This window comes from Trinickia sp. (assembly GCF_035492435.1).
GTDB lineage: Bacteria > Pseudomonadota > Gammaproteobacteria > Burkholderiales > Burkholderiaceae > Trinickia.
The window spans coordinates 1-83,248 of sequence record NZ_DATJJF010000012.1 but is presented as its reverse complement, the minus strand read 5'-3'; the positions used below and the strand labels follow the sequence as shown (position 1 = coordinate 83,248).

70 protein-coding genes, 1 other RNA gene and 1 pseudogene are annotated in these 83,248 nt (G+C 62.0%); 23 read left to right on the top strand and 49 right to left on the bottom strand.

Translation table 11 applies throughout. The annotated features are described in order from the left end of the window. Positions 1 to 192 precede the first annotated feature (192 nt). Positions 193 to 735 carry a DUF6013 family protein gene (locus tag VL598_RS01125; RefSeq protein ID WP_325324851.1) on the bottom strand — a complete coding sequence of 181 codons (543 nt, stop codon included), beginning with the start codon at positions 733 to 735 and terminating at the stop codon, positions 193 to 195. A gap of 320 nt (positions 736 to 1,055) precedes the next feature. Here VL598_RS01125 and serB point away from each other — a divergent pair, with 320 nt between their 5' ends. Next, positions 1,056 to 1,895, top strand: a complete 840-nt coding sequence (serB, locus tag VL598_RS01120; RefSeq protein ID WP_325324850.1) for a phosphoserine phosphatase SerB — start codon at positions 1,056 to 1,058, stop codon at positions 1,893 to 1,895. A 75-nt stretch (positions 1,896 to 1,970) separates the two neighbouring features. On the opposite strand, the gene VL598_RS01115 is transcribed toward serB, so the two are convergent. From VL598_RS01115 to VL598_RS01070, 10 genes and pseudogenes are all read right to left on the bottom strand, one after another. After that, on the bottom strand, positions 1,971 to 3,158 hold the full coding sequence (locus tag VL598_RS01115; RefSeq protein ID WP_325324849.1) for a cystathionine beta-lyase: 1,188 nt from the start codon (positions 3,156 to 3,158) through the stop codon (positions 1,971 to 1,973). A gap of 97 nt (positions 3,159 to 3,255) precedes the next feature. Beyond that, positions 3,256 to 4,440 (bottom strand): beta-ketothiolase BktB, encoded by a 1,185-nt coding sequence (gene bktB / locus VL598_RS01110; protein WP_325324848.1) that lies wholly within the window; start codon positions 4,438 to 4,440, stop codon positions 3,256 to 3,258. An 81-nt stretch (positions 4,441 to 4,521) separates the two neighbouring features. Next, entirely contained in the window at positions 4,522 to 5,913 is a 1,392-nt protein-coding gene (gene rimO / locus VL598_RS01105; RefSeq protein ID WP_325324847.1) for a 30S ribosomal protein S12 methylthiotransferase RimO, read from the bottom strand. A 180-nt stretch (positions 5,914 to 6,093) separates the two neighbouring features. Continuing rightward, positions 6,094 to 6,180, bottom strand: a pseudogene (locus VL598_RS01100) (transcriptional regulator); the annotation flags it as partial. 106 nt (positions 6,181 to 6,286) lie between these two features. After that, entirely contained in the window at positions 6,287 to 6,856 is a 570-nt protein-coding gene (phaR, locus tag VL598_RS01095) for a polyhydroxyalkanoate synthesis repressor PhaR (RefSeq protein ID WP_325324846.1), read from the bottom strand. A 150-nt stretch (positions 6,857 to 7,006) separates the two neighbouring features. Further along, entirely contained in the window at positions 7,007 to 7,747 is a 741-nt protein-coding gene (locus VL598_RS01090) for a 3-ketoacyl-ACP reductase (RefSeq protein WP_325324845.1), read from the bottom strand. Between the two features lie 94 nt (positions 7,748 to 7,841). Continuing rightward, positions 7,842 to 9,023, bottom strand: coding sequence for an acetyl-CoA C-acetyltransferase (locus tag VL598_RS01085; protein ID WP_325324844.1), 1,182 nt, complete (start codon positions 9,021 to 9,023; stop codon positions 7,842 to 7,844). A gap of 137 nt (positions 9,024 to 9,160) precedes the next feature. Next, positions 9,161 to 11,056: a class I poly(R)-hydroxyalkanoic acid synthase gene (gene phaC / locus VL598_RS01080; RefSeq protein ID WP_325324843.1), complete on the bottom strand. Its 1,896-nt coding sequence runs from the start codon at positions 11,054 to 11,056 to the stop codon at positions 9,161 to 9,163. A gap of 362 nt (positions 11,057 to 11,418) precedes the next feature. Beyond that, positions 11,419 to 12,240, bottom strand: a complete 822-nt coding sequence (gene pgeF, locus VL598_RS01075) for a peptidoglycan editing factor PgeF (RefSeq protein WP_325324842.1) — start codon at positions 12,238 to 12,240, stop codon at positions 11,419 to 11,421. Positions 12,241 to 12,385: 145 nt separating this feature from the next. Further along, entirely contained in the window at positions 12,386 to 13,600 is a 1,215-nt protein-coding gene (locus VL598_RS01070) for an RluA family pseudouridine synthase (RefSeq protein WP_325324841.1), read from the bottom strand. A 71-nt stretch (positions 13,601 to 13,671) separates the two neighbouring features. Here VL598_RS01070 and VL598_RS01065 point away from each other — a divergent pair, with 71 nt between their 5' ends. Beyond that, positions 13,672 to 14,532 carry an outer membrane protein assembly factor BamD gene (locus VL598_RS01065; RefSeq protein ID WP_325324858.1) on the top strand — a complete coding sequence of 287 codons (861 nt, stop codon included), beginning with the start codon at positions 13,672 to 13,674 and terminating at the stop codon, positions 14,530 to 14,532. Between the two features lie 79 nt (positions 14,533 to 14,611). Here the strand turns inward: VL598_RS01065 and VL598_RS01060 are convergent, their stop codons facing one another. From VL598_RS01060 to VL598_RS01050, 3 genes are all read right to left on the bottom strand, one after another. Then, positions 14,612 to 16,846, bottom strand: a complete 2,235-nt coding sequence (locus tag VL598_RS01060; RefSeq protein ID WP_325324857.1) for an ATP-dependent DNA helicase — start codon at positions 16,844 to 16,846, stop codon at positions 14,612 to 14,614. 142 nt (positions 16,847 to 16,988) lie between these two features. Beyond that, complete coding sequence (locus tag VL598_RS01055) at positions 16,989 to 17,204, bottom strand: DUF465 domain-containing protein (RefSeq protein WP_325324840.1); 216 nt, start codon at positions 17,202 to 17,204, stop codon at positions 16,989 to 16,991. An 83-nt stretch (positions 17,205 to 17,287) separates the two neighbouring features. After that, positions 17,288 to 18,115, bottom strand: coding sequence for a colicin transporter (locus VL598_RS01050; RefSeq protein ID WP_325324839.1), 828 nt, complete (start codon positions 18,113 to 18,115; stop codon positions 17,288 to 17,290). Positions 18,116 to 18,258: 143 nt separating this feature from the next. Here VL598_RS01050 and VL598_RS01045 point away from each other — a divergent pair, with 143 nt between their 5' ends. Beyond that, positions 18,259 to 20,589, top strand: coding sequence for a Tex family protein (locus VL598_RS01045; protein ID WP_325324838.1), 2,331 nt, complete (start codon positions 18,259 to 18,261; stop codon positions 20,587 to 20,589). A 239-nt stretch (positions 20,590 to 20,828) separates the two neighbouring features. On the opposite strand, the gene VL598_RS01040 is transcribed toward VL598_RS01045, so the two are convergent. The 17 genes from VL598_RS01040 to ndk form a co-directional block, all read right to left on the bottom strand. Further along, complete coding sequence (locus tag VL598_RS01040; protein WP_325324837.1) at positions 20,829 to 22,721, bottom strand: potassium transporter Kup; 1,893 nt, start codon at positions 22,719 to 22,721, stop codon at positions 20,829 to 20,831. 127 nt (positions 22,722 to 22,848) lie between these two features. Beyond that, a complete protein-coding gene (locus tag VL598_RS01035) occupies positions 22,849 to 23,418 on the bottom strand; it encodes a phosphoribosyltransferase (protein WP_325324836.1) in 570 nt (189 codons plus the stop codon). 21 nt (positions 23,419 to 23,439) lie between these two features. Then, positions 23,440 to 24,786 (bottom strand): adenylosuccinate synthase, encoded by a 1,347-nt coding sequence (locus tag VL598_RS01030; RefSeq protein WP_325324835.1) that lies wholly within the window; start codon positions 24,784 to 24,786, stop codon positions 23,440 to 23,442. Between the two features lie 143 nt (positions 24,787 to 24,929). Beyond that, positions 24,930 to 26,081, bottom strand: coding sequence for an ATP phosphoribosyltransferase regulatory subunit (locus tag VL598_RS01025; protein ID WP_325324834.1), 1,152 nt, complete (start codon positions 26,079 to 26,081; stop codon positions 24,930 to 24,932). Positions 26,082 to 26,227: 146 nt separating this feature from the next. Beyond that, positions 26,228 to 26,419, bottom strand: coding sequence for a DUF2065 domain-containing protein (locus VL598_RS01020; protein WP_325324833.1), 192 nt, complete (start codon positions 26,417 to 26,419; stop codon positions 26,228 to 26,230). Between the two features lie 73 nt (positions 26,420 to 26,492). Then, on the bottom strand, positions 26,493 to 27,395 hold the full coding sequence (locus VL598_RS01015; protein ID WP_325324832.1) for a protease modulator HflC: 903 nt from the start codon (positions 27,393 to 27,395) through the stop codon (positions 26,493 to 26,495). A gap of 12 nt (positions 27,396 to 27,407) precedes the next feature. Next, complete coding sequence (hflK, locus tag VL598_RS01010; RefSeq protein ID WP_325324831.1) at positions 27,408 to 28,742, bottom strand: FtsH protease activity modulator HflK; 1,335 nt, start codon at positions 28,740 to 28,742, stop codon at positions 27,408 to 27,410. A gap of 29 nt (positions 28,743 to 28,771) precedes the next feature. Beyond that, a complete protein-coding gene (hflX, locus tag VL598_RS01005) occupies positions 28,772 to 29,986 on the bottom strand; it encodes a GTPase HflX (protein WP_325324830.1) in 1,215 nt (404 codons plus the stop codon). A 62-nt stretch (positions 29,987 to 30,048) separates the two neighbouring features. Continuing rightward, positions 30,049 to 30,285, bottom strand: coding sequence for an RNA chaperone Hfq (gene hfq, locus VL598_RS01000; protein ID WP_035930711.1), 237 nt, complete (start codon positions 30,283 to 30,285; stop codon positions 30,049 to 30,051). Between the two features lie 153 nt (positions 30,286 to 30,438). Next, a complete protein-coding gene (gene der, locus VL598_RS00995; RefSeq protein WP_325324829.1) occupies positions 30,439 to 31,776 on the bottom strand; it encodes a ribosome biogenesis GTPase Der in 1,338 nt (445 codons plus the stop codon). 347 nt (positions 31,777 to 32,123) lie between these two features. Further along, a complete protein-coding gene (gene bamB / locus VL598_RS00990; protein WP_325324828.1) occupies positions 32,124 to 33,269 on the bottom strand; it encodes an outer membrane protein assembly factor BamB in 1,146 nt (381 codons plus the stop codon). Between the two features lie 66 nt (positions 33,270 to 33,335). Further along, positions 33,336 to 33,965 carry a tetratricopeptide repeat protein gene (locus tag VL598_RS00985; RefSeq protein ID WP_325324827.1) on the bottom strand — a complete coding sequence of 210 codons (630 nt, stop codon included), beginning with the start codon at positions 33,963 to 33,965 and terminating at the stop codon, positions 33,336 to 33,338. 109 nt (positions 33,966 to 34,074) lie between these two features. Next, entirely contained in the window at positions 34,075 to 35,415 is a 1,341-nt protein-coding gene (gene hisS / locus VL598_RS00980) for a histidine--tRNA ligase (protein ID WP_325324826.1), read from the bottom strand. 23 nt (positions 35,416 to 35,438) lie between these two features. Continuing rightward, positions 35,439 to 36,746 carry a flavodoxin-dependent (E)-4-hydroxy-3-methylbut-2-enyl-diphosphate synthase gene (ispG, locus tag VL598_RS00975; RefSeq protein WP_325324825.1) on the bottom strand — a complete coding sequence of 436 codons (1,308 nt, stop codon included), beginning with the start codon at positions 36,744 to 36,746 and terminating at the stop codon, positions 35,439 to 35,441. 102 nt (positions 36,747 to 36,848) lie between these two features. Next, positions 36,849 to 38,093, bottom strand: coding sequence for a RodZ domain-containing protein (locus VL598_RS00970; RefSeq protein ID WP_325324824.1), 1,245 nt, complete (start codon positions 38,091 to 38,093; stop codon positions 36,849 to 36,851). Positions 38,094 to 38,305: 212 nt separating this feature from the next. Next, entirely contained in the window at positions 38,306 to 39,448 is a 1,143-nt protein-coding gene (gene rlmN, locus VL598_RS00965; protein WP_325324823.1) for a 23S rRNA (adenine(2503)-C(2))-methyltransferase RlmN, read from the bottom strand. A 138-nt stretch (positions 39,449 to 39,586) separates the two neighbouring features. Continuing rightward, positions 39,587 to 40,012 (bottom strand): nucleoside-diphosphate kinase, encoded by a 426-nt coding sequence (gene ndk / locus VL598_RS00960; RefSeq protein ID WP_325324822.1) that lies wholly within the window; start codon positions 40,010 to 40,012, stop codon positions 39,587 to 39,589. Between the two features lie 249 nt (positions 40,013 to 40,261). Here ndk and VL598_RS00955 point away from each other — a divergent pair, with 249 nt between their 5' ends. Next, on the top strand, positions 40,262 to 40,960 hold the full coding sequence (locus VL598_RS00955; protein ID WP_325324821.1) for a Bax inhibitor-1/YccA family protein: 699 nt from the start codon (positions 40,262 to 40,264) through the stop codon (positions 40,958 to 40,960). A gap of 95 nt (positions 40,961 to 41,055) precedes the next feature. On the opposite strand, the gene rlmD is transcribed toward VL598_RS00955, so the two are convergent. Then, positions 41,056 to 42,465, bottom strand: coding sequence for a 23S rRNA (uracil(1939)-C(5))-methyltransferase RlmD (gene rlmD, locus VL598_RS00950; RefSeq protein ID WP_325324820.1), 1,410 nt, complete (start codon positions 42,463 to 42,465; stop codon positions 41,056 to 41,058). Positions 42,466 to 42,546: 81 nt separating this feature from the next. Here rlmD and VL598_RS00945 point away from each other — a divergent pair, with 81 nt between their 5' ends. Then, positions 42,547 to 43,401, top strand: coding sequence for an endonuclease/exonuclease/phosphatase family protein (locus VL598_RS00945; RefSeq protein ID WP_325324819.1), 855 nt, complete (start codon positions 42,547 to 42,549; stop codon positions 43,399 to 43,401). Positions 43,402 to 43,453: 52 nt separating this feature from the next. Here VL598_RS00945 and VL598_RS00940 read toward each other — a convergent pair whose 3' ends face one another. The 5 genes from VL598_RS00940 to surE form a co-directional block, all read right to left on the bottom strand. Further along, positions 43,454 to 44,227 (bottom strand): 3'-5' exonuclease, encoded by a 774-nt coding sequence (locus tag VL598_RS00940; protein WP_325324818.1) that lies wholly within the window; start codon positions 44,225 to 44,227, stop codon positions 43,454 to 43,456. An 84-nt stretch (positions 44,228 to 44,311) separates the two neighbouring features. Continuing rightward, complete coding sequence (rpoS, locus tag VL598_RS00935) at positions 44,312 to 45,415, bottom strand: RNA polymerase sigma factor RpoS (protein WP_325324817.1); 1,104 nt, start codon at positions 45,413 to 45,415, stop codon at positions 44,312 to 44,314. A gap of 11 nt (positions 45,416 to 45,426) precedes the next feature. Next, positions 45,427 to 46,389: a peptidoglycan DD-metalloendopeptidase family protein gene (locus VL598_RS00930; protein ID WP_325324856.1), complete on the bottom strand. Its 963-nt coding sequence runs from the start codon at positions 46,387 to 46,389 to the stop codon at positions 45,427 to 45,429. Positions 46,390 to 46,394: 5 nt separating this feature from the next. Next, positions 46,395 to 47,237, bottom strand: a complete 843-nt coding sequence (locus VL598_RS00925) for a protein-L-isoaspartate(D-aspartate) O-methyltransferase (protein WP_325324855.1) — start codon at positions 47,235 to 47,237, stop codon at positions 46,395 to 46,397. Continuing rightward, on the bottom strand, positions 47,234 to 47,992 hold the full coding sequence (gene surE / locus VL598_RS00920; RefSeq protein ID WP_325324816.1) for a 5'/3'-nucleotidase SurE: 759 nt from the start codon (positions 47,990 to 47,992) through the stop codon (positions 47,234 to 47,236). Before surE ends, VL598_RS00925 begins: the two co-directional genes overlap by 4 nt. A 152-nt stretch (positions 47,993 to 48,144) precedes the next feature. On the opposite strand from surE, the gene VL598_RS00915 reads away from it, so the two are divergent. Beyond that, positions 48,145 to 49,119, top strand: coding sequence for an NADPH:quinone oxidoreductase family protein (locus VL598_RS00915; protein ID WP_325324815.1), 975 nt, complete (start codon positions 48,145 to 48,147; stop codon positions 49,117 to 49,119). Between the two features lie 79 nt (positions 49,120 to 49,198). Here the strand turns inward: VL598_RS00915 and VL598_RS00910 are convergent, their stop codons facing one another. The 5 genes from VL598_RS00910 to ffs all read right to left on the bottom strand — a co-directional run bounded on the left by VL598_RS00910 (position 49,199) and on the right by ffs (position 54,492). Further along, positions 49,199 to 50,404, bottom strand: coding sequence for a CaiB/BaiF CoA-transferase family protein (locus tag VL598_RS00910; RefSeq protein WP_325324814.1), 1,206 nt, complete (start codon positions 50,402 to 50,404; stop codon positions 49,199 to 49,201). Positions 50,405 to 50,488: 84 nt separating this feature from the next. Beyond that, positions 50,489 to 51,085 (bottom strand): recombination mediator RecR, encoded by a 597-nt coding sequence (gene recR, locus VL598_RS00905; RefSeq protein ID WP_325324813.1) that lies wholly within the window; start codon positions 51,083 to 51,085, stop codon positions 50,489 to 50,491. Between the two features lie 34 nt (positions 51,086 to 51,119). After that, positions 51,120 to 51,446, bottom strand: a complete 327-nt coding sequence (locus VL598_RS00900) for a YbaB/EbfC family nucleoid-associated protein (protein WP_018441617.1) — start codon at positions 51,444 to 51,446, stop codon at positions 51,120 to 51,122. An 88-nt stretch (positions 51,447 to 51,534) separates the two neighbouring features. Continuing rightward, entirely contained in the window at positions 51,535 to 54,171 is a 2,637-nt protein-coding gene (gene dnaX / locus VL598_RS00895; RefSeq protein WP_325324812.1) for a DNA polymerase III subunit gamma/tau, read from the bottom strand. Between the two features lie 222 nt (positions 54,172 to 54,393). Next, positions 54,394 to 54,492, bottom strand: an RNA gene (ffs, locus tag VL598_RS00890) — signal recognition particle sRNA small type. Between the two features lie 413 nt (positions 54,493 to 54,905). Here ffs and trxA point away from each other — a divergent pair. The 6 genes from trxA (at position 54,906) to VL598_RS00860 (ending at position 61,526) form a co-directional block, all read left to right on the top strand. Beyond that, positions 54,906 to 55,232 (top strand): thioredoxin TrxA, encoded by a 327-nt coding sequence (trxA, locus tag VL598_RS00885; protein WP_325324811.1) that lies wholly within the window; start codon positions 54,906 to 54,908, stop codon positions 55,230 to 55,232. A gap of 197 nt (positions 55,233 to 55,429) precedes the next feature. Next, positions 55,430 to 56,692, top strand: coding sequence for a transcription termination factor Rho (gene rho / locus VL598_RS00880; protein ID WP_018441614.1), 1,263 nt, complete (start codon positions 55,430 to 55,432; stop codon positions 56,690 to 56,692). Between the two features lie 102 nt (positions 56,693 to 56,794). Next, positions 56,795 to 57,658 carry a M90 family metallopeptidase gene (locus VL598_RS00875; RefSeq protein WP_325324810.1) on the top strand — a complete coding sequence of 288 codons (864 nt, stop codon included), beginning with the start codon at positions 56,795 to 56,797 and terminating at the stop codon, positions 57,656 to 57,658. Positions 57,659 to 57,857: 199 nt separating this feature from the next. Next, positions 57,858 to 58,121 (top strand): type B 50S ribosomal protein L31, encoded by a 264-nt coding sequence (locus VL598_RS00870; RefSeq protein ID WP_325324809.1) that lies wholly within the window; start codon positions 57,858 to 57,860, stop codon positions 58,119 to 58,121. Between the two features lie 213 nt (positions 58,122 to 58,334). Continuing rightward, positions 58,335 to 60,092, top strand: a complete 1,758-nt coding sequence (locus tag VL598_RS00865; protein ID WP_325324808.1) for a glycosyltransferase family 39 protein — start codon at positions 58,335 to 58,337, stop codon at positions 60,090 to 60,092. Positions 60,093 to 60,107: 15 nt separating this feature from the next. Next, positions 60,108 to 61,526 (top strand): MATE family efflux transporter, encoded by a 1,419-nt coding sequence (locus VL598_RS00860; protein ID WP_325324854.1) that lies wholly within the window; start codon positions 60,108 to 60,110, stop codon positions 61,524 to 61,526. Between the two features lie 135 nt (positions 61,527 to 61,661). Here the strand turns inward: VL598_RS00860 and clpB are convergent, their stop codons facing one another. Next, positions 61,662 to 64,259, bottom strand: a complete 2,598-nt coding sequence (gene clpB / locus VL598_RS00855) for an ATP-dependent chaperone ClpB (RefSeq protein WP_325324807.1) — start codon at positions 64,257 to 64,259, stop codon at positions 61,662 to 61,664. 263 nt (positions 64,260 to 64,522) lie between these two features. Here clpB and VL598_RS00850 point away from each other — a divergent pair, with 263 nt between their 5' ends. Beyond that, on the top strand, positions 64,523 to 65,098 hold the full coding sequence (locus tag VL598_RS00850; protein ID WP_325324853.1) for a group III truncated hemoglobin: 576 nt from the start codon (positions 64,523 to 64,525) through the stop codon (positions 65,096 to 65,098). Positions 65,099 to 65,289: 191 nt separating this feature from the next. On the opposite strand, the gene moaE is transcribed toward VL598_RS00850, so the two are convergent. From moaE to VL598_RS00820, 6 genes are all read right to left on the bottom strand, one after another. Beyond that, the gene (gene moaE / locus VL598_RS00845) at positions 65,290 to 65,760 is read right to left on the bottom strand and encodes a molybdopterin synthase catalytic subunit MoaE (RefSeq protein ID WP_325324806.1); all 471 of its coding nucleotides are present in this window, start codon (positions 65,758 to 65,760) and stop codon (positions 65,290 to 65,292) included. 28 nt (positions 65,761 to 65,788) lie between these two features. Beyond that, entirely contained in the window at positions 65,789 to 66,046 is a 258-nt protein-coding gene (gene moaD / locus VL598_RS00840) for a molybdopterin converting factor subunit 1 (RefSeq protein ID WP_325324805.1), read from the bottom strand. Between the two features lie 72 nt (positions 66,047 to 66,118). Next, the gene (gene glp / locus VL598_RS00835; protein ID WP_325324804.1) at positions 66,119 to 67,387 is read right to left on the bottom strand and encodes a gephyrin-like molybdotransferase Glp; all 1,269 of its coding nucleotides are present in this window, start codon (positions 67,385 to 67,387) and stop codon (positions 66,119 to 66,121) included. Between the two features lie 103 nt (positions 67,388 to 67,490). After that, complete coding sequence (gene thrC / locus VL598_RS00830) at positions 67,491 to 68,942, bottom strand: threonine synthase (RefSeq protein ID WP_325324803.1); 1,452 nt, start codon at positions 68,940 to 68,942, stop codon at positions 67,491 to 67,493. A gap of 89 nt (positions 68,943 to 69,031) precedes the next feature. Beyond that, on the bottom strand, positions 69,032 to 70,357 hold the full coding sequence (locus VL598_RS00825) for a homoserine dehydrogenase (RefSeq protein ID WP_325324802.1): 1,326 nt from the start codon (positions 70,355 to 70,357) through the stop codon (positions 69,032 to 69,034). Positions 70,358 to 70,456: 99 nt separating this feature from the next. Beyond that, complete coding sequence (locus VL598_RS00820) at positions 70,457 to 71,695, bottom strand: pyridoxal phosphate-dependent aminotransferase (RefSeq protein WP_325324852.1); 1,239 nt, start codon at positions 71,693 to 71,695, stop codon at positions 70,457 to 70,459. A 496-nt stretch (positions 71,696 to 72,191) separates the two neighbouring features. On the opposite strand from VL598_RS00820, the gene VL598_RS00815 reads away from it, so the two are divergent. The 10 genes from VL598_RS00815 (at position 72,192) to VL598_RS00770 (ending at position 82,885) form a co-directional block, all read left to right on the top strand. Then, positions 72,192 to 72,566: an Mth938-like domain-containing protein gene (locus VL598_RS00815; RefSeq protein ID WP_325324801.1), complete on the top strand. Its 375-nt coding sequence runs from the start codon at positions 72,192 to 72,194 to the stop codon at positions 72,564 to 72,566. A gap of 188 nt (positions 72,567 to 72,754) precedes the next feature. Beyond that, a complete protein-coding gene (locus VL598_RS00810) occupies positions 72,755 to 74,491 on the top strand; it encodes a glycosyltransferase family 39 protein (RefSeq protein WP_325324800.1) in 1,737 nt (578 codons plus the stop codon). Positions 74,492 to 74,570: 79 nt separating this feature from the next. Beyond that, positions 74,571 to 74,942, top strand: a complete 372-nt coding sequence (locus tag VL598_RS00805; protein WP_325324799.1) for an SMR family transporter — start codon at positions 74,571 to 74,573, stop codon at positions 74,940 to 74,942. Positions 74,943 to 75,058: 116 nt separating this feature from the next. Beyond that, on the top strand, positions 75,059 to 76,213 hold the full coding sequence (locus tag VL598_RS00800) for a DegT/DnrJ/EryC1/StrS aminotransferase family protein (RefSeq protein ID WP_325324798.1): 1,155 nt from the start codon (positions 75,059 to 75,061) through the stop codon (positions 76,211 to 76,213). A 5-nt stretch (positions 76,214 to 76,218) separates the two neighbouring features. Further along, positions 76,219 to 77,250, top strand: coding sequence for a glycosyltransferase (locus VL598_RS00795; RefSeq protein WP_325324797.1), 1,032 nt, complete (start codon positions 76,219 to 76,221; stop codon positions 77,248 to 77,250). Further along, positions 77,247 to 78,194, top strand: coding sequence for a formyltransferase (locus tag VL598_RS00790; protein ID WP_325324796.1), 948 nt, complete (start codon positions 77,247 to 77,249; stop codon positions 78,192 to 78,194). The genes VL598_RS00795 and VL598_RS00790 overlap by 4 nt, the downstream gene beginning before the upstream one ends. Continuing rightward, positions 78,191 to 79,258, top strand: a complete 1,068-nt coding sequence (locus VL598_RS00785; protein ID WP_325324795.1) for a bifunctional UDP-4-keto-pentose/UDP-xylose synthase — start codon at positions 78,191 to 78,193, stop codon at positions 79,256 to 79,258. The genes VL598_RS00790 and VL598_RS00785 overlap by 4 nt, the downstream gene beginning before the upstream one ends. 13 nt (positions 79,259 to 79,271) lie before the next feature. Then, positions 79,272 to 80,168: a polysaccharide deacetylase family protein gene (locus VL598_RS00780; protein WP_325324794.1), complete on the top strand. Its 897-nt coding sequence runs from the start codon at positions 79,272 to 79,274 to the stop codon at positions 80,166 to 80,168. Positions 80,169 to 80,258: 90 nt separating this feature from the next. Then, a complete protein-coding gene (locus VL598_RS00775) occupies positions 80,259 to 80,720 on the top strand; it encodes a peroxiredoxin (protein WP_325324793.1) in 462 nt (153 codons plus the stop codon). Positions 80,721 to 81,067: 347 nt separating this feature from the next. Next, positions 81,068 to 82,885, top strand: coding sequence for a PhoH family protein (locus VL598_RS00770; protein ID WP_325324792.1), 1,818 nt, complete (start codon positions 81,068 to 81,070; stop codon positions 82,883 to 82,885). Positions 82,886 to 83,248 lie beyond the last annotated feature (363 nt).

Below are 83,248 nucleotides of genomic sequence, written 5' to 3'. Positions count from 1 at the left end.
GGCGCCTTTTCAGCGCGGATCATCGGTTTCTCGCCTCGCAGCTTCTCGAGCGCCGTGGGGCTCGCTGACAGCGAGCCTTATTTGGCAAAAGCAAAAGGCCCGCATGCCGCACAGCAAAACCGCGCGACGACAACCGAGTTGATCCGAGCTGATCCGAACTGATCGCACCAGCGACGACCGGCACCTCACAGTTCAACGCTTAGCCGATACCGTCACCCGGCTTCCGTCGTTGAGCGCAATGGTTTTCTGCGTACCGTCAGTCGGCATCGTAAATCGAACCACTTGACCCAGCGTTTTCGCGCGCGGGCATTGCAGCGTCTTTCCACCGGTATTGATCGTCGTCTTGCCCGTGGGCGCGCTCGCCTGGACACTCATCTGAACCGTTGCCGTACCGTTGTCGGCGACGATCGGGGCAAGGCGGACGCGCAATTGACGGACAGCGGCGCCATTCGCATCGAGCGCCAGCGTCTCATGGCCCGGGCACGGCTCGGCGACCGGCACGGGGCCGCCAGGGGGCGTCGTCTTCCAAGTGAAGTCGTCCGTCTGCCCCGAGCTGATCGTACGCGTTTCTTCCACATCGCCAAACGACTTCGACGCCACTCTGACGGTGTACTCGATGGGCCCATGGGTGGGCGTTCTCGGCGTAACCGTAATGGGTGGAGCGGCATAGACAGGTGCAAGGAGCGTCGCCGCCCCCCAAGCCAGAACGGCAAACGTTGTGCGGCAAACACTCATGCTGTCACCTCCTTTCGGATGGACGAAGCGGTGCGCCGCAAGCCGCACGCGCACGCTCCGTGACCAGTGGACCGACGTGCGTTGCAAGTCTAACGCCATTTTCGGCAAGCGGCGTGCCGCCAACGATAAGGGCTTTCCTGACTCGCAGGCGAGGACTCCTGTGTCCGACAGCGCCGGCAATCTGCCTGAACGATGCCCGTTTCGGGCCATGCGTAACCGCTACAATAGGCGTATTGTTCGACGCAGCGCGACGTGGTGCGACAACGCGCACCAACAGCGACTCGCCCTCGATTCCCCTTCCCGCATTCCCAGCATCGCCGATGAACCTCGTCATTCAGAGCCCCGAGCCATTAGGGGCTGCACACGTCAAACCGCTCATCGCACTTGCGCGCGGCTCGCAGGCGCAACCCATCGACCCCTATGCGGTTCGCATTCTTGATGCCAATCCGGCTCAGCGCGGCGATGTGGAGGCTTACTGCGCCACACACGCACTCGACTGCGCCTTCGTGCGCCCTCGCCTCGCGTTGAGCGATTTCGGGCTTGTCGCGATGGACATGGATTCGACGCTCATCACCATCGAATGCATCGACGAAATCGCCGATTTTTGCGGGCTCAAGGCCGAGGTCTCGGCGATCACGGAAGCCGCGATGCGCGGCGAGATCAAGAATTTCGATGAAAGTCTGATCGCGCGCGTTGCACTGCTCAAGGGACTCGATGCGGACGCGCTCGAGCACGTGTATATCGAGCGGTTACGCCTTTCCCCCGGTGCCGAAGCCATGCTCGGCGCAGCGCAGCGCGCAGGGCTGCGTACACTGCTGGTTTCCGGCGGCTTCACGTTTTTCACCGACCGCCTGAAGGCGCGTCTCGGCCTCGATTTCACGAACGCCAATACGTTGGAAATCGTCGACGGCAAGTTGACGGGTAAGGTGGTGGGCGAGATCGTCAACGCGAGTGTCAAGGCGCGAACGCTGCGAGAAACGTGCGAGCATCTGGGCATCCCGACCTCGCGAGCCATTGCCCTCGGCGACGGGTCCAACGATCTCGAAATGATGGGCGAAGCCGGCCTTTCCGTCGCGTTTCGCGCGAAGCCCGTCGTGCGGGCCGCCGCCGACGTGGCGCTCAATCACGTCGGACTCGACGGCCTGCTACGGCTGTTCTAACCATCTTGGTACCTGAGCTGTTCGCTCCGTCTGCACCATCCCATCTAGAGGGGTAGCCCAGACGGGCCATTCAGCTCACGCGAGCGCAGCCGCCAAGCTGCGCTCGATATCCGCTCGCAAATCGGCCTCCTCTTCGAGACCGGCATAGAACCTGACCAGCGTGCCGCGATGCGTCCAACCCGACGCCGCGCGCATCGACGCCACGTCGTACGGCATGGCGAGGCTGTTCGCGCCGCCCCAACTCCAGCCGATCGCGAAGAGTTCTAGCGCCTCGACGAAAGCGTCAATCTGTGCAGGGCTGTAGCGCTCGTCGAAGATCACGGAAAAGAGGCCGCCCGCTCCCGTAAAATCGCGCATAAACAGTGAGTGCCCAGGACAATCGGGCAGTGCCGGATGCAACACCGCCGCGATCTCCGGACGCGTTTTCAGCCAGCGTGCCAAGCCGAGCGCGGTGCGATCGTGCGCCTCGAAGCGTGCCTTCATACTCGGCAAGCTGCGCAGCACGAGCGAGCAATCATCGGAAGAAACACCAATTCCAAGATGCATGCGGGCGCGTTTGAGCTTCAGATGCAGCTCATGGTCGACGGTAATGGTTGCGCCCATCAGCACGTCGCTGCCGCCCGACTGGTACTTGGTGAGTGCCTGCACCGAAATGTCGACGCCGAGCTCGAGAGGACGAAATGCCAGCCCAGCAGAGTAAGTATTGTCGATTGCCGTCACGACATCGCGTGCACGGGCCGCTTCGACGATGGCGCGCACATCAGGCACCTCCATCGTCACCGAGCCGGGCGCCTCGATCCAGATGAGACGCGTATTCGGCCGGATGAGTTCGGCAATGCCGGCCCCGATGAGCGGATCGTAATAGCGAACGGACACACCAAAATCGCGTGCGAGCCACTCTCCATGGTCGCGGTTCGGCGAGTAGACGTTATCGGGAATCAGGACGTCGTCGCCCGATTTGACGATCCCGAAATACACGTTGGAAATCGCGGCAAGACCGGACGGCTGCAGCAATGCATGCTTGCCTCCTTCGATTGCCGCGATGCGCTGGGCGAGCGCCGCCGAGGTGGGCGTCGCGTGTAGACCGTAGCGCCATTGGGAATCGTCGCGCCAATCGGCGGCGCGCACCGTCGCGAGGTCAGGGAAGATCACCGTCGAAGCGCGCATCACGGGCGTGGCGAACGAGGCGAAGCCTGGCTTCAATTCGGTTTCGGCGTGGACGATGCGCGTTTGAAGCGCACGGGACGAACGAGAATCGGTCATAAAAAGTCGGCTGACGGAACACGTTAAAAATTTGAATCAGCACTTGCGGGAACGGCAGTAACGCGTAACGCGAACTGCCGCAACCGCAAACACCCGCTTACATTCGCTCAAAAATTACGCTGATGCCTTGCCCCCCGCCGATGCACATCGTCACGAGCGCGTAGCGTCCGTTGCGCCGTTGCAGCTCGTAAAGCGCCTTCACGGCGATGATCGCACCCGTCGCGCCGATCGGATGCCCCAGCCCAATGCCGGAGCCGTTCGGGTTGACGTTGACAGGATTGAGGCCGAGCTCCTCTGTCACCGCGCAGGCTTGCGCCGCGAACGCTTCATTCGCTTCGATCACGTCGAGCTCGTCCACCGAAAGTCCGGCACGCTCAAGCGCCTGCCGCGTGGCCGGCACGGGGCCCATGCCCATGTAGGCCGGATCGACGCCCGCATGCCCGTACGCCACGATGCGCGCGAGCGGCTGCAGGCCTCGCGCCGCAGCGACGCCGCGCTCCATCAGCACCAGCGCCGCGGCGCCGTCGTTGATGCCTGAGGCATTACCTGCCGTGACCGTGCCGCCCTCCTTTTGGTAGACGGGCTTGAGCCGCGCGAGATCCTCCAGTGACGCTTCATGCCGTACATGCTCGTCGGTATCGAAAACCACCTCGCCGTGTTTCGATTGAACCGGAAGCGGCAGGATTTGATCCTTGAAATAGCCTTGCCTGATCGCCCGCGAAGCCCGCCGGTGCGACTCAAGTGCGAGCGCATCCTGGGCCTCACGCGTAATGCCGTAGCGGCGCGCGACGTTTTCGGCGGTGACGCCCATGTGAAATGACTCGAACGGGTCGTGCAACGCGCCGAGCATCATGTCGACGAAACGCGCATCGCCCATGCGCTGGCCGAAACGCGCGGCGGGCGCTATATACGGCGCGCGGCTCATGCTTTCCGCGCCGCCGGCTATCGCAATTTCGGCATCGCCGAGCACGATACTCTGCGCAGCGGAAACGATCGCCTGCAGGCCGGAGCCGCATAGACGGTTGACCGTCATCGCCGGCGCATGTTGCGCCACACCGGCATTGAGCGCGGCCACGCGCGCCAGATACATGTCCTTCGGCTCAGTCTGAATGACGTTGCCGAACACCACATGGCCGACTTCGCCGCCGCTTGTGCTCGCGCGGGCGAGCGCCTCGCGCACCACGTGCGCACCGAGTTCGGTCGGAGCGAAGTCTTTGAGACTGCCGCCGAAGCCGCCGATCGCGGTACGCACGCCGCTTACCACCACCACTTCCCGTTGCATTGCCGTCTCCCGAATTGAGGTTACCGATGAGATTGCAAACCGGTCGCACCGGCTCGAACGAGACGCGAAGTGCGTGGGGCGTCAGACTTCTCCCCACAAATCGTGACCGTCCGCGCCGGTGATTCTGACTGAAACGAAATCGCCGACCTTGTAGCGCTTGGAGGACTTCGTTGGCGGCGCGACATAAACTACGCCGTCGATCTCCGGCGCATCGGAGGCTGTGCGGCCGATGCCGCCATCGCCGTTGACTTCGTCGATGAGCACCTTGAGTGTCTTGCCGACCTTGCGCGCCATGCGTTTGGCCGACACTTCCTCTGCAACTTCCATGAAACGCGCGCGACGCGCTTCGCGGACTTCGTCGGGCAACGCTCCGTCTAGTTCGTTCGCGCTCGCTCCCTCGACAGGAGAGTACGCGAAGCAGCCCACGCGATCGAGTTCGGCAGCCCGAATGAAATCGAGGAGAGTCTCGAATTCCTCTTCGGTTTCGCCGGGAAAGCCTGCGATGAATGTGCTGCGGATCGTGAGATCGGGGCACATGCGGCGCCAGTTGGCGACGCGCTCGAGCGTGCGCTCCGCATTGGCCGGACGCTTCATGCGCTTGAGCACTTCGGGGTGAGCATGCTGGAACGGCACGTCGAGGTAAGGCAGCACGTGTCCCTTCAACGGGCCCTCGGCCATCATCGGAATGATCTCGTCGACATGCGGATACGGGTAGACGTAGTGGAGCCGCACCCAGGCGCCGTACTGCGCGGCCAACTCACCCAACGCGGCGACGAGCTCGGTCATGCGCGTCTTTAGCGGCCGCCCATTCCAAAAGCCCGTGCGGTATTTGACATCGCTGCCGTACGCACTCGTGTCCTGGGAGATGACAAGCAGCTCTTTCACGCCGGACTTGAAAAGATTTTCGGCCTCGAGCATCACTTCGGCAACGGGCCGGGAAACCAGGTCGCCGCGCATCGACGGAATGATGCAAAACGAGCAGCGGTGATTGCAGCCTTCCGAAATTTTCAGATAGGCATAGTGACGGGGCGTGAGCTTGACGCCCGCTGCCGGAACAAGGTCGACGAACGGATCGTGAGGCTTCGGCAAATGGCTGTGTACCGCCTGCATCACTTCGCCGAGCGCATGTGGACCGGTCACGGCCAACACTTTCGGATGCACTTCCTCGATGAGACCCGCCCCGCTTGCACTTTTCTTCGCGCCGAGGCAACCGGTCACGATCACCTTGCCGTTTTCCGTCAACGCCTCACCGATCGCGTCGAGGCTCTCCTGCACGGCTTCGTCAATGAAACCGCACGTGTTGACCACAACGAGATCCGCACCGTCATAAGTGCCTGAGATTTCATAACCTTCGGCGCGCAACTGCGTAATGATCTGCTCAGAGTCGACGAGCGCTTTCGGGCAGCCGAGGCTTACGAACCCCACACGCGGCGCGGATTGACTGGGAGACGTTGATTCTGCGGGATTCTTCACAAGGACATCCGGAAATAAGGCGACCACGCCGGGCGGCGTGGTCGGTCGACAAACCGGAATTTTACCTGACAGATGCAGATGCGCGGCGCGCGTCCGCTGGCGAGGCGCCCCCAGTCGCCGTCGTACGCGCGTCGGGGATACACGGCCTGCCGCACAAGCCCCGCACGACAGTGCGGATTAGCGCTCGATCAAGATCGCCAGAATGTCCAGTCGATCGCCGTCAGCCGTGCCTGGCGCCGGATCGGCGTCAACGAGCGCAGACACCATCTTCAGGGCAGCCTTGTAGTCTGCCTCGGTTCGGATCGGTGAATGTCCATACTCGAGACCTCGTCGATGGCGGCGCAAAGCATTCCGGTAATTGTCCGACCGCCCCCTACTTCTTCTCAGGCTCAGTCCCGGAGTTCGGCCGATTGAACTGAAACGAGCTAAACATCGTCTTGGCCTGGCTCTGCATCTGCTCCTGCAACTGCACGAACATGTTTTTCGACTGCTCGATGTAGCTCGTCATCATGCCTTGCATCATCGGCGCCTGCATGTTCATGAACTGCGACCAGACCTCGGGATTCAGCGCGTTGCCCTCGTACAGGTTTTTAGACTGTTCAGTGAGCTTGTTCTGGATATCGATGAACGCCTGGATGTTCTTCTCGAGGTAGGCGCCCATCATTCCCTGCATCGCATGTCCGTAGAAACGGATAATTTGCGAGAGCATCGAAGAGGAGAACATCGGCACGCCACCGCTTTCCTCTTCGAGAATGATCTGCAGCAAGATGCTGCGCGTCAGGTCTTCGTTCGTTTTTGCATCGATGACCTTGAACTCTTCCTGCTCGAGCACCAGTTGCTTGACATCGCTCAATGTGATGTAGGTGCTCGTCTCGGTATCGTATAGCCGACGGTTCGGATATTTTTTGATGAATCGCTCGGCTGTTTTCCGTGTAGTCGACATGTAAGCCTTCTCGTATCTCAACTCAATGTAGCGTAGCAACGGCATCCTTCGGATCCACCGTTACCACGGCAGACGGGATCGCTGAACCAATCCCTATCCCCCATACGCGATGATACCGGCCGCCGCCAAAGTGCGGCCGTCTCGCGCGCATCAGCCCATATGCAGACCACCGTTCAACGAGAAATCCGCGCCCGTTGCAAAGCCTGATTCGTCCGAAGCCAACCATGCCACGATCGACGCAATCTCCTCGGGCGTGCCAAGCCGGCGCACAGGGATCGTCGCAATGATCTTTTCAAGAACGTCGGCACGGATGGATTTGACCATATCGGTACCGATATAGCCCGGTGAAACCGTATTGACGGTGACGCCCTTCGTTGCAACTTCCTGCGCCAGCGCCATCGTAAAGCCGTGAATACCGGCTTTGGCGGTCGAATAGTTCGTCTGCCCGAACTGCCCTTTCTGCCCGTTGACCGACGAGATGTTGACGATGCGCCCCCAACCACGCTCGACCATCCCATCGATCACTTGCTTCGTGACGTTAAAGAGGCTCGTCAAGTTGGTATCGATGACGGCCGTCCAATCCTCATGCGTCATCTTGCGAAACACGACGTCTCGCGTAATGCCGGCATTATTGACGAGCACGTCGATCTCGCCGACTTCGGATTTGACTTTGTCGAATGCCGTCTTCGTCGAATCCCAATCGCCAACATTGCCCTCCGAGGCGACGAAATCGTAACCGAGTGCCTGTTGCTGCTCGAGCCATGTGGCGCGGCGCGGCGAATTTGGCCCACAGCCCGCAATCACCCTGAAGCCCTGCTTGTAAAGGCGCTGGCAGATGGCCGTGCCGATGCCACCCATGCCCCCCGTTACGTACGCGACACGCTGAATCATGAATCACGCTCCCAATTCTTTTCGGGGGCGCTGCCCGCGCCCCTCCTCGTGTTCACTGCCCGGCCGAAGCTGCTCGGTCGTAGCGCACGTGCTATCAGACCCGCTCGACGGCCAGTGCGACGCCCATCCCGCCCCCAATGCAAAGCGATGCCAGACCACGCTTCGCATCGCGCTTTTGCATCTCATGCAGCAGGGTGACAAGGATACGGCAGCCCGAGGCCCCGATGGGATGGCCGATCGCAATCGCACCGCCGTTCACGTTCACTTTAGACGTGTCCCAGCCCATTTGCTTATGGACCGCGAGCGCCTGAGCCGCGAACGCCTCGTTGATTTCCAACAGATCGAGATCGCCAACGGACCAACCGGCGCGCTCGAGACAGCGCTTCGAAGCCGGCACCGGCCCCATGCCCATCACTTTGGGATCGACACCAGCGTTCGCATACGCCTTGATTCGCGCAATCGGGGTAAGGCCAAGCGCCTCGGCTTTTTTCGCTGACATGACAAGCACCGCAGCGGCACCGTCGTTGATACCCGAAGCGTTGCCAGCCGTCACGCTGCCGTCCTTTGCGAACGCCGGCTTCAAGCTCCCGAGCGCATCGGCCGTCACGCCATGGCGCACGAACTCGTCCGTCGCAAAACGCAGCGGCTCGCCCTTCCTTTGCGGTATCTCGACAGGCACGATCTCGTCGTCGAATCGGCCCGATTTCTGGGCCGCCTCGGCCTTATTCTGCGAAAGCGCGGAGAATTGATCCTGTTCCTCGCGGGTAATGCCGTACTCCTTGGCAACGTTCTCGGCCGTGACGCCCATGTGGTACTGGTTGTAGACGTCCCAGAGGCCGTCGTGAATCATCGTGTCCACGAGCTTCACATCGCCCATACGGAAACCGTCGCGCGAGCCGGGCAGAACGTGTGGCGCCGCGCTCATGTTCTCCTGTCCGCCCGCGACGATGATTTCGGCGTCGCCGGCAATGACGGCGTTGGCGGCAAGCATGACGGCCTTCAGGCCCGATCCGCACACCTTGTTGATCGTCATCCCCGGAATCGCGCTCGGCAGCCCCGACTTGATGAGCGCCTGACGCGCAGGGTTCTGGCCGGACCCGGCCGTGAGCACCTGTCCCATGATGACTTCGCTAACCTGATCCGGCGTGACACCCGCGCGCTCGAGAACGGCCCGGATCACCGTGGCGCCGAGATCGGGCGCGGCAATCTTCGCGAGTGAGCCGCCAAACTTGCCAACTGCCGTACGGACAGCGGAAACGATCACTACGTCTGTCATTTGGAACTCCTCGAAGCGATGCGGCTCTGTGGCGCGCAACGCATTAAAGTTAAAAAGCTATCCCGTATCCCATCATCCTGATTGCACTGTTTCCCATTCACTCTGCGACTTCGCCTAACTGCGCACTTCGAACCGGCTCAGTCGCGCTCCAACACGTAACGCCCGGGTGCCGGCTCGATGGCGCGATACTCAGCCGAGCCGAGCTGCGCACGAGCCTTCACTTTCCGGCCGCCGTACTGGTCGAGCCAAGCCAACCACTCCGGCCACCAGCTTCCGGACTTCTCGACGGCAGCACTCAGCCACTCGTCCGGATCCGCCGGTAGCTTGCTGTCCTCTCCTTCATGCAGCCAATAGCTGCGCTTTTTCTTCGCGGGGGGATTGATTACGCCAGCGATGTGCCCCGATGCGCCCAGCACAAACCGTTGAGGGCCCGCCAGCAACGGTGCCGACGCGTATGCCGTACGCCACGGCACGATATGGTCTTCGCGCGAGCCATAGATGAACGTCGGCACGTCGATGCGCGACAAATCGAGCGGCTGCCCGCAGACGGTCAGTGCCCCAGGCTCACGCAAGCGATTCTCGAGATAGGCATTGCGCAAATACCAGACAAACATCGGGCCCGGCAGATTCGTCGAGTCGCTGTTCCAATAAAGGAGGTCGAACGCGACCGGCGTTCTGCCCTTCAAGTAGTTGTCGACAACGTAGTTCCAGACGAGGTCGTTCGGCCGCAGGAACGAAAATGCGTTAGCAAACTCGACGCCGCGCATCAGGCCCGGCGGGTTTCCATTTGTGCCGCCGATCGCCTGCTCACGCATGCGCACGTGCGCGTCGTCAACGAACACGTCGATGATCCCAGTGTCGCAGAAGTCGAGCATCGCGGTGAGGAGCGTCATCGAGGCCGCCGGCTGCTCGCCGCGCGCAGCCAGCAGGGCCAGGGCCGACGCGATCATCGTTCCGCCAATGCAAAAGCCGAACGCGTTGATCTGCTTGCGCCCGCTTATCTTTTTGACGACATCGATCGCGGCGATCACCCCCTGTTCGATATAGTCGTCCCAGGTTTTACCGGCCAGCGAGGCGTCCGGATTGCGCCACGAAACCATGTAGACCTGATGGCCTTGATCGAGGGCATGCGCGACGAGCGAGCTCTCGGGCTGCAAATCGAGGATATAGAACTTGTTGATGCAAGGCGGCACCATGAGCAGCGGGCGCTCAAAAACGCTCTCCGTGCGCGGCTTGTACTGAATCAGCTGAATCAGGTCGTTTTCGAAGACGACAGCGCCTTCTGTCGAAGCGATATTCTTGCCGACCACAAAGCCCGACTCATCGCTTTGCGAAATCTTCCCACGCCGCAAATCAGCGAGCAGATTCAGCATGCCCTGACGCATGCTTTCGCCTTGGCTCTCAAGCAGCGTCTTCTGCGCTTCCGGATTCAGCGCGAAAAAATTGCTCGGCGAGGCGGCCGCCGTCCATTGTTCAACCGCGAAGCGAATGCGCTCGCGCATTTTCGGCTCCGCATCGACGGCGTCGGCGAGCGCCTGCAAGTAGCGCGTGTTGAGGAGGTACCAGGCGGCCACATAGCCGAACGCGGGCGATGTTTTCCAAGCATCGGACGAAAATCGCCGATCCCCCAGCTCAGGGGTGGATGCCACTCCAGCACTCGCTTGGTTCATCAATTCGAGGCACTCGCGCGAGTAGTCGGCTTGCAGCTGTTGCAGACGCTCGGGCTGCAGCGAGACGATTGACGGCAACGGCATTTGCATGTCGGCCCAGCCCGGCGATCCAGCCGACATGGGCGGTATCGGCGGAACGGTGAACGGGTATGCGAACGGCGCAGCCGTTCCATTCGTTGCCGACGGCCCCGAGCCGAGCCCTGCATAGGGCGCGAACATATGACTCGTATACGATTGCCACGCATTCATCCAGGCGTCGAACATGCTTTGCGGCTGCGCGGCATTGCCGGCTTCGGCTTGCTGCTCGGGGCCGAAGGGAGTATCGGAGTGTGAGGAAGTCGTTGGACGTTTCGATGCAGTCATACCCGCTCGTGACCTTTAAGCTTCGGAAGACTGATTGATGGGCGGGTTCGCAGCGCATCGGGGCGAACCCTCGGAAACCTCGATGCGCTCACCCGTTGCAAAGCATTCTTGCTCCGCAGCGCGAAGCATGTCAATGCCAGACTCCGATTTTGCCGCACTGCGGTAATATTTTTATTATCGTTTTCCCGATATCAATCAGACTTCATCTCTGGCAGGCGAGGACAAAGATGGTAAAGGCTTCGCCCGACATCAGACGAATCAGGGTCGACGCATGCAGACTGGCTCGAATTGGCCGCTCGATGCCTCAAATCGGGTCGTTCTTTGTGCAGCGCATTGCACGCGCGTAGTCTGTGCGGTACCCCTCACTGGGCGAGCCAGACCATAGCGGCCATCCGACCTGTCGTACCGTCGCGGCGGTACGAATAGAAACGCTCGCGCTCTGTCACCGTGCAGACGTCGCCGCCCGTCACCCGTACCACGCCGTGCCGCGCAAGGCGTAGACGCGCCAGCGCATAGAGGTCGGCCCAATACTTGCCTCGCACTTCTGCGTGGGGCGTGAACGCACCCGACGTCGACTGTTTCTCGTTGCCCGGCGCTTGCGCCATGAAGGTCTCGCGGACGTCCTCGCCCACCTCGAACGCACGCGGGCCTATGGCTGGCCCCAAATAGGCATGCAGCGCCCCGATGGAGGTACCGGCACGCGCCGCCACTTGTGCCGCGGTCTTCTCGATGACGCCGGCCGCCAGCCCACGCCAGCCCGCATGCGCGGCCCCCACCGCGCGCCCCGCCTCGTCGGCGAAAAGCACCGGCATGCAATCCGCCACCATGACGATGCAGGCAACGCCCGGCGACGCGCTCACACTCGCGTCGGCGCGCAAAGGCGCCGTTTGTGCCAGCGCCTCTTCGGCACGCACAATTCGGTCGCCGTGAACCTGCTCGAGCCACGCCGCCCGGACGCCCGCGAGCTTGAGCAGGCGCGTTCGGTTCTCCTCGACCCGAACCGCCTCGTCGCCCGTATGCAGGCCCAGATTGAGGCCACCCGGCTGCGGCACGCCGTCACTCAACCGACCGTAGGGTGGCTCGCTCACTCCGCCGGCGCGCGTCGTCACCAGCGCGTGCACGCGCGGCGATACGCTCCACGCGGGTCGCAAACAGTCAGCCATCGTCAACTCGGGGTAATCCATACCATCATTCCTCGTCTGCGCTTCCTGTTCTTGGCGCTCACTCTTGCAGTAGCGTTTTTTCAATCGCTGGTGGGCCGCTTTCGGCATGGAGCTTCCTGTTAGCCCCGTTGCGATCAGTTCGGACCCGGTCTGCTGGCTTTTCGGATTATTCGATATCCTCGTCATCGATATCGGCGAGATCATCATCTTCCATGCCCGCGTCGATGAACTCACTCTCGATGCCGTCATCGTCTTCATCGAGTGGCGCGTCGTCGCCGAAGCCTAGCGCCGCAATGAGCGCAGCCATATCGTCGGGCAGATCCGCGGACCACTGCATCGCGCGCTGCGTCTCCGGATGAACGAGGCCGAGACGCCATGCGTGCAATGCCTGCCGCTCAAATCCGCCCGGTAGCGGCGTGCTTGAGCGTCGACCACGCAATCGACCGTAGAGGGGGTCCCCCAGCAGCGGGTGTCCGGTGTGCGCGCAGTGCACGCGGATCTGGTGCGTGCGCCCTGTTTCAAGATCGCAGTGGACCGCGCAAACAGGCTGTTGCTGCCACACCGTCCTGTCGACCGTGCGAACATGCGTGCGTGCCGGCTTGCCGGACGCACCGGCGACCACCGCCATGCGTGTGCGTTCGCGGGGATCGCGTCCGATCGGCGCGTCGATGGTTCCTTCGTCCGGCATTTCTCCCCAGACAAGCGCCAGGTAGCGGCGCTTGACCGTACGCGCCTGCAACTGGCGTACAAGATCGGTCTGGGCCTCGAGCGTGCGCGCAACGACCATGAGCCCTGAAGTGTCCTTGTCGAGCCGGTGGACGATGCCTGCGCGCGGCAAACCGGCCGCGGCGGCGCCGTACCGATGGAGCAGGCCGTTCAAAATCGTCCCGCTCCAATTGCCGGCAGCCGGGTGCACGACGAGCCCGGCCGGCTTGTTGAGCACCACCAGCGTGGCGTCCTCGTAGACGACATCGAGTTCGACCGGCTCTGGCGTAAATGCGAGCGCCTCAGGCAGCAAATCGGGGACGAGCTCGATGCGCGCCGAGAGCGGTACCGGCTGACGCACCTTCGCGGGCGTTCCGTTCACATGCACGCGCCCGGCTTCGATCCAGCTTTGCAGGCGGCTGCGCGAAAACTCGGGAAACACTTTGGCCAGCACCTTGTCCAGCCGTTCCCCGGCCAACGCGTCGGGCACTTCGGCCACGCGGGGCGCTTCGCCCCCTCTTTGCTGCAACGGCGGCGCGCGCTCGTCGGCACGGTCGTTATGCTGCTCATTGGACGATGCCCCCGCATGCGCGTCGGAGCCCGCGGCGCTTCGGATATAATCGGCGCTTCGATCTTTGGGGCCGAATGCGGCACCTGAGGAACTTTTGCGGGTCATTAAAACTGGGTCACTGAGTGAGACTGATAGCTAGGAAGCATGGAGAAATGCGGCAAGCCTCGAACACCCTGATGCGCTCGGCTTTTCGTGCAGCCACTTGCGCACTCGTACGTGCAGTAAAGCATGCGGCCCGGCCTGCCACGGCGATCCTTTCGCTCGCTGCCGTCGCGTCGCTGGTAACGGCATGTCATGGCCTTCCGCAAAAGACAGACGAGACAGCGGCATGGCCGAACCAGAAATTATACTCGGAGGCGCAAGACGCGCTGAACAGCAAAGACTGGTCCAAGTGCGCCAAGTACTTCGAATCCCTGCAGGGCCGGGACCCCTTCGGCCATTTTGCGCAACAGGCACAGATCAACGTCGCTTACTGCAACTGGAAGGATGGCGAGACCACTGCGGCCAACGACGCGATCGACCGGTTCATCAAGCTTCATCCGGATCACCCTGAAATCCCGTATGCGTACTATCTGAAGGGGATGATTCATTTCAACGACGACTTGGGTCTTTTCGGTCGCTTTTCCGGCCAGGATATGAGCGAGCGCGACCCCAAATCGCTGCGCGACTCCTATGATGCCTTCAAGGTCGTCGTCAACAAGTACCCGGACAGCAAGTACTCACCCGATGCGGCCGCGCGCATGCGTTACATCGTGAACGCGCTAGCCTCATACGAAGTGCATGCGGCCGATTACTACTATCGTCGCGGCGCGTATGTCGCCTCGATCAACCGCGCACAGCTCGCGATCACGCAGTACAAGAACGCACCCGCGATCGAGGATGCGCTGCACCTGATGATCCTTTCGTATACGAAGCTCAACGAGCCGCAGCTTGCAGATGACACGCGCCGCGTCCTTGCGGCGACGTTTCCGGACAGCCCTTACGTCACCGGGCAACCGCGTGTTACCCAGAAGAAAAAGGCGTGGTGGATGTTTTGACGTTTTGATGTCGGCCGTTGCGCCGACATGACCAACCCGCCCGGACACATCGCCGGGCTGGGTTGGCCGGGGCGCCCACTTAGCGCTCGATCGCTTGCTGCGATCCTTCGTCGACCTCATCGGCCGACTCTGTTCCCGACTCTGTTCTTTTGGCAAAGAACTCCCGCACCATCTCGATCTCGCGCGTGCGCTTGAATGGCGGCAAGCTCTGCCAGATGCGTCGCCCGTAGGGCTTATCGACCAAGCGCGTATCGCAAATCATCAGCACGCCCCGATCGGTCTCCGCGCGAATCAGCCGTCCGGCGCCCTGCTTGAGCGTAATCACTGCCTGCGGCAGTTGATGCACAGCAAACGGGCTCAACCCCTTCTTTGCAAGCACATCGAGACGAGCCGCCAGTACGGGATCGTCGGGCGGCGCAAACGGCAGTTTGTCGATAACGACGAGCGAGAGCGCATCCCCACGCACGTCGACACCCTCCCAAAAGCTCTGGCTGCCCACGAGAATCGCATTGCCGTATGCCCGGAAACGATCGAGCAACTCTGTTCGACTCGCATCGCCTTGCGTGAGGAGCGGCGTATCCCACCCGCGCGCTTCGATCACGGCCCGCAGCTTTGTTGCAATGCGCTCGACAGCGCGCAATGTGGTACACAGCACAAAAACGCCCCCGCTAGCAGCTTCGATCGCGGGCAATGCGGCGTCGAACACGGCGTCCGTAAACGCCGGCGAAGACGGCTGTGGCACGTTGCGCGGGACGTAAAGCAACCCCTGTTCGCCGTAGTCGAAGGGGCTCGGCAACGTCATCGATCGTCGCGCGTTCAGGCCCATTTGCGCGGCGTAATGAGTGAAGTCGCCGCGCACCGAAAGCGTCGCCGAAGTAAAGACCCAAGCGCGCGGCACACCAGCACGCTGCTTGGCAAAAATGGGAGCGACCGACAGCGGCGTTTCATGCAACTGAACCGTGTGCGCGAACACTTCCACCCAGAGAATGTGATCGTCTGGCTCGCCCTGTTCTGTCGTCTCAGCACTTCCCTTCGACGGCGCTGAAGGCCGTTCGCTCGCCTCTGCGGCCTGCTCGGGCGCCGACGCAGCCCCCGGCAACTCCGTCCACCGCGCAAGTTGATCCTGCAGTTCGCGTGCTCGCCGCAGGCATGCGCCCAGCGACTCCGCCCGCTCAGCCTGGCTCGCGAGCGCGCCTGCGAGCGCGTCGAGCGCGACCTCCACGGCGTCGAGCGCATGGAAGAGCGCATGGTCGCCGGGGAGTTGCGCAGCGGACACGCGCAACGAATCCTCTTTGAAGGCGAGCCTCACATCGCGTGCCGTGCGCTCAAGCGCGGCGCCAAGCTTGACCCATTCCGCCGCGTCGCGCGCATTTCCCAGCCCTTCCGCGACTGTGTCGCGCGCGAGCTCAAGCAACTGAGTGGTTGATAGCGTCTCACCGAAAAAGAGCGTCGCCGTCTCCGGCAGCTGATGTGCCTCGTCGAAGATGATCGTGTTCGCCGTCGGCAACAATTCCGCCATGCCCGTATCACGCAACATGATGTCGGCGAAAAACAGGTGGTGATTGACGACGACGATATCGGCCTGCTGCGCCTCCCGGCGAGCTTGCATGACGAAGCAGTCTTTATAGTGAGGGCACTCCTGGCCCAGACAGTTTTCGCGCGTCGAGGTCACCATCGACCAAACCGGCGAGGTTTCGGGCACGCTGGCAAGCTCTGCCTTGTCGCCCGTGCGCGTCATCTTCGCGAAACGGACAATCTCCTGGAGATGAGACGCATCCTGCCGCGAAGGCAGACGACCACTGTCCGCTGTGCGCTGCAAATAGTAATGGCAGAGATAATTCGCTCGCCCTTTGAGCATGGCCACGCTCACGGGCACGGCCAACGCATCGCGAACCGTCGGAACGTCGCGCTGGAAAAGCTGGTCCTGGAGGTGCTTCGTGCCGGTCGACACGATGACCTTGCCGCCCCACAGCATAGCCGGCACCAGATACGCATAGGTCTTGCCCGTACCCGTACCGGCCTCGACGATCAGCGTGTTCTCGCCTGCAGCGACTTCCGTCTGTACGGGCTCACCGGTCTCGGCATCGATCGTGGTAGAAGGTTCATCGACCGTGCGCAGACGCCTCGCGGGGCGTCGCTGCGCATCGAACATCGCAGGCTCCGGCATGGCCCGGCCCGAGGCCTCCATCGTCGCTGCCACTGCGCGCGCCATCTCGATTTGCGATGCCCGTGGCCGGTAGCCGTCGATTGCGCGCGCAAGCAAGCCATCGCCCGCAAAGATGGCGTCGAGCTCGGCCGTATGTTTGCCGCTCAGCGTGAATACCGAGCGCGCTTGCCGCGCGTCGACGCGCGGCTCCTTCGAAGTAGAGTCCTGCAATGCGTTCAAGGCGAGCGCTTCCCTGCTAAGCCCGGCGCCAAGCCGCCCCGCCAGCGCCTGGTCAGTGGGCACCTCGTCCTCATGCTTGCTTGTCCGGTTCGAGCTGCAATTGCAGCAAGATGATGTTGTCCTTGACCTTGAGCTTGCGCTTTTTCAAGCGACTCAGCTCCAGATCGCTGATATCCGAGGAGGCCGACAGTTTGTCGATCGTGCGATCGAGTTCGTTATGCTCCGACTCCAACTGCGTGATGCGGTCGCGCACAACGTCCGGGCGTATCGCGTGATGGTCGCGCATGCTCGCCTCCTCGTTCGATCGGCGCCGCACCGCCTGAGCGGCGGCTAGCGCCTCGGGGGGACCCCCAAACAAAACGGGTCCGGTCAGTCGCTGTCCTTCTGCTCCTGTAGCAACTCTTTTTGCTGCTCCTGCTGCTGCAACTGCTCTTGCTGCTGTTGTTGCGCTTTTTGTGCCGCCTGTTTTTGACGCGCCTCGACGTCCGCTTTGTGTTGAGCCGCGTCGGCCTGCTTTTGGGTAAAGTGCTGAGCACGTTGCGCGCGCTCCAGCGCATCCTGAGCCGCTTGCTGCCGCGCTTGGTCGAGCTTGCGCTGATAATCAGACTGCTTGCTGTTATACGCGGACTGATTTGCCGCGCGCTGGGGCGCATCGGCATTACGCTGGGCGGCAGCGAGCTCATGCTGGCGCTGCTTTTCTTCGTAAGCCCCGGCATTGCGCGCGTCGGTCGCGGCTTGTTGCGGCGCATCAGCCTGTCTTTGCGCCGCGGCAAGCGCCTCCCGCTGATCGCGCTGCTGCGCGTGCACCTCCCGCCGCTCTTTGTCGAGTTGTAGCTGATCGGTGTGGATTTTCGCTTGCACCGCACGCATCTTGTCTCGTGCGCGGTCGAGACAGGCGTTAACGAAAAACCGGTCGTAGCAGTTGTGCTGGGCGACTTCGTACTCGTACTGGTTTTTCGTCCCCAGCACATCGAGCACCTTTTGACGCGCATCGAAATCCGGCGTCGCCGCACTGCCCACTTGCCCAGCGTCGGCACGCTTACCCGCAGGCGCCGAGGCGGCTGCCTCAGCCCCGGCCGGCAAGCTCTGCGCCGAGGCACATAGCGGCCCGGCTGCAAGTGCGGTGCCGAGCATGGCGGCTAGCAGAAGGATGGAAGAGCGCAAGGTTGGCAACGTTGTCGAGGGGCATCGGAACATAGGCCAAATTCTAACACCCGGGCCAAAGCGGCCGGCTATTTATGGCAAAATGCGCCGCTCCAGCAACCCGGCCTCGCGCCCGTGCCGAAGAGCCGCCGGCCCCAGCACCTTGCGAAGCCCTGCAGTCGGACGCCATTTCTTCCATGACGGACACCGTAGCACTCAAGATCGTACAGCGCATCGCCACCGAATTGACTGTACAGCCGCGTCAGGTCGCGGCAGCCGTGCAACTCCTCGACGAAGGCGCGACTGTCCCATTCATCGCGCGCTACCGCAAAGAAGTCACCGACAACCTCGACGACACGCAATTGCGTCACCTCGAAGAGCGCCTGCTCTATCTGCGCGAAATGGAAGAGCGGCGAGCGACAATCCTGGCGAGTATCGAGGAACAAGGCAAGCTCACCGACGAACTGCATACCGCAATCGTTGCGGCCGACAGCAAGCAGGCACTCGAAGACCTCTACCTGCCATATAAACCGAAGCGCCGCACCCGCGCCCAGATTGCGCGCGAAGCGGGCCTCGAACCGCTCGCACAGGCACTGCTCGCCGATCCCTTGCTTGATCCGCAAACGGAAGCGGCCCGCTACGTCAATGCCGAAAAGGGCGTGGCCGACGTCAAAGCCGCGCTGGATGGTGCACGCGATATCCTGTCCGAGCAATTCGGAGAAACAGCCGAATTGCTGGGCAAGCTCCGCGAGTATCTGTATGAGCGTGGCGTCGTCGCCTCGACCGTCGTTGAAGGCAAAGAAAGCGAGGAAGGCGAAAAATTCCGCGATTACTACGAGTACTCGGAAACGGTCAAAACCGTTCCGTCGCATCGTGCGCTCGCGCTCTTTCGCGGTCGCAATGCGGGCGTGCTCATGATCAAGCTGGGTTTGGGCGCCGAACTCGATGCACAGGTGCCGCATCCTTGCGAAACCATGATCGCGCGCCATGTCGGTATTGCCAATCAGAACCGTCCGGCAGATAAGTGGCTGGCCGATGTTTGCCGCTGGTGCTGGCGAGTCAAAGTGCAGCCGCATATTGAGAACGAGCTGCTCACGCAGTTGCGCGAGAGCGCCGAGCAGGAGGCGATTCGCGTTTTCGCCCGTAACCTGAAGGATTTGCTGCTCGCGGCACCCGCGGGCCCCAAGGCAGTCATTGGCCTCGATCCCGGGCTGCGCACGGGCGTCAAGGTCGCCATCGTCGATCGTACCGGGAAGGTGCTCGCCACCGATACGATTTACCCGCACGAGCCACGCCGTGACTGGGACGGTTCGATCGCCAAGCTCGCACGGCTCGCCCAAGCGACCCAGGCCGAACTGATCAGCATCGGCAACGGCACGGCCTCGCGCGAGACGGATAAGCTTGCTGCCGATCTCATGGCACGCCATCCTGAACTCAAGCTGCAAAAGATCGTCGTGTCGGAAGCCGGCGCCTCGGTGTACTCCGCCTCGGAGCTCGCGGCGAAGGAATTCCCCGAGCTCGACGTCTCGTTGCGCGGCGCCGTCTCGATCGCGCGCAGGCTGCAAGACCCGCTCGCCGAACTCGTCAAGATTGAGCCGAAAGCCATCGGCGTGGGCCAATATCAACACGACGTCAACCAGCGCGAGCTCGCACGGGCGCTCGATGCGGTCGTCGAGGACTGCGTGAACGCCGTCGGCGTGGACGCCAATACGGCATCCGTCGCGTTGCTTGCCCGAGTCTCGGGATTGAATGCCACGCTTGCGCGCAACATCGTCGAATACCGTGACGCGAACGGTCCGTTCCCCTCGCGCGACCACTTGCGCAAAGTGCCTCGCCTTGGCGACAAGACGTTCGAGCAGGCGGCCGGTTTCTTGCGCATCAACGTCGGCGACAATCCGCTCGACCGTTCATCCGTCCACCCGGAAGCCTACCCGGTTGTCGAGCGGATTCTGGCCAAGATTCGCAAGGGCATCAGCGAGGTTTTGGGTCAACGCGAAGCGTTGGCAGGCTTGTCGCCGACCGAATTCGTCGACGAACGCTTCGGCTTGCCCACCGTGCGCGACATTCTCTCAGAGCTTGAAAAACCCGGTCGAGATCCGCGTCCCGAATTCAAGACGGCGACGTTCCGGGAGGGGGTCGAGAAAATCTCGGATCTCACGCCCGGCATGATGCTCGAGGGCGTCGTCACGAACGTGGCCGCATTCGGCGCATTTGTCGACATTGGAGTGCACCAGGACGGCTTGGTGCACGTGTCGGCCATGTCGACGAAGTTCATCAAAGACCCACACGAGGTCGTCAAAGCCGGGCAAGTGGTCAAAGTCAAGGTGCTTGAAGTCGATGTCAAGCGTCAGCGCATCGCCTTGACGATGCGGCTATCCGACGATGCGGCAGCAACGCCCAAAGCGGGCCCTCAAACGAACGACCGCGCAACTGGTCGCCAGGGCGGCGGCATGCGCACCCAGCGGACGCGCGAAGCCGAGCCTGCCAATGCAATGGCTGCCGCCTTTGCGAAGCTTAAGCAACGCTAAGCGATTGCGATAAGGATGCGGCGCGGCGTAGGTCCTCGCGCCCACCCGTGAGTTGAGGTGAAGTGACGAGAGCCCGTGATCGCGACCACGGGCTCTTTTTTTACGTGCCTGTGAGCCTGTTCTTACGCTGAATAGCGCTGCGACTTTATCGCAACGACCTCGGGCATCGCCTTAAGGTCTTGGTCACTAGAGCAGCGCGCGAAAGCGGTTGTGTGCTTCACGCGCCGCATCGAGTCCACTTAGATTTCGATCTTGGTCCCGAGCTCGACCACGCGGTTCGCGGGAATACGGAAGAAATCAGTCGGCTTGGCAGCGTTCTGATGCATCCACGCAAACACCCGCTCACGCAGGAACGACATGCCCGGCAACTCTGTCGGCACGACGGTTTCGCGAGCGAGGAAAAACGACGTATCCATCAAGTCGAAGGCCATGCCGTAACTGCGGCTGATTTCCGACAATACGGCCTTCACATCGGGCGTCTCGTTGAAACCGTAAGCCGCTTTGACGATATAGAGGCCACCGCCTACGTCCTTGATTTGAACGCGCTCTTCGTCGTTGACATACGGGATGTCGCGGGTCACGAACGTCATGAAAACCGTTCGCTCGTGCAAGACCTTGTTGTGCTTGAGATTATGCAAAAGACTTACCGGCACGAGGGTGTCGCTGCCAGTGAGGTAAATGGCGGTGCCGGAAACCCGATGCGGCGGGTGCGCGAGCAATCCCTGCAAGAACGGCGCGAGCGGAATGCCGTCCGCCGCCGTGCGCTCCATGACGAGCAACCGGCCTTTGTACCAAGTCATCAACAGGAAAAAGAGCATCACGCCGAGGCCAAGCGGCAGCCAGCCGCCTTCTGCCACCTTGAGCAAATTGGCACCGAAAAACCCCAGGTCGACTAGCATGAACGCGCCGATCACGAGCGCGACGAGCATCTTGTTCCAATTCCAGACCTTGACCATCACGACACAGGCGAGCACGGTGGTGATCACCATCGTCGTTGTCACGGCAATACCGTACGCCGCGGCAAGGTTGTCCGAACTCTTGAAGCCGATCACGATCAGCAAGATAACGAAGAGTAGCAACCAGTTCACCATGGGTACGTAGATCTGACCAATCGCGAGATCCGACGTATGGAGGATCTTCATCCTCGGCACATAGCCGAGCTGGATGGCCTGGCTCGTCAGCGAATAGGTACCCGAAATCACCGCTTGGGAAGCGATGACAGTGGCAACCGTGGAGAGCACCACCAGCGGCAGCAGCGCCCAATCAGGTGCCAGCAGGAAGAACGGATTCGCAAGCGCCGTCTTGTCCTGCATCAAGAGCGCACCCTGCCCGAAATAATTGAGCACGAGCGCAGGCATCACGAGGCAATACCACGCCATGCGAATCGGCTTCGCACCGAAGTGGCCCATATCGGCATAAAGTGCCTCGGCGCCTGTCAGCACCAGAAACACGGAGCCGAGCACGACATAGGCCTGCAGCAAGTGCCGCGACATGAAACTCGCGGCGTAATAAGGATTGAGCGCAGCCATGATGCCGGGCACGCGCACGATATGGACAACGCCGAGGACGGCGAGCGTGGCGAACCAGACGAGCATGATCGGCCCGAAGAGCCTGCCGACGAGCGCCGTACCGTGGCGCTGGATCCAGAACAGCGCAACCAGAATCACCATGGTAATCGGCACGACCAGATGCGACAGCTGCGGTGTTGCAACCTCGAGACCCTCGACGGCCGACATGACAGAGATAGCGGGCGTAATGACCGCGTCGCCGTAGAACATGCATGCGCCGAAAATGCCGAGCATCATCAAGACGGCCGATAGATGCCGCCTCGTCGAGAACGGGCGCAGCGAAAGCGCCATGAGTGCCAGCACGCCGCCCTCGCCGTTGTTGTCCGCTCGCATCACGAACAGGACATATTTGATCGAAACGACGACGACGATCGCCCAGAAGAGCAGCGACAACACACCGAGAATGGAACCTTCGGTAAGCGGAATGCCGTGGGACGCGCTGAATGCCTCCTTCAGCGCATACAGCGGACTGGTACCGATATCACCGAACACGACGCCGATCGCAGCGAGCGCGACGGCCGGCAGTGACTGCTGGTGGTGGTTCCCGTTGCCGTTTTTTGTCATAAACGCGAGAAATGTATGGCCGATTGGCCGGGAGCGAGCGCTATTCTAGCTGCGCTCGGCGGCACGGCACCTCTGAAAAATAGCAGAATCGGACAATGCCGCTGGTACACGGCAGTGTCCATACAAGTTATGTGCCGCAGGCCGGATCTTGACGCGCTCCGCGCTTGATCCACGCGCCGAGGTTGTGCGGACGCACGGTATCCCACTCTTCGAACGGCTGGTGGATCCACGGGTTCGTCGGCAAATGCTGGACGAAATAATCCGGCTTGACCACCGATGCGGCCTTGTACCACAAGACGGCCGAGCGCACTGCCGTAACGGCAGGGTAATGCCCCGATAGATGCGCCTCTACACGCGCAAGCGTGACACCGGAATCGACGAGATCGTCGACGAGCAGCACATTGCCCGACAGCTCGCCGCGCGTCATGGTGACGAACCGAGCGATATCGAGATCACCCTGCACCCTGCCCGCCGCCTCACGGTAAGAGCTCGTTGCGAGAATGGCAAGCGGTAGGTCGAAGATGCGCGAAAGCTGATCACCGACCCGCAGTCCGCCACGCGCGAGACAGAGGATGGTCTCGAACTGCCAACCGGAATCGTGCACGGCGAGCGCCAAAAGCTCGATGAGGCGATGATACTCGTCCCAACTAACCCACAAGTTTTTGTCGTCGTTGCGCGGATCCGCCATGACCAACATCCTCGCGCTCGCCGCCATCGTTCAGACCTTGAATGGATGGCGCAAGAGGATTGTCTCGTCGCGATCAGGCCCAGTCGACACCATATCGATCGGAACGCCCGCGACTTCCTGCACGCGCGAGAGGTAAGCCTGTGCACTCGCCGGCAGCTTATTCCACTGCGTAATGCCAACCGTGCTTTCCTTCCAGCCGCCGAACGTCTCATAAATCGGCTCGCAGCGCGTCACTTCCGCTGCACCGCGCGGCAACATATCGACCTCCTTACCATCGATCTTGTAGCCGACGCACAGTTTCACCTCGTCGAGCCCGTCAAGGACGTCGAGCTTCGTCAGGCAAAGACCGGACACGCCGTTGATCTGGATCGAACGGCGCAGCGCGGCCGCATCCAACCAACCCGTGCGGCGGGGCCGGCCCGTCACGGAACCGAATTCCTTACCGACGTTGGCGAGCGTAATGCCGACCGCCTCCTGCCGCTCCGGATTCTCGGCGTCATAAAGCTCGCTCGGGAACGGGCCCGCGCCGACGCGCGTGCAATACGCTTTGGTGATACCGAGAATGTAATGAAGCTTTTGCGGGCCGACACCCGCGCCGGCCGTCGCGGCACCCGCCACGCAGTTGCTGGACGTGACGAACGGATACGTGCCGTGGTCGATATCGAGAAGCGTGCCCTGCGCGCCTTCGAACAGCAGATTACGACCAGCCGCGTTGTCCTCGTAGAGCCGGCGCGATACATCCGTGACGAGAGGCGCCAAGCGCTCAGCGTACCCGAGCATCGCCTGCAGCGTCTCGTCGAAATCGACGGCTGCCGCACCGAGATAGTTCGTCAGCACGAAATTGTGGAAGTCGAGATTTTCGCGCAGACGCTCCGCAAACTCAGCGGGTGCGAAAAGATCCTGTACGCGCAACGCACGTCGGCCGACCTTGTCCTCGTAGGCAGGGCCGATGCCACGCCCTGTCGTGCCGATCTTGCCCGCGCCCCGCCGCGCCTCACGCGCCTGATCGATGGCGACGTGGTACGGCAGGATCAGTGTGGCGGCTTCGGAAATGAAAAGGCGACTGCGCACGTCGAGGCCTGCGCTTTCAAGCTCCTCGATCTCCTTGAAGAGCGCCTGCGGCGACAGCACGACGCCATTGCCGATGTAGCAGGCCACGTCCGCCCGCATGATGCCCGAGGGAATCAGCCGCAAGATGGTTTTCTTGCCGCCGATGATGAGAGTGTGGCCGGCGTTATGACCGCCCTGGAACCGCACGACGCCTTGCGCGTGGTCGGTCAGCCAGTCGACCACTTTGCCCTTGCCCTCATCACCCCATTGAGTCCCGACTACGACGACATTACGTCCCGGGGCCACGTTCACTGCACTGGCAGACATGTTGTTTCGTTAGCTGGTTAAAAACGTATTCTACCCATGTTCGTCGAAGCTTCCGAGATTTTTCCTTTGTGCTTCAACGGCATGGACCACGCGCATGCCGAAACGCCTTCACGTCCGGCACGCATCGAAGCGCGGCTCTTGCGCTACGGCCGCGGCTCGACCACCCAGGCGCCGTCACGCTCGACGAGCACCCGATCGCAAGCAAATTCGTCAAGATCGTGGTCGTGTCCCGGCAACGCCTGGATGACGATCTCCCCCGCATCGCGTAGCGCCGCGACGCTCGCGCGCAGCGCATCGTCGTGCTGCCAAGGGGCAAGAATCGCACTGCTGCGGGCTTCCATCGGTGAGATCCGCGCGACTTCGCGCAGATCCAGCGAAAACCCCGTCGCCGCCCGTGCGCGGCCGTAAGCCTGGCCGACTTCGTCATAACGGCCGCCACGTGCGACAGCGTTCGGCACGCCATCCACGTACGCCGAGAACATGACGCCGCTGTGATACGCGTAACCGCGCAAATCGGCGAGGTCTACGGCCACCTCGGCACCGTCCACCTGCTTGGCGAGGAACGCAAGATCGTCCAGCGCCCGCTCGATCTCTGGCCACGCAGGCAAGCGGCGACGTGCCTCGTCGAGCACCGACGCATCGCCATAGAGTGTCGGCAGCGCGCGCAGCGCGTCGCCCACAGGCTGGGACAAGTCGGAAGTCAGCTCGGCAAGGCGCGCTACGTCCTTGCCGGCCAGTGCTTCGTAAAGCGATTCGCCAATTGCCGCTGCGGCAGGCTCCCGCGCGAAAAGCGCCGACAGCACGCCCGCATGACAAAGATCCAGGCGCACAGCGTCGAGCCCAGCAAGACGCAACACATCGAGCATCAGTTGCTGAATCTCGAGGTCCGCCTCGAGGCCCGCGTGGCCGTAGATTTCCGCGCCGATTTGGATCTGCTCGCGCGTGGCGTGCAAACCGCGCGGACGCGTATGCAGCACGTTGCCCGCATAGCAAAGCCGCGTCACGCCCTGCCGGTTAAGCAGGTGTGCGTCGATGCGGGCGACCTGTGGCGTTGTGTCGGCACGCAGGCCGAGCGTCCGGCCTGAGAGCTGATCCACGAGCTTGAACGTGCGCAAACTGAGATCGCTACCGCCGCTCGTCAACAGCGATTCCAGGTATTCGAGGAGCGGCGGCATCACCATCTCATAGCCGTACGCCCGAAATCGATCGAGTAGCGTGCGGCGCAACTCCTCGATCTTGCGCGCCTCAGACGGCAGCACGTCGGCAATATTCTCGGGAAGCAGCCAAGTCGACATCGATAGGTCCTACGAGATCAAACAATCTGAACAAAGGGCGGCGCGCGTCAGCGCCGCCGTTAAAAATGCGCTCGCGGGCGAGCGGCTTGCACCGTCGGCCCGGCGTTTGCCCCGGCGTTCGGTTAAGCAGCGTTTTTCCGGGATTACTACGTCGCGGCAAAAAGCAGCAAAAGGCCCAGCACCATGACGATGAGCCCCCCGATGCGGATGTGGTGGGGCGGGCGCGTTGCAATTCTACGAAGCGTCTCGCTCCATGCGGTAGGAAACACGAATGGAAGCATGCCCTCGATGATGAGCATCAACGCGAATGCGAGCAGTAGCGTGCCGGCCAGGTTCATTCAATTGAGCCGCCGGCGTTGCCTGCGGCGTGTCCCTTCCTTGTCTGCGAGTGGCGTGTAGTAGGCCACGCCTTCAATGTTTGCGCTGCGCCGCGCCTGGCGCGGACACCGCACCGCCATCGGGGCTGCGCATAAAGCGAAAGAAGTCACTGTCAGGGTCGACGACGATCACATCGCCCGGTTTGAAGACCGCACGGTACGCCTGCAAGCTCTGATAGAACTGGTAAAAGCTCGGGTCGCGGCTAAACGCATTGGCTGCGATCTCCGCGGCTTTCGCATCGCCTTGCCCCTTCAACGCCTGTGCCTTCTGGTAGCCGTCCGCGACGATGGCCTCGCGCTGCCGCTGGGCAGCGGCCTTGATCGCATCGGCCTCGGCCGCGCCCTCGGCGCGCACAGCACTCGCCTCCTGCGCCTTCGCCGCCGCCATACGCTTATACACAGCCTCGGCTGCGCTCGCCGGGATATCGACCCGCACAAGCTGCACATCGACGACATCGACACCCAGCGCCGCAGCCGAGCCGCTCATCGCTTCACGTGTGCCGGCCGCAATATCCGCCTGATGCGCCAGCGCGTCGCTCAACGTGCGTTTTTCAATCGCGTCGCCAAGCGCGTCGTGCGTGAAGGCCGTAAGGCGGTCTGCGAGCGACTGCTTATTCCCATCCGTCTTGTCGAACAGCTTGAGCGGATCGACGATGCGGTACTTCACGAGCGGACTGACAAGCAACTCGGCCCTGTCGGACGTTTGATAGCGGTCATCATTGGCCGCTTCAAGCGTTTGAATGCGCGTATCCACCCTCAAGGCCGACTGCAAGGGCGCAGGCAGTTTGAAATGCAGCCCGGGGCCCACTACAGCGGGACTTTCGCCGCCGCGAGAATAGACGACCGCCATATGACGTTGATCGACGACGACGAGGGTCGACGATCCCACGAACATCAGGATGACGACCAAGACAATGAGCGCAACGATACGATTCATGATGTGCGCCTCTTATTGTTGGAGTTCGTCTTCGCGCGAGCGGCTGCGCAACGTGTCACGCGAGCGCAGCGAATCGTCCGGGGCGGCCGTCTGGCTGGCCGCGCTGGGTGCTGCAGGCACAGCGGCCGCCGGGGCCGATGCGCCACCCACCGACGATGCGGCGCTTTCGTCCGCGGGCTTGCGGGTGGCCTCGATGATCTTGTCGATCGGCAGGTTTACGATGTTGGTGCCGCCCTTACCGCCAACAAAAATTTTGGTCGTATTGGCGTAGATGTCACGCATCGTTTCAAGATACATCCGCTCGCGCACAACGGCTGGCGCCTTCGCGTATTGCGCGTAGACCTGATTGAAACGATCGGCATCGCCCTGTGCCCGCGCAACGACCCGATCCGCATACGCTTTGGCATCGTCGATCACGCGAGAAGCATCAGCCTGCGCACGAGGCAGCAATTCGTTCGCGTAAGCCTGGGCCTCGCGCTTGGCGCGCGCTCGATCCTCGCTCGCACGCACTGCGTCGCTGAACGCTGCCTGAACTTGCTGGGGCGGCTCCACGCTTTGGACCGTGACGCCGACAACCGAGAGCCCAGTCCGATAACGGTCGAGGGATTGCTGGATCGCTGCGGCGAGCTGAAGACCAAGCGCGTCATGATCGCGACCAAGCAGATCGTCGGTGCGACGCGCACCGGCAATCTCACGCACCGCCGCTTGCGCCGCCTGGACGACGCTGCGGTCGGGCTCCGCGGCATAAAAAAGGTAATCGGACGGTGACTTCACCTGATAGCGAACGGCAAACCGCACATCGACGATATCGCCGTCTTGCGTCAACACCGACGCACTGTTGGCGTTGGCATCGGTCGCGGTACTGCTGCGCCCAATCTCAATCGAGCGGATATCTGAGACGTTGACGATCTCAGCGGTCTCAAACGGATACGGCGAGCGAAAATGGATGCCGGGGCCAACCGTGCGACGATATTGGCCGAACTGCAGCACGACGCCCGTTTGCCCTTCCTGAACGATAAAGATACCGCTGCCCAGATAGATGGCGACCAGCACGCCAATGATGATGCCCACGCCCACGCGAGCCGCCCGCCCGTTATCCGGGCGCCGCTCGCCGGGCCCAGATCCCTGGCGCCGAAAAGAAAAGATCCGCGACAGGCGACGGTTGAAATCGCGCCACATCTCGTCAAGGTCAGGAGGCCCTTCCCCCTTGCCGGGCCGGCGATTAGGGTCGTTCGGCCGCTGAGCGCTACCGCTACCCTTTTCGTCGCTGCGCCCCCAACGAGGATCATTGATCGAAAGGATGGCGCGCGCACGCGTCAAGAAGCTCCGCTCGTTACGTTCGTTCACCTTGTTCGTTCACTCGAGTTGGGAGAGCGTCAATGGAGATTGGAGCGTGGCGCCGACCTCTCGCCATCGATCCGCTCGGCATCGGCGTCTTCGCGGAAAAGCTCCGCAGGCTGTATGTCTGGCAGTGCCCGCCCGTTATCGGGAAGGTGTTCGGAAGTGGCGATCTCGGCGATGGCTGCGCGCAATGAATCTAGCCCCTGCCCCGTGCGCGCGCTCAAAAAGACGCGCGAAATATTACCATATTCGTCACGCTCGACCGCCTCTTTGCGCGCCGCAAGTTCAGGCACTGCGTCGACTTTGTTGAACACCAGAACCTGGCGCACCGTGTCGGCCCCGATTTCATGAAGCACCTCGTTCACTTGATCAATTTGGTCGAGCCGAACGGCGCTCGACGCGTCGACGACGTGCAGCAGCAAATCCGCGTTAATCGTTTCCTCGAGCGTCGCGCGAAATGCGGCGACGAGTTGGTGCGGCAGCTCACGGATAAAGCCGACCGTGTCGGAGATGATCACTTGCCCTACGTCATCGCCCAGAAATACGCGGCGCGAGGTTGTATCAAGCGTAGCGAACAACTGATCGGCCGCATACGCCTGCGCCTTCGTCAATGCATTGAAAAGCGTGGACTTCCCCGCATTCGTGTAGCCGACGAGCGAGACGGACATTGCCCGATTGCGCTGGCGCTGGCGCCGCTGCGTGCCATGCTGCCGCTGAAGCTTTTCAAGCCGCCCCTTGAGCATCTTGATTCGCTCGCCGATGAGCCGACGGTCGGTTTCGATCTGTGTCTCGCCGGGGCCACGCAAGCCGATACCGCCCTTTTGCCGCTCCAGGTGAGTCCAAGCGCGCACGAGCCTCGTTGCCATGTACTGCAGCTGAGCGAGTTCGACCTGCAACTTGCCCTCATGGCTGCGCGCGCGCTGCGCGAAGATATCGAGAATCAAGCTGGTGCGATCGACCACGCGCCGATTCAGCGTACGCTCGAGATTGCGCTGTTGTGCGGGCGCAAGCGCGTGATTGAAAATGACGATTTCAATATCGTTCGCCTCACATGCGAGACGTAATTCCTCTGCCTTGCCGCTGCCTACGAACAAGGCGGCATCGGGGCTCGAACGACGCCCGGTGAGGGTCACGGCAGGATGGGCGCCCGCGCTTTGCGCGAGCAGACTGAGTTCTTCGAGGCTGGCTTCGAAGTCGATTTTTCCGAAGTCGATGCCGACGAGCGCTGCGTTGATCAAATTGGTGTGCATCAAAATGAACCGGCCGGCGTGGCGCCGGCTGATTGGGCGTCACGCCGGCCGGTTCAGTGGGTTCAGGACGTTTCTGCGTCAGGGTGGAAATTGACCGGACGCGCAGGCACCACTGTCGAGATAGCGTGCTTGTAAACCATCTGGGTAACGGTATTCCGGAGCAACACGACGTACTGGTCGAACGATTCGATGTTCCCTTGAAGCTTGATGCCGTTGACCAAATAGATCGATACCGGCACGTGCTCTTTGCGCAGTGCGTTCAGAAACGGGTCTTGTAACAGTTGCCCTTTGTTGCTCATAGCAAACTCCGTCTTATTTTGCAGGTTGGATCTGGACTGGCGACGAAGAAAAAGAAATCCGCCGCCAATCGCTACACTATAGCCGATTTTCGATCACGCACACGCCGCCTGGCCGACCGGCCTAGGACTACGCCGGGCCGTCCCGCAACGCACTCAGCTCTTGTCCGCGTACGGGTTCGCCGATGAACGAAACTCTATGCGCAATGGAGTGCCCGTGAGTGAAAAAGTTTCTCGGAAGCGGTTCTCGAGGTAACGTCTATAAGTGTCCGTCACCGCGTCCAGCGCATTGCCGTGGATCACGATGATGGGCGGGTTCTGGCCGCCTTGGTGCGCATAGCGCAGCTTCGGCCGCACAGGCCCGCGACGGCGCGGCTGCTGGAATTCGACGGCCTCGATGAGCGCGCGCGTAAGCTTGGGCGTCGGCAGCTTCGCCATGGCGGCAGCATAAGCATTGTCGACCGAACGCATCAGTGCGCCAATGCCCATTTGCTCGGTGGCCGAAATGAAGTGGAAATTGGCGAAATCGAGAAACTTGAGCTTGCGCATCATGTCGGCTTTGGTGCGCTCGCGCACGTGCTCATCGAGGCCATCCCATTTGTTGACGCCCACGACGAGCGCACGACCCTGCTCGACCACAAAGCCCGCGATGTGCGCATCCTGATCCGAGATGTCCTGGCGTGCGTCAAGCAACAGGATGACGACGTTTGCGTCGGCGATCGACTGTAACGTCTTCACCACCGAAAACTTTTCGACGGCTTCGAATACTTTGCCGCGTCGACGCAGGCCCGCCGTATCGATCAGTGTGTATTTGCGCCCTTGCCGCTCGAAATCGACGTAGATCGAGTCGCGCGTTGTGCCGGGCATGTCGAACGCGATGACACGGTCCTCGCCAATCAAGGTATTGACGAGCGTCGATTTGCCGACGTTCGGTCGGCCAACAATCGCAATCTTGACGCCGCGCGGCGCCTTTTCCTCCGGCTCTTCCTCCGCATGGCCGCCATAGGCGATTTCGAGCGCGTCGTTGATCATCTCCGTCACACCGTCGCCGTGCGCCGCGGAAATGGCGCGTGGATCACCAAGCCCCAACTCATAGAAATCAGTGGCGACCGCGGTGTACTTCATGCCTTCGGCCTTATTGACCACGAGCACGATCGGCCGTCCGGTCTTACGCAGATAGTCAGCGATCGACTTTTCCTGCGGGGCCAGGCCGTTGCGGCCGTCAACGATGAAGACGACGACATCCGACTCCTCCACCGCCTGCCGCGTCTGCCGCGCCATCTCGTGCAGAATGCCGTCCTTTGCCACCGGCTCGAAACCGCCTGTGTCGACGACGAGGTAAGGCCGATCGCCAACGCGTCCCTCACCGTAATGACGGTCGCGCGTGAGGCCTGGCAAATCGGCCACGAGCGCATCACGCGTGCGCGTGAGCCGGTTGAAGAGCGTGGATTTCCCCACATTCGGGCGCCCGACGAGGGCAATAACGGGTTTCATCTTGCTGTTGTCTAATTAAAGCCGCCGACAAGGCACCGACGCCGGCAGGCTATTCAATGCTCGGCTACATGCTTGGCTTGAGCAGTTTGCGCCCAAGCGGCCGGCGCACGGGAAAAAGGTTGGGTCTCCGCGCGCCACTATCGGTGAAGCGGGTCGCGCCGTCGATGCCACACGACAGCGCTGCGAACTGGGTCAGGCGACGCTTGACGAGCCCATTATCTAGGCGGGGGCGTGAGCACACAAGCTCGCGCCCGAGCAGTCAAGCGGACGTGAGTGCGGTGAGCGTGAGCTTGGTCGACTAGACCGGATGCAATCACGCTTGCCGCAGTTTCCACATAAAAAGCGGGTCAGCGCGGACGGAAGCCGAACAGATCGCCGCCGCTCGTCTGCACCACGAGCGTGTCTCCGGCAAGGACCGGCGCCGCCGTGATCGCGCTGCCGTCCGTCTTTACACGCGCCACAAACGAACCGTCGTCGCGCGACAGGAAGTGCACGTAGCCCTGGTAATCACCCAGCACCACCGACGGTCCAAACAGCAGCGGCACGCTCAGGCTGCGGTTCTTCAGTTTGTCGTTGCGCCACAACTGGCGACCATCGTCCGCGCCGAACGCAGTGATGACCGACCAATCGTCGGGGGCGACCACCGTCGAGTTATCTTGCGCTACGCCGCTCGTGCTCGAAAACGGCTTCTGCCAGATCGGCCTACCCGTATTCGCATCGAAGCAGCCAACCCGGCCCTGGAACGTCACCGCGCAGGTCTCGGCGCCGACAAGTGCCGGCGCACCGGTCACGTCGTTGATCCGCTCCATTTCGGTGACCCCCTTGGGAAAGGAGACGGGCGCTTGCCAGTAGTCATCTCCCGTCTTCAGGTTGATCGCTGCGAGCCCGCCGCCCGGAAAGCCAGCCAGGACGGCCGCGTCAGCTGCGAACGTCATGCCCGCCGAAACGCGCAGATTAAGCGGCTCCGCGCGATTGTGATAAACCCATTTGAGTTCGCCCGTTTCGGCGCCGAACGCGCTGATCTGACCATCGATGGTCCGTACGACAACGAGACCATTGCCGATGAGCGGCGGCGAGACGACTTCGCCTGCAACGTTCGATTTCCAAAGCAGCTTGCCGTTCGAATCGAGTACGTAGACACCGCCCCGCGTTGCGCCCACGGCCGTCAATGTACCGTCGCTGCCGACGCCCGCCGTCAAATCCGTATGCAGCCTCGTACGCCAAACGACCTTGCCTGTTTTCCCATCGATCTTGGCAACGGTACCGCCGGCACCCGCCGCGAAGACTGCGTCGCCGACTGCAATTGGCGAGAAAAGGTAACGCCCCGCCTTGCCCACATCCGCTTTCCAGATCCGTTCCACATTGATAGCCGGCTTGAACTGCGTGAGCGGCGTCGGAGTGCGGCGCTCGTCCTTCGACGAGGAGCAGGCGGTCATCGCAAGAGCGGTGATCGCGCAGGCCACGGGAACGGCAAAACGTTTCAGCAAATTCATCGTTGGGCGAAGCATCGTCAAGAGTGGGTTAAAAGGCTGCGCACGGCGCAGTCTCTCCGGCGCTCGTTAGCTGCCGAGTGCGTCGAGCTTGAATTGAATCACCTGACGGCCGGCGGTGTCATTCTTCGCCAGCGAATCAAGTGCGAGACGATATGCCTCGCGCGCATCCTCTCGCTTGCCTGCTGCCGCAAGCAAGTCACCGCGGCGATCCGCGACAGCGCTCTTGAATCCCTCGGGCGGCGTGCCCGACAACAGCGCGAGCCCCGCGTCATAGGACTTTTCATCGAGCATGACTGCGGCGAGGCGCAGCTTTGCGATGAGCTTGTACTCGTCGTCCTTTGCGTGATCGATCGCCCATTGCAGCTGGGTCTTGGCGCCGGCGGTGTCACCCGCATCGTAAAGCGCCTTCGCCGCCACAAGCGCCGTCATCTGCGCGTAGGCTGTGCTGTCGTAACGCGACTCCATATCGGACGCGTCGCGTACGACGTCCGCCTTGTTCTTGGCGCTCGCAGCCTGCTGCACCTGCTCGTAGAGTACGGCCGCTTGCGCGGCCTCGCGCCGCTGCCAAAAATGCCAGGCGTTCCAGCCCGCACCCGCGATGAGCGCCGCTAGCAGAACCCAGGTGAGCGCATTCCCCCACTGTGCCCACCAAGCCTTGACGCTCTCAATCGATTCTTGTTCGTCGTGATAACTCATCGCCAAGCCATTCCTTCTCTTTCCGCGTCTCGTGATTGCAGCCACGCCATGCCTCGCGCGTCAACGCGCGGGGCACAGCGAGCGCGGACACGCATAATGCGAAGCCGTGTCAGTCCTCGCCTTCTTCGGCGGTTGCAACCATCGCATCGATTAAAAATTCGGTCAAGTTTTCGACCGGTACGGTGTGCTGCTCGGCTTTGCCTCCGGACTGCGCAGCGTCGCGCAGCGGCTTGACGGCCACCGTGCCATTGGCGACCTCGTCCTCGCCGAGAATCACGGCAAACGCGGCTCCGCTCGCATCGGCACGCTTCATTTGCGACTTGAAGCTCGCCGACGCACCGTCGGCACTGCAGTGGAGGATCACGTCGAGCCCCGTATCGCGCAGACGTTCGGCAATGATGAAAGCCTGCACGCTGGCCGCTTCGCCTTGATGCACGACGTAGATGTCGCAGCCTTCATCATGCGGCACGAGCGCGTCTTCTTTTAGCAGCTCGAGAATTCGCTCCACGCCCATCGCCCAGCCGCATGCGGCCGTCGCCTTGCCCCCCAACTGCTCGATGAGCGGATCGTAGCGGCCGCCGGCCGCGACGGTGCCTTGAGCCCCAAGCTTGTCGGTCACCCACTCGAAGACAGTCAGGTTGTAATAATCAAGACCGCGAACGAGGCGCGGATTGATCGTGAACGGGATGTTGTTGGCCTTCAACAACCGCTGGAGCCCCTCGAAGTGAGCACGCGAGGCATCCCCAAGGAAATCGATCAGCTTGGGCGCATTCTGAGCAATCTCCTGCAGCGCGGGATTCTTCGTATCAAGCACGCGCAACGGGTTGGTATAAAGACGCCGCTGAGCATCTTCGTCCAGCACGTCGACATGCTTTTCCAGATACGAGATGAGCTCGACGCGATGTTGGGCGCGCTCCTCGGCGAGGCCGAGCGAGTTGATTTCGAGCCGGATGCCGGTGAGTCCCAGATCATCCCAGAGCCGCTGGCACATCATGATGATTTCGGCGTCGGTATCGGGGCCGGCGAAACCCAGCGCTTCGACACCGACTTGATGGAACTGCCGATAACGCCCGCGCTGCGGACGCTCATGACGGAACATCGGGCCGATGTACCAGAGCCGCTTCGGGCCATCATAAAGCAGGTTGTGCTCGATGGCTGCGCGCACGACGGCTGCCGTATTCTCGGGCCGCAACGTGAGGTTCTCGCCGTTGAGCGCATCGACGAAGCTATACATTTCCTTCTCGACGATATCGGTCACTTCTCCGATACCGCGCGTGAATAACTGCGTGTGCTCGACGATCGGCGTGCGAATGTTCTGGTAGCCGTACGCGCGCAGCAGCGACTTCACGGTCGATTCGAAAAACTCCCAAAGCGCGGCGTCCTGTGGCAGGACATCGTTCATGCCCTTCACGCCGGTCAGTTTTTCGAGTTTTCGTTTCTGTTCTGTCATCTGTTTTCGTTGACGGTTGAAGCTTAATTCGCCACCGCGTTAGCGCGGCCGTAGCGGCGCTCGACGTAGTCGCTCACGATTTGCTGAAACTCTTCTGCGATCCCATCGCCGCGAAGCGTCTTGACCTTTTCGCCGTCGATAAAGACGGGGGCCGCCGGATTCTCGCCCGAGCCCGGCAGGCTAATGCCGATGTTGGCATGCTTCGATTCGCCAGGACCATTGACGATGCACCCCATGACGGCCACATTCATCTTCTCGACGCCCGGGTATTGTTCGCGCCACACAGGCATCTGCACGCGCAGATACGTCTGGATCTGCGACGCGAGCTCCTGAAACAACGTGCTCGTCGTGCGGCCACAGCCCGGGCACGCAATGACCATCGGCGTAAACGAGCGCAGGCCCATGGTCTGCAGAATCTCCTGCGCGACGACAACCTCACCCGTGCGCGACGCGCCCGGCTCGGGGGTCAGCGAAATGCGGATGGTGTCGCCGATACCCTCTTGCAGCAGGACGCCGAGCGCCGCCGTCGATGCAACGATACCCTTCGAGCCCATGCCGGCCTCGGTGAGCCCCAAGTGCAGCGCAAAGCGGCAACGGCGTGCGAGCTCACGATAGACGGCGATGAGATCCTGCACGCCGCTCACCTTGCACGACAAAATGATTCGATCGCGCGCAAGCCCTAACTCAACGGCACGCTCCGCGGATCCGATGGCCGACTGGATCAGTGCCTCGTACATGACGCTTTGCGCTTCCCAAGGCTCGGCACGCGCAGCGTTCTCATCCATCATCTTCGCGAGCAGATCCTGATCGAGGCTCCCCCAATTGACGCCGATCCGTACCGGCTTGTCGTAGCGGGCTGCAGCTTCGATCATTTGCGCGAACTGCGTATCGCGCTTCGCACCGTGCCCGACGTTGCCCGGGTTGATGCGGTATTTCGACAGTGCCTCGGCGCATGCAGGATAGTCGCGCAGCAACAGATGGCCGTTGTAATGAAAATCGCCGACGAGCGGAACAGTGACGCCCATCCGGTCGAGCTGATCTCGAATGGCCGGCACGGCACTCGCGGCCTCAGGCGTGTTGACAGTGATGCGCACGAGCTCGGAGCCCGCCTGGGCGAGCTCTTTCACCTGAATCGCCGTGCCGATCGCATCGGCCGTATCCGTGTTCGTCATCGACTGCACGCGGACGGGCGCCTCGCCGCCGATCGTCACCAGTTGGCCGCCCCAGCGGACGTCGACCGCGTGCGACGCGCGGCGCTGCACAGGACCGCCGAAAACCGGCTCGGAGGAACAAATCTGGCTGCTGCTATCGGATTGCATCGAAAGACCCATTAGTCCGGTTAAATGCTACGTGCGCCGCGTCCTGGCGTGACGCGACGCATTTCGAAGAAGCGTCGCAGCACGACGCCGCGGCGCTTGTCATTTCAAGTTCTGTCACGGCAACGAAAAGCGTGACACGTTGCCCTTACCCGTCGCGTACTTGGCCGCGTCCACCGCCGTGCCGTCAAGCGTGATCGACTGGACGCCCGCGCGATTGCCGGCCACCACCTTGAAAGGCCGCTCGCCCGCCACCTGCTTCACTTCGCCTGCATGGACAACGCCGGAGAAGACCTCCTTGCCGCTCTTGTCCCGCACGCTGAACCAACTGTCCTGCGTCACGGCAATGCCCAGCGTCGAAGTACCCGGCGCCGCCGTGCCGTCCGACGCCCCCGCGGCCATGGCCGGCTGCGACGCCGATTCGACGCTTGCCGCGGATGCGGCCATCGCCGGCGGCGACATTTCCGCCGACGGCTGCGGTTGCGCTGCGCTCGCCGCTCGTGACGTTACCGTCGGCGCAGGCTGAGCGGCTGAAGCGGCCGCCGTCTGTTGCTGCGGCGATGGTGACGCTGTCGATGCCACAGTCGCCGGCGACTGCGGCGCCGATTCCTCTGTGGACGGCGGCGCCGCATTGACGCTGGGTTCCTGGGCGTTGCTAGCTGCGTCGACCGAACCGGTGAGCGCCGACGCACCGCCCTCGGAAGCCGCGTTTGACGCGACGATCGTCGTGCCCGACGCACCCATCTGACCTTGCACATTTGCCGTCGCCGCACTGCTCGAATCGGCAGCGACGCCATGCGCTGTCGCTTTCAGGCGCGCGAACCATGCGGGAGGCTCCCCGCCGTTGCGCCACATGACGAGCGCCACCAGAACGACAACGACCGCCGCGACGCCCCACCACCATGAACGATGCCGCGGCGTGCTGCCGAGCGGGACCGAGACGCGGCCGCGCGGCATATCCGTGCCTGTCGACGCCGGCATCGAAAGATCCGGCTCCGGCTCGCCCGCCTCGCGGCGTAGCGCCTGGACAAACGGCGCGGGATCGACGCCGAGCATCTTGGCGTAACTGCGCACGACGCCAAGCGCGAACGTTGTACCGGGGAAGCCACTGACATCGCCGGCCTCGAGCGCGCGCAGCTTCGCTGTCGGCACCTTCAGCCGGGCAGAGACGTCTTCGGTCGACCAACCTCGGCCCTCGCGCAACTGCACGAGCCGTGCGCCGGCTGCGGCCAGCGAGCCGAACGAAACTACCCCCGCCGCCTCGCCGCCACCCGGCGTCGCGCTGGCCTCACTGAACATCGCCCCCGATCGCCCCCCATTTGTCTGAGTGCCCTCTCTTTGCGGAAGCTGCGGCTCACTCATCCCTCGTCCCTCGTACTCGCGTCGATTCTTTTCACCTATGCGTCACGGCCGCTCCTACCGAGCCCGCCCCGATTCGCACACCTCTTATAACAAAATGCTCGGCAAACCTGTACCGCTACATGCACTGCTTTATTTCCTGGCACCGCCCCGACAGCACCCGCCATCGAGGGCCGGAAACGCCACCAGCGGCCCGTCCCACGACGGCGTGCGGATTACACGCGACGATGCAACTCGACGACGGTCTCTGCACGCTCCATCCGCTGTGCGAGGCGCGTGCGATCCTGGACGGCCCCGGCGAGCTGGCCGCAGGCTGCGTCGATGTCGTCACCGCGCGTCTTGCGCACGGTGGTGACAACCCCTGCGTCGATGAGAATCTGGGCAAACTGTTTGATGCGTTCGGATTTCGATCTTACCAATCCCGATTCGGGAAATGGATTGAACGGAATCAGATTGAACTTGCAAGGAACATCGGCTGTGAGCGCCAACAACTCCCTCGCATGCGTGTCGCCGTCATTTACGCCGTCGAGCATGCAGTATTCGAAGGTGATGAAATCGCGCGGCGCGACCCGCAGGTAGCGGCGGCAGGCGTCCATCAGCTCCTTGAGCGGATACTTCTTGTTGAGCGGCACGAGCTCATCGCGCAGCGCATCGTTTGGCGCGTGCAGCGACACCGCGAGTGCCACAGGCAGATCGGCGCCGAGCCTGTCCATCATCGGCACCACGCCCGAGGTCGAAACAGTGACGCGCCGACGCGACAAGCCGTACGCATTGTCGTCGAGCATGAGCCGCAGCGCGGGCACCACGGCGTCGTAATTCAGCAGAGGCTCACCCATCCCCATCATCACGACGTTCGTGATGACACGCTCACCCTTGCCTTGCGCAACCTCAACGCCGTCTCGCGACGCGCGCAGCGCGAACTCGGCCATGCGCAACTGTCCGATGATCTCGCCCGTGCCGAGATTGCGTGAAAACCCCTGCTTGCCCGTCGAGCAGAAGCGACAATTTACCGCACACCCAGCCTGCGACGACACGCACAGCGTGCCGCGCGTTTCTTCAGGGATGAAGACGGTTTCGACCGCATTGCCGTTGCCGACGTCGACAAGCCATTTTCGCGTGCCGTCGGACGAAATGTGATCGCTGACGACGGGCGGCATCGTGATCGTTGCACGCCCCTTCAGCTTTTCGCGAAGGGACTTGGCAAGATCGGTCATGCCATCGAAATCGGCGGCGTTGTACTGGTGGACCCACCGCTGCAGCTGCGTGGCGCGAAACGACTTCTCGCCCAGGCTTGCGCAATACGCGACGAGACCCGCTGCGTCGAGATCGAGGAGGTTGACCGTTGAACTGCTCGTCATATCGGATCCTGCTGTTTCGGTGCCGGCGCTTAAGCGGCGCGTACCCGCGCCGGCCCCGGTCAATGTCGGTGACCGGGAGGGTAATGGCGCGCCGAGTGCCGACAAATGCCGGGCAGCCGCACGCGCCAACTCCACCGATCAGCGCGAGTAGACGTTGATTTCGGGGAAGAAGAACGCGATCTCGACACGTGCCGTTTCCGGCGCATCCGAGCCGTGCACTGCGTTAGCGTCAATGCTGTCGGCAAAGTCAGCACGGATGGTGCCCTTTTCCGCCTTCTTCGGATCCGTCGCACCCATGAGGTCGCGGTTCTTCAGAATCGCATTTTCGCCTTCGAGCGCCTGGATCATCACGGGGCCGGAGATCATGAATTCGACGAGGTCCTTGAAGAACGGGCGCTCAGCGTGCACAGCATAGAACTTCTCTGCGTCAGCGCGCGAGAGCTGCGCCATGCGGGCCGCGACGATCTTCAGGCCCGCGCTTTCAAAGCGGCTCAGGATCTGACCAACCACGTTCTTTGCCACTGCATCGGGCTTGATAATCGACAGGGTACGCTCGATCGCCATAAAAACTCCAAAAAATTAAGGGGTTACGAGTTCTAACGAATCCGCAATTGTAGCATGTTCCGGTGTATGATTGCGATCGAACCCTTTCTCGCGCGAAAGGTCCTAAGTTAAGTTCCGCACAAGCGACCCGCGCGACATTGAAACTCTAGCCATCGGCACTAATCTTAGTGTCGAGATGCCTAAAAAACACAAAGAAAGGGGGGTTCAGGGGTATCGTTGAAGTTACTGCGACTTACGCAAGGAGAAAGCATGAACGACTATCCGTACAACTTCGGCCGGGGCGGTTCCATCGCCACGGCGGAAACGCGCAACCGCGTGCTACGGAACACATATTGGCTGCTCGCGCTGTCGATGGTGCCCACCGTGCTAGGTGCGTGGGTCGGCGTCGCAACGGGCTTCTCGCTGTTTGCGGCCACAAGCCCCGCGATGAGCCTGCTCGCGTTTTTCGCAATTGCATTCGGCTTCATGTTCGCCATCGAGCGGACGAAGGACAGCGGTGTCGGCGTCATCGTGCTGCTTGGCTTCACGTTTTTCATGGGGCTGATGCTGTCGCGGCTTTTGAGCTTCATTCTCGGCTTTTCGAATGGGCCGTCGCTCATCATGCTCGCCTTTGGGGGCACGGGGGTGATCTTCACCGCCATGGCGACGATCGCCACCGTCAGCAAGCGCGACTTCTCGGGCCTCGGCAAATGGCTCTTCGTTGGCGTGATCGTGTTGCTGCTCGCCATGGTTGCGAATATGTTTCTGCACCTGCCGGCATTGATGTTGACGGTCTCCGTGCTGGCGATCGTGATCTTCTCGGCCTATATGCTGTTCGACGTGCAGCGTGTCGTGAATGGCGGCGAGACGAACTACATCACGGCTACGCTTGCGATCTACCTCGACCTCTATAACGTGTTCGTGAACCTGCTGTCGCTGCTTGGCATCTTCGGCGGCAACCGCAACTGATCGATGCGGTATTGAACAAATCAAAAACCGGCCCTCAGGCCGGTTTTTTTACGGGCGCCCAAAGCCGCGCTCCGCCGTCAACAACTAGACAGTCCTCAACCCCGCTCAAAAAGGGCAATTGATTCCACATGCGACGTGTGCGGGAACATATTGACGACGCCCGCCCCCTTGAGTCGATACCCTGCTTCGTGCACAAGCAGACCCGCGTCCCGCGCGAGCGTCGACGGATTGCACGAAACGTAGACAATGCGCGCGGGCAGCGGCCCGTCGCCACTTTGAGCGATTGATGCAAGCGCCTTGGCCACGGCCAGCGCACCCTCTCGCGGTGGGTCGATCAAGAACTTATCGAATGCGCCCAACGCGCGCAAATCGTCACCTTCGATTTCAAACAGATTCCGACTTGCAAACGAGGTATGGCCCTCGACGCCATTTTCCTTTGCATTGGCACGCGCCCGAGCCGTAAGCGTTTCGCTCCCCTCGATACCAACGACTTCGCGAGCGAGCCGCGCAAGCGGTAGCGTGAAGTTGCCGAGTCCGCAGAAAAGGTCGAGGACACGGTCTGTGCGAGCCGGCGCAAGCAGCCGCAGCGCGCGGCCGACGAGCACGCGATTGATCGCGTGGTTCACCTGCGTGAAATCGGTCGGCTTGAACGGCATGCGGATGTCGAACTCAGGGAGCGTGTAATCGAGCTCCACATCGAGCGGATAGAACGGTACCGCCGTATCCGGCCCTTTTGGCTGAAGCCAGAACTGAACGCGGTGCTCGTCGGCGAAGGCCCGAACATGCACCTCATCGTCCGCCGTGAGCGGCTCGAGTACGCGCAGTACCAGTGCGGTGACGCTCGAACCCACGGCCAGTTCGATTTGCGGCAGCCGGTCACGAATCGACAAACTTTCCACGAGCCGGCGCAACGGCACAAGCAGAGCCGACACATGGGGCGGCAGCACTTCGCAGCTAGTCATGTCTGCGACATAGCTGCTTTTTCTCTCATGAAAGCCCACCAGCACGCCGCCCTTTTTCGCCACGTGTCGCACCGTCAGGCGCGCCCGGTAGCGATATCCCCACGATGGACCATGAATCGGCGGCAGCACGGTCTCCGGGCGAAGTTTCGCCAAATGCCAAAGATCGTCCTCGAGCACACGCTGCTTGACGGCAACTTGTGCGCGCGGCTCGAGATGCTGCATCGAGCAACCGCCGCACGTGCCAAAAAATTGACAGCGCGGCGTTGTGCGCAGGACGCTTTCACGCAGCACGTCAACCACTTGCGCCTGCTCGTAGCTCGGCTTCTTGCGGTAGCTCGAGTATGTGACTTGCTCGCCAGGCAATGCCCCTTCTACGAAAATGACCTTGCCCGGCTCGCCGTCATCTGTCACTAAACGGCCGACACCGCGCGCCTCCATGTCCAGCGAGTCGATTTCGAGGATTGGGGCGCGAGCACGCTCGTTGGGTGCGGCCGGCGCAACGCTTTTTACGGGGGCAACAGTGCTGCGGAGAGATTCGGACACCTGCTGTTCCTGGCGGACGTGGAAACGAAAGGCGAGATTGTAGACGAACGGCGCCCGACGACGGCATACGAAGGAGGCAATATGAAAATGATCAGCTGGAATATCCAATGGGGACGTAACGCAGCCGGCGTAGTCGATCTTGCGCGCACTCTGAGTGAAGCACGGCAAATTGCGGACTTCGACCTGCTCACACTACAGGAAGTCACGCGCGGCTTTCACTCGTTGCCGGGCGGGCCGGGCGACGATCAGTTCGCCGAACTCGCCGCTGCCCTGCCAGGCTTTACCGTGCTTGAGGCGATCGGCGCCGATTTACCGCCGCTCGAGGCCGGTGGCCAGCGCCGTCAATTCGGCAACGCGCTTGCCACCCGTTTTCCGGTTGAGCAGGTGATTCGCCACGCCCTGCCATGGCCGGCTGACCCAGGTGCGCCATCGATGCAGCGCGTCGCGCTCGAAGCCGTGCTGCGCACATCAAGCGGCCCGTTGCGCGTGATTGTCACTCACCTCGAATACTATTCGCTCAAGCAGCGACTTGCGCAAGTGGACGCGCTACGGCAGTTACAACTGGAGGCTGCCGATCATGCCGCACATCCGGCGCCGGCCGAAAATTCGGCAGGCCCATTCGCGGCGACGGTTCGCCCCATTAGTGCGATCGTTTCCGGCGATTTCAACAGTGCGTTCGGCTCCGAGGCGTATCGACGCTTCATCGCGCCGCTTGAAGGCGCACCGTCATTTATCGACGCGTGGACCGAACTTCACCCTGGGCAAACGCCACCGCCGACAGCGGGAGTCTTCGATCTAGATCAATGGTCGGATGGGCCGATCACGTGCGACTTTGTGTTCGTCACCGAAGACTTACGCGACCGATTGCGCCGCTGCGTTATTGATGGCGCCACGCAAGCGTCCGACCATCAGCCGATCCTGCTCGAACTGGCATAAATCCGGGCGCGACGCAGGTGATGCCAACGAACGCGATGCGAACGCATGCGGTTCACCCAAACGCGGCGAGATACTCAGCCCAGTGCGCCCCAGACTCCTGCGCGAGCGTCTCTTTGACGAACGCGATTTCGTCGGCGTACTCGCTTGACGACAGCCCGCCGCGCATCAACTGGAACCGGCAATACAGCAGGTAAGTGTTGACGACATCGGTCTCGCAATAATTACGCACCTCCTCGATGCGTCCCTCGCGAACCGCTGACCAGACTTGCCCACCATCCATGCCGAGCTTGCCCGGAAACCCGCAGAGCTTGGCAAGCGCATCGAGCGGCGCGTTGGCGCGCGTCTGATACATGGCCAGCACGTCCATGAGGTCCGTGTGGCGCGAGTGGTAGCGGCTGATGTAATTGTTCCACTTGAAGTCGCGGTCCTCCTCGCCGACATCCCAGTAGCGCGATGCCGGAATGCCGTGCACGAGCGCGCGGTAGTGAAGAACTGGCAAGTCGAAGCCGCCGCCGTTCCACGATACGAGCTGCGGCGTGTACCGTTCGATCACGCGGTAGAACGACTGGATGAGCGCTGCCTCGTCGTCGTCAGGTGAGCCCAGCGATCGCACACGCAAGCCAGTGCGATCCCGAAAGACGCAAGAAATCGCCGCCACGCATTGGAGGTAGTGCGGAAGAAAATCCGTGCCCGTCTTTTCCCGGCGCGCGGCGAACGCGTGCTCGGCCACTTCGGCATCGCTCATCGAGGCCGGCAAATCTTCGAGCCGGCGAATACCGGCGACATCGGGAATCGTCTCGATGTCGAAAACGAGGATGGGAGTCATTGGCAAATCAATTGGAGCCCTGCTCTGCCGCGACAGAGCGAGGGATAAAACAAGCGGTGTGAACCACTTACGCGACGTTTAAAGTCAAAGAACCGCGTCCTTGCGGACACCATTCGAGGCGAAAAAGCGCTTCAAGCGTACCAGCGCTTCTTGTTGAATCTGGCGTACGCGTTCGCGGGTTAGTCCCATTTCGTCCGCTAGCTCTTCCAACGTGGCCGGCTCAATATGATTGAGCCCAAAGCGGCGCTCGATGACGTGCCGGTGCTTGTCGGAAAGGCGTGACAGCCACGCGCGCGTCAGCGTTTCGAGCTCGCGATGCTGCACTTCAGCATCGGGCGACTGGCTTTGATCGTCGGAAAGCAGATCAAGCAAGCTGCTCGCGGGATCAAGATCGAGCGGCGCATCGAGGGAGGCCGTATGCTCGTTCAGCGCAAGGATATCGGTGACCTCATCGGCTGTCTTGCCAGTGAGGTACGCGATGTCGTCGATGCTTGCGTCGCGCCGCTCGTTCGCACCGCTCGCGTTCATTGAATTTTTTTCCAGATGGCGCTTCGCGCGTAGCACCTGATTCAATTCGCGAATCACATGCACCGGCAACCTCACCGTGCGCGCCTGATTCATGATGGCCCGCTCGATGCTCTGGCGAATCCACCATGTCGCGTATGTCGAGAAGCGAAAGCCCCGTGTGGGATCGAACTTTTCGATCGCGTGCATCAAGCCGAGATTGCCTTCCTCGATCAAGTCGAGCAGTGGCACGCCACGGTTCAAATAGCCCTTTGCAATGCTGACGACGAGCCGTAAGTTGCGCTCGATCATGACCTGACGCGCCTCGAATTCGCCAGCCTTCGCGAGCCGCGAATACCGCTGCTCCTCCTCGACAGTAAGCAGCGGCTTAACACTGATGCGATTCAGATAATGCTGAATCGTATCGGCCGTCAGCTCCGCTTGCAAAAGCGCGCGAAAATCATCCGGATCGGGCCCCGCGTCGCTCGTGCGCTCACGCGCCTCGACGTCGTCGCCGCCAGCCGCCGCACCCTCACCGTCAAAATCGCTCTCGCCATCGGCGACGGCTTCGTCCTCGGCCTCGGCCTCGCTCATCGAAGCACCCAAGTCTGGCGCCGATGCTTGCTCGGCGCGTGAAAACGTTTGCGTTTCGTCTTGCTGCTTGCGGCGCTTCGGTTTCGGCATGGTCGTATCGCTTATTGCGGCGGCAAGTATTTCATCGGATCGACGGGTTTGCCCTGCTGGCGAACTTCGAAGTGCAACATTACCCGATCGGCATCGCTGTTACCCATCTCGGCGATCTTTTCGCCTCTGGTCACCGAGTCCCCTTCTTTTACCATCAAAGCACGGTTGTGTGCGTACGCTGTCAGATACATCGCGTTGTGCTTGATGATAATGAGATTACCGTATCCGCGCAGCCCATTTCCTGCGTAGACGACGCGACCCTCCGCTGCAGCCCGCACTGCCTCGCCCGGCGAGCCCCCGATGTTGATGCCCTTGTTTTTTGTGTCGTCGAACGGATTGAGGATCGGGCCGTGCGCAGGCCAAGCCATCGCGATATGGCCGCCGTTCATGACTGGCCCTGGGCCGGTGACCGTCGCAGGCGATGGCGGTTGCGGGGGAATGGTCGTGGCAGTCGAGCCGCCGCCATAGAACGGCGGCATTTGCGTTGCCGCTACCGGTGCTCCCGGTGCTCCCGCCACCGGAGCGGCTCCATTGGCGAGCGGCGCGGTTTGCACCGGCCCGCCCACGATCGGTGCAGCCGCGATGCCCGGCGTTGCCGCTGTCGCATTTTGATCGGGCGGCGCAACGCGCAGCAACTGATTGGATTCGATCTGATTCGGATTCGCGAGATTGTTCCACGCCGCGATATCGCGGTAGTTCTGGCCATTCTCAAGCGCAATCCGATACAGCGTATCGCCCGGCTTCACGCGGTAGTAGCCGGGCGGCGGCGGCCCAAGCGGCACGGATTCGGCGGCCGGTTGAGTCGGCGCTGGCGGCGGCATGCCCATTGCCCCCGAGCGGTCAACGACAGGGGCTGGGTCGAGGCGTGTTGCGCATGCCGCCAGCATCATCAAGGCCGCGGCACACGCGGCGCGTTGGGCAGCAGTCAGCGGACCGTCTATATTCTTTGTTCGCATCGCGCGCAGCATAAACATCGGTGTCAAATTACTCCGGATTTTAAGGGAACAAAGAAAACGCGATCAAGCCGAGATTCTCGCCACTGGCTCGATCCCACGCGCTCGACGAGTGTCAGCACCTGTTGCTCGCCGTTTGCCATCGCGACGGGCGCCACGAGTCTACCGCCCACTGCGAGCTGGCCAAGCAAGGCCTCTGGCACCTCAAAACCCGCCGCAGCAATGACGATCGCGTCGAATGGCGCCGCCGCCGGCAGCCCGATGCGACCATCACCGTAATGCAGTCGAATGTTACGCACACGTAGCGGCCGCAAGTTGAGCTTTGCACGCTCGTAAAGCGGCTTCACTCGTTCAATCGAATAGACATCGCGCGCAATCTGGCTGAGCACTGCCGCCTGATAGCCGCACCCCGTGCCGATTTCGAGCACACGATCGAGCGAGCGCCCCGCCGAAGCGAGTTCGAGCATCCGCGCCACGACCGAAGGCTTGGAGATGGTCTGCTGATGACCGATCGGCAGCGCCGAATCCTCGTACGCCTGAGCCGCGAGCCCCGGATCGACGAACATGTGGCGCGGCACCGCGGACATGGCGTTGAGCACGCGAGCATCGCCGATACCGTGGGTTCGAAGCCGTTCGACCATGCGCTCGCGCACGCGCTCAGAAGTCAGCGACAGTGCGCTCGAGAGCGGTACGCTGGGTGCTGCCAGTGTGTCGGCAACTTGCGACGTCGGTATATCGGCGCGCCTCGCACCGTCGCGTGCGCGGCCATGTTCGTCGGCATCCGCCTTATTTGCGCCGGCATGGCCACGCGGCTTGCGCTCAAGATCGGCAAGCCCGAGGGGAAACCGCTTGGCTCGCCCGCTCGTCATGAAGTGCGAGGTCCCAAGCGTGTCCACTCGCGCGTCGCGCAAAGCATTTGCGTATGCGTGAGATCGAGTTGCAGCGGCGTAATGGAGACGCGCCCGTTCGCGAGTGCGTAAAAATCCGTACCGTCGCTCGCATCGAGTGCGGCGCCGGATGGGCCGATCCAATAGATCGGTTCGCCGCGCGGATTCGTTTGGCGAATCACCGGCTGCGAGGGGTGCCGTTTGCCGAGCCGGGTCACCTCCCAATCGCCCAGCTCGCCGTAGGGGCGATTCGGAATGTTCACGTTCAGAAGCGGGTGTCCCGGCAGCGGATGAGCAAGGAAGTGCTTGACGATGTCGTGTGCCACGCGCGCCGCATCTTCCAGGTGCGCCCAGTCCTTTTCGACCAGCGAGAAAGCAATCGACGGCACACCGAACATGACGCCTTCCGTCGCAGCCGCGACGGTGCCCGAGTAGAGCGTGTCTTCGCCGACGTTTTGCCCGTTGTTGATGCCCGAAACGACGAGATCAGGCTTGTCATCGAGCATCCCGGTGAGCGCGATGTGCACCGAGTCAGTCGGCGTACCGTTGACGTAGTAAAACCCGTTTGCCGCCCGCAGGACGGAAAGCGGACGAGAAAGCGTGAGCGAGTTCGAGGCGCCGCTGCAGTTCTGCTCGGGCGCCATCACGGTGACGTCCCCAAGGTGCTTCAGGGCGTCGTAAAGGGCCGCCAGACCGGGCGCCAGATAACCGTCGTCATTGCTTAGTAGGATTCTCATGCGCCGATTGTAACCGAGGACATTATGGCTCTGATCGTCAAATCCGGCGCTTTATCGCAATCGCAACAACAGCCTCCCCCCCTGCCGAAAGGCGCGTTCATGCGCCATCGCCTACACTGCATGCAGATACCGCGACAGCGTAAGGAGAGACGATGCGCGCCGTTCGTTGCAACCGCTATGGGCCGCCCGACATGTTGGTCGTCGAGACACTGCCCGATGCTCGCCCCGGCACCGGCGAAGTCACGATCGAGGTCAAAGCCGCGAGCGTCAACTATCCGGATTTGCTCGTCATCGAGAACAAATACCAATTTCAGCCGGAGTTGCCATTCACGCCCGGTTGTGAAGTGGCGGGCGTTGTGCGCGATGTCGGCCCGGGAGTGTCCGGCCTGCGGCGCGGCATGCCGGTCGCCGCGTTGGTGCGTACCGGCGGATTCGCCGATCAGGTGCTCGCGCCGGCCGATGCGTGTGCACGCCTGCCCGAGGGCACCGATTACGCGATCGCGGCCGCGTTCACACTTGCCTATAGCACCTCATACCATGCCCTTGTCGACCGCGGGTCACTCGCCGCCGGCGAGACGCTGCTCGTGCTCGGCGCTGCGGGCGGCGTTGGGCTTGCCGCTGTCGAAATCGGCAAAGCGCTCGGCGCCCGGGTCATCGCCGCCGCTTCGAGTGACGCCAAGCTCGCCGTCTGCCGCGAACATGGCGCCGATGCGACGATTCAGTACGAACGCGAGGATTTGCGCGAACGCATCGCGGCGCTCACTGGCGGACGCGGGCCCGATGTTATTTACGATCCGGTCGGCGGACGCTTTGCGGAACCCGCCTTCCGCAGTATCGGTTGGCGTGGGCGTTACCTCGTCGTCGGCTTTGCAAACGGAGAAATCCCTCGCTTGCCGCTGAATTTGGCCCTGCTCCGAGGTGCAAGCATCGTGGGCGTGTTCTGGGGGGAGTTCGCCCGGCGCGAATCAGAACGCAATCACGCTGACTTGGAGAGGCTCGTCGGTTGGCTGAGCGAAGGCAAGCTGCGCCCACGCATCAGCGCGCGTTATTCGCTGGAAGACACGCCGCGCGCGTTGCGCGACATGGCCGAGCGTCGAGTGACCGGGAAAATTGTCGTTGTGCCTTAAGTGCCGGCCTTAAGTGCCACGATTTTCGGCGATGCACAACCCAGTACACGCGTGGAGCCTTTCCACCGCCGATCGATCGTCAGATCACCTTTCGCGCACGCAACCCGACAATCTCGTCCTCTTCATAACCCAGCGTGCGAAGGACTGCGTCAGTATGTTCGCCGAGCGCCGGGCCGAGCCAGCGCGTGCCGCCCGGCGTCTCCGACATCCTGGGTGTGACACCGGGCAGCGCAACGTCGAGACCGTCGTCCCACTTGAAATGCCGAATCATTTCTCGTGCCGCGTATTGCGGATCGGTGAACATGTCGGCGGCGCTGTAAATGCGCCCAACCGGCACGTCGGCGGCATTGAGGATGTCGAGCGCTTCGTCGATGGTTCGGTGAGCGAGCCAGGCAGAGATGGCGTCGTCGATCTCTTGGGTGCGCGGCACACGGCCATCGTTGTGCGCGAGCGACGGATCGTTCGCGAGATCCGCACGTTCGATCGCCGTCATAAGCCGCTTGAAGATCGGGTCGCTGTTGCCGCCAATGACGATGCTGCCATCTTTGCAAGGATAGGTGTTCGAAGGAACAATCCCGGGCAGCGACGCGCCGGTGCGCTCGCGCACCGCACCGTAGACGCCATATTCAGGCACGATGCTCTCCATCATGTTGAAGACGGCCTCGTAAAGTGCCACGTCGACAACTTGCCCTTTGCCCCCATTGGCCTGCCGGTGATGCATCGCCATGAGGGCGCCGATCACTCCGTGCAGCGCCGCAATGGAGTCACCGATCGAAATCCCGATGCGCGGCGGCGGCAAATCGGGGTAGCCGGTAATGTGGCGCAGTCCGCCCATTGCCTCGGCAATCGAGCCGAAACCGGGGCGGTCCCGGTACGGCCCGGTCTGGCCGTAGCCGGACAAACGCACCATCACGAGGCCCGGATTGTGTGCACTCAGCACGTCATAACCGAGGCCGAGTTTTTCGAGCAGACCGGGCCTGAAATTCTCGACAACGATGTCGGCTTCGCCCGCCAGCCGCCGCACAATCTCCTTGCCCTCGTCGAGTTTCAGGTTAACTGTCACGGACTTCTTGTTGCGCGCCTGGACAGCCCACCAAAGCGACGTGCCGCCAGCTTGCGGATAGAGCATGCGCCACTTGCGCAGCGGGTCCCCACCGTTGGGGTCCTCGACCTTGATGACCTCTGCGCCGAATTCGCCGAGAAAGCGCGCGGCAAAAGGCCCCGCGATCAGCGTGCCCAACTCGAGTACTTTGACGCCCGCGAGCGGGCCAGCTGTTGCAGTCATCGTCAAGTCACCTTTTGATGAATCGTGCCGATGCGCGCAGGGCCGGCCCTTAGCCAGTCCGGGCTCCCGCGCTTGCGCCGGCAGTCACAGCGATCGCCTGTCGAGCACCGCGCGCGCGATGGTCCCGGCGTCCACATACTCGAGCTCGCCACCAACGGGGACGCCACGCGCGAGCCGCGTGACCTTAAGGTCGCGCGCCTTGAGCGTCTGCGCGAGGTAGTGCGCGGTCGCTTCCCCTTCGTTTGTGAAATTCGTGGCGAGCACAACCTCTTTCACCACACCGTCCGATGCGCGTTTCACGAGCCGGTCGAAGTGAATTTCCTTGGGGCCGATTCCGTCGAGCGGACTCAGCCGCCCCATCAGCACGAAATAAAGCCCCCGGTAGGTCATGGTCTGCTCGAGCATGATCTGGTCGGCCGGCGTCTCGACAACGCACAGCAGCGTCGGGTCGCGGGACTCGTCGCTGCAGACGTCGCAGATGCGGGCCTCCGTGAACGTATTGCACTTTTCACAGTGCTGCAGATGCTCAGCCGCGAAGACGAGCGCGTGGCCGAGCCGCTCGGCGCCCTCGCGGTCGTGTTGCATGAGGTGATAGGCCATCCGTTGCGCCGACTTCGGACCGACGCCGGGCAACGCGCGCAGCGCCTCAACGAGGGCAACGAGAGCGGAAGGCTGTTTCATGGCAGTAGCTCGGGCGCCTTGGCGATCCGCGTGCTCAGAACGGCAGCTTGAAGCCCGGCGGCAGCGGCAAGCCGGCCGTCATACCGCCCATCTTTTCCTGGACCGTCGCCTCGGCCTTGCGCACGGCGTCATTAAAGGCGGCCGCAACGAGGTCTTCGAGCATGTCCTTGTCGTCGGCGAGCAAGCTCGGATCGATCGACACACGGCGTACATCGTTCTTGCAAGTCATCGTCACCTTGACGAGGCCCGCGCCCGATTGGCCTTCGACCTCGATCTGGGCGAGCTGCTCTTGCATTTTCTTCATGTTTTCCTGCATCTGCTGGGCTTGCTTCATCAGCCCGGCAAGTTGGCCTTTCATCATGGACATGCTCCTTGAATCGTGTGGTAGGAATGCAGCATCGGCTGTGCCGATGCCTGAATAAGGTAATGGAGGGGCCGTGCAGCACGCTTTAGCTGGCGCCGGCCTCCGTATCGGATGAAAGCGAAAGTGGCTTGACGGAGCCCGGCACGATCGTGGCGCCGAACTCGCGGATCAGCGACCGCACGAAGGGATCGGCATCGATCTCCTGTTCAGCCTGGCGCTGGCGCTGCGCGCGCGCCGCGGCCTCGAGCACCGCAGCCGTGCGGCGAGCCGGCCCCACTTGGACCCGCACCTCCACCGGCTTGCCGAGCCGCTCAACCAGCGCCGCCTTCAGTTTCGCGACCTGCGCACCCTCGGCATATTGCGGGACGGGCACGCTGAGCGTGAGCAATCCGTCTTCCAGCACCGTCAATTCGCTGTTGAAGGCAAGCTGATGGGCGACCCCGCTCAAGCCCAGTTCGGCGGCAAGCGCTGGCCAGTCGCCGGCAAAGCCGACAGCATCGAGACTGATCGACGGCGGTAACGTCGAGAGATCGATCGAAGGAGATGCATCCGCTGCCTGTGCCGCAATCGGCGCCTGTCCGCCAGCGCGCTCGGGAGGCGGCAGAAAGTCGTCATCGGACGCAATGAAGTAGTCGTCCTCCGAGGATAGCGGCACGTAGTCGTCGAATGGGATGTCGATCGGCGGTGCGTCGTCCCACGGCGGCGGCGTCATCTGCGACGTAACGGCCGACGTGGCCGGTGCGCTCCCCTCCCCGCCGCGCGGGCGTGGCACAGGGACCGCAACGGGCGAAGGCGGTACAGCCTGTTTCGCGGGCGCGGCGGGCGCGGGCGGCGCCTTCGTCGTGCCGCCTGCGGCCGCACCGCGACCCGCGGACACGCGCATCCCGGCGCTACGCAGCACTTCGAGAGCGGCGCTGGCGCCACCCGTACGCGGCGGCGGTGCGGCTTCGGTGGCTCTCGCCGGCGTGGAGCTGCCCGACCGGGACGTCACATCCGCTGCCCCCGCCCGGTCAACCGGGGAAGAAGCGTTGACCTCAGCCGTTGGCTGCTGCATGGCGTTAGATGCCATCGCGGCGCCACCCTGTCCGCTTGGAATACGGCTGGCCGCGTCGGCTGTGCTCGAGCGGTCGAGCGAGACACGTTCGGCCGAACTGGACACAGCGTTGCGCGCGCTCGATGTGCCGTCTGTCACTGCAGCGCCGCGCCCCTCGCCGGGGACAGCGTCGGCTGCGCTTGTCGCGCTGTGCGGCTCGTGCCGGACGTCATCCGCCGAAGCCTTATCGATAGGGTTACCGGGGATGTTGGCCGGCATCGCCCCCGCCGCCGCTTCGGGTCGAGGCGTCGCGGTCATGACGGATCGTCCCGCCTCTTGCGCGACCGACGCGCGCATAGATGCCGCCGTTGCCTCACGCGCGGGCATCCGGGCGCCGGCACTCTCGTCAATCTCTGTAGCGCGCGCAGGCGCCGCACCCGGGCTCGTCCGCCCGGAGCCGGCGGGCCGAGGCGCCGCGGCCGTCAACTGCGGCTCGCTCGAGGCTACGGCGCCGCCCCTTGGCGCACCGACACGATCAGCCACGCGCGACGACACCGGCAAACCACCCGTGCGCGGCCCAGCGGCAGCAGCGGGACCGCCTTGCCTGGCGGGCTCGAACGCGAGCATGCGCAACAGCGTCATCGTGAAGCCGGCGTACTCGTCGGGTGCCAGCCCCAACTCATTGCGCCCGATCGTGGCGATCTGGTAGAAAAGTTGGACATGCTCCGGCGACAGCACTCCCGCGAACCGCCTGATGTCGTCCGCCTCGGGCCATTCGTCGAGTACGGACGACGGCGCAAACTGCGCCCATGCGATGCGATGCAAGAGGCCCGCCAAATCTTGCAGTGCCGTGGAAAACGACAGGCTGCGCAGCGCCATTTCGTCGGCGATGGCAAGCACAAGTGCACCATCGCCGGCAGCGAGCGCATCGACCAAGCGAACCAAATAGCTCTGATCGAGCGCGCCCAGCATGCCGCGCACCGCTTCTTCGCTGACCTGATTGGCCGAGTATGCGATTGCCTGATCGGTCAGCGAAAGCGCATCTCGCATGCTGCCTTCGGCCGCACGCGCGAGGAGCCGCAGCGCCTGCGGCTCGAATGCAATCTGTTCCGCTGCGAGAATGCGCTCGAGATGGCCGACGATGTGTCCGGCCGGCATCTGCTTCAGATTGAACTGCAGACAGCGAGATAGCACCGTGACGGGAATCTTTTGCGGATCGGTCGTCGCAAGAATGAACTTGATGTGCGGCGGCGGCTCTTCCAGCGTCTTCAACATGGCGTTGAACGCGTGGTTCGTCAGCATGTGCACTTCGTCGATCATGTAGACCTTGAAGCGCGCATCGACAGGAGCATAGACAGCACGCTCGAGCAGCGCAGCCATTTCGTCCACGCCTCGGTTGCTCGCGGCATCCATCTCGACGTAATCGATGAAACGGCCTTCGTCGATTTCACGGCATGCGCGGCATACACCGCACGGCGCCGCCGTAATTCCGGTCTCGCAGTTGAGTGCTTTCGCGAAGATCCGCGACAGCGTCGTTTTGCCGACTCCACGCGTGCCGGTAAAGAGATACGCGTGATGCAGGCGCGCACCCTCGAGCGCGTGCGTGAGCGCACGCACGACGTGTTCTTGTCCGACGAGCGAAGCGAAATCCTTCGGTCGCCACTTGCGTGCGAGAACTTGATAGGTCATCGCGAAATTGTATCAGCAACGACGCAGCGCCCAATCAGCCATAACAGCATGTCACGCGACAAAGCCGCAGCCCTCGCGCAACACCCGGCAATGCAACAACGCCGAGTCGGGCTGGCGAATGCCAATTGCGAATAACAGCTGGAAACGGAGACTGTATCCGAGGCGGATAAACGAGGTAGAAAACGGAAAAGGAAGGCGAACAACGGAGGCAAAGAAAGCAGAGGTGACGAGCCTGACCCTCGGCACTGGCGGAAAACGGCTGTGGCTGCTTCGTTCCCGACCTGACCAGGTTGACCGCACCTCCATGCGAGGAGGCCCGTCACGAAATATTCTATCACTACTGCGCTCGGCGCGCGACTGCTCTTTGCGCGTTTTTTGTTGAGAGCACATGAATGATGGAATGCGAGCGGCCGTCGCATGGAGTGCATCGCGTCGCTTTTCAGTGGGCCCATGAGCCCAAGTCGGACGCTCGAGCGAGAGTTACAGCGTCATCGACGCCGATAACCGCTTCGCGCGGCGTAAAGCAAATTCGGCTAATATGGGAGCTTAATGACCCTAAGGGCGTCTCGCATACCGCCGCTCGCCGCCGCGTAACGCGCCTGTTTTCGATTCGCGCGTCTGCGTGCTTTCCGGCACGCGCTTCCAAATGACGTACACCTTCAGAGCGTTTTTTCGTTTTGGTGTATCGTGGCGGGCAATTCAGTCTCGGGCCAGGAACCCGAAGAGGTAACTAAATGAGCGAACAAATCAAGCACATCAGCGACGCATCGTTCGAGCAGGACGTCGTGAAATCCGACAAGCCCGTGCTGCTCGATTTCTGGGCCGAGTGGTGCGGCCCTTGCAAGATGATCGCGCCCATCCTCGATGAAATCGCGAAGGATTACACGGACCGCCTGCAAGTCGCCAAGCTCAACGTCGACGAGCATCAGTCCACGCCGGCCAAGTTTGGCGTGCGCGGCATCCCGACGCTGATTCTCTTCAAGAACGGCGCAGTCGCAGCACAAAAGGTCGGCGCGCTCTCGAAGTCGCAACTGACGGCGTTCCTCGACAGCCACCTGTGATCGAACAGTACTGGGCTTGTTGTCCGAGAACAACAAGCCCAGGGCACCGCCCGATCGGCCAAAGCTGGCGCGACGAGGTGTGTGCTATGCTAGAATCACAACATATTCGACAAGACACATAAGTCCCTGAGCGGTTCCGCTCAATCTCCTCCCGAATTTCTTTTCGTCGCACCTTCTCTCCCCGGCGGGAATTCCGTATGCATTTATCCGAGCTCAAGTCTCTGCACGTGTCTCAATTGATCGAGATGGCGAATGGCCTCGAGATTGAAAGTGCGAACCGCCTGCGCAAGCAGGAATTGATGTTCGCCATTCTTAAGAAGCGCGCCAAGACCGGCGAGACAATTTTCGGCGACGGCACCCTCGAGGTGTTGCCGGACGGCTTCGGCTTCCTGCGCTCGCCCGAGATGTCGTATCTCGCCAGCACGGACGACATTTACATCAGCCCCTCGCAGATCCGACGCTTCAATCTGCACACGGGCGACACGATCGAAGGTGAGGTGCGCACGCCGAAAGACGGCGAGCGCTATTTCGCGTTGGTCAAGGTCGACAAAGTCAATGGGCAGCCGCCCGAGGCTTCGAAACATAAGATCATGTTCGAAAACCTCACGCCGCTGCATCCGAACAAGCCGCTTCTTCTCGAACGCGAGATGCGCGGTGAGGAAAACGTCACGGGCCGCATCATCGACATGATCGCTCCGATCGGCAAAGGCCAGCGCGGGTTGCTGGTCGCTTCGCCGAAGTCGGGCAAGACGGTCATGCTTCAGCACATCGCGCATGCGATCAAGCAGAACCACCCTGATGTCGTGCTCTTCGTGCTGCTCATCGACGAGCGCCCGGAAGAAGTGACGGAAATGCAGCGCTCGGTGGCGGGCGAGGTCATTGCCTCGACGTTCGATGAGCCGGCCACGCGTCACGTGCAGGTTGCCGAAATGGTGATCGAGAAGGCCAAGCGCCTCGTCGAGATGAAACACGACGTCGTGATTCTGCTCGACTCGATCACGCGCCTCGCGCGCGCCTACAACACGGTCATTCCCGCCTCCGGCAAAGTGCTGACGGGCGGTGTCGATGCCAACGCACTACAACGCCCGAAGCGCTTTTTCGGCGCGGCCCGTAACATCGAGGAAGGCGGCTCGCTCACGATTATCGGCACCGCACTGATCGAAACGGGTAGCCGGATGGACGACGTCATCTATGAAGAGTTCAAGGGCACCGGCAACATGGAAGTGCACCTGGAGCGTCGTCTTGCGGAGAAGCGTGTTTATCCGTCGATCAACCTGAACAAGTCAGGCACTCGGCGCGAGGAGCTTTTGATCAAGCCCGAGATCCTGCAAAAGATCTGGGTCTTGCGCAAATTCATTCACGATATGGATGAAGTCGAAGCGATGGAATTCCTGCTCGACAAGATCCGCCAGACGAAGGGCAACTCGGAGTTTTTCGAGCTGATGCGCCGGGGCGGCTAACGCCTCGCTCCCCGTAGCACCGACGACTACACTGCGTTTGTGCCGGCCTTCGTGTGACGCTCGGTTTGATACGAGCGTCACAAAAAGACTTATCGTAGCGCCATGCTGACGAAGCTCACCCGCTGGCTGGACAAGCGGCGCCGCGAACGGGCGTTGCGGGACTTTCCAATCGCCGATGAAGTCTGGCGGACAACGCTGGCCGGCCTGCCTTTTCTCAGCTATCTGAATGACTCGGAGCTCGCGCGTTTGCGCGAACTGACGAGCCTCTTTCTCTCGCAGAAGTCGTTTTCAACTGCGCACGAGCTGGAACTCACCGACGAGATGATCGCGGGCATTGCCGTACAGGCATGCCTCCCCGTCTTGAACTTGAGCCTGGATCTCTACCGCGGCTGGGTCGGCATCGTCGTCTATCCCGGCGAATTTGTGATCCGAAAAACGGTCGAGGACGAGGCCGGCGTGGTGCATGAAGTCGAGCACGATGCGAGTGGCGAAGCATGGGAAGGTGGCCCCGTCATCCTGTCATGGGAAGACGCGCGAATGACTGACGCCCACGACGCATACAACGTCGTCATTCACGAGTTTGCCCACAAGATCGATATGTTGTCGGGCGAGGCCGACGGCCATCCCCCCCTCTTTCGTCGTTGGCACGCACCGCTTGACGAGCAATGCTGGGCTGACGTTTTCGATCATGCCTACGACCGATTTTGCGCGGAAGTCGACGCCGTGCCAAAACGACGCTGGTCGCGCTTTGAGCGCGATTCGCTGATCGACCCGTACGCGGCCGATCATCCCTCCGAGTTCTTCGCCGTCTGTAGTGAGGCGCTCTTCGTGCAGCCGCGCGCATTCGAATCCGAGCACCCCGAACTCTACCGGTTGCTCGCCCGTTACTACCGCCAGGATCCAGCGTGCACCGGCGCGCTCGAAGCGCCCATCATCGATCAGTCCGCCCATCATGCAGATCATTAGCCAAGCGAATGATTCTCTGCCATAATTCTCTTTTTTGACCTTGGGCAAGTGGCTCGCAGGCAGCGCGCTGGGCGTGCAGAAGCGCTTTAAAATCCAGCGGAGCTAGCAACGCGGGGCGGCAGGGCGAGAGCGCTGCACAGCTGACCGAACATCATCGGTAACGCAGCGGGCTGGCTACCCCCAGACTGAAGGAAGGACCATGAAAGAAGGCATTCACCCCAATTACCGCGAAGTCGTTTTTCAAGACATGTCGAACGGCTTCATGTTCGTGACGCGTTCCACGATCCAAACGCGTGAGACCGTCGAGTACAACGGCAACACGTACCCGCTCGCCAAGATCGAAGTGTCGTCGGAGTCGCATCCGTTCTACACGGGCCAGCAAAAGATCATGGACACGGCCGGCCGCGTCGAGAAGTTCAACAAGAAGTTCGGCGCACGCGCAGCAGGCAAGGCAGCGAAGTAACTCAAAGCCATGCGTCGAACGGCGGGCAAGCCGTAGGCACGACACGAAAGGGCAGCTGCGGCTGCCCTTTTTCGTTGCCGAAACCCTGTGCGCCTAGTTTGCCGCGGCATCCCGGACGATGCGCGATACTGACGCCAGGCAGCGTCGAAGTCTTACAATGCTTGTTCCTGAAACGCGCAGCCAAAATAGAAAAAACGACCGCCGCTCATTTGCATGAAAACTGTTGTCCGTCTTACCGCCTCCGCAACGCGCGCCTTGCCACGCTCGCTCTTGCTCGCCATCTCGATCGTCTACGCCGCCTTCGGGCTCTTCGGCCGAGACCCCTGGAAGAACGAGGATGCCGCGGGCTTCGGCGTCATGTGGACAATGGCCAACGGCGGAATCCATGACTGGCTGTTGCCGAACCTCGTCGGGAAGTTCATCACCGAGAGCGGCCCCGCAGGCTACTGGCTCGGCGCGCTTTGGATTCGCCTCTTGGAGCCGTGGATTGCGGCCACCGATGCCGCACGCATCTCGACGGGTATCCTCTTTTGCCTGACTTGCGCATTGGTCTGGCATGCAGCGTACTTGCTCGGCCGCCGCCCCGAGGTTCAGCCTTTCAAATACGCGTTTGGCGGTGAGCCGGAACCGCGCGACTACGGGCGCACACTGGCGGACGGTGCCCTGCTGATTCTTTTAGCCTGCTTCGGGCTCGCTGAGCGCGGTCATGAGACGACCCCGCAGCTCGCGCAATTCATGAGCATCGCGCTTGTCCTCTACGGGCTCGTGCTCGCCCTCGACACTCCCTTGCTCGGCTCGCTCTGCTGGGCGGTGGGACTCGGGCTCGTGGGCCTGAGCGGCAACCTGCTGCTCGTCGCTTTGCTGCTGGCCGGCACGCTCTCTATGGCGGCGATCGTGCGCGAAGCACGCTCCGTCTGGCTGCTGGCGGTGGGTGTGCCGCTCGCGCTCGCCCTGAGCGCAGCTTGGCCTGCCGTTGTTCTCAACTTGTATCCGGACGACGCAAGCTGGTTCCTCGAACAATGGATCAACGGCAGCATCAACCGGTTTTCTGCGCCACCGGGACATGTCGTCATTTACGCATTCAAGAACCTGCCGCTGTTCACTTGGCCTGTGTGGCCACTCGCGGCCTGGGCCTGGTTCAGCTGGGGTGGCCTGCGCCGCCGTCCCCATATCGCGGTGCCGCTCGCTGTCGTTCTGCCTGTGCTGATCATGTCGGTGCTGCAAAGCCACCAGACGAACCAGCTCTACATCCTCCTGCTGCCGCCGCTCGCAGTGCTCGCAACGTTCGCGCTTCCCACATTGAAGCGCGGGGCGATCAATGCAATCGACTGGTTTGCCGTGCTGTGCTTCACGATACTCAGCACATTCGTCTGGCTTGTCTGGCTCGCATCACAGACGGGATCCCCCCACCCGCTTGCACGCAACCTCTCGCGCCTTGTGCCCGGATACGTCCCGCATTTCGATGCGGTCTCGTTCGCTTGCGCCATTGCAGTGACCCTCTTCTGGTACGGCCTCGTCCATTGGCGTGTTGCACGGCATCCGAAAGTTCTTTGGCGCAGCGTAGTGCTGACGAGCGCCGGCACGACGCTCATGTGGGTGCTGCTGATGACGCTGTGGCTCCCGATCGTCAACTACAGCCGGACTTACCGGGACGTCGCGTTACAGATTGCGCAGCATCTGCCTGACGACTACACCTGTATTGCTCCGGTGCGCCTCGGCGATGCGCAACTCGCGTCGTTCGCCTACTTCGCCGACATGCACTTTTCATTCGACGGCGACTGCGACGTCTTGCTGCGTCAGGACCAACAGGACTTCAGCGACCCGAGCCCGATGCCGAGCTACGTCTGGCAGCCTGTCTGGGAAGGCCGCCGAGCGGCCGACCGTGACGAGCGCTTCCGGCTCTACGTGCGAATCGATCGCCCCAAGGCGACGATCCAGCATCACCCAAGGCCGGCCGTCCGCCAACATTAATACGATGGCTGAATGATGTTCGCAGACATGCGCCGGATCGCCGGCCTCGCGTGGCCGGTCCTGATTGGCCAACTGGCCATCATTGCCTTTGGTCTCATCGACACGGTGATGGCAGGCCGTTATTCGGCCGTCGACCTCGCCGCCCTCGGGCTTGGGTCATCGATTTACGTGTCGGTCTACGTCGGTCTGACCGGCGTCGTGCTGGCGCTGCAGCCGATCGCCGGACAGCTCTTCGGCGCGCGGCGCGAAGCCGAAATTGGCGAGCAAGTGCGCCAGGCTCTCTGGCTCGCCGCGGCGCTGGCCGTGCTCGGCTTCACGCTCATGGCCTTCCCAGGGCGCCTGCTCGCGATCTCACACGTGCCGCCGGCCCTCTATCATCGAACCGAGCTCTATTTGCGCATTGCCGCAGTTGGCCTGCCGGCGGCGCTGGTTTTCCGCGTCTACTCGGCGTTGGCGAACGCAGTCGGTATGCCGCGGCTCGTGATGATCCTTCAGATCGGCGCGTTGGGTGCCAAAATTGCGCTGAACTTCTGGTTCGTCTTTGGGGGATTCGGCCTCGCGCCACTCGGTGGTCCCGGTTGTGCGCTCGCGAGCACCGTCATCAATTTCGTGCTCGCCGCAATCGGCATCACCCTCCTCGCCCGTCTCGACGTCTTCGCCCCGTTCGGTATCTTCTCGCGCTTTTCCTGGCCCAACCGGCGACGGCAGGCGGAATTGTTGAAGCTCGGCCTGCCGATGGGACTGTCTTATCTCATCGAAGTCACGTCGTACGCGTTTATGGCGCTTTTCATCGCGCGATTCGGCACAACGACGCTCGCGGGGCACCAGATCATCGGCAATTTCGGCGCCGCGCTTTACATGACGCCGATGTCGATCGGCATTGCAACGTCGACGCTCGTCGCCCATGCCCTCGGCGCACACCGGTACGACGCGGCGCGCTCGCTCGCGCGGCACGGCATGACGATGGCGTTCGTGATCGGCTGCTGCTACGCGGCCATCGCGTTCATCCTGCGGCCCGCGATCATCGCCGGCTATACGCCCAACCCGGCCGTCATCGCAGCCGCCATGCCGCTCATGCCCGTCATGCTCGTCTATCACGTCTTCGATACGATTCAGACAGCGACGTCCTTCGTTTTGCGTGCTTATCGCGTCGCCGTCGTGCCGACCGTCATCTATGCGGTGGCCCTTTGGGGCGTCGGTCTCGGCGGCGGCTATTGGCTCGGCTTCAACGTCGGCGGTTTCACGCCAGCCTGGTTGATTGGCGCGCGCGGCTTTTGGGCCGCGAACGCGGCAAGCTTGGCGGTGGCCGGCTGCGGGCTCTTTATCTACTGGCGTTCGGTCAGCACCCACTTTCAAGCGAAGGCGATCGTCGACCCCGTTGAACCGCATTTGGCAACGACGCCAACTCGATCGGCCCATGACGAAACCGCTTGAGCGACCTGCGCCGTAAGCGGTGCGCGTACCCTCTCGGCAAAAAATCTCGTCGAAAAACAGGAAGAACACAAGGCAGCAGCGAGCCCCAGGTGCTCGACTGCTACCTCCATGGGGCCCCTTCAGTCACGCTCCGGTTCAGTGCACGACTCGCTCGAAAGCGAATTTGCCGTCCTCGAACTCGACCGGAATGACGTCCTTCGGCCCGAACCGGCCCGACAGAATCAGCTTGGCGACCGGATTCTCGATCTCTTGCTGAATCGCGCGCTTGAGCGGCCGTGCGCCAAAGAGCGGATCGTAGCCGACCTTCGCGATCTGTTCGAGCGCCTCGTCGGACACAACCAGCTGCATGTCGAGCTTCGCCAGCCGCTCGTGCACGCGCTGCAGCTGAATCTTCGCGATCGACTCGATATGCTCACGATCAAGCGAGTGGAAAACCACGACTTCATCGATCCGGTTCAGGAACTCAGGCCTGAACTGCAGCTTAACTTCGGCCCAGACCGCTTCCTTGATGTCTTCCTGCGACTGCGACGACATGGACTGAATCATCTGCGAACCGAGGTTCGACGTCATAACGATGACGGTATTCTTGAAGTCGACGGTGCGTCCCTGGCCGTCGGTCATTCGGCCATCGTCGAGCACCTGCAGCAGCACGTTGAAGACGTCCGGGTGAGCTTTTTCGATCTCGTCGAGCAGAATCACGCTGTACGGCTTGCGGCGCACGGCCTCAGTGAGGTAGCCGCCCTCCTCATAGCCGATATAGCCCGGCGGCGCGCCAATGAGCCGCGCGACGCTGTGCTTTTCCATGAACTCGCTCATGTCGATGCGAATCAGCTGATCTTCGGAATCGAACAGGAACCCGGCAAGCGCTTTGCATAACTCCGTCTTGCCGACACCCGTCGGGCCCAGAAACAAAAAGGAGCCATACGGCCGGTTCGGATCGGCAAGGCCCGCGCGCGAGCGGCGGATTGCATCGGCCACCGCGCTGATCGCCTCGTCTTGGCCCACCACGCGCTCGTGCAGCTTCGCCTCAATCTGCAGCAGTTTTTCCCGCTCGCCCTGCATCATCCGCGCGACCGGAATGCCGGTCGCACGCGAGACGACCTCCGCGATTTCCTCCGCACCCACCTGCGTGCGCAACAGTCGCGGCCGCGACGGATTATGCTGCTCCCTCGCTTCAGCCTGCGTGACCTGCTTCAGACGCGATTCCAGCTCGGGCAGCTTGCCGTATTGCAGCTCGGCAACCTTGTCCAGCTTGCCTTCCCGCTGCAAACGCACAATCTCGGCACGCGTCTTCTCGATCTCTTCCTTCAGCTGCGCGCTGCCCTGCACGGCCGCCTTCTCGGCGGTCCAGATCTCATCGAGATCCGAATACTCGCGGTTCAGCCGTTCGATTTCCTCCTCGATGAGCTGCAAGCGCTTTTGCGACGCCTCGTCCTTTTCCTTCTTCACCGCCTCGCGCTCGATCTTCAGCTGGATTAGGCGTCGGTCGAGCCGATCCATCGCCTCGGGCTTCGAATCGATTTCCATCTTGATCTTGGAAGCTGCTTCGTCGATGAGGTCGATGGCCTTGTCGGGCAGGAAGCGGTCCGTGATATAGCGATGCGACAGCTCCGCCGCCGCGACGATGGCGGGATCCGTGATGTCGACGCCGTGGTGGAGTTCGTAGCGCTCTTGCAGACCGCGCAGAATCGCAATCGTAGCCTCGACGGTCGGCTCGTCCACGAGCACCTTCTGGAAGCGCCGCTCGAGCGCCGCGTCCTTTTCGATGTACTTTCGGTACTCATCGAGCGTCGTCGCGCCGATGCAATGCAATTCGCCGCGGGCAAGTGCCGGCTTCAGCATGTTCCCCGCATCGATCGCCCCTTCGGCCTTGCCCGCGCCGACCATGGTGTGAATCTCGTCGATGAAGACAATCGTCTGGCCTTCGTCGCGCGCGATGTCGTGCAGCACCGCCTTCAGGCGCTCTTCAAATTCGCCCCGGTACTTGGCGCCGGCGAGCAATGCCGCCATGTCGAGCGACAGTACGCGCTTGCTCTTGAGCGACTCGGGTACCTCTCCGTTGACGATGCGCTGCGCGAGTCCTTCGACGATCGCCGTCTTGCCGACACCCGGCTCGCCGATCAGCACAGGGTTATTCTTCGTGCGCCGCTGCAAAATCTGGATCGCGCGGCGGATTTCGTCGTCGCGGCCGATCACTGGGTCTAGCTTGCCCGAACGTGCGCGCTCGGTCAGATCGACTGTGTACCGCTTCAGCGCTTCGCGCTGACTTTCGGCTTCGGCGCTATGGACTTGAGCACCGCCGCGCACAGCGACGATCGCCGATTCGAGTGCGCGGCGCGTGAGGCCGTGTTGCCGCACGAGCCGGCCCGCCTCGCCCTTGTCGTCGGCAACTGCAAGCAAAAACATCTCGCTCGCGATGTAGCTGTCGTTAAGCTGCTGCGCTTCCTTATCCGCCTGATTCAAGAGGCCGTTAAGCTCACGGCTCAGTTGGATGTTGCCGTCGGTCCCTTGCACCTGCGGCAGGCGGGAAATGGCGTCGTTCAGCGCCGTTTGCAGCGCCTGCATGTGCACGCCCGCGCGCGACAAGAGCGAACGCGCCGAGCCATCCTCCTGCGCGATCAATGCGGCGAGCACGTGCACAGGCTCCAGGTATTGCTGCCCGCGCCCAGCCGCAAGGCTCTGTGCGTCGGAGAGCGCCTCCTGGAATTTGGTAGTGAATTTGTCGATCCTCATGAAGAGACCTCCAATTTTTGACTACCACCAACATGAGGGGCACAACGCTCGTTTCAAGCACGATTTTTCAACAATCGTCGTTCGAGGTCGCGACTTGCCGCTCTTAACAGCGTGATGAGTTTTGGGTACGCCATCCCGCGATACGATCACCCGATTTATACTGCTTTGTCGCGCAATTTGGCAGTATGCCCCGAGCGTTGCGGTGTCATCCCGCGTCGCGTCCGGCCTTCCCGATTCTTATGAGCCCCCCTCCCGTTTCCAGCATGTCGGCACCTGCGGCCGCTTCCAGTCAAGTCCCGTCGAGATGCGCTGAACCTACCGAAGCGAATATCCGCGAGCTGGTGTATGCGTTCTATGATCGCGTTCGCGCCGATGCATTGCTGGGCCCGATCTTCGACAAAGCTCTCCAGGGCCGATGGGACGAGCATTTACCGAAGATGTGTCTGTTCTGGGGCAGCCTCGTGCTTGGCGACAAGCGCTATCGCGGCAATGTGCAGCAGCCCCACCAAGCACTGGAAGGCGTCGAGCCACGGCACTTCAGCCGTTGGCTGCACCTCTTTCTCGATACAGTATGCGAGCGCTACGAACCGGCCGCCGCCGTCCGCTTCATGGAACCGGCTTTGAGGATCGCCCAAAGCCTGCAGTTGAGCCGATTTGGCTGGGACTACACGATACCGGCCGAGCAGCAGGCTTTACTCGAGCAGATCGCACCGAGACGACGCGGCGAGGAAACGACGCCTCATACCCCCGATGCGCCCCACCTGCGCCCGAGAACTCGCGGCGAGCCGTTTCCGGCAAAGATCATCGGGCGTGGCGCGGCCGAAACTGAGACTGAGTGATGGATTGATCCGCCGACTAGCGAATCGGGCGAGTCTGGAGGATCTAGCGAGTCGGGCCGGTCGTCTGCTACCGGATGCAAGGGGCTAGCGCATCGAGCCGCTCATCGGCCAGAGGGAAATCAGTCCTGCTACTCGCCTTGTGCCGCGCTTCCTTCGACCGATAGGACCACGAATGACGTCGGCCCCTCGTTTCAACGTGCGTTGTTCGCGTCGAGCCCCCAACGGGCGAGCGCTTCATCATCGGAAACCCGAGCGTCGACCCACCGCTCGCCGGCCTCCGTCGTCTCCTTTTTCCAGAACGGCGCCTGGGTTTTCAGGTAGTCCATCACGAACTCGCAGGCCGCGAACGCCTCATGGCGGTGGGCCGCTGTAGTCGCCGCCAGAACGATTTGGTCCATCGGGTAGAGCTTGCCCACCCGGTGCACGATGAGAACGTCAGAGCCGGGCCAGCGCTTGCGCGCCTCGTCGACAATCGCCTCTAGCGCCTTTTCGGTCATGCCAGGGTAATGCTCGAGTTCCATGGCGGCCACGTTGGAGCCCTCGTTGAGGTCCCGAACAGTCCCCACGAAGCAGGCCACGGCCCCGACCTTCGAATTACATGCGCGCAAGGCCGCAAGTTCGTCGCTCACATCGAAATCGGCAGTCTGTACGCGAACGGTCATGATTTTCCTCTCTTGCCCCAATCGCTTGTCAGCCGCCCGTCACGGGCGGAAAGAATGCCACTTCACAGCCGTCGGTGAGTCGCACCGTCGCATCGGTCATCGCATGGTTGCAGGCCATGCGCAACGCGCGGCCCTCGGCCAACGCGTCAGCCCACCCGCCTCCCCGCTCGCGCAGCCAAGCGCGCAAGTCACCGACGGTGACGATGCCTTCCGGCAAGTCGACCGTCTCCTGGGAGAGCCCGAGCGTCTCGCGCACGCTCGCAAAATACCTCAGTTCAATCTTCATCTATAGCAATTCGGTTGGATGCCCGTCGTGATTGAGCGCCGATTCAGCGCTCAATTCGTCGACTCGGTCCGTTCAAGCCAGCAAGTCGGAAAACGGAAGAAAACGCACGGTCTGGCCCTCGGTGATCGCATGGTTCACCGGGTTATCGATCAGCCCATCGCCCCATACGGTCGAAGTCAGCACGGCCGAACTCTGGTTATCGAACACATCGAGGCCGCCCGCGTCGTTGATCCGGGCACGCAAAAACTCATTGCGGCGGTCTGATTTCGTCTGACTGAAGTCGGCCCGCAGTGACAATGCCCTCGGTGCGACGTCGCGCACGCCACCCAGGCGCAGCAAAAACGGCCGGACAAACAATAAAAATGTGACGAAACTCGAAACCGGATTGCCCGGCAGTCCGATGAAAAACGCCTCTTGGCCGCCCTCCGTCTCATCCGTTGCGTCGGCGCTGCGACGAACAGCACCGAACGCAAGGGGCTTGCCGGGCTTCATCGCAATTTGCCAGAGATCGAGACGTCCGAGCGCCTGAACCGCCGGCTTGACATGGTCCTCCTCGCCGACAGAGACACCGCCCGACGTCAGGATCAAGTCATGCTCGCGCGCAGCGTCCTTCAGCGCGGCTTGCGTGGCGTCGAGCCGGTCCGGAATGTTGCCGTAATCGGTCACCTCGCAGCCGAGCCGCTCGAGCAGCCCACGCAGCGTAAAGCGGTTCGAGTTGTAGATGGCGCCAGGGGCAAGCGGTTCGCCGGGCATCGTGAGCTCGTCGCCCGTGAAAAACACGGCCACCTTGACGCGCCGGGCCACCGTCAGTTGAGCGCAGCCAGTCGACGCTGCCAGACCAAGCGCTTGCGGGGTGAGGCGGCTGCCGGCCGGCAGGATCACTGAGCCGAGTTGGATGTCGGCGCCTTGCGCCGTGATCCACTCCCCGGTCGTTGGCAAGTCGAGAATCTCGACGGTGTCGCCGAACGCTTCGGTCTGTTCCTGCATGACGACCGCGTCCGCGCCCGGGGGCATCGGCGCACCGGTAAAAATCCGTGCCGCCGTGCCGGCAGCCAACGGCTCAGCCGGATGTCCGGCCGCAATGCGCTGCGAGATCGGCAGGCGGCGCTCGTCGTGCGACAGGTCGGCGCAGCGTACCGCGTAGCCATCCCTGGCGCTGATGGTCATCGGCGGAACGTCAAGGCCGGAGACGACGTCAGCCGCGAGCACTCGGTTCAGCGCGTCGAGCGTCGAAATGGTTTCGGTGCCGCTCACCGGCTTGGCGGCCGCGAGCAGCGTGGCCAGCGCGTCAGCCGTCGAAATGAGCGGCGGACGAGCGGCGGAAGTTTCATGCGTGGACATCGAAGTGACGGCGTTTTTTCGGCGAGACTGACATTGTAGCGACGCGCGCGCGACTCGGGTGCAAGTCGCCGGCACCCAGCCGGGCGGTCCAAACTACTCCAAACTAAAGGCCCGTATGCTCGGCGACGAAATCTTTGACCGCCGCCGCGTCGGCTGACAGCACCTCGAACCGCTGTGGTTGTGCCTCCAGGCCTTCGAAGGCCGCCGGGCGCTCCGGCTCGCGTCCAAGCGCCTCGTGAATCGTCTCCCCGAATTTGAGCGGCTGAGCGGTCTCGAGAACAATCATCGGCACACCCGCTTGCAAGTGCTCCCGAGCCACCTTCAGGCCGTCAGCGGTATGGGTATCGATCATGGTGCCGTAGCGGGCATACACGTCGCGGATCACCTCGATGCGATCGGCATGCGTGCTGCGGCCCGAGACGAAGCCAAACGCTCGCACGCGTGCCAGGTCGCCACTGGCAGCAAGATCGAAGCCGCCCTTTTCCTCGACGTCGCGGAACAGCTGTAGCACCCGAGCAGGGTCGCGCCCGAGCAGATCGAAAACGAAACGCTCGAAGTTCGACGCCTTCGAGATGTCCATGCTCGGGCTGCTGGTGTGATGCGTCTCTGCAGCGCCGCGTACGCGATAGACGCCCGTGCGAAAGAACTCGTCGAGCACGTCGTTCTCGTTTGTTGCAACGACGAGCTTTTCGATCGGCAGACCCATCATTCGTGCGATGTGACCCGCGCAGACATTGCCAAAGTTGCCCGACGGCACGGTAAACGAGACACGCTCACTATTCGCGCGCGTCGCGGCGAAGTAGCCCTTGAAGTAATAGACAACCTGCGCGACGACGCGCGCCCAGTTGATCGAATTGACGGTGCCGATTCGATACCGGGCTTTGAACGCGTGATCGTTCGAGACGGCCTTCACGATGTCCTGGCAGTCGTCGAACACGCCTTCGATCGCGATGTTGAAGATGTTCGGTTCCTGCAGGCTGTACATCTGCGCCGTTTGGAACGCACTCATCTTGCGGTGTGGCGAGAGCATGAACACGCGAATGCCCGCCTTGCCGCGCATCGCGTACTCGGCGGCGCTGCCCGTGTCGCCCGAGGTCGCCCCAAGAATGTTGAGGCTTTGCCCGTGCTTGGCGAGGGCGTACTCGAACAGGTTACCGAGCAGCTGCATCGCCATATCCTTGAACGCGAGCGTCGGCCCGTTCGAGAGGGCAAGCAGCGACAGCGGCGCGCCAGCTTCAACGCCAAGCTGCTTCAGCGGCGCGATGGCATGCGCGTTTTCGCCTGCCCGCACGTTGCAGTAGACGTCCGCCCGATAAGTGCGATGCACGAGCGCACGAAGATCGTCGGCCGGAATGTCGTCGCTGAACTTCGAAAGGATTTCGAACGCCAGATCGGCATACGACAGCGAACGCCAGCGCTCGAGCTCGTCGGCCGACACGCGCGGGTACTCGGCCGGCAGGTACAGCCCGCCGTCTTTCGCGAGGCCTCCGAGCAGGATGTCGGAGAAGGTATGTCGCTCGCCGATGCCGGCGCCGCGAGTCGAAATGTAGTTCATGATATCGCTTCGATTCTGCTGGATTCAGGCGGAGCGCCGTATCGCTGCGGCGCGTCTGCGGCGCTTCCCCGGCGCTGAGTCACCACCGATTAAAGTAACGCCTCAATGCGCAGCTTTGTCACCTTGGAGATAACGGTAGCAAGCGCTTCGATGCGCACAACCGCCGCATTCAGGCTCTTTTCGAACGTGTCGTGGGTGACGATTACCACATCGGTTTCCCCATCCACCGCAATCTGTTCGGACTCCCGCTGCAGCATTGCATCGATCGAGATGTCCGCATCCGCAAGCAGGCGCGTGATGTCGGCGAGTACGCCCGGCACGTCGGACACGCGTAGGCGCAGGTAATAGCCGCTCGTCACGTCGTCGATCGGCAGAATGGGCGTATCGGAGAGGCTATGCGGCTGAAATGCAAGATGCGGCACGCGGTGTTCCGGGTCGGCCGTATGAAGCCGGGTGACATCGACCAAGTCGGCGACAACGGCCGATGCAGTCGGCTCCGCGCCTGCGCCCTTGCCGTAGTAAAGGGTTGCGCCCACCGCATCGCCATGTACCTCGACGGCGTTCATCGCGCCCTCGACGCTCGCAAGCAGGCGCTTGGCCGGGATCAGCGTCGGGTGCACGCGCAACTCGATGCCACGTTCGGTGCGCCGGGTGATGCCAAGCAACTTGATTCGATAGCCGAGATCTTCGGCGTACGTGATGTCGGTCGCATCGAGCTTCGAAATGCCTTCGATGTAAGCCCGGTCAAATTGCACCGGCACGCCGAACGCGATCGCACTCATGATCGTCAGCTTGTGAGCGGCGTCGACACCTTCGATATCGAACGTCGGATCGGCCTCGGCATACCCGAGCGCCTGCGCGCCCGCGAGCGCCGTTGCAAAGTCCACGCCGCGCTCGCGCATCTCGGAGAGGATGTAGTTGGTCGTGCCGTTGATGATGCCGGCGATGTACTGGATCCGGTTCGCCGTCAACCCCTCGCGCAACGCCTTGATGATCGGGATGCCCCCCGCGACGGCCGCCTCGAAGGCAACCATGACGCCCTTCGCCCGTGCCGCGGCAAAAATCTCGGTGCCGTGCACGGCAAGCAACGCCTTGTTGGCAGTCACGACATGCTTGCCGTTGTCGATCGCTCGCAGCACGAGCTCACGGGCAAAGTCCGTGCCGCCAATCAGCTCGGCCACAATGTCGATCTGTGGATCGGCGACGACCGCGTTGAAATCGCTGCCGACCTCCACACCGCCGGCCGCATCACCGAGCGCGGCAAGCGCTTTGGCTGGATTGCGCACCGCGATACGGGCCACTTCGATGCCGCGCCCGGCGCGGCGCATAATCTCTTCCTGGTTGCGTCGCAGCACCGTAAAGGTGCCGCTACCCACCGTGCCGAAGCCCAACAAGCCAACTTTGATCGGTTCCATGCAGCGTCTGTCAAGAATGGGTGAAGCGTGGTGAAACATCGATGAAGAGCAAATTGCGGGCGCTAGCTTGACTTAACGCGATGCGCCCGCGAGCACGCGTTACGTGCTGTGCCGCTTACGATAGCCGTCGAGAAAACGTGCGATTCGGCTGAGAGAATCGACGAGATCGTCCGAATTGGGTAGAAATACAACCCGGAAGTGGTCGGGGCGCGGCCAGTTGAAGCCGGTGCCCTGGACAAGCAGGACACGCTCTTCGAGCAGCAGGTCGAGCACGAACTTCTGGTCGTCTTGGATCGGATAGATCTTGGGATCGAGACGCGGGAACATGTAAAGCGCCGCCTCGGGCTTCACGCAGCTCACGCCGGGAATCGCGTTGAGCATGTCGTAGGCAATCTCGCGCTGCTTGTGAAGCCGCCCGCCCGGCACAATCAAATCGTTGATGCTCTGATAGCCGCCGAGCGCCGTCTGGATCGCGTACTGCCCCGGCACGTTCGGGCACAGCCGCATCGAAGCCAGAATGCCCAGCCCCTCGAAGTAGTCGGCAGCGCGGCGGCGGTTCTCGCCCGTCAAGCCGGATACATACATCCAGCCGGCACGGTATCCGCAAGACCGATAGCTTTTCGAGAGACTGTTGAACGTGACGGTCAACACGTCTTCGGACAGCGCCCCGACCGACGTGTGCTGCCTGCCGTCGTAGACGATCTTGTCGTAGACCTCATCGGCAAAGATGACGAGGCCATGCTGACGCGCAATCTCGACCAGTTCGAGCAACAGATCATCCGAGTACAGCGCTCCCGTCGGATTGTTGGGGTTGATGATGACGAGGGCGCGCGTGTTCGGTGTGATCTTCGCACGCACATCATCGGGGTCCGGCATCCACCCGTTCAATTCATCGCAAATGTAGTGCACGGGAGTGCCGCCCGACAGGCTGACAGCGGCCGTCCAAAGCGGATAGTCGGGCGCCGGCAGCAGCACTTCGTCGCCGTCGTTCAACAGGCCCTGCATCGCCATCACGATCAGCTCGGAAGCGCCGTTTCCGAGGTAGATGTCATCCAGTTCAACACCGATCACACCCTTTTGCTGCGTGTAGTGCATGATCGCCTTGCGCGCCGCAAATACGCCCTTCGAATCCGAGTAGCCGGACGAGGTAGGCAAATTGCGGATCATGTCCTGCACGATCTCGTCCGGTGCGTCGAACCCGAACGGGGCGAGATTGCCGATATTGAGCTTGATGATACGGTGGCCTTCCTCTTCAAGCCGCTTCGCGTGCTCGAGCACTGGCCCGCGGATGTCATAGCAGACGTTCAGCAGCTTGTTCGATTTTAGAATCGGTTTCACCACGGCAGAGGTTCCCTGAAAGCCTGAAAAATGGCGACGCGGCCCTAGCGCGCCGGGGCGCGCTTCGCCACTTTACGCTGGTAAGGTGTGTTCAGCACGCGGGCAACCGAGCACACGTCTCGTTTCGCCCAATTGCTGCGGTCCAGGAGCAGACCCGATGGAAGCGGCGCAGCGGCACTATACCCTTGGAAGCACCATTGACGCTCCTGTGCCCCCCTGCGCCCCTTTTGCGACCGCTTTTGGTGGCCACTTGAGGTGCTGGTTCCAGGTGCCGGTTTTAGGCGCCTGCTTCGGGTGCGCTTCGGTACCACTTCGGTACTTTTGGCGGCGTTCATGCGCCAGCCACACCGAAGGACGCCGTCCGGCGGTTAAAAAGTTATAATTTAGCGGATTCTGGCCAGGTTTCGCAATGTACGAAGCCGCGCGGAACCGCTCGCGGTCCAGACTAACCACTTCAGGCAACCCGCACTGCACCGGAAACCACGGAACCACGGATTTGAAACTACACCAGGATCCAAGCGGCGTCCTTAACACCGTCACCGGTTATGGCGCCCATTACGTCGACGTCAACCTCCAGCGCCACGAAAGTAGCATCGTGGTGCTGCCGGACGCGCCCGTCATGTCTTGGCCTGTGTGCTCCTTCGAAACCCTCACCCCCGAACATTTCGAGATCGTGCGAGCCTACGCGCCTGAAGTCGTCGTGCTGGGCACTGGCGAGCGCCTACGCTTTCCGCACCCGCGGCTCACGGCCGCGCTGCTTGCTCAACGCATCGGCGTTGAAGCCATGGACGTCATGGCTGCCTGCCGAACCTACAACATCCTGATGGCCGAAGGCCGTCGCGTTGCCGCGGCCCTGCTCATCGAGCGATGACGAGCCGTTTGCCGACACGCCGCAGCGTGCGCGTCCTTACGAGGACATCCCATCACCCCGCCCGGCGAGCGCGTGCGACGCTCGCCGCTTCGGCCGCGCGATTCGTTTTTGGGCGTGCAACGCCCACGCGCGTGGCTCTCGCAGCCCGTTCGCCGCATACCCGGCTTCGCTAGAGGGATTTTCATCTAATGCCGCTCCAACGTTCTTCCCGTGCTGCCAGCACTGCGCCGGCCGACACCTTCGCTCTCGCCAGCGCTTCCGCACCCGATTTGCCGCTCGGTCGCATCGCGCTGTGGCTGCTTGTCATCGCGTTTGCGATCGTCTGGTTCGTGCCGCTCGGCTGGCGACACCTCGTACCCAGCGACGAAGGTCGCTATGCCGAAATGGCGCGCGAGATGTTCCTCACGGGGGATTGGATCACCCCGCGCTACAACGGCTACAAGTACTTCGAAAAACCGCCGCTGGAAACCTGGGCGAACGCACTCACTTTTGCCTGGTTCGGCATTGGCGAATGGCAAGCGCGGCTCTACACGGCCCTTACGGGCTTCGCGGGCGTACTGCTCGCGGGCTACACAGGCAAACGCCTCTATAGCCCCGCCGCAGGGTTCGCCGCGGCGCTCGTGCTCGCCTGCGCCCCTTACTGGAGCCTCATGGGCCACTTCAACACGCTCGACATGGGTCTGTCCTTCTGGATGGAGCTCACGCTGTGCGCGATGCTGCTCGCGCAACGCGGCGAGGCGACTGCCCGCGAAGCTCGGCTGTGGATGTGGACATGTTGGGCATCGATGGCGCTGGCGGTACTCTCCAAAGGGCTGATCGGCATTCTGCTGCCCGGCGCGACGCTGGTGTTCTATACCGCCATCGCACGCGATTGGGCAATCTGGAAGCGCCTGAGGCTTGTGAGTGGCGTCATCATCTTCTTCGCGGTCGCGACGCCCTGGTTTGTCCTCGTGCAACAGCGCAACCCGGAGTTCCTCAACTTCTTTTTTGTTATTCAGCAGTTCGAGCGCTATCTGACGCCCGATCAGCACCGTCCGGGGCCGTTCCATTACTTTGTCTGGGTCATCCTGATCGGCTTTCTGCCCTGGCTGTCGATCGCGGTGCAAAGCGTGCGCCATGCCGCACGTGAAGCAGTTCACCACAACGGTTTCCAGCCGGCCACCCTGCTCTTCGTCTGGTCGGGTTTCATCTTCCTTTTTTTCAGCGCCTCGCACTCGAAACTTGTTTCGTACGTGCTGCCCATCGCGCCTGCGCTCGCACTGCTCATCGGCGCGTATTTGCCGCAAGTACCGCGAAAAACATGGCAGCGCCACCTCGTCGGCTATGCGATTTTCTTGGTCGCCGCCGCAGTCGGCGCAGTTTTCCTCGGCAAGTTAGGCAGCGCACGCACGCCAAACGAGCTTTACCGCGAATTTCGCGTATGGGCGTTCGCAGCGATTGGAACCGCATTCGTGCTGACCCTCATCGCACTATGGCTAGCCCGCCGCCCGCGAGGGGCCGTGCTGCCCTCGGCCGTCGCATTCGGCGCCGCCTGGCTATTGCTCGCCACGATCGCCGGCACGGGCCACGATGTCTTCGGCCAGCAGAGCTCCGGCGCGCCGCTGGCGCCAGCAGTCAAGGCCGCGCTCGCGCGCCTGCCCGCCGACACACCGTTTTACTCGGTCGGGGTCCTCGACCATACGATGCCGTTTTACATCGGCCATACGATGATCATGGTTCAGGATCCCAACGAGCTCGCGTTTGGCGTCCACCAAGAGCCTCAGAAATGGGTTCCGACCATCGCCGAGTGGATCACGCGATGGCGCGCCACCCCCTATGCGCTCGCGTTGATCCCGCGGGAGCGCTACCCGGAGCTGGTAGCGCAGCACGTACCGATGCGCGTTGTCGCCAGCGATGAGCGCCGCGTCATTGTCGAAAAGCCGTGAGGCGCAGTGCTTGTCGGCCACCCGCTGGTGGCGCCTGGCAGGCACGGCCGTATCCCGCCACAAAAAGACCACCCTATCGATGAACCCGATTTCATTTATTTGCATCTTGACGGGCGTCATGCTGAACGCCGGCGCGCAGTTGTTGCTGAAAGCGGGAGTGAATGCCGTTGGACAGTTTGAATTCACCCGTGCGAACATTCTCCCCGTCGGCCTGAAGTTGGCGACGCAGGTGCCGATCATCGGCGGGCTCGCCTGCTACGTCGTGAGCGTCGGGGTATGGGTCGTCGGGCTGTCGCGCGTCGACGTATCGATCGCCTATCCGATGCTGTCGTTGGGCTACGTCGTCAACGCGTTCGCGGCTTGGTATCTTTTCGGCGAAGTGCTGTCGATGCATCGGCTCGCCGGTATTGCGATCATTCTGATTGGTGTGCTCGTGCTCGCGCGCAGCTGAGGCGAGCTGCCTGACGCTTATGAATCCAAGCCCGGCAGACTTGGCCGGCTCGCATGATATGAACCCTTGCGGCCCCGGTTGCCGCATTCACTTTTATCCGTGCAAAGCGTTCACTCATGAACCAGGAACACCCTCCATTCTTGCCGTTCGTGCGGCCGGAAATCGACGAAGAAACGATTCAGGGCGTAGTTGATGTGCTGCGCTCCGGCTGGATCACGACGGGCCCGCAAAACGAGGCCTTCGAGAAGCAATTGTCGGCTTATTGCGGTGGACGGCCCGTGCGCGCGTTCAACTCTGGCACCGCCACCCTCGAGATCGGGTTGCGCATTGCGGGCGTGCGCCCCGGCGACGAAGTCATCACGACGCCCGCTTCGTGGGTCGCCACAAGCAATGTCATTCTCGAAGTCGGTGCGGTCCCTGTTTTTGTCGATATCGATCCGCGCACTCGCAATATCGACTTGAACCTGGTGGAACAAGCGATCACGCCGCGCACCAAGGCGATCATGCCGGTCTATCTCGCAGGGCTGCCCGTCGACATGGACCGGCTCTACGAGATCGCCCGCGCATACAAGCTGCGTGTGATCGAGGACGCCGCGCAGGCATTGGGTTCGACGTGGCACGGCGAGCGCATCGGCAAGCTCGGCGACATCGTGTCGTTCAGCTTCCATCCGAACAAGAATGTGACTTCGATCGAAGGCGGCGCGCTCGTGCTCAACGACGAGCGCGAGTCGGAGCTTGCGCGCAAGTACCGGCTGCAGGGCATTACCCGCACGGGTCTCGACGGTATGGATTGCGACTTGCTCGGGGGCAAGTACAACCTGACGGACGTCGCCGCGCGCGTGGGCCTCGGGCAACTGGCGCAGATGGAGCGCTTTACGGCCAAGCGCAAAACGCTCGCCCAGTCGTACCTCGCGCGTTTCGAACAGGGCGCTGCGCGCGAACTCGGCATCGGTCTGCCCGTTGCGGATTTCGCAAATAGCAATTGGCACATGTTTCAGATCACGCTGCCGCTCGAGCGGCTCACCATCGACCGCGCCCGCTTCATGCAGATCATGCAGGAGAAATACCGGATCGGAACCGGCGTGCATTACCCTGCCATCCATCTTTTCACGCTGTACCGTGCACGCGGCTTCGCGGCGGGCATGTTTCCGCACGCGGAGCGCTTCGGCGAGACGACGCTGACGCTGCCGCTCTTTACGCAAATGAGCGAGGGCGATGTGACGCGTGTGTGCGACGCCGTCGATGAAATCTGCGCAGAACACGGGAAATAATAAGAATGAGCTACATGGAACAACGTTCGGCGCACCCGGAAGTCTCGGTCATCATTCCTGTCTACAACGAGGAAGACGGGCTCAAGGGGCTCTTTGCGCGCCTTTATCCTGCGCTCGATGCGCTCGGCGCCACGTACGAGGTGATCTTCATCAATGACGGCAGCCGCGACAAGTCGGCCGCGCTGCTGGCGGAGCAATTCCGCGCGCGGCCCGACACGACCCGCGTCGTACTGCTCTCCGGCAATTACGGCCAGCATATGGCGATTCTTGCCGGCTTCGAGCACTCGCGCGGCACGATCGTCCTAACGCTCGACGCCGACCTCCAAAACCCGCCGGAGGAAATCGGCAAGCTCGTTGCGAAAATGCGCGAAGGGTACGACTACGTCGGCTCGATCCGCCGCGATCGTCAGGATACGCTTTGGCGGCGCAAGGCGTCGCGGGCGATGAACCGTCTTCGCGAGCGCATCACACGCATCAAGATGACCGACCAAGGCTGCATGCTGCGTGCCTACAGCCGCGAGATCATCGATACCATCAACCGCTGTGGCGAAGTCAATACGTTCATCCCGGCGCTCGCCTATACGTTCGCGCAAAAACCGATTGAGGTGGAAGTCGCGCATGAAGAGCGGTTTGCCGGCGAATCGAAGTATTCGTTTTACAGCCTCATGCGGCTCAATTTCGATCTCGTCACCGGTTTTTCGGTCGTGCCGCTGCAGTGGCTGTCGTTCGTCGGCGTGATTTTGTCGATGGGCTCCGCGGGCCTCTTCCTGCTGCTCCTCATCCGCCGGTTCGTGATCGGCGCCGAAGTCGAGGGCGTGTTCACGCTTTTCGCCATCACCTTCTTCATGCTGGGCGTCATCATCTTTGCACTGGGACTGCTCGGTGAGTACATCGGCCGGATCTATCAGCAAGTCCGCGCCCGGCCGCGTTATCTCGTGCAGACGGTGCTCGAGGCTCGCGAAGGCGATGCGATGTCGTCCGCCACCGCGCGCACAGCGCATGCCGCACGCATCACCCACGAAGGCGGGCAATCATGAGGCCGCGCGCCGTCGTCTTCGCCTACCATAACGTCGGCGTGCGATGCCTGCAGGTACTGCTCGCTCGCGGCGTGGACGTGGCGCTCGTCGTCACCCACGAAGACAGCCCGAGCGAAACGATCTGGTTCGGCAGCGTTGCCGCCGTCGCAGCGGAGCATGGTATCGAGGTCATCAAGCCCGCCGATCCGAACGATGACGCACTGCGCGACGCCGTGCGCCGCGCTCAGCCCGATTTCATTTTTTCGTTCTACTACCGGCACATGCTGCCCACCGATGTGCTCGCGCTCGCCCCGCGCGGTGCCTACAATATGCACGGCTCCCTGCTGCCGAAATACCGCGGGCGCGTGCCGACCAATTGGGCCGTGCTGAACGGTGAAGCGGAAACGGGCGCGACGCTGCATGAGATGACGGCGAAACCCGACGCAGGCTCGATCGTCGGCCAGACGAGCGTCCCGATTTTGCCCGACGACACCGCGCAGCAGGTGTTCGACAAAGTGACGGTAGCGGCCGAGCAGACGCTGTGGCGCGTGCTGCCGGCACTTTTAGCGGGCGAGGCACCCTGCCTGCCCAACGACACAGCACGCGGCAGCTATTTCGGCGGACGCAAACCCGAGGATGGCCGCATCGATTGGTCGCAATCGGGCGAGCGCGTCTACAACCTGATCCGCGCCGTCGCGCCACCGTACCCGGGTGCCTTCACCGACATCGGTGAGGTGCGCTTTATCGTCGCACAGGCCCGCCTTGCTCCGCCGGGCGTACGCATCGGCGCGCCGCGCACGAATTTGCCCCCGGGTCTGCACGTAAGCGATAATGCGTTTTTGGGCGTGTGCGGCGACGCACGCGTCATTGCCATTTCCGAACTATGGCATGCGCTCGACGGCAAGCCGGCCGTCATCACTCCCGCCGAGTTCCTTAAGCTTACTCATACTTCCCCTCATTCATGAAAACCGAAGGTTCAACAAAAAAAGTCCTGATTCTCGGCGTCAACGGTTTTATCGGCCATCACTTGTCGCAACGGATTCTTGAGACTACCGACTGGCAAGTCTTCGGCATGGATATGCAGACGGATCGACTAGGCGATCTGGTGAACCATGAGCGGATGCACTTTTTCGAAGGCGACATCACGATCAATCGGGAATGGGTGGAGTATCACGTCAAGAAATGCGACGTGATTTTGCCGCTCGTCGCAATTGCAACGCCGGCCACCTACGTGCAACAACCGCTGCGCGTCTTTGAACTCGACTTCGAGGCGAACCTTCCGATCGTGCGCTCGGCCGTGAAGTACGGCAAACACCTCGTGTTTCCGTCGACGTCCGAGGTCTACGGCATGTGCGCGGACGAGGAGTTCGATCCCGAGGCGTCGTCGCTCATCTACGGGCCGATCAACAAGCCGCGCTGGATCTACGCTTGCGCGAAGCAGTTGATGGACCGCGTGATCTGGGGCTACGGCATGGAGGGTCTCAACTTCACGCTGTTCCGCCCGTTCAACTGGATCGGGCCGGGCCTCGATTCGATCTATACGCCCAAGGAAGGCAGTTCGCGCGTCGTCACACAATTCCTCGGCCATATCGTGCGCGGCGAAAACATCAGCCTCGTTGACGGTGGCTCGCAAAAGCGCGCGTTCACTGACATCGGCGATGGCATCAGCGCGCTGATGAAGATCATCGAGAATCCGAACCGCGTCGCGTCCGGAAAGATCTACAACATCGGCAACCCCAAAAACAACTTTTCGGTACGCGAGCTCGCCCACAAGATGCTTGCGCTCGCCGCGGAGTACCCGGAGTACGCCGAATCGGCCAAGGCCGTGAAGCTCGTCGAAACCTCCTCGGGCGCCTACTACGGTCAAGGCTATCAGGACGTGCAAAATCGCGTGCCGAAGATCGAAAACACGATCGCCGAGCTCGGTTGGGCACCGCAAACGAGCTTCGATGATGCGCTGCGCAACATCTTCGAAGCCTATCGCGAGCATGTGTCCGACGCGCGCGCACTCGTCGAACAGCAACAATAAGGACGGCGACGCCTTGGCTCGCATCGTCCTCAAAATCGACGTCGATACGCTGCGTGGCACGCGCGAGGGGGTACCACACCTCGCGCGCATGCTCGATCGCTACAAGGCACGTGCCACCTTTCTTTTCAGCCTTGGCCCGGATCACACCGGCTGGGCGCTGCGCCGCGTCTTTCGGCCCGGTTTCTTGAAGAAGGTGTCGCGCACCTCCGTCGTCGAGCATTACGGCGTACGGCAATTGATGTACGGGGTCTTACTGCCTGGCCCCGACATCGGCGTACGCGCGGCCAGCGAAATGCGTGCAATTCACGAGGCAGGTTTCGAGTGCGGCATCCACACTTGGGATCATGTGTACTGGCAGGACAATGTCCGCCACCAGTCCAACGAGTGGACTGCACGCGAAATGCAGAAGAGCTACGAGCGATTTACGGACATTTTCGGAGCACCGCCGGCCACTCACGGTTCCGCGGGCTGGCAAATGAACGAGCACGCGTTTGTCCAGCTCGACGCCTGGGGCATGCGCTACGCCTCCGATGGCCGCGGCCACACACCGTACCGCCCTGTCGTTGGGAACCGCACGCTCTCACACGTCCAGCTACCGACCACGCTGCCCACGCTCGACGAACTGATCGGTATCGACGGTCTCGATGTGAACAGCGTTGCGGCGCACCTGTTGGCCGCGACGGAGCGCAACCCCCAAGACCAAGTCTTCACGCTGCATGCGGAACTCGAGGGGCAAAAGCTCGCACCTGTCTTCGAGCAGTTGCTGGCCGGATGGCACGCGCAAGGTCATACCTTTGCGACGATGGGCGATTACCACAGTGCGCTGGACCGCGACACGCTGCCATCGTACCCTGTCACATGGGGCGAAATTCCGGGCCGCTCGGGCGAGTTGATCGTGCAGCCCCATTGAGGCTGTCCGTCACATACCCCTTCGGGCGCATGGCCTGCCGCCCTACAATTGACTACACGCACAAGGTTTGCGCAATAAAAAGGAGAACCCGTGACCATCGCAGTCGACCAACCCGTGCCTGATTTCACCGCTGCGGCGACCGGCGGCGAGTTCACGCTGTCGAGCCTGAGAGGCAAGAAGGTGGTCTTGTACTTCTATCCCAAGGACAACACCCCCGGTTGCACGACCGAGGGGCTGCAGTTCCGTGACTTGCATCCGAAATTCAGCAAAGCCGGCGCAGAAATCGTCGGTGTTTCGCGCGACAGCGTGCGTTCGCACGATAATTTCAAAGCCAAGCTGGAGTTGCCGTTCACGCTGGTTTCCGATGCCGACGAAGCCCTGTGCACGCTCTTTGATGTCATCAAAATGAAGAAGATGTACGGCAAAGTGGTACGCGGCATCGAGCGCTCGACATTCCTGATCGACGCTGAAGGCGTACTGCGCCGCGAGTGGCGCGGCGTGAAGGTGCCGGGTCATGTAGACGAAATTCTCGAAGCTGTACAAGGAACCTGACGCGCGTTATATTGCGTTGCAATGAGTGCCTGTTCACCCAGTTTCCGTCGCTGCCGCGCCAGCATCTTTCGATGCCATGCCGATGCACTTGCGAGGCGCTGTGCGACGCTCGAGAAACGTCGAGCCGCTTGCTCCATTGCCACAAGGAGCGGCGGCTTTTTTGTTTCCTCGCTGCGGGGCGCAGCTGCCCGCGGCACTTTGACTGAGGAGTCGATCGACATCTAGGCGAACCGGCGTTTCGAAACTGACAGCGCGCCGCGTTGCTGCAACCAAGACCGCCGCCCGCGCGGTCCGCGTGCAGAACGTCAAGCGGCGCACGATTGCGACCCGATTCATCGAGGGAAACCATGCCTTTGCCCACCCCGCCGAGCAAGCTCGGCACGCTGTTGCCGCCCGATGAGTTCAAGGCCAAGGCTCGGCCTGCGAAAACCACGAAGAAACAGGGCACCGTTGGGGAGCAAGTGGAAGCGGCCGACTACGGCGCGACAGGCAGCCCGCTCAACGTCGCCGAGCCGATGCAACGTGCCGCGAACGCGACTGCGACGCTGCGCTCCGTGCCAACGCGCCCAGAAGCCGCATCCGTCACGAAAGAAGCCCCTTCGCCCTCGCGCGGCCGAAAAACGAAAGAGACGCCCGCACTGCTGCCCGTGTCCGCCGCGTCGCCAGTTGTCCGCAAGGAGCAGCCTTCTGCAACCACGCCTACGGCGGCGGCCCCGGCCCCAGTCGCAGCAAAAACGCAAGGGCGCGCTCGCAAAGCCGTCCCTGAAACGGAGATCCGCAAGCTCTTCGTTCTCGACACGAACGTGCTGATGCACGACCCGACGTGCCTTTTCCGCTTCGAGGAACACGACGTCTATCTTCCGATGATGACGCTCGAGGAGCTCGACAACCACAAGAAAGGCATGTCGGAGGTCGCACGCAACGCTCGTCAGGTCAGCCGCACGCTCGACGCGCTGGTCGCGGACACCGGCCAGATCGCCGATGGCCTTGCGTTGTCACGGCTCGGCAGCCGCGAAGCGCTCGGCCGCCTTTATTTCCAGACCCAGCTCGCCGATATCGAGCCCGTCGAAGGCTTGCCGCACGGCAAGGCAGACAATCAGATTCTGGGCGTCGTCCGCGCCCTGCAGCGCGACCGCGCGGACCGGCAGGTCGTGCTGGTGTCGAAAGACATCAACATGCGGATCAAGGCCCACGCCCTGGGCTTGCCCGCCGAGGATTACTTCAACGACCAGGTTCTCGAAGACAAGGATCTGTTGTTTTCGGGCGTGCGCGAGCTGCCGCAAGACTTCTGGACGAAGCACGCCAAGGGCATGGAGAGCTGGCAAGAGACGAAGACCGGCACGACGTATTACCGTGTCACGGGGCCGCTGTGTCCCTCTCTGCTCGTCAACGAGTTTCTTTTTCTGGAACCGAGCAACGGCGAGCCGGCGTTTCACGCGATCGTGCGCGAACTCAACGGCAAGACCGCTCTGCTGCAGACTCTGCGGGACTACACGCACCATAAGAACAACGTCTGGGGCATCACCGCACGCAATCGTGAGCAAAACTTTGCGCTCAATCTGCTGATGAATCCGGACATCGACTTCGTGACGCTGGTTGGACAAGCGGGCACAGGCAAAACGCTCGTGGCACTGGCCGCCGGCCTCGCGCAAGTGCTCGATGAAAAGCGCTACAACGAGATCATCGTGACGCGGGCGACGGTGCCTGTCGGAGAAGATATCGGCTTTTTGCCGGGTACCGAAGAAGAAAAAATGCAACCCTGGATGGGCGCGTTCGATGACAACCTGGAAGTCCTGCAAAAGACCGACGACAACGCGGGCGAATGGGGTCGTGCTGCCACGCAGGAGTTGATCCGATCGCGTCTGAAAGTGAAAAGCATGAACTTCATGCGCGGGCGTACGTTCGTCGACAAGTACCTGATTATCGACGAGGCGCAGAACCTCACGCCGAAGCAAATGAAAACGCTAGTCACACGTGCGGGTCCAGGGACGAAGATCGTGTGCCTCGGGAACATCGCGCAGATCGACACGCCGTACTTGACGGAAGGCAGTTCGGGGCTAACGTATGTGGTCGACCGTTTCAAGGGGTGGACGCACGGCGGGCACGTTACGCTCGCACGCGGCGAGCGCTCTCGCCTCGCCGACTACGCGTCCGATATCCTTTGATGCCACTGCGCGGCGGAGCATCTGCTGCGCGGCGAATCAGGCGACATAAGATCAAGCCCGGCATTAGCCGGGCTTTTTTTGCGCTCGCTTAATGCGACGGATGCTGAGCGTCCGTCGTGGAGCATCACCGGTCGCGCGCTCATACGGCTTTTCAACCGTATTGGCACGGGCCGCTTGGTCTTTCTATTTCACGCAACCACCGCTGTCTCGCCCATTTCGAACGGGCGTCGCCCGCAAACTTCAAGTCATTTCTCAAGAATTCTTGCGAGCGCCCCGCCTCTGAGGCTACCATCGCTCTAAACGGCTCATTTGTCAGTCAAACCACGAAAGAGCGGACGCGCGTTCGCCCTTGCCTTTCCGTTA

Coding starts and splice junctions, on each gene's coding strand:
- VL598_RS01125 (WP_325324851.1), bottom strand. CDS start 735: ATGAGTGTTTGCCGCACAACGTTTGCCGTTCTGGCTTGGGGGGCGGCG.
- serB (WP_325324850.1), top strand. CDS start 1,056: ATGAACCTCGTCATTCAGAGCCCCGAGCCATTAGGGGCTGCACACGTC.
- VL598_RS01115 (WP_325324849.1), bottom strand. CDS start 3,158: ATGACCGATTCTCGTTCGTCCCGTGCGCTTCAAACGCGCATCGTCCAC.
- bktB (WP_325324848.1), bottom strand. CDS start 4,440: ATGCAACGGGAAGTGGTGGTGGTAAGCGGCGTGCGTACCGCGATCGGC.
- phaR (WP_325324846.1), bottom strand. CDS start 6,856: ATGTCGACTACACGGAAAACAGCCGAGCGATTCATCAAAAAATATCCG.
- VL598_RS01090 (WP_325324845.1), bottom strand. CDS start 7,747: ATGATTCAGCGTGTCGCGTACGTAACGGGGGGCATGGGTGGCATCGGC.
- VL598_RS01085 (WP_325324844.1), bottom strand. CDS start 9,023: ATGACAGACGTAGTGATCGTTTCCGCTGTCCGTACGGCAGTTGGCAAG.
- phaC (WP_325324843.1), bottom strand. CDS start 11,056: ATGACTGCATCGAAACGTCCAACGACTTCCTCACACTCCGATACTCCC.
- pgeF (WP_325324842.1), bottom strand. CDS start 12,240: ATGGATTACCCCGAGTTGACGATGGCTGACTGTTTGCGACCCGCGTGG.
- VL598_RS01070 (WP_325324841.1), bottom strand. CDS start 13,600: ATGACCCGCAAAAGTTCCTCAGGTGCCGCATTCGGCCCCAAAGATCGA.
- VL598_RS01065 (WP_325324858.1), top strand. CDS start 13,672: ATGCGCTCGGCTTTTCGTGCAGCCACTTGCGCACTCGTACGTGCAGTA.
- VL598_RS01055 (WP_325324840.1), bottom strand. CDS start 17,204: ATGCGCGACCATCACGCGATACGCCCGGACGTTGTGCGCGACCGCATC.
- VL598_RS01050 (WP_325324839.1), bottom strand. CDS start 18,115: ATGTTCCGATGCCCCTCGACAACGTTGCCAACCTTGCGCTCTTCCATC.
- VL598_RS01045 (WP_325324838.1), top strand. CDS start 18,259: ATGACGGACACCGTAGCACTCAAGATCGTACAGCGCATCGCCACCGAA.
- VL598_RS01040 (WP_325324837.1), bottom strand. CDS start 22,721: ATGACAAAAAACGGCAACGGGAACCACCACCAGCAGTCACTGCCGGCC.
- VL598_RS01035 (WP_325324836.1), bottom strand. CDS start 23,418: ATGTTGGTCATGGCGGATCCGCGCAACGACGACAAAAACTTGTGGGTT.
- VL598_RS01030 (WP_325324835.1), bottom strand. CDS start 24,786: ATGTCTGCCAGTGCAGTGAACGTGGCCCCGGGACGTAATGTCGTCGTA.
- VL598_RS01025 (WP_325324834.1), bottom strand. CDS start 26,081: ATGTCGACTTGGCTGCTTCCCGAGAATATTGCCGACGTGCTGCCGTCT.
- VL598_RS01020 (WP_325324833.1), bottom strand. CDS start 26,419: ATGAACCTGGCCGGCACGCTACTGCTCGCATTCGCGTTGATGCTCATC.
- VL598_RS01015 (WP_325324832.1), bottom strand. CDS start 27,395: ATGAATCGTATCGTTGCGCTCATTGTCTTGGTCGTCATCCTGATGTTC.
- hflX (WP_325324830.1), bottom strand. CDS start 29,986: ATGCACACCAATTTGATCAACGCAGCGCTCGTCGGCATCGACTTCGGA.
- hfq (WP_035930711.1), bottom strand. CDS start 30,285: ATGAGCAACAAAGGGCAACTGTTACAAGACCCGTTTCTGAACGCACTG.
- der (WP_325324829.1), bottom strand. CDS start 31,776: ATGAAACCCGTTATTGCCCTCGTCGGGCGCCCGAATGTGGGGAAATCC.
- bamB (WP_325324828.1), bottom strand. CDS start 33,269: ATGAATTTGCTGAAACGTTTTGCCGTTCCCGTGGCCTGCGCGATCACC.
- VL598_RS00985 (WP_325324827.1), bottom strand. CDS start 33,965: ATGAGTTATCACGACGAACAAGAATCGATTGAGAGCGTCAAGGCTTGG.
- hisS (WP_325324826.1), bottom strand. CDS start 35,415: ATGACAGAACAGAAACGAAAACTCGAAAAACTGACCGGCGTGAAGGGC.
- ispG (WP_325324825.1), bottom strand. CDS start 36,746: ATGGGTCTTTCGATGCAATCCGATAGCAGCAGCCAGATTTGTTCCTCC.
- VL598_RS00970 (WP_325324824.1), bottom strand. CDS start 38,093: ATGAGTGAGCCGCAGCTTCCGCAAAGAGAGGGCACTCAGACAAATGGG.
- rlmN (WP_325324823.1), bottom strand. CDS start 39,448: ATGACGAGCAGTTCAACGGTCAACCTCCTCGATCTCGACGCAGCGGGT.
- ndk (WP_325324822.1), bottom strand. CDS start 40,012: ATGGCGATCGAGCGTACCCTGTCGATTATCAAGCCCGATGCAGTGGCA.
- VL598_RS00955 (WP_325324821.1), top strand. CDS start 40,262: ATGAACGACTATCCGTACAACTTCGGCCGGGGCGGTTCCATCGCCACG.
- VL598_RS00945 (WP_325324819.1), top strand. CDS start 42,547: ATGAAAATGATCAGCTGGAATATCCAATGGGGACGTAACGCAGCCGGC.
- VL598_RS00940 (WP_325324818.1), bottom strand. CDS start 44,227: ATGACTCCCATCCTCGTTTTCGACATCGAGACGATTCCCGATGTCGCC.
- rpoS (WP_325324817.1), bottom strand. CDS start 45,415: ATGCCGAAACCGAAGCGCCGCAAGCAGCAAGACGAAACGCAAACGTTT.
- VL598_RS00930 (WP_325324856.1), bottom strand. CDS start 46,389: ATGTTTATGCTGCGCGCGATGCGAACAAAGAATATAGACGGTCCGCTG.
- VL598_RS00925 (WP_325324855.1), bottom strand. CDS start 47,237: ATGACGAGCGGGCGAGCCAAGCGGTTTCCCCTCGGGCTTGCCGATCTT.
- surE (WP_325324816.1), bottom strand. CDS start 47,992: ATGAGAATCCTACTAAGCAATGACGACGGTTATCTGGCGCCCGGTCTG.
- VL598_RS00915 (WP_325324815.1), top strand. CDS start 48,145: ATGCGCGCCGTTCGTTGCAACCGCTATGGGCCGCCCGACATGTTGGTC.
- VL598_RS00910 (WP_325324814.1), bottom strand. CDS start 50,404: ATGACTGCAACAGCTGGCCCGCTCGCGGGCGTCAAAGTACTCGAGTTG.
- recR (WP_325324813.1), bottom strand. CDS start 51,085: ATGAAACAGCCTTCCGCTCTCGTTGCCCTCGTTGAGGCGCTGCGCGCG.
- VL598_RS00900 (WP_018441617.1), bottom strand. CDS start 51,446: ATGATGAAAGGCCAACTTGCCGGGCTGATGAAGCAAGCCCAGCAGATG.
- dnaX (WP_325324812.1), bottom strand. CDS start 54,171: ATGACCTATCAAGTTCTCGCACGCAAGTGGCGACCGAAGGATTTCGCT.
- trxA (WP_325324811.1), top strand. CDS start 54,906: ATGAGCGAACAAATCAAGCACATCAGCGACGCATCGTTCGAGCAGGAC.
- rho (WP_018441614.1), top strand. CDS start 55,430: ATGCATTTATCCGAGCTCAAGTCTCTGCACGTGTCTCAATTGATCGAG.
- VL598_RS00875 (WP_325324810.1), top strand. CDS start 56,795: ATGCTGACGAAGCTCACCCGCTGGCTGGACAAGCGGCGCCGCGAACGG.
- VL598_RS00870 (WP_325324809.1), top strand. CDS start 57,858: ATGAAAGAAGGCATTCACCCCAATTACCGCGAAGTCGTTTTTCAAGAC.
- VL598_RS00865 (WP_325324808.1), top strand. CDS start 58,335: ATGAAAACTGTTGTCCGTCTTACCGCCTCCGCAACGCGCGCCTTGCCA.
- VL598_RS00860 (WP_325324854.1), top strand. CDS start 60,108: ATGTTCGCAGACATGCGCCGGATCGCCGGCCTCGCGTGGCCGGTCCTG.
- clpB (WP_325324807.1), bottom strand. CDS start 64,259: ATGAGGATCGACAAATTCACTACCAAATTCCAGGAGGCGCTCTCCGAC.
- VL598_RS00850 (WP_325324853.1), top strand. CDS start 64,523: ATGTCGGCACCTGCGGCCGCTTCCAGTCAAGTCCCGTCGAGATGCGCT.
- moaE (WP_325324806.1), bottom strand. CDS start 65,760: ATGACCGTTCGCGTACAGACTGCCGATTTCGATGTGAGCGACGAACTT.
- moaD (WP_325324805.1), bottom strand. CDS start 66,046: ATGAAGATTGAACTGAGGTATTTTGCGAGCGTGCGCGAGACGCTCGGG.
- glp (WP_325324804.1), bottom strand. CDS start 67,387: ATGTCCACGCATGAAACTTCCGCCGCTCGTCCGCCGCTCATTTCGACG.
- thrC (WP_325324803.1), bottom strand. CDS start 68,942: ATGAACTACATTTCGACTCGCGGCGCCGGCATCGGCGAGCGACATACC.
- VL598_RS00825 (WP_325324802.1), bottom strand. CDS start 70,357: ATGGAACCGATCAAAGTTGGCTTGTTGGGCTTCGGCACGGTGGGTAGC.
- VL598_RS00810 (WP_325324800.1), top strand. CDS start 72,755: ATGCCGCTCCAACGTTCTTCCCGTGCTGCCAGCACTGCGCCGGCCGAC.
- VL598_RS00805 (WP_325324799.1), top strand. CDS start 74,571: ATGAACCCGATTTCATTTATTTGCATCTTGACGGGCGTCATGCTGAAC.
- VL598_RS00800 (WP_325324798.1), top strand. CDS start 75,059: ATGAACCAGGAACACCCTCCATTCTTGCCGTTCGTGCGGCCGGAAATC.
- VL598_RS00795 (WP_325324797.1), top strand. CDS start 76,219: ATGAGCTACATGGAACAACGTTCGGCGCACCCGGAAGTCTCGGTCATC.
- VL598_RS00790 (WP_325324796.1), top strand. CDS start 77,247: ATGAGGCCGCGCGCCGTCGTCTTCGCCTACCATAACGTCGGCGTGCGA.
- VL598_RS00785 (WP_325324795.1), top strand. CDS start 78,191: ATGAAAACCGAAGGTTCAACAAAAAAAGTCCTGATTCTCGGCGTCAAC.
- VL598_RS00770 (WP_325324792.1), top strand. CDS start 81,068: ATGCCTTTGCCCACCCCGCCGAGCAAGCTCGGCACGCTGTTGCCGCCC.